Below are 109,854 nucleotides of genomic sequence, written 5' to 3'. Positions count from 1 at the left end.
CCTTTTTGTGCGCCCTAAATACAAAAACTATTCCCGTCTTGTCATCAACTGCTCAGACGGGAATAGTTTCTTTAGCTGCTTAAATGCTTAACTTAATGACATTGGGCTGTCACTTGGTTACATTCGCTATTGGTATGAGGGAACAGAGTATCGAATTGAAGAGTTCTGCATTTCCCGTGATTACCAAGGGCAAGGACATGGTGCTAGTTTATTAGCTGATATTGAGAAGCAGTTAGCTGATAGAAAGATCGTTCATATTCTCCTGCAAACCGAACGCACTCTTCCAGCCTTTTTCTTTTATAAAAAATGTGGTTTTCATGCTCTAGAAGCAGATGTAACAATGGTCAAGAAAGTAGGACATCATGGAACTTGCTGATATTCGTCAGGCGATTATGGAAGATTTACCCAATCAAGCTTTTACGAAAAATGGGATAAAGCCGCTTTTCCAAGCATCTTCTACCGCAAAAATCCTCATTATTGGACAGGCACCGGGATTAAAAACACAAGAAAAAGGTCGTTTATTTGATGATGCCAGTGGAGAGAATCTTCGCAAATGGTTGGGAGTAGATAGGGAATTCTTCTATGAATCTGGCTATTTTGCTATTCTTCCTATGGATTTCTATTATCCAGGAAAAGGGAAGTCTGGGGATTTGCCGCCTCGTAAGGATTTTGCCCCCAAATGGCACCCACTCATCATGAAGCAACTATCCCAGATTGAGCTGACCTTGTTGATTGGTAAGTATGCCCAGGACTATTATTTAGGAGAATCCCACAGGACTGTAACCGAGAGAGTAGAGAATGCAGATCATTATCTACCCACCTATTTTCCCCTACCTCATCCATCGCCAAGGAACAATATATGGCAAGCTAAACATCCTTGGTTTGTTGAAGAGATTTTGCCACTGCTGAAAAACAACATAAATATATTGATAAAGTAAAACTAACATGATATAATTGTATATATATACCTAATAAATTTTTCTTATCTTTGTTCATCGAAGGAGGTGTTCTGATGAGAAAATGGAAAACACTGATTGTCACTTGTCTAACTATTTTAGTGGTTTGGTTGTTAATTCCACCTGCCTTAGTAAATGCAAATCAGATTCCCGATCGACCGATAGATACAACAGTAGTAGATGATACTCAATTACTTTCAAACGAGACTATTGCTGAAATTGATCAGCTTAATCTCGATTGGTCAACAACGGAACAAGGTTTACAGGTCGGTGTCTATATGACGAATAGTCTTTGGACAGATATCGAAAGTTTGGCCAATGAGACATTTCGTCAGTGGCAAGTCGGATTTTCAGGCACAAATAATGGAATACTTCTGGTTATTGCAATAGAAGATAGGGAATTTCGGATTGAAACGTCAGATAATGCTGCGACAGTTTTGACAGATGTAGAAGCAAAAGAAATTCTCGAAAATGCAAGAGAATTCTTTCGACAGGAAGATTACAATGGCGGTGTGACCTATATTGTTCAATCCATTGGTGATCAGTTTTATGGTACCAGCGTTGGTCAGAGCCAGTTAGCCACCTTAGATGAGAGAACATCGGAAGAAGATCAGGGCTTTTTCGCTTTCTTAACTGTTGTTGTAGTGATTATTATTTTTGTGATCATTGAAAAATCCAGTCGTGGTGGTGGTGGACCAGGCAATTTGCTCTGGATGTTGGTGGATGATCAGCATCACTACCGCAATCATCACTCGTCTAATTCCTCATCGTCCAGCTTCGGTGGCGGTGGTTGGTCCGGTGGTGGCGGAGGAGGTGGAGGTGCCTCTTCCGGTTGGTAAGGAATCTTGTAAAGATTCTGAAAGCTATTCATTTTTTAGAATGTTTAATCATTGTTAGAAAGGAAATCATATGAAAAAGAAATGGTTGGTTCTCCTCATTCCTGTCCTAGCTCTGCTATTTTTAGGAATGGGAGCAGTCGGGCAATACAATGGCTTGGTGGACAGTTATGCTGAAGTTGAAAACGCGCAAGCCAATGTAGACACACAGTTGCAACGACGCTATGACTTGATACCTAATGTAGTCGCAGCTGTCAAAGGAGCCATGGAACACGAGGAAGAAATATTTACTGCTATTGCAGAAGCGCGTGCTAAAATCGGCTCCAGTCAACAGGGAACGAGTGAATATAACCAAGCTCAAAGTCAGTTGGATTCTGCAGTTTCTCGACTATTGGTAGTGGCAGAAAACTATCCACAATTGACAGCTAATCAACAGGTTTCAGACTTGATTACAGAGCTTGAAGGTACCGAGAATCGAATCTTAGTTGCCCGTAAAGATTATAACGCATTGGCAACATCTTACAATAAAAAAATCAAACGCTTCCCAACATCAATCTTTGCAGGTCTATTCGGATATGAAAAAGTTGAACTTTTCCAAGCCACAAATGATGCGGCAACCACTGTGCCAAGTGTTGATTTACAAGATGAAGAATAAATAACTCGGCTCCCAGAGCCGAGTTATTAATTTTATGGATTGATCCAAATTCCAGAAACGTAGTCTTCTGAAAGAGTAGTCTGGCTGATAATGTTTTTAGCCTCCATATCATAGATAAGGAGTTGATTTGCCAAAATAATCATTAAGCGCTTATCATCGATTTGACGGATATGGTCGATGTAGTGAGGACGGGGATTTAAGTCCTTCAAAGTATGGTAAGATTGCTCGCCAGTTTGGGAATTGTAAATAGAAAAGGAAAATGGGCTAAACATGCCATTTTGATGCTCGATGAGAAGAAGGTTTTCGTCTTTGAGAGCATGGAGTGTGCTAGGTGAGGGGTGTTCTAAAGTTACTGACGAAAATGTTTTTGTTTTTGTATCAAAGGCCAAGAGTTCGGATGACAGTTCAATGTCCTCATACTCACTTGTTTTTTTCCCTAAATTTGGGAGATAGATGGTTCCATTGACTAGAAGCCCTTCACCTGTGGTAATGGTATTGTCGTACTTGAATACCTCTTGTTTTGAAAAATCTTTCTTATCAAATACAATCAAGACATTTTCTTCGGGTCCTTCTTGGGTAAAATCTTTCACAAAACCAGTTAAATAGACTGACGTTTGGTCTACCATGACTGGATCATTTGGGATGAAGTCATCGTTTAAAACGTGGGTCTGACGTGTTTCAAATTGCTTATCAAATTGCGCAAGTATGTGATAGGGCCCCGCTGTATAAAAGTCTTGTCCATCTGTACCACTGATATAGCTACTATACTGACTTGGCTTTCGCAAGACAGTCCCAGTATTGAAATCGATGGATATCAGATTGTCGTTAATGAATTTTTGCTGATCGTTGGCAAAGACTAGATACCGATTGTCTATGACATAATTTTCACCAGAACCAAAATACCCCTCTGAATTCATTTTCTGTGTATGAAGGAGTTGAGGGTCTTGACCATTTAGCTGAAAGGCTTCGACCTTACCGGGATAAACCAAGTAAAAATCAGCTTCCGACGTTAATGTGATCGTATTGTGCTGGTAGGCAAATAGTTTCCAGCCGATAAATGGAAAGACAAGACAGGATAGAAGGACAATACAAATAAGAAGTTTTTTCATGGGAATGCCTCCTTTCACTGTTTAGTATATCTAAATTTGTCATCTTAGACAAGAAATTATGTGTTAATATACAAATAAAGTCATGCAAGTTTTCTTACATGACTTTTGTTCTTATTTTCCAAGACAGAATTGGCTAAAGAGTTGGGTGATGAGTTCATCTGGAGCTGCATCGCCTGTGATTTCTCCCAAAATCTGCCAACAGCGTGTCAGGTCAACCTGTAACAAGTCTACTGGCATGCCCATTTCCAGCCCATCGTTAACAGATTGTAGGCTTTGAACCGCCTGTTCAATGAGGGAAATATGACGAGAATTGGAGAGGTAGGTGGCATCTTGCTCTACCAGACCTGCATTTTCAAAGAAGAGTTGATTGATTTTTTCTTCGATTTGGTCGATGTTCTGGTTTTTCAAGACAGAGATGCGGATGACATCCTCAGGTAGTTGATCAGCTTCAATTTTTTCTTCTAGGTCTGTTTTATTGAGCAAGATTATACGATTTGCCATGTCTGAAATGGCTAATAGATTTCGGTCTTGCTCGGTCAGGGGTTCGGATGCGTTGAGGACCAGCAGGATCAGGTCGGCCTCCTCAAGGGCTTTTTTGGACCGTTCGACACCGATTTTTTCAACGATGTCATCTGTTTCACGGATACCAGCGGTATCAATCAGCTTGAGGGGGACGCCTTTGATGTTGACGTATTCTTCGATAACGTCGCGGGTTGTTCCAGCGATGTCTGTAACGATGGCTTTTTCCTCGCGGAGAAGATTATTGAGCAGGCTGGATTTTCCCACATTGGGACGACCAATAATGGCGGTTGCGATGCCTTCACGCAAGATTTTACCACGGCGGGCGGTACGAAGGAGATTTTCCAAAAGAGCTTGAAACTGGAGTGTCTTCTCACGGACTAAGTCTGTGGTTGCCTCTTCGACATCATCATACTCTGGATAATCAATATTCACTTCGACTTGAGCCAAAGTGTTGAGGATTTCCTGACGTGTTTCATTAATCAGTTGGGAGAGAGAGCCATCCAACTGACGGACTGCGTTGTGCATAGCCTTGTCGGTCTTGGCACGGATGACATCCATGACAGCCTCTGCCTGGGTCAAATCCACACGTCCGTTGAGAAAGGCCCGCTTGGTAAATTCACCAGGCTCAGCCATTCGGGCACCTTGTCTAATCAACAATTGAAGAATTTCATTTGTGACGGCGATACCCCCATGTGTATTGATTTCAATAACATCTTCGCGCGTAAAGGTCTTTGGAGAACGCATGGCACCGAGCATTACTTCATCCAGTACCTGTCCAGTCGCGGGATCAATAATATGGCCATAGTTCAGACTATGACTTGGCACAGTCGCTAAGTCCTTTCCTTTAAAAACTTTGCTTGCAATGGAAAATGCATCTGTACCAGACAGACGGACAATCCCAATTGCCCCCTCACCGAGAGGAGTAGAAATAGCAGTTATTGTATCGAATTCTTTGGTAATCATAGAGTTTTGCTTTCTGTAGGATTATAATAAAACTATTATAGCATGTTGTGTAATAATCGATGGTAAAAAGGAGACAAAAAAGGCAGAAAACGCTTTCTAAAGCTATTGAAAAATGGTAGAATATTACTAAAAACAGGAGGTAATAGATGAGGTTAGCGCATGTTGAAAAAAGAGAAAGAGAAAGTCGATTTCAATATCTAGAGGACCACCTGTTCAACGTTGCCAAAGAGGCCAAAGCATCTGCGGAAACGATTGGCCAAGGGGATATTTTGTTCTTACTAGGACTTTATCATGATTTGGGCAAGAGTGATAGGCTTTTTCAGAAAAAAATGAAAGAGGAGCCAAGCCTACACGTAGATCATTCGTATGCGGGAGCTCGTTACCTATTTCAAGAGATTGAGCAAGTCTTTCGGCGTTCAGGAAAAACCTCAAACGATGCCCAGCTTTTTCGTGAAATAATAGCCTACATTATATCTGCCCACCACGGCGTTTATGATGTCCCTCTACCTGAGGATATGGAAGGAGCAGGTAGATATCGGTATAGTAAGTTGTTTTATCGAATCGGTCAGCCACGAGCAGACTATCATTATGAAGAAGATATAAGGGCCTATGCCAAGTTATTGGAAGAACAACTACCTAGCTTTGGTTATCAAAATGTAGATGATTTAGTGACAAAATCATTTGGAAATTTTCAAACCGCTTTGGCGAAATTATATATCAACGATGATAGCGAATCGGCTTTTTATAGTTCTTGTTTTATTCGGCTCTACCTGTCTTATTTGAAGAATGCGGATATTTTGGATACGATTAATGCCTATGACCTTGTTATCGAGCCAAAAACTACTGAGGAAAATAGTGAACTTGTTCAGAAGTATTTTCAATCAGTAGAAGAAGTTTATGCAGGATTTGGAAATCCAACTACAGAGTTAAACCGTATTCGAACGGCCTTGGGAGAGCGGGTTAAACAACGTGGTGCTACGGATTCTGCAGGTATTTATCGCCTTAATCTTCCGACGGGTGCAGGGAAAACCAACCTGTCCCTCCGTTACGCAGTTCATCAACTGACACAGAAAGGTAAAAAAAGTTTCTTTTACATGACGCCATTTTTGTCTGTTTTAGAACAAAATGCAGCAGCGATTCAGGAAATTATTGGCGTGGAGGGTGTCTTAGAGCACCATTCTAATCTAGTTAGAGAACAACAAGATTCCACACCTCAGAATGAAGAGTATGGAGAGGAAACAACCAATGGTCTAATGATAGACTACCTGATTGATACCTGGGATAGCCCAGTTGTTCTTACCACCATGGTTCAGTTCTTTCAAACCCTCTTTAAGACCAAGTCATCTAATATCAGACGCTTCTCCAGCTTAGCAAATAGCATCTTGATTTTAGATGAAGTACAGTCCCTTCCCATTGAGGTCACCACGCTCTTTAATCTGACCATGAATTTTTTGAGTCGTGTCATGGGGGCTACAGTTGTTCTCTGTACTGCGACTCAACCTGCCTATGATTCGGTTTCCATAAGCCACCGACTATTATATGGTGGGGAAATAGCAGAGCAGGCAGACATTGTCACCTTAACCGCTGAAGAACAAGAGGTCTTTAAGAGGACAGAACTCCGCAAGTTCGATGAAAGTAATGCAGTTTCCCGATTGACTGACCTGGCAAGTTTTATCTTGGAAAAAGAAACTTCTACGCTTGTCATTCTCAATACCAAACCAGCAGTAGAAAAACTATATAGTCTATTAGAATTCCAAACAGACAGACCACTTTATCACCTCTCAACCAATATGTGTGCCCAGCACCGTCTCGATGTTATCCAAGAAATCAAAAATCAATTGAAAGACGATGTTCCCCTAATTTGTATCAGTACACAATTGATTGAAGCAGGAGTGGATGTTGATTTTGAACGAGTAGTTCGGTCTTATGCAGGACTAGATTCAATTGTCCAAGCAGCTGGCCGCTGTAACCGTGAAGGAAAACGAGATTTAGGTCGGGTAACATTGATAAATTTATCCAAGGAAGAAGAAAGCCTCACCTATCTGAAGGAAATCAAGCATAAAAAAGAGGCTACTGAAACTATTTTGATAAAAGAAAGTTCACCGATTGATGTCGGGGCCTTGAATCGTTTATTTTTTGAACGTTACTATGCTGACAATAAAACACAATTTGATTACCCACTATCTACCAATGAATCTGTCTATGACAATCTCAGCTTGAGTAGCTTCAAAGGAAGTCCGAACTGCAAAGTCAGACAGTCATTCAAGACGGCAGGGCAGAAAATGGATTTAATCAAAGATGATAGTATTGGTGTCTTGGTTAAATATGGTGACGGAGCGGATATAATCGCTGACTTGGAAGAACGGCTGGTAAGCAATCCTTATCCAAGGGGGCAAGACTTAGTTGAGATCAAACAAATCCTCAAGAGCTTACAGCCCTTTACAGTCAATCTGAGACAGTATGACAGTCGACTACAAGTTGTCCGATATTATTTAGATGGACAGGTCTTAATACTGCAAGAAGAGTATTATGATGACGAAAAGCTTGGATTAAAAAAAGAGGCAAACCTTCCTATCTTGTAAGGTAAGATAGAAAGATCTGCCAGTCTTTATTACATAAAATAAAAACATAATTTCAATCCGCATAGTCTACTATGATGAATTGATTTTATCACAATAAGAACTATAAATCAAAAAGTTCTTCTAAGTAACTAAAATTTTTTATTTTATTACTCATAAAATATATACATAGAATGAGATGTTTGTTATAATGATTACTACTAAGGAGGTGAAGAGGCATAACGGAAAATGTTTTTCAACTAATAGACAAATTGTTGGAGCGATTACCAGCTATTCTAATGGCTGTAGCTTATCTGGTTGTTGCCTTTCAATCAGGAAATAAGAACAAGTAGTTTTTGTCATTAAAAAATTACTTTTTCGAGTTAGTCAGTGGTTACTGTAGTTGAAGGCTATGGTGCCACCGCTAGCTATCCTGTTAGTTAGGTTGTACATTTCTGTTGTAGTCTATCTTTGCTATGATAAATAAGTAAAGGAGGAACTCGATTTTGTATCGTTCAAGGAATTTTTACCTGCGGGTGAAGGGTGATCTGGCTCTTTTTACGAATCCTGCGACCAAGGGTGGTGGAGAGAGGTCAAGCTATGCCGTTCCTACTCGACAGGCTTTAAAAGGTGTGGTGGATGCGGTTTACTATAAACCAACCATCACAAATGTTGTGACAGAAGTGAAGATTGTCAATCAAATTCAAACGGAACTTCATGGGGTCCGAGCCTTGTTGGCTAATTATGGAGCTGACTTAAGTTATGTCTCTTACCTCAGCAATGTGGAATACCTGGTCAAATTTCACTTTATCTGGAATGAAAATCGCCCAGATTTAGTGCATGATCGTTTGCCCAACAAACATGAGGCGATTATGGAAAGGTCTATTAAAAAAGGTGGACGCCGAGATGTCTTTCTTGGAACCAGGGAATGTCTTGGTTTAGTTGAAGCGATTAGCCAGGAAGAATATGAAACGGCTAAATTAGAATATGCAGATAAGACCATTGATTTTGGAATTATGTTTCATTCATTTGCCTATCCAATAGAGTCTAATCAACCGCTTCGTTCCTATTTTACAAAGACCGTCATGGAAAACAGTGTCATACGTTTTAAGGAGCAAGAAGACTGCGAGATTGTGAACACACTTTCGAATTATGTTTTCAAGACTTCGGGAGATATCAAGTCAGTTGAAGAAGAATTTGAGATATACTCACGAGATCAAGAAAATGAGGAAGGAGGTCTCTAATGGATTTCTTTACAGCACTTTTACGAGCTTATGAAGCAGCTGAGGACACAGGCTGGGTAGACAATGCTCAAAGATCAACTAATCCCCTACTACCGATTTACCATACCAGTCGTCGTTCAAATGGAAAGGATACGATAGCCGTCCTACTAGACAATGAAGGAAATTTCATGAAGGCAGATTTTATGGCTGATGGCGAGAGTATTATCTTTCCGGTGACTTCTGACTCGGTGGCTCGTTCGGGGAAAAATCCAGCTCCGCACCCTCTGGTTGATAAATTGACTTATTATCTCTCAGAGATCAATCAAGAACAGTATGACACCTATCATCGTCAGTTAGATGAATGGATTTCTCAGTGTCAGGAACCAGAAGTCAAAAAATTTTTGAGTCATATCCAGCATTTTCTGTTACAGGATGACTTTATAGAGAAGATTGTCCAGTCCCTCTATGGTAGAGTAACCAGTAGAGAGGGATTAAAAGTAACTTTTCTGAACAGTGATGATAGTAAAAAGACTGTTGACCTATCAACTGCTTTTCTGGAATTTAAACTTGATCAATTTATTGGCTATCAAACCGTTTCTGTTACCAACTATTTGGACTTACATAAGGCTTACATTTCTTATGTGGAATCAAATCAGCAGGCAGATATCATCTGTAATATTAGTGGGAAGCAAGAAGTGCTGGCTGCCAAACACCGCGGCTTGATTGGCAATGCCAAACTAATTTCTGTCAGCAATAACATTGAAACCTATAAAGGACGTTTCAAGGAGCGAGAGGATGTCTTTACAGTTGGGAATCAGACTTCGGAAAAGATTCATTTGATGGCAAAGTTTTTGTTGGAGAATGAACATACACACGCATGGTTAGGGTCAGGACAGCATTTGATCAACTGGTTTAGTGATGATTTAACTAATGAGACTCAATTAGATATCACCACTCCGAAAGTGGAAGAGATTGAAGATGATGGAATCTTTGATTTTGGAGAAACATCTTCAGATGATACTCCTAAATTTCAAATAACTGAAAAGAACAAGAAAATCCGCCTATCTTTTATCCATGGTAAAAAAGAATTTGGTGACGGAGCGACTTACTATGTCGCTATCGTTAACAAGACCAATGATGGTCGTGTTGCCCTTAAATACTTTAGACAGCTAGCTGCCTCTCAACTACTAGATAATCTCAATAAATGGCAGGACAAGTATTCTTGGCAATTTAAGAAGAAAAATGGAGAGTATGCGGAGTGTCCACCGAGTTACCAGGATATTGTTTTAGCGGCCTATGGTGTAGATAGAGGTCGATTCTTGGAGCTAGACAATGACAAGTTCAAGAGTGATCAGTTCCAAAAGTTAGCTACTAGCATGATTGACGGGAAAAGTGTTCCGGATACGATTCTTGGTAAATTAAAAGACAATATCAAGCAACGTCAGAGATATGGGAACACATGGAACAAGGTATTATTTGTTTCCTTGGCCCTTTTACATAAAAATAATAAGGAGGAATTTACACCAATGTTAGACCACGAGAATAAGAATCGTTCTTATTTGTTTGGACGATTGTTGGCGATTTTTGAATTGTTAGAACTTCAACGGTATCAGTTAGATGGTTCAAAAAATGATCGAATCACCAATGCAGAACGCTACTGGACTGCTTATACCAGCCAGCCAGCTAAGTTGATGATGAATTTGACCAAAAAAACCAAACCTTATGAAGAGGCAGTCAAGTTAAACAGTCCTGACATCTTTAAGAAATTGGACAAAGAGAGGGAAGAAATCATGGATTTACTGAGTCCCTTGATGCAAGACCGTGGTATCAATGATCCATTAGACTATCGCTTTATATTTGGTTATTATGCTGAGAAGCAATACTTCTACACAAAACAAGAAAAAATTGAAAGTGAGGAATAGAGAATGTTGGAACAGAAAATAGATTTTATGGTGACCATTGAGGTGCGTGAGGCCAATGCTAATGGTGATCCTTTATCAGGAAATATGCCACGTACGAATGCAAACAACCAAGGGATTATCAGTGATGTTGCGATTAAGCGGAAAATTCGCAATCGTATGCAGGATATGGGGTATAAGATTTTTGTCCAGGCAAACGATCGGATTGAAGATGGCTTAAATTCTTTAGAAAAACGCTTCAAAGCTCAATTTTCTGGAAAAGAATCAGATGAGGAAATCAATGAAAAGGCCAATCAAATCTGGCTAGATGTTCGCTCATTTGGACAGGTCTTCACGTATTTGAAGGACCGCTCTTTTGCTATCCGTGGTCCAGTTTCTGTTAGCATGGCTCATTCGTTAGAACCAATTATCATTTCTAGTTTGCAGATTACTAGAAGTACAAATGGTGTGGAACCTAAGAAAGTAGGAGGTCGTTCTTCTGACACCATGGGAACCAAGCATTTTGTAGACTACGGTGTGTATGTTATCAAGGGGTCTATCAATACTTATTTTGCAGAGAAGACAGGCTTTACGGCAGAAGATGCGGAGGTCTTGAAAGAAACTCTCATTACCCTATTTGAAAATGATGCATCATCAGCTCGCCCAGAAGGTTCAATGCGTGTTCGTGAAGTTTTCTGGTTCACTCATTCCAATAAACTGGGCAATGTTTCTAGTGCACGCATCTTCGACTTGTTAGAATTTGATAAGGAAAAGCAAGACAAGTCAAGCTATGAAGAGTATGCGATTGGACTTAAGCAGAAAGAGCTGGCTGAGTTTCAGGCTAAGGGATTGAAAGTTGAGATTTTAGAAGGATTGTAAGATGGTCTATGCAGAAGATGATTATTTGATGTTGTCTGGTATTCAACATTTTCAGTTCTGCAAACGTCAATGGGCTTTGATTCATATTTATCAAGAATGGGCTGAAAATGAGGCAACCACTCACGGTCAGTTTCTTCATCAAAAAGCTGACAATCCCTATATCAAAGAAAAACGCAAGGATTTCTTGGTTTCTCGAGCGATGCAGGTGTCGTCTAAAGAACTTGGTCTTTACGGGATACTAGATGTTGTGGAATTTCATAAAGATGAGGCAGGCATTTCACTGAGTGGAAAACGCGGTAAGTGGATTCCAACTATCGTTGAATACAAGCGTGGTAAGCCGAAGAAAGATGAACGGGATATTGTTCAATTGGTGGCACAGACCATGTGTTTGGAGGAAACACTGGCTTGCAAAATTGATAAGGGCTATCTGTACTATCATAGTGTCAATAAAAAAGTAGAAATTAGCATTAGTGCTGAATTGAGGCAATTAGTCATTGAACTAGCTAGACAAATGCATGAACTTTATCAGAAAAGAGATTTGCCAAAGGCTGAGTATTTTAAAAATTGCCAACTTTGCTCACTGGTAGATATTTGTATGCCTAGATTGAGTAAAAAATCGCGTAGTGTTGCTAATTATATCCAACAATCAATGACAAGTGAGGAGGGGTTATGAAGAAACTGCTGAATACACTCTATCTGACTCAGGAAGATTTTTATTTGACTAGAGAGCGGGATAACATTGTCATTAAGCAAAATGGCGTTGCTGTTCACCGCTTTCCCTATCGCATTATAGACGGTATTGTGTGTTTTTCTTATCTAGGAGCTTCTCCGTCCTTGATTGAACTGTGTGCGGAACATCAGATTAACCTTTCCTTCCATACACCTCAAGGCCGATTTTGTGGACGGTTTGTCGGTCCGACGAATGGAAATGTTCTGTTAAGACGGCAACAGTATCGCTTAGCTGATGATGCTTTATCTCTGGAATTTGCCAAACGTTTTATTCTGTCTAAAATCTCTAATTCCAGAAAATACCTATTGCGATTTCGTAGAGATCATAAAGATAGGGTGGATGGGAATCTATTTGAAGAGGTCAATACAGAGCTGACTTGGGCAGTGGAAATGGTTCAAACAGCTTTAGATAAGGAGACACTACTTGGAATTGAGGGCCAGGCAGCAAATCACTATTTCCGCCTATTCAACGAAATGGTTTTGGCTGATAAGGAGACGTTTCAATTCAATGGTCGCAGTAGAAGGCCTCCATTAGACTGTGTGAATGCCTTGCTATCCTTCGGTTACAGTCTGTTGACCCATGAATGCCAATCAGCACTTGAAGCAGTTGGTCTGGATAGTTATGTTGGATTTTTCCATACAGACCGTCCTGGTCGAGCGAGTCTGGCTTTGGATTTGGTAGAGGAATTTCGTTCCTTCATTGTTGATCGTTTTGTATTTTCCTTAATCAATAGAGGCCAGTTAACGAAAAAGCATTTTGATATCAAAGAAAATGGAAGTGTTTTGTTGACTGAAAAAGGCAGAGCAGTTTTCATTGAAGCCTGGCAAAAGCGAAAACACACAGAAGTCGAGCATCCATTTACGCAGGAAAAAGTCAAATTGATGTTACTGCCCTTCGTTCAGGCACAATTGCTTGCAAAGGCTATTCGAGGCGAGTTGGACAGTTATCCTCCCTTTATGATATAGGAGCCATATTATGATGGTATTAGTGACCTATGATGTCAATACAGAAACAGTAGCTGGACGAAAGCGATTGAGACAAGTAGCCAAGCTGTGCGTTGACTTTGGTCAACGTGTGCAACATTCTGTCTTCGAATGTTCAGTCACTCCAGCAGAATTTGTTGAGGTAAAGAATAAGTTGCTGGAAATCATTGATAAGGAACAGGATAGCATCCGCTTTTATATGCTAGGAAAAAACTGGCAAAATCGTGTGGAAACGATTGGACGAGATACTAGTTATGATCCTGATCAAGGAGTCCTTCTGTTATAGATTATCTTTGCGAATCGGGCTTACTCATTAAATGTGAGGAGATTCGCGTGAAAAGCATATGAAAAAAAGTGAAAATAGGGTGAATTTATGGTATATTCTATATCTGTAGAAACTTTATTTTTACAAAACAGTGTCAAAAGGCACTGTCGCACCCTACACGGGTGCGTGGATTGAAATTAATGCGTCAGCCATATCATCAGCTTCATGAATCGTCGCACCCTACACGGGTGCGTGGATTGAAATAGATTATCCTTAGAATACATTACACCGAAGATTAGTCGCACCCTACACGGGTGCGTGGATTGAAATTTTTATTATTATAGATACAAATGTAAAAGCCGAGTCGCACCCTACACGGGTGCGTGGATTGAAATTGCGTCGAATGCTTTGGTAAAAGTCCAACGACCTGGTCGCACCCTACACGGGTGCGTGGATTGAAATAAAATCTCGTTTCCGAGCTTGAACACTAGTAGCTTGTCGCACCCTACACGGGTGCGTGGATTGAAATTGCTGTGATAGAATTATCCGGATTTAGCGTTTCTGTCGCACCCTACACGGGTGCGTGGATTGAAATATCATTACCAACACGCCCCACGATACTTTCAAGAAGTCGCACCCTACACGGGTGCGTGGATTGAAATAAAGTGATAGTGCATGAGTCCCCTTCTGTCACGTGTCGCACCCTACACGGGTGAGTGGATTATAAAGTGATACTCTAATAATCATTTCCTCAATAAAATCTTTTATCAGAGAATTCAGAGAAAAAATTTGATGATTCTTCTAATATTTTTGGTAATATTTTCTAATTTTTCTTCTCCTCTTTTTTAAATTTTCTTATAATAACTTACCCACTTCATGCTATAATAGTTATATGAGTTTTTAAAAGGAGCATGAAATGTCAAACTTAAAAGAGCAGGTTGGTATTAAGGCGGCGGAATTTGTAACGGATGGTATGGTTGTTGGTCTAGGGACTGGTTCTACAGCCTACTATTTCGTTAAAGAAATTGGCCGTCGGGTTGCGGAGGAGGGGTTACAAATTATTGGTGTAACGACCTCGCATGCTACGGCAGAGCATGCTGCGTCCCTTGGGATTCCACTAAAAAATATTGATGAAGTTGAGTATGTAGACTTAACGGTAGATGGGGCTGATGAAGTAGATGGAGCCTTTAATGGAATCAAAGGTGGTGGTGCAGCCTTATTAATGGAGAAAATTGTTGCGGTTAATAGTAAAGATTGCATCTGGATTGTTGATGAATCCAAAGTAGTTGAAACGCTAGGAGCATTTAAATTGCCAGTAGAAGTGGTTCAATATGGTTCTGAAAATCTATTTCGCTTGTTCGAATCAAAAGGATATCGCCCCAGTTTCCGAATGAGTGATGGTGAAAAACTTGTGACGGATATGAAAAATTATATTATTGACCTCGATTTACATCGGATTGAAGATCCAGTTGCTTTGGCGGAAGAATTGGATCGGACAGTCGGAGTTGTTGAACATGGACTCTTTATTGGTTTGATTTCCAAGGTAATCGTTGGTACACCTGACGGTCCTCAAATAGTCGAAAAATAAATAAAGTGAAAACGCTTCTCAATTACTATCAATGAGAGGCGTTTTTATGGTATAATGAAAACACGAACGTTTGAAGTTAAAGAGAATTCGTTTCCAATTTTATAGATGTCTTTTGTTATCCATTGCTTGCAAACCCTATGAATGAGTATAGATTTTCTAGAATGGGATCTATGCTCTAGGTGTTCGGGAATGAACCGAGCACGAAGAATGCAGCAGATAATGCATTTATTAAAAGATGATATTCCAGATATTTTACTGGTATTATGGTTGGAAATTGATTTTCTGTAACTCATGATTCAAAGAAGGAGACAATTATGCCTAAATTTAAACGTGTTCACTTGGTTGTTATGGATTCTGTCGGAATCGGTGCAGCGCCAGACTCAGATAAATTTTTCAATGCAGGTGTAGCAGATACAGAGTCTGATACACTCGGTCACATTTCTGAAAAAGCTGGGCTTGATGTGCCAAACATGGCAAAAATCGGTCTTGGCAATATTCATCGTGATACAGCGCTTGCGACAGTTCCTGCTGAAAGCCATCCAACTGGTTATGTAACCAAATTGGAAGAAGTATCGCTTGGTAAGGATACTATGACAGGACACTGGGAAATTATGGGTCTCAATATTACTGAGCCATTTGATACATTCTGGGATGGTTTCCCTGAAGAGATTTTGACAAAAATCGAAGAATTCTCAGGTCGTAAAATCATTCGCGAAGCAAACAAGCCGTATTCAGGTACAGCTGTCATTGATGACTTTGGCCCTCGCCAAATGGAAACAGGGGAGTTAATCGTATATACCTCCGCAGATCCTGTGCTTCAGATTGCAGCCCATGAAGACATTATTCCACTTGATGAGTTGTATCGTATCTGTGAATATGCTCGCTCGATTACCCTTGAACGCCCTGCTCTTCTTGGTCGTATTATCGCACGTCCATATGTTGGTGAGCCAGGGAATTTCTCACGGACTGCAAACCGTCATGACTATGCAGTGTCACCGTTTGAAGCAACAGTCCTCAACAAACTAGCAGATGCAGGTGTACCAACTTACTCAATTGGTAAAATCAGTGATATTTTCAATGGCTCAGGTATTACCAACGATATGGGTCATACTAAGTCCAACATGCACGGTGTCGATGTCTTGCTTGAAACTTTGCAATTACCTGAATTCGAGGAAGGATTTACTTTTACAAACCTAGTTGACTTTGATGCTGTCTATGGTCACCGTCGCAACATCGAAGGCTACCGCGATTGTTTGCAAGAGTTTGATGCACGTATTCCAGAGCTTATTGATGCGATGCGTGAAGATGACCTGCTCTTGATTACTGCAGACCACGGAAATGATCCATCTTATGCTGGAACAGACCATACACGTGAATATGTGCCACTCTTGGCTTACAGCAAGGCTTTCAAAGGAAATGGAGTCTTGCCAGTCGGTCACTTTGCGGATATTTCAGCCACAGTTGCTGAAAACTTTGGTGTGGAAACAGCTATGATAGGTGAAAGTTTCTTAGGAGCTTTAGTTTAATGGAAAAAGTTGTGATTTATCATAATCCTGCATGTGGAACATCGCGCAACGTCCTTGCTATTATCCGACATATTGGAATTGAACCTGAAATTGTTCATTATTTGGATACCCCACCGAGTGAGGAAGAATTGCATGATTTATTGTCCAAAATGGGAATAACAGCTAAAGATTTGTTACGAACCAATGTACCACCATATCATGAAATGGGGATTGATTGGGAAAGTGCATCTGAGGATACTATCATTTCGGCAATGGTTGTTGAACCAATTCTTATCAATCGACCAATTGTTGTGAGCTCAAAGGGTGTTAAATTATGTCGTCCTTCAGAGACAGTTTTGGAATTATTGCCACCAATGAAAACACCCTATGTTAAAGAAGATGGTGAAGTAGTTTTGCCTTTATAAATAGTTAGATTCTTAGGGTTTATCAAAGATTATAGAAAGGAAGTTTAATTAGCTAAGCTAATTGAATTTGGACGACAGTCCAGTATCATTGAACTTATGACATTAGTAGAAAAAATTTATGAAACAAAAGCGTTCTTGGAAGAAAAAGGTCTAGTGAAACCTGAATTCGGTTTGATCTTGGGGTCTGGCTTGGGTGAATTAGCTCAAGAAGTTGAAAATGCCATTGTTATTGATTATGCAGAAATTCCGAACTGGGGCAAATCAACGGTTGTTGGTCATGCTGGTAAGTTGGTTTACGGTGATTTGGCAGGACGTAAAGTCTTAGCTCTTCAAGGTCGTTTCCATTTTTATGAAGGAAATCCTATGGAGGTCGTGACCTTCCCTGTTCGTGTCATGAAAGCACTCGGTTGTGAAGGTGTGATTGTGACAAATGCCGCAGGTGGTATCGGCTATGGTCCAGGTACCTTGATGGTCATTACCGATCACATCAACATGACAGGTCAAAACCCATTGATTGGTGCAAACTTGGATGAATTTGGTCCACGTTTCCCCGATATGTCCAATGCCTACACTAAAGAATACCGTGAAAAAGCCCATGCCATTGCGGAAAAATTGGGTATCAAGTTGGACGATGGTGTCTATTTAGGTGTGACAGGTCCTACCTATGAAACACCTGCAGAAATCTTGGCCTTCAAGACTATGGGTGCTCATGCTGTTGGTATGTCGACAGTACCAGAAGTTATCGTGGCAGCTCACTCAGGTATGAAAGTCTTGGGAATTTCAGCTATTACAAACTTTGCGGCCGGTTTCCAATCGGAACTCAATCACGAAGAAGTTGTAGAAGTAACCGAGCAAATCAAGGACAACTTCAAGGGCTTGGTGAAATCTATCTTGGCTGAGTTGTAAATTTGTGAAAGTGAGAGTACAATGATCACTTTTCACACTCTTACTTCAGTACTTTTATCGTTTTCCAATCTAATAAGAAGAATAATTATCAAGAAAGGTAAGGATCTACATGTCTATCCATATCTCCGCAAAACCAGGTGAAATCGCTGATAAGATTTTACTGCCTGGTGATCCACTTCGTGCTAAATTTATCGCTGAAAACTTCCTTGAAGATGCTGTTTGTTTCAATGAAGTCCGCAATATGTTTGGCTATACAGGTACGTACAAAGGTCATCGTGTTTCTGTGATGGGAACAGGAATGGGTATGCCATCTATTTCCATTTATGCACATGAACTGATTAACGAATATGGCGTAAAAAAATTGATTCGTGTGGGAACAGCCGGTTCTTTAAATAAGGATGTTCATGTCCGTGAATTGGTACTTGCTCAAGGGGCAGCCACTAATTCAAAAATGATGAATATTGACTGGCCAGAATATGATTTGCCCCAAATTGCCGATTTTGAATTGTTGGATAAGGCTTATCATATTGCTAAGGAACTTAACTTGACAACCCATGTCGGCAATGTCTTGTCATCAGATAGTTTCTATTCTCCAAAACTATTCAGTCGGAACTTAGAATTAGGGAAATTGGGTGTGAAAGCTGTAGAAATGGAAGCAGCCGCACTTTACTATTTGGGTGCTAAGTTTGGCGTTCAAACCCTTGCCATTATGACAATTTCTGATAGTTTGGTGAATCCAGAAGAAGACACTACAGCTGAAGAGCGTCAAAACACATTCACTGATATGATGAAGGTTGGTTTGGAAACTCTGATTGCAGATGAATGATAAAAAAACTTGATTGCTATAAAACGCAATCGTTTGAAAGACGAACCAATTTCTATTTGTACGGAACTTGGCTTGTCTTTTTTTGTTGAATAAGGTATAATATAGAAAACGGTTACATTTTTTAACAGAAACATTCGTGAATACTTACATAAATAAGTTTCCAAAAGGAGGAAAAGAATGATCAACTTACAAAACTTTGTCCAGTCTATGTATGCCAAACGTATCGAAGATTGCACAGACCAAGAACTCTATTATGCTTTATTAGCCTTTACTAAACAACAAAGTGAAGCCAAGTATACCAACGATCAGAAGAAAAAAGTTTACTACATTTCAGCTGAATTCTTGATTGGGAAATTATTATCGAACAACCTAATCAATCTTGGACTTTATGATGAAGTGAAAAGTCAGTTGGTTGCAGCTGGCAAAGATTTGATTACCATTGAAGATATGGAATTAGAACCGTCACTTGGCAATGGTGGTTTAGGTCGTTTAGCTGCCTGTTTCTTGGACTCGATTGCAAGTCTTGGTTTAAATGGTGATGGTGTTGGCCTCAACTATCATTTTGGTCTCTTTCGTCAATTATTTGCCTACCATCAACAGACTGCCGTTCCAAATGAGTGGATAACTCCGCATTCCTGGTTAACAGAATCACCGATATCTTATCAGGTGCCATTTGCTCACTTCACACTGACTTCAAAGCTCTATGATATTGATGTACCAGGTTATAAAATGGAACGGAAAAACCGTCTGCGCTTGTTTGATCTAGGCTCGGTAGATGATAATATCATTTATGATGGTATAGAATTTGATAAAGAAGACATTTTCCGCAATTTGACTCTCTTCCTATACCCAGATGATTCGACAGATGAAGGAAAAGTCCTTCGGATTTTTCAACAATATTTCATGGTGTCCAATGCTGTGCAACTATTGATTGATGAAGCGATTGCCAAAGGCTCTAATCTGCATGATTTGCCTGATTACGCTGTCGTTCAAATCAATGATACCCATCCTTCATTGGTCATCCCTGAATTGATTCGTTTGTTAGAACTTCGTGGTATTTCATTTGATGAAGCGGTTGAGATCGTGAAAAAGATGACGGCCTATACCAACCATACCATTTTGTCAGAGGCTTTGGAAAAATGGCCACTTGATTTCTTAAACCGTGTTGTGCCACATCTGGTACCATTTATTGAAGAATTGGACCGTCGTGCGAAAGCTGTCAAGAACGATCCAACGGTGAACATTATTGATGAACAAGGCCGTGTTCATATGGCTCACATGGATATTCATTATGGCTATTCCATCAATGGAGTGGCGGCTCTTCACACAGAAATCCTGAAAACTTCAGAATTGAAGGCTTTTTACGAGCTTTATCCTGAGAAATTCAACAACAAAACAAACGGGATTACCTTCCGACGTTGGCTGATGCATGCGAATCCAAGTCTGGCAAGCTACTTTGATGGCTTAATCGGACATGGCTATCACCATGATGCGAGTGAATTGGAAAAACTTTTGGATTTCAAGGGAAACAAGGAACTTAAAGACTGGTTAGAAGAAACCAAACAACATAATAAGCGTAAATTGCAACGTCATATTGCGAAAACTCAAGGAGTACAGGTTAACCCTGAATCCATTTTTGATGTGCAAATCAAGCGCATGCATGAGTACAAGCGGCAACAAATGAACGTATTATATGTCATTTACAAATATCTGGATATCAAAGCTGGGAATATCCCAACCCGGCCATTAACCGTATTCTTCGGTGGAAAAGCGGCACCAGCCTATACAACTGCCCAAGATATTATTCACTTAATCTTAGTATTGTCACAAGTTATTCAAAATGACCCTGATGTTGCCCCACATTTGCAAGTGGTGATGATTGAAAACTACAATGTAACCGAGGCGAGTTATATTATCCCAGCAGCAGATATTTCCGAACAGATTTCTCTTGCATCTAAGGAAGCATCTGGTACTGGCAATATGAAATTCATGTTGAATGGTGCGTTGACAATTGGTACGGATGATGGTGCCAATGTAGAAATCCATGAATTGGTTGGTGATGAAAACATCTACATTTTTGGTCAAGATAGTCAAACTGTTATTGATCATTATGCAAATGGAACCTACCACCCATCCACTTACTACGAACGCGATACAATCCGTCCATTGATTGATTTTATTACTAGTGATGTCGTACGTCATGCGGGTGGTATCGATGAACGTCTATGGCGCTTACAAGATAATTTGAAACATAATGACTACTTTATGACCCTCTTAGACTTGGAAGATTACATTTTAACCAAGGAACGCATGTTGACAGATTATGAAGACCGTAATAGCTGGCTTGAAAAAGTGATTGTCAACATTGCCAAATCTGGATTCTTCTCATCAGACCGTACGATTCAACAGTACAATGATGATATCTGGCATTTGGAAGCTAAATAGCATAAGAGTGGACAGATAATCTAAAAAAATCTCACTCTGAACAACATTAGAATAAAAAAATAGCTTAGAATCAACGTTGCTGATGACGTCATTTTAAGCTATTTTTTTATTTTAAAAACTAGTTATCCAGATTTATTTTTTTTGAATTTTATTTTTGAAGAATTGACCAATTACTGATCGTCCAAGGAAATTTCCAAGAACAAAACCGATTGTATTGAGCAAGATGTCACCAAGATCAAAGAAACCTAATGAGAAAGTGTACTGGCAGACTTCAATTATCAGAATTACACCAATAAAAAGAGTTAATTTTTTCCAAGAAAAGGGAACGAGCAATCCTAGGGGTAAAAATAATAAGAGGTTAAAGACTAAGACAGCTGGGTTGAGAAAGAGGTCTTGTGTGAAGGTGGAAAAGAGATTCCAGTTGAAACCCTTAACGCCAATACTTTTGAAAAATAGGAGATACATGAGGAGAAGTATATAGCTACAATAGAAAAAGTAGAGAGTTGGTCTAGAAATTTTTGGTCTATAAATTAATCGAAATATGTTAAAGCAAAATGCAGTCATTAACAGGATTGCCGCAAGTGTCGGAATGACATCATAGGTCATAAATATAGTCGAAAACTGGAAAAAAAGAAAAGTCATAAAAATCCAGCGGCAGACTAAAAATGACAGGATGAGATTGATGCTATCGTATATTCTTTCTTTGTTCATTAAAAGTCTCCTTTCATCTTTATTATACGAATATTTTAGAGTGAAGTAAAGTGTGGCTCCAAAAAAAGTTTTCATTGACAATGTGCTATAATAGATTTTATGAATAAACGACCGACATCAGCCTACATTCACATTCCATTTTGCACTCAAATTTGTTACTATTGTGACTTTTCCAAGGTATTTATCAAAAACCAACCTGTCGATGAGTATTTGTACGCTCTCATGGAAGAGGTCAAGTTTTACGACCTCCCAGCCCTTCGGACCCTATATATTGGTGGCGGAACACCATCGGCTTTATCAGCAGATCAATTAGACTATCTCTTGACCAATCTTGAGAATTTGTTGGATTTATCTCAACTGGAGGAATTTACTATTGAGGCTAACCCTGGTGACCTGACAGCAGACAAAATTGAAGTTCTAAAAAAATCTAAATGTAACCGCGTATCATTGGGGGTTCAAACCTTTGATGACCGTATGTTAAAAAAAATTGGTCGTAGTCATAACCAAGCCCAAATTTATGAAACCATTGCTTCACTAAAAGCAGCTGGTTTTCATAATATTTCCATAGATCTTATCTATGCGTTACCTGGTCAGACAATGGAGCAAGTCAAAGACAATGTTGCAAAGGCCTTAGAATTGGATATTCCCCATATGAGTCTCTATAGCTTGATTTTGGAAAATCATACGGTCTTTATGAATCGCCAACGCCGTGGAAATCTTCATCTGCCCAATGAGGACGTAGAATCTGATATGTTTGATTACATCCTTCAGGAGTTAGAAAAAAATGGTTTTGAGCACTATGAGATTTCTAATTTTACCAAACCAGGATTTGAAAGTCGTCATAATCTCATGTACTGGGATAATGCGGAGTATTATGGATTAGGGGCAGGGGCTTCAGGCTATTTGGATGGCATGCGTTATCGTAACCGAGGCCCGATTCAACACTATCTCAAATCAATTCGTGAGAAAGGCCATTCACGTTTACATGAGGAATTTCTCAGTAAAACGGAGCAGATGGAAGAAGAGATGTTTTTAGGCTTGAGAAAGAAAACGGGTGTCTCGATTGAACGATTTGAAGAAAAATTTGGTATCTCATTTGAAGAACGATATGGTCAGGTTGTTAGAGACTTAATCAATGAAGGTCTCTTACAGGAGGAGAACCATTGGCTTAGAATGACGAAAAAAGGATTATTTCTTGGCGATACAGTAGCTGAACGGTTTATTATTGAAGAGTTGTAGAGGGGTGAGCTAAATGGGATTAAAATATCAAGAAAATCTAACTATTCCATTTGATATGAGTGATGTGCAACATGAAATTAAATTACCAGCTTGTATTTCATATTGTCTGGGAGTGTCAGGACGCCAATCAGAGTCAGTTGGACGAAGTGATGTATTCATTTTTGAAGAATTTGGATTAATCTGGGTAGTGACTGATTATGAGCTGAACATTCATCGCTTACCAACTTATAATGAAACCATCACCATTGTGACAGAAGCGATTGCCTATAATAAATTTTTCTGCCATCGGATGTTCTATATTTATGATGAAAACGGCAATCTTTTACTCGATATTCTCTGCTATTTTGTGTTGATTGATTTTGAAACTCGAAAGGTAGCTCCAGTTCCAGAAGTATTGATTGAGCCATTTCAATCTGAACAGGTTAAAAAATTACCACGGGCACCCAAATACCATGAGCTGGACGCACCAATTGTTCAGGAGTTTTCGGTTCGCTATTTTGATTTGGATATGAATGGTCATGTCAACAATAGTAAGTACTTAGAATGGATGTGTGAATCGCTAGGATACGATTTTCTGCTCTGCCATGTTCCTAAAAAAATTCAATTAAAATACATCAAGGAAGTAGCTCCTACAAGTCAAGTGAGTTCTCGATTGGTTACAACAGCATTACATAGCCAACATGAAATCGTTGTAGAGGGGCATATTCATGCACAAGCTACAATTGAATGGAGGAAAAGAGATGACGCAAGATAAGTGGTTGGACTGGGCTGTGCGTCTACAAGCCATCGCTCAAACAGGTTTAGCCTATGGGAAAGATGTTTATGATATTGAACGTTTTGAAGAAGTGCGGCAAATTGCGGCAGAAATGTTAGTGGAGCCTTCAGGGCAACCTTTGGAAGTAGTGAAAGAGCTATTTTGTAATGAATCTGGCTATCAGACACCGAAACTTGATACTCGCGCAGCCATTTTTCAGGATAACAAAATCTTGTTGGTTCAGGAAAATGATGGACTTTGGTCTTTGCCTGGCGGTTGGTGTGACGTAGATCAATCGGTTAAGGATAATGTGATTAAAGAAGTAAAAGAAGAAGCGGGACTCGAGGTTGAAGCAGAACGGGTTGTGGCGATTTTGGACAAACATAAGAATAATCCAGCCAAGTCTGCACACCGTGTAACAAAGGTATTTATTCTTTGCAAGGTTATTGGTGGGGAATTTCAACCAAATTTGGAAACAATCGGCTCAGCTTATTTTGAACTTAACGACTTGCCACAGCTATCTTTAGGGAAAAATACACCAGAACAAATAGCCCTTTGTTTTGAAGCTTGTCATGCCAAACATTGGGAAACACGATTTGATTAAGGAGGAAAAATGACGTACCAAGGATACTTGATTGATTTAGATGGGACAATTTATGAAGGGAAAAAGCGCATACCAGCTGGGGAACGATTTGTACATCGATTGCAGGAACGACAAATTCCTTATTTATTTGTGACCAATAATACCACCCGCAGACCTGAAACGGTGCAGGCCATGCTGACTGAGCAATTCAATATTGTGACGCCACTCGAAACCATCTACACTGCAAGTCTTGCTACCATCGACTATATGAATGATTTGGGTAAAGACAAGACCGTTTATGTAATCGGTGAAGATGGGCTAAAATCAGCTATTTATGAAGCCGGCTACGTTGAGGATACAAATAATCCTGCCTATGTCGTTGTTGGGCTAGACACTGATTTGACTTATGAAAAACTCACGATTGCTACATTAGCGATCCAAAAAGGAGCAACCTTTATCGGCACCAATCCAGATTTGAATATTCCAACTGAGCGTGGTCACTTACCAGGAGCAGGTTCATTATTGGCGCTATTAGAAGCTGCAACTCGGGTTAAACCAGCCATCATTGGAAAACCAAAATCCATTATTATGGATAAGGCCTTGGAGATACTGGGAACTGAAAAGAGTCAGACAATCATGGTTGGTGATAATTACTTGACAGATATTCGGGCAGGTATTGATAATGGTTTTTCAACTCTTTTGGTACTTACTGGTTTTACGAAGCCAGAAGAAGTAGCTCATTTACCAATTGCGCCAACCCATGTGTTGAATAGTTTAGATGAATGGAGCTTTGATGAAAACTAAACTACAAGTATTCGGAACGGTTTTATTTGTGCTGTCGGGTGCAATCCTTGCTACCATTTATTTGGCATGGCTAGTGTTTCCTGTTGAAATTTCTTATCTAGGGCTGGAAAAAATCGTCTATATGAAATCGGCAGACATCTCATATAATTTCAATATTTTGATGAACTATTTAACCAATCCATTTCAGACAGTTTTAGACATGCCTAACTTTTCTTCCTCAGTTGATGGTCTCAAACATTTCGCTGATGTGAAAAAACTATTTCATTTAGCGCAGGGTGTGTTTGTTATAAGTTTTCCCGCTTTTTTCTTGTTCATCAAACAGATTCTTTTAAAAGGCCATGGCTGGTTGGTTCAAAAAAACTTCTTGTGGATGATGCTTGCACCGGTTGTCATCGGCTTAATGGGGCTTCTTATGGGATTTGACCAATTTTTTGTTCTGTTTCATACGGTCCTTTTTCCTGGTGATTCTACTTGGTTATTTGACCCGGCCAAGGATCCTGTCATTTATATTTTACCTGAGGAATTTTTCTTGCATTGCTTTATATTATTTTTTGTTCTTTACGAAGTGTTCTTTGGGGCCATGCTTGCGTGGTCTCGAAAAAGCAATCGATTGGCAAGTTGACCTAGGACAGATTTTTATGATTTAAAATCAAAAAAGATTGACAAACGGATGCATTCATAGTACAATGATAAAGACTTTGAAATTGAGGGGAGTGAAAAAAATGTCAAAAACAGTAGTACGCAAGAACGAATCACTTGATGATGCTCTTCGTCGTTTCAAACGTGCGGTTACTAAAGCTGGTACTCTTCAAGAAACACGTAAACGTGAATTCTACGAAAAACCATCTGTAAAACGTAAACGTAAATCAGAAGCAGCTCGCAAGCGTAAAAAATTCTAATTGAATTTAAAACAGCTTTAGGGCTGTTTTTTATTTACATTTTACCTTACCTAACTTATAATAGATATGTAGAAATGAATAATATCATTTTGTTCATATAAAAAGGAGTTTTTCATGAGTATTTTAGTAACAGGTGGGGCTGGGTATATTGGTAGCCATACAGTTGTTGAATTGTTAAAATTGGGTAAAGAAGTTGTCATTGTCGACAATCTTTCTAATTCAAGTATTTTGGTTTTGGATCGTATCGAGGAGATTACAGGAAAGAGACCGGCTTTTTATGAATTGGATGTAGCTGATAAGGAGGCTCTCCGTTCGGTTTTTGAAAAAGAATCGATTGAAGCAGCCATCCATTTTGCAGGATACAAGGCAGTTGGTGAGTCTGTAGAAAAACCAGTAATGTATTATGAAAATAATATCATGTCAACGCTTGCTCTGGTAGAAGTGATGGCTGAATTTGGAGTTAAGAAAATTGTCTTTTCTTCCAGTGCTACTGTATATGGTTTGAACAACCCATCCCCATTGGTGGAAAATATGCCAACAAGTGCGACTAACCCATATGGCTATACAAAGGTGATGTTGGAACAGATTTTGCGCGATCTTGAAGTTTCTGATAAAGAATGGAGCGTTGCTCTTCTTCGTTATTTCAACCCAATTGGTGCTCATGAATCAGGTTTGATTGGTGAAGATCCTGCTGGTATTCCAAACAACCTTATGCCATTTATTGCACAAGTAGCTGTTGGTAAACGGGCAGAGTTGAGTGTATTTGGGAATGACTATGATACTGTAGATGGTACAGGTGTTCGTGACTACATTCACGTAGTTGATTTAGCACTTGGGCACATTAAAGCACTTGAAAAGATTTCGGATACGACAGGTGTATATACTTATAATTTAGGTTCAGGACAGGGAACAAGTGTATTAGAACTCGTACAAGCTTTTGAAAAGGTAAATGGAGTTCCAGTACCTTACAAAATTGTTGATCGTCGTCCTGGGGATGTGGCAACTTGCTATGCAAATGCTGACAAGGCTCTGGCTGAACTCAATTGGAAAACCGAAAAAACGATTGAAGATATGTGTCGTGACACATGGAATTGGCAATCTAAAAATCCAAATGGTTACAAGGGTTAATGGTGATTTTAAAAATACATAAAGGTGTGGGTGTCATGCTCACATCTTCTTTTTTGGACAATAAAAAGACAGGCGATTCGCCTGTCCCATCGATCAAGAATTATTTTTTCAATAAATCACGGATTTCTGCAAGTAATTCTTCTTGAGTAGGACCCGCAGGAGCTTCCTCAGCTTTTTTAGGCATTGCTTTTTCTGCCGCTTTTACGATGAAGAAAAGAACAGTACCGATAATCAAGAAATTAATTACAGCGCTCAAGAAGTTACCATAAGTAACACCATTCCAGCTCAATTCTGAAATTTTATCTGCACCTGCAGCTTTTAAAGCTGGAGTTAACAACAATGGTGTGATTAAATCTGCAACAAATGAATCAATAATAGATTTGAAGGCTGCACCAAAAATTACTGCGACTGCAAGGTCAATAACATTGCCTTGGAACAAAAACGCTTTTAAATCTTTCAACATATCCTAAATATGTCCTTTCATAAATATTTTCCTTATCTATTATAAACGCTTTTCTTGATTTTACAAGTAGAACGACTTGAAAGTTTTACTTTTTTTAAAATTTGTTATACAATATAAAATGTTAAATTGTGCAGATTCTCTGAATTTATATGGAGGTAACCGGTGTTAGCAAAAGAAAAAATAAATGAGCTTAAGCAATCGGTTAACATTGTAGATATTATCGGTGAATCGGTTGCGCTTACCAAAGCGGGGCGTAATTATTTAGGTTTGTGTCCTTTCCATGGGGAAAAAACACCATCTTTCAACGTAGTTGAAGACAAGCAGTTTTATCATTGTTTTGGTTGTGGAAAATCTGGAGATGTTTTCAAATTTATTGAAGATTTTCGAGGCGTTTCATTTGCTGATGCCGTGGCAATTATTGCTGAGAAAGCTGGTTTTCAAACTGAATACATTCCTACTAAACTGCAATCGGAATCGAGACAACATCCCCATCAAGTTCTCTTTGACATCCATAAGGATGCGGCGAAATTTTATCATGCACTATTAATGACTACAAAAATGGGAGAAGAGGCAAGGGAGTACTTATACCAACGTGGTTTGAATGATGAAGTGATTCAAACTTTTCAGATTGGTCTCTCACCCCCTGAGCAAAATATCCTTTACCAAAAATTATCAGCAGAGTACAATGAGGAAAACTTACTAAAGTCGGGCTTATTTAACCCGAGTGAAGGCGAAATGATCTATGATGCGTTTCAAGGGCGTATAATTTTTCCTTTGAGTGATGAATATGGTAGAATTATTGCATTTTCGGGTCGAATTTGGACGAAAAAAGACCAAGAAAATAAGCAACTAGCTAAATATAAAAACTCTCGCAGCACGCCGATTTTTAATAAGAGCTATGAGCTGTATCATTTGGATCAGGCTAAGGCTACTATCAAAAAGCAACGGGAAGTGTATCTGATGGAAGGCTTCTTGGATGTCATAGCGGCGCATCGGGCTGGTATCGAAAATGCCGTTGCCTCCATGGGAACAGCATTGACACAAGAACATGTTGGTCACCTTTCTAAATTTTGTAAAAAAGTTGTTCTTACATACGATGGCGATAAAGCTGGCCAATCTGCAACTATGAAAGCACTGGATGAGTTGCAAAATTTTCAGATAGATATAGTCAAGCTTCCTGATAATATGGACCCGGATGAATTTTTACAGAAGAATTCTCCAGAGGCACTGCAACAGATATTGGAAAAATCAAGGATGAGTGATGTTGAGTTTTTAATTCAGTACCTCAAACCTGAAAATCCTGATAACTTGCAAATGCAAATTGAATTTGTTGATAAGATTGCACCAATCATTGCAAAAACTCCATCCATTACTGCTCAAAATTCTTATATATACAAAGTGGCAGATTTATTGTCTGATTTTGACTACACACAAGTTGAGTTAGCGGTCAACAATGCACGTCTGCAACAACGACAAGATCGGTCAGTGGAAAACAATAGCCAAACTGCTCGATCAAGGCTGTTGCCAGTCCAACCGCTTGTACGTGTAACGAGCTTGGTACGAGCTGAAAATCATTTGCTGTCTCGGATGGTGGAACATTCTTACATTTTAAATGAGTTTCGTTTGCGAGATGATTTTTATTTTGCGACCCCGGAACTTCAAATCTTATACGAAGTTTTAAGGGAACAGGGAGAAATCACGAGTTTTGAATTGTCTCAAATGGAAGCTTCAGTTCAGCAGGCATGGTATCGAATGTTGGAAGAGCGTTTGCCAGATGAAGTGGCCCAAGGTGAAATTGAAGAACTTGAGCATAGACGAAATAAAGAATTATTGAAAAAGGAGAATCAATTAATTTCACGAAATATTCGTGAACACTCCCATATGGGAAATAGTGACATTGCACTCGATGAGTTGCAACAATTGCTCGAAAGAAGAAAACAAATGGAGTAAATATGACAAATAAAAAAGATAAAAAAACAGAAGTAACAACCTTTGATGTTCAAGTTGCAGAATTTATTCGTAACCATAAAAAGCAAGGGTCTGCTACCGACGATGAAATCAATGACCAATTAGTCATTCCCTTTACATTGGATGCGGATGGTATTGATGATTTGCTTCAGCGTATTCAAGATGCCGGAATTTCAATTGTTGATAAAGAAGGAAATCCATCGGCACGGGCATTACAAGTTGAAGAAGAACCAGAATTATCTGACGAAGAATTGCTAGGAAGTAATTCGGCAAAAGTAAATGATCCTGTTCGGATGTATTTGAAAGAGATTGGTGTTGTTCCACTTTTGACCAACGAAGAGGAACAGGAATTAGCCTTGGCAGTAGAAGCTGGTGATCCTGAAGCAAAACAACGGCTGGCGGAAGCTAACTTACGTTTAGTTGTTTCTATTGCGAAGCGATATGTTGGTCGTGGTATGCAATTTCTTGATTTGATCCAAGAAGGAAATATGGGCTTGATGAAAGCCGTTGACAAATTTGATTACTCAAAAGGATTCAAATTTTCAACATATGCGACATGGTGGATCCGTCAGGCCATTACTCGTGCTATCGCAGATCAGGCTCGTACCATTCGTATTCCAGTACATATGGTGGAAACAATCAACAAATTGGTCCGTGAACAACGTAATCTTCTCCAAGAATTAGGTCAAGATCCGACACCGGAACAAATTGCAGAACGTATGGACATGACACCTGAAAAAGTTCGTGAAATTCTCAAGATTGCACAAGAACCAGTTTCCCTTGAAACACCTATTGGTGAAGAGGATGATAGCCATTTAGGAGATTTCATTGAAGATGAAGTGATTGAAAATCCTGTTGACTACACCACACGTGTCGTTCTTCGTGAACAGTTAGATGAGGTATTGGATACTCTTACTGATCGTGAAGAAAACGTATTGCGTCTTCGTTTTGGTTTAGATGATGGTAAAATGCGTACGCTAGAAGATGTTGGTAAGGTCTTTAACGTAACTCGTGAACGCATCCGCCAAATTGAAGCCAAAGCCCTCCGCAAACTCCGCCACCCATCCCGCAGCAAACCACTCAGAGACTTTATTGAGGATTGATTTTGTCTGGGAGACAAAATCAACCGCTCGCTGAAAATTAGAAACGAGCGAAGGTACTGCGTACCTTTCTAATGCCTGCCCAGAAATATGAAAGCAGGCTAATTTCCGGGATAGGCTTTCTCAACGTCCGCCTAGAAACACGAAAGCGGACAAGGTTCGGGGAACCTTTTTAACCGCTCCCCTTGAATTGAGAAAGGGAGCGCCACCGGGGGACGTTTTGACACAAACTTCGTTTGTTTCATCTCCAACCTTCAACAGTTCTCCGAACTGTTGAAGCCTGCTTGGGAGACAAAATCAACCGCTCGCTGAAAATTAGAAACGAGCGTAACGTCCAGTGGACTAATTTGATACAAACTTCGTTTGTTTCATCTCCAACCTTCAACAGTCTCCCAGACTGTTGAAGCCTGCCCAGAAATATGAAAGCAGGCTAACCTTTGGTGTTTTAACCCGAGCCTAGAAATAGGAAAGCGTGGAATAAGCCTACGGATAGGCTTTCTCAACGTCCGCCTAGAAACACGAAAGCGGACAAGGTTCGGGGAACCTTTTTAACCGCTCCCCTTGAAATTAGAAAGGGAGCGTAACCTCCAGTGGACTAATTTGACACAAACTTCGTTTGTTTCATCTCAAACTTCAGTCTTATTCCCAGCTAACTATTTGATATAAAGAATGAATAACTTATTTTCCTATTATAGCCAAGTTTTGGGAAGATAATGAACAAGTAAAATTTCATTGCATTTTTAACATTAGAAAGAGAGTGCTTGAAAAATGGCGTATACAGAAGATCAAATTAAAGATATCCAGGAGCGTATTTTTCAAGCTCTTGAAGATGTGATTGACCCTGAACTAGGGATAGATATTATCAATCTAGGGTTAATTTATGAAATTCGTTTTATTGATGGCAAAGCTGAAATTGATATGACTTTGACCACAATGGGCTGTCCCTTAGCTGATTTGATCACAGATCAAATACATGATGTTTTAAAAGATGTCCCAGAAGTGACTGAAGTGGATGTGAGACTGGTCTGGTCACCGGCTTGGACTGTTCAAAAAATGAGTCGTTATGCTCGTATTGCATTAGGAATTAAGTAATACAGATAGGTGATGGTTTCGAACGTTCGAAACCATTTTTTTAAAAATGTTTGTTATTTTTGCATAAAATATTACAAATTCTACTTGTCAAAGGGCAATTTCCGTGTTACAATAAACAGGCCTAGGAAAAGTAGCGATACCTATTCTAGCAAATATCAGACCTATATGGGACAGAAAATTGTCATAACCAAAGCCTACGGACAGGCGGGTCGAATGCCGAAGCGTGGCGAAAGCCACATTATTGATTGAGTTAAAAGCTCAAATTTTATAAGTTGATTTTAGGGTTTACCCTAATTCTTACATCAAATTTTAGTGTGGTGAAAGCACACGTCATCTTGTGAAACGGTCAATAAAGTACGTATATATTTGCACTGGAGAGTAGGAAACGGTAGGCACATAAACTCAAGAGAAGAATAAAAAACGTCAATAACGATTGTAGAGCAGGAGATACCCTGCTCTTTTTACTTGTTTAAAAAGGGCAAAGATAAGATGTTGTACTATAAGTAAAAGCAAAGGAGTTTTTCTACATGAAAAATCAACACCAGGCCCCTATTTATGAGGGATTGGTCAAATTAAGACGCAAACGGATAGTTCCTTTTGATGTTCCGGGTCATAAACGGGGACGCGGTAATCCAGAGCTTGTTGAGCTTCTAGGTGAGAAGTGTGTTGGCATTGATGTCAATTCCATGAAACCCTTAGATAATTTAGGCCATCCTGTTTCGATCATTCGTGAAGCAGAAGAATTGGCAGCAGAAGCTTTTGGGGCCAGTCATGCTTTTCTTATGGTTGGAGGAACTACATCTTCTGTTCAGACCATGATTTTAGCAACATGTAAGGCAGGGGATAAAATTATCCTTCCTCGAAATGTTCATAAATCTGCCTTGAATGCCTTGGTTTTATGTGGGGCTATTCCTGTTTATGTTGATATGACCGTTCAGCCAAGGATTGGAATCGCTCTTGGACTGGAGAACGACGCTTTTGCAAGGGCGATTGATGAGCATCCAGATGCAGTTGCAGTTTTGATAAATAATCCAACTTATTATGGTATTTGTTCGGATGTTAAAACTCTCACTAAGATGGCCCATAACGCTGGTATGAAAGTTCTAGTAGATGAGGCTCATGGGGCTCACTTGCATTTTTCTGATCAACTTCCTTTATCCGCAATGGATGCTGGTGCCGATATGGCTGCGGTTTCCATGCATAAATCAGGTGGTAGTTTGACACAGAGTTCCCTGTTGTTGGTAGGACCTGAAATGAATGTTGAATATGTTCGTCAAATTATCAACTTAACTCAGTCTACCTCAGCATCTTACTTACTCTTGTCTAGCTTAGATATTTCAAGGAGAAATCTAGCACTCCGTGGGAAAGAGTCTTTTGAAAAAGTCATTGAAATGGCTGAATATGCCCGTAGAGAAATCAATGCAATTGGTGGTTATTATGCCTATTCGAAAGAATTGATTGATGGACAGTCTGTGTATGATTTTGATGTGACGAAACTTTCTATTTACACACAAGGCATTGGCTTAACTGGTATCGAAGTCTACGATCTTCTGCGAGATGAATATGATATTCAGATTGAATTTGGTGATATTGGAAATATCTTGGCCTATATTTCAATTGGTGACCGTTTGCAAGATATTGAGCGATTGGTGGGTGCTTTAGCGGATATTAAGCGCCTGTATTCACGTGATGGTTCTGATTTAATTTCAGGGGAATACATCCAGCCTCAATTGGTCTTATCCCCTCAGCAAGCATTTTACGCAGAACGTGAGAGTCTCTCGCTACAAGAAGCTGTTGGACAGGTTTGTGGGGAATTTGTTATGTGCTACCCGCCTGGCATTCCGCTTTTGGCACCAGGTGAACGAGTGACCCAAGAAATTGTCGATTATATTATTTTTGCCAAGGAACGTGGCTGTTCTGTTCAAGGAACAGAAGATCCGGATGTTAATTTTATCAATGTTATTAAGGAGAAATAGGCATGGAAATGTGGTTTTCAGAAGTTCAAACACCTGATGTAAAATTGTCCATTCGCACCAGTCAACAACTTTATGCTGGAAAAAGCGAATACCAAGATATAGCTGTGTTGGACTCGCCAGCCTTTGGAAAAATATTAACCCTTAATGGTCGTGTTTTATTCTCGGATGCTGATGACTTTGTCTACAATGAGATGGCAGTACATGTACCAATGGCAGTTCATCCAAATCCTAAGAAAATTTTGATTTTAGGTGGTGGAGACGGTGGAGTTGCTCAAGTTCTCAGTATGTATCCTGAAATCGAACGTATTGACGTTGTAGAGCCAGATGAACTACTTGTTGAAGTGTGTCGTCAGTATTTCCCTGACTATGCATCAGGACTTGAAGATGAGCGTGTAGAGGTCTATTTGCAGGACGGTTTGCGGTTCTTGCGCAATTGTGAAAATGAATATGACATTATCATCAATGATGCGACAGATCCATTTGGACACACGGAAGGGTTGTTTACCAAGGAATTTTATGGTAATGCATATAGGGCTTTGAAGGAAGATGGCATTATGGTCTACCAACATGGTTCCCCATTCTATGATGAAGATGAGTCGGCTTTTCGTTCCATGCATCGCAAGGCTAGTCAATCATTTCCCATTAGTCGTGTCTATCAAGCCCATATCCCAACTTCAGCAGCAGGTTATTGGTTATTTGGATTTGCTTCTAAAAAATACCATCCAATTGAAGATTATGATAAGGAAAAATGGAAAGCGCGCGAGCTTTTTACAGAATATTATACAGCTAACCTTCATGTGGGAGCATTTCTCTTGCCCCGCTATGTAGAAGACATTTTAGAAGAAGAGGAGAAAAGAAAATGAGTCGTTTATTAGTCATTGGTTGCGGAGGTGTAGCCCAAGTTGCCATCAGCAAGGTGTGTCAGGCAGAAGATACTTTCAAAGAGGTCATGATTGCCAGCCGTACCAAGTCAAAGTGTGATGATTTGAAGGCTGCCTTAGAAGGAAAAACTTCCGTAAAAATTGAAACTGCCCAAGTGGATGCGGACAAAGTAGAAGAAGTGATTGCCTTGATTGAAAGCTACCAACCAAAAGCTGTTTTGAACGTTGCCCTCCCATATCAAGATTTGACCATCATGGACGCTTGCTTGGCGACTGGTGTGGACTACATTGATACAGCCAATTATGAAAGTGAAGATACTGAAAATCCTGAATGGCGTGCTATTTACGAAAAACGTTGTGAAGAAGAAGGATTTACAGCCTACTTTGATTACTCATGGCAGTGGGCTTATAAGGAGCGTTTTGAACAAGCAGGGCTGACAGCACTTTTGGGCTCCGGATTTGATCCAGGTGTGACCAGTGTATTTTCTGCTTACGCATTGAAACACTATTTCGATGAAATCCACTATATCGATATCTTAGATTGTAATGGGGGAGACCATGGTTATCCATTTGCGACCAACTTTAACCCTGAAATCAACTTGCGTGAGGTTTCAGCACCAGGTTCCTACTGGGAAAATGGAAAATGGGTGGAAGTCGAAGCCATGTCCATCAAGCGAGAATATGATTTCCCAGAAGTGGGTCAGAAAGACATGTATCTTCTCCACCATGAAGAAATTGAATCCCTAGCTAAAAATATTCCAGGGGTGAAGCGGATTCGCTTCTTTATGACCTTCGGTCAATCCTACTTGACTCACATGAAATGCTTGGAAAATGTTGGTCTCTTGCGGACTGACCCAATCAACTTTAATGGACAAGAAGTAGTGCCTATTCAATTCCTCAAAGCCCTCTTGCCTGATCCTGCCAGCCTTGGCCCACGTACTGTTGGGAAAACCAATATTGGTTGTATTTTCACAGGGGTCAAGGACGGCGTGGAGAAGACTATCTACATCTACAATGTTTGTGACCACCAAGAGTGCTACAAAGAGGTCGGTTCCCAGGCTATTTCCTACACAACTGGTGTTCCTGCTATGATTGGAACCAAGCTAGTCATGGACGGAACTTGGAAAAAACCAGGTGTATATAACTTGGAAGAATTGGATCCAGATCCATTCATGGACTTGCTCAATCAATACGGATTGCCTTGGCAAGTAATAGAAAATCCAGTTTTGGTGGACTAGATGAGAATCGATCAAGTCCCAACACCAGCCTATGTCATTGACGAAGCCAAGCTGGTCAACAATTTAGAAATTCTTAAGTCGGTCCAAGATCGCACAGGCTGTAAGGTCCTCTTGGCTCAAAAAGCCTTTTCTATGTACGCCACCTATCCCCTTATCAGCCAATACCTAGCTGGTACAACTGCATCAGGACTCTATGAAGCCAAATTAGGTCGTGAAGAGTTTGGGGGCGAAGTCCATGTCTTTGCTCCAGCCTTCAAGGATGCGGATTTGGAGGAGATTTTGGAAATTGCGGACCACATCGTCTTTAACTCCGAACGCCAACTCCGCAAGCACGTGGACAAATGCCGAGCAGCAGGAGTCAGTGTTGGCCTGCGGATTAATCCAGAGTGCTCGACCCAAGGTGACCATGCCCTCTATGATCCCTGCGCAGCAGGTTCTCGCTTCGGTGTTCGTATTGACCAGTTTTCAGCAGACCTGCTGGACTTGGTGGATGGTCTGCATTTCCATACCCTCTGTGAGCAAAATTCGGATGATTTGAAAACAACCTTGGATGCTGTTGAGGCCAAATTCAGTCCCTATCTACACCGTATTAAATGGCTCAATATGGGCGGAGGCCATCATGTGACCAGAGAGGATTATGATCTGGACTTGCTGATTTCCTCTATCCAGCACATGCAGGAAACCTATGGATTAGAAGTCTACATTGAGCCTGGTGAAGCCATTGCCCTCAATGCGGGCTATTTGGTGACAGAAGTTTTAGACATTGTCGAAAATGGCATTGAGACGCTTGTGTTAGATGCATCGGCTACTTGCCATATGCCAGATGTCTTGGAAATGCCCTATCGCCCACCACTACGAAACGGCTTTGAAGCTGGGGAGAAGGACTATACTTACAGACTGTCTTCCAATACTTGTCTGACGGGCGACATCATCGGCGATTATTCCTTTGAAAAGCCTGTGGAGATTGGTGACAAACTCTATTTTGAAGATATGGCTATCTATTCCTTTGTAAAAAACAATACCTTCAACGGCATCGGTCTGCCAAGTTTGGTTTTGATGGATCAGACAGGCGACTGTCGGATTATCAAAAGCTTTGGCTATGAAGATTTCAAGGGGAGGTTGTCATGATAGAAAGTCCAAAAGCAGCGGGTTACCGTATGCCTGCTGAGTATGAGCCCCATCACGGTACCCTAATGGTGTGGCCGACTCGGCCAGGATCCTGGCCCTTTGATGGTCAGGGGGCAAAAAAAGCCTTCAGCCAGGTCATTAAAACCATTGCTGAAAGCGAGCAGGTCTATCTCTTGGTCGATGAGGTACACCGTGAGGAGGCCCAATCCATGCTGGGGGCTGGCATTGCCTACCTGGACATCCCTACCAACGACGCTTGGGCGCGTGACACAGGTCCGACGGTTTTGGTCCATGAAAATGGCAGAGCTTTGTCTGTCGATTGGGCCTTTAACGCTTGGGGCGGAAGCTATGATGGTCTTTATCAGGACTATGAGGCAGATGATCAGGTGGCTAGTCGCTTTAGTCAGGCCATCGGTCTGCCAGTCCACGATGCCCATCCCTTTGTCCTAGAAGGAGGAGCCATCCATAGCGACGGTGAGGGAACCATCTTGGTGACAGAATCCTGTTTACTGAGCCCAGGCCGCAATCCTCATCTGACCAAGGACCAGATTGAGCAAGTGCTTCTAGATAGTCTTGGTGCTGAAAAGGTTATCTGGCTTCCATACGGAATTTTCAATGATGAAACCAATGAACATGTGGACAATGTTGCGGCCTTTGTTGGTCCAGCCGAGATCGTTTTAGCCTGGACTGATGATGAGGCAGACCCCCAATATGCTATGTCCAAAGCTGATTTGGACTACTTGGATGAGCAAGTAGATGCTAAGGGCAGAAAGTTGACTGTCCATAAACTGCCAATTCCAAAACATCCTATTCTAGTAATAGAAGAGGATTTGCCAGGCTATATCTATGAAGAAGGGGAAGAAGAACGGACTGCTGGCGAACGCTTGGCAGCTTCCTATGTGAATTTTTACGTCAGCAACGGTGCGGTTTTAGTGCCCCAGTTTGATGATGAGCATGATGCGCAGGCACTGCATCTCCTAGCGCAGCTTTTTCCAACCAGAAAAGTCGTCGGCATACCAGCCCGCGACATCCTGCTAGGAGGTGGGAATATTCACTGTATCACCCAGCAAATTCCATTATATGGGGCTAAATGTCCCTGATACGACGTCGTTGAATTGCCCATCATGAATTTATGAAAAGGATCAAAAAAATGAGAAATGTTACTGTTGCTGCTGTTCAAATGCAATGCAGTCATGTTTTAGCTGAAAATCTGGCGACTGCAGAGCGTTTGGTCAGACAGGCTGCTGGTCAGGGAGCGCAGATTATTCTCCTGCCTGAACTCTTTGAGCGTCCTTATTTTTGTCAAGAACGCCAGTATGATTATTATAACTATGCCAAGTCTGTAGAGGAGAATGATGCTGTTCAGCACTTTATTCCTATTGCCAAGGAATTACAGGTTGTCTTACCTATTTCCTTCTATGAAAAAGATGGAAATAGCCTCTATAATTCCATTGCAGTTATTGATGCGGATGGAAGTGTTTTGGGAGTTTATCGTAAGACTCATATTCCTGATGACCATTATTATCAGGAGAAGTTTTACTTCACACCGGGAAATACTGGATTCAAGGTCTGGGAAACACGTTACGCTAAGATTGGTATTGGCATTTGTTGGGACCAATGGTTTCCAGAAACAGCTCGCTGTTTGGCACTGAATGGAGCAGAATTGCTCTTTTATCCAACAGCTATTGGTTCGGAGCCGATTTTGGATACAGATAGCCAAGGACATTGGCAACGGACCATGCAAGGGCACTCTGCGGCCAATATCATGCCAGTTATTGCAGCTAACCGAATTGGCTTGGAAGAGGTGCAGCCATCTGACGAAAATGGAAGCCAGTCTTCTAGCTTGCGTTTCTATGGCTCCTCTTTCTTGACAGATGAAACAGGAGACATTTTGACCAAGGCTGGACGTGATGAAGAAGTTGTCTTGCTTGCAACGTATGATTTGGATAAGGGAGCGCGAGAACGTTTGGATTGGGGACTCTTTAGAGACCGCAGACCGCATATGTATCGACGTATTTCGGAATAATACTCTTCGAAAATCAAAATTATCCGTTGTCAACTTGCCTTGATGAACTCCAGTTCTATCATCGGCTTCGTTTCCTAGGCTATTTTTGATTTTCATTGAGTATAAGAAGGAGAAAGAATTCTTTATAATACTAAAAAAACTTGGTTGATTGAACCAAGTTTTTTATTTCAAAAAATGTTGCAACCAGTAGCTGCCGTAAATCCAAAAATAGCTGTATGCAATGATGGAAAATGGTCGACAGATTAGGATAATCGAAATGAACTTCCGATAGCTCATGCTTGTCAGTCCAGAAATCATCACAACAATATCGGCTGGAGTGAAAGGTAATAACATACAGAAAACGAAGAATATTTCATAACCTCGCTTGTTCTCAACTTTCTTTTCATGTTTATCGAACGTTTCCTCGTTCATAAATAAGAGACAGAATTTTTTACCATATCTCCGAGCGAGCCAGAATAAAATAATACTTCCAATATTTATACCAATGTAATTTAGGATGAAACCCCACCAAAATTTAAAGACAAGGAAACCAACGACAGTTGTTACCCCACCAGGAATGATAGGGAAAACAACTTGAATAATTTGTAATCCTATGAAAGTTAAGCTGCCATAGACACCTTGATTTTGTAATAAATTGGATAATGCATTCTGATCATTTAAAATTCCGATTTTGTAAAGCCAAAAAAGGAATATAGCTGTTCCAATCAGGGTCAAGACACTGAGGACTTGGATTGTTTTTTGAAAAAATTTATACATAATTTCATTCTACCATATTTCTTTTGTAATTAAAATTTAGGAACATAAATAAATTTTTTTTGCAATTCGTTCAAGAATCTGATATAATAACTCTCGTATCTAACCCACGGGGTTGTTACGGATTCGACAGGCATTATGAGGCTTGTTCTGCAACTCATCGGCAGATGTAAAAATGCCAGTTAAATATAACTGCAAAAAATACAAATTCTTACGCATTAGCAGCTTAATAACCTGCCTGCGTGACCATTCGCAAATTGCTTGTGTTTGTTGATTGGTCTTAATTTTACAAGCTACGTTGGAATTGAGTTAGGCTGTTCCAAAAGAGATTTACTGACTCGCTTGTACTCGGTTTGAGTTATGTATCAAGTCCAAGTTAAAGTAAGACATAACCTATGGTTGTAGACGAATAAGTTAGCAGGTGTTTGGACGTGGGTTCGACTCCCACCAGCTCCATATATGGAAGATTACTCAAGAGGCTCAAGAGGCCGTGTTGGAAACGCGGTAGGCGTGTAACAGCGTGCGTGGGTTCGAATCCCATGTCTTCCGTATTGCAAGAACGATTTTAAATCGTTCTTTTTTTATTTTTCAAACGAGTCTTTCCAACGCAACGTTCATTTTTCGATACATACAACTTGATTTTTAAGTAAAATGTGGTATGATAAGTGACAATATACTCATGAAAGAGATGGAAATACTATTGAATGTTCAGAAATTAGCCAAAGCCGAGTTGCATTGTCATCTAGATGGTTCTTTGTCGCTTTCACTTATTCGAAAACTTGCTCAATTAGCTGGTATCTCTCTCCCAGAAAAAGATAATGAATTACGTCAGCTAGTTAGTGTTGATGGTAAGGTGGATAGTTTGATGACCTATTTGAAAAAGTTTGATTTTATTCGTCCACTGTTACAAACTTCTGAGGCTCTCGAATTAGCTGCGTACGATGTTGTGCAACAAGCTGCAATGGATAACATTTTGTATATTGAAATTCGTTTTGCACCAGAGTTATCAGCGGATGGAGGTCTCACTGTCCTAGAGGCCGTAGAATCAGTTTTGGCAGGATTAGAGCGCGCTCAGAAAGATTTTCATATAATGGCTAAATTATTGGTCTGTGGATTAAAACAAACCAATCCAAGTCAGACTAAAGAAATCTTTTCAGCTATTGCAGATTTGGCCCCTAAAGGCTTAGTTGGTTTTGATTTTGCAGGAAATGAGGCAGAATATCCAACGGAGGATTTAGAAGAGCTTATCCAATTTACACAATCCTTGGCCTACCCTATTACATTTCATGCTGGTGAATGTGGCTGTGTGACCAATGTTGCTCATGCTCTGGCACTCGGTATTAAGAGGATTGGACACGGAACCGCCCTCTATAAGAACCCGGAGGTTATTCAGGAACTTATTCATAGTGGAGCAACGGTCGAAATGTGTCTAACCTCAAACCTCCAAACTGGAGCTGCCTCATCACTAGCAAGCTTTCCTTATTTTCAACTGATAGAGGCGGGAGCAAAAATCACAATCAATACCGATAATCGAACCGTTTCAAATACAAACTTAAATAAAGAGTACCAGCTGTTTGTCGAACATTTCGGTACAACTAAAGAAGATTTTTATCAATTTAATCGTCACGCCATTCATGCAAGTTTTGCTAGCGAGAAAGAAAAGGAAAAATTGTTACGCTTTCTTTCGCTAGCCTACCAACAATAACCTGTAAAAAGAAAGCTCTAGACCACGTCCGAGTGACATGGGAAGAGCTTTTTATTATTGTAAGTTCAACTTCTTGGTCATGATATAATGGGTACCAAAGTAATAACCAAAGGCCAAGACAATATTTAATAATACAAAGAACGGATTTGGATATAAAGAGCTAATAGTCTCTGCATATACATCTCCTTGGTTGATATAATAGAACATACTGATTGAGCCTGACAAAATACTGATACCGATGTAAGTTAAAATGGCAAATAGTAATCGATGATCTCGAAATAGTTGACCAACTGAAATAGAGAAGTAGATAAGTAGGATTCCCCTTATACTCTCAATCAATGTACTAAGAGCATATGCGATGAATACACCGATATCAACTTGCTGAAACACGTATTGCAGTTCAGGAATTAATAATTCATTCGTTGACATAAGCACGAAACTGATTACTATTCCAATAGCTAGGAGAGCAGTTATTCCTGCCAAGAAGTACCATACTAAAGAGGCAACTAGTTTACTAAGGATCAGTTGGTGACTATTGACAGGAAGAGTCATGGTTAAGTATCCTTGTCTTCCGTAAATATTGCTTCTAAAACGGTTGATGACCAGAACGAAAGTTGATAGAAAGAGCGCTGCAATTAGAATACCGAATACCATTGATGAAGTACCGAAAAGGAACATTTCTGCATTTGCAGTATTCACAGCAGATGTAGTTGATTTTAATACCAAAGCCTGTATCCAAAAACCTAATACGACTGAAAGAATAATGACTCCCAAGTAGATTCCTAAATACCATTTTCCAACGGATTTGAATTCATATTTTAATAGTTTTTTAAACATTACAATCCCCTTACATGTTCTGCTTTAAAATCTTGACGGAAGAGTGAATCAATAGATTCTCCTGTTTCAATTCTCAAATCATCTACGTTCCCTTGTCGGATAACACTACCGTACTGTAGGAAAATGACTTCATCTAATATTTGTTCAACATCAGCAATTAAATGAGTAGAGATGATAACGGAAGCCGTCGGAGAATAATTATTGACAATCGTACGTAAAATATAATCACGTGCTGCAGGATCAACTCCGCCAATTGGTTCATCTAATACATACAATTGCGCTTGTCGACTCATAACTAATATCAATTGAACTTTTTCTTTGTTCCCTTTTGAGAGATGTTTCATTCGACTATTCAAATCAATTTGCAACTCCGCTAAGAGGGTGCAGGCACGTTCCATATCAAAATCTTTGTAAAAATCTGCAAAAAAATGTACAGCTTCAATTACTTTCATTTGTTCGTCCAAATAGGTAGTATCTGGAAGATAGGAAACGATAGCTTTTGTTTCTGGTGAGGGGGTACGACCATTAATGAGAACTTGACCATACTCAGGTTGAAGTAAGCCGTTGATAATCTTAATCATGGTTGTTTTTCCTGAACCATTTGGACCTAACAAGCCAATTATTTTTCCAGCTGGTAATTTCAAGTTAACATTGTTCAGTGCGACAGCACCTCCATATGACTTGGAAACTTGTTGTAACTCGACCAGTGTAAACGCATTATTCATAAGAAACTCCCTTCAAGAAATCATCTAGTTGTTTAACTAATTCGTCTTGCTTGAAACCTAAATCAAGCATATTTGTAACAAAATTATCTAATTCATTCTGTGCTAATCGGAGACGAGTTCGCCGGATTAGTTCGTCGTTATCTGTCACATATCTGCCAGTGGTTCTAACGGAGTAAACGAATCCTTCTGTTTCTAAGTCAGACAAGGCCCGTTGGACTGTGTTGGGGTTTACACCAGCAGTCTCAGCTAAATCTCGGACAGTAGGAAGTTTGTCTCCTGATTTTAATTGGTTTGTTACTATTTGTAATTTTATGGTATTACTTATCTGGATGTATATTGGGATGTTATTATCAAATTTCCAAGCCATGATTAGTGCCTCTCTATAGGTTAGGTTATGTTTGTATTTTTGTTCTATATACATAATACAACAAAAATTCTTGGACTGCAAGAGAAAAGTTTTATCAAGATGTATTTTTGACAAGAAATATGAGGTTAGAATGATTTTTGAATTGAAAATAAGGTGAAGATAGGTTGTAAAACTTGAACTTTGAATTTTGGAATTACCGAACCACGAAATGCGTGGTATCGATATTTTTGGTATAATGTATATAATAATAAAAGGAGAACACCATGCTAGCGCAATTAGATACAAAAACCGTCTATACCTTTATGGATAGCATGGTTACAATTGAAGAATACGTTAAACGTGCAAAAAATCTTGGCTATCAGACTATAGGAATCATGGATATTCATTCTTTGTACGCTGCATATGGATTTTTGGAAACCTGTCAAAAAGAAGGGCTCAGACCCATCATTGGTTGTGAATTGGACTGGAAATATAATAACGGCCAATCAGAAATTTTAACGAAACTGATCGCATTATCGACAAAGGGTTACCAAAACCTGATGAAAATCTCTACCGCAAAAATGACAGGTCAAGATGATTTTGATTCGATTCGTCAATACCTTCAAGATATTGCAGTTATTGTCCCTTTTAAAGATGGTGTCGATAAACTTGATTTGGGGGTAGACTATTATATAGGTATTTATTCAGATACACCAGTTCAGTCTTTTGACCATCCTGTCCTTCCGTTACATACAGTGCGTTATTTTCAAGAAAATCAACTAGAGAGTCTTCAAGTTTTACGTGCTATCAGAGACAACATTCCTCTTAATCAAGTAAACGAAATTGAACACCAGCAAGTTTTACTATCTGCTGAAAGATTAACGATGAGCTTCATGGACCGATATCCTCAGGCAATCTCCAATCTTGCACAATTAGTGGAGAATGTTTCTTATCATCTTGATAAAACGGTTAAACTTCCTCGATTTAATCGTCAGCGACCTGCAGTTGAGGAATTGAGAGAAAAAGCACAGGCAGGCTTAGTGGAAAAACAATTGGATTTCCCCCTTTATCAAGAACGTTTGGATAAGGAATTGGCCATCATTCATCAGATGGGATTTGATGATTATTTCCTGATTGTATGGGATTTACTTCGATTTGGTCGTAGCCAGGGTTACTATATGGGAATGGGACGCGGATCAGCTGTAGGAAGTTTGGTTGCTTATGCATTAAATATTACAGGTATTGATCCTGTCAAACACAACTTGCTATTTGAACGGTTTCTAAATAGTGAACGCTATTCTATGCCCGATATAGATATTGATATACCGGATGTCCATCGCTCGGATTTTATCCGTTATGTTCGTGATCGCTATGGTACGACGCATGCAGCTCAAATTGTGACCTATTCTACTTTTGGAGCCAAGCAAGCTATCCGCGATGTCTTTAAGCGTTTTGGAACACCGGAATATGAACTGACCAATATTACTAAAAAAATATCTTTTCGTGATAGTCTGGAGTCCGCTTATCAGAGAAACGCCGCATTTCGCCAAATCATCAATAGTAAAATAGAGTATCAAAAAGCCTTTGCTATTGCTAGACAAATTGAAGGCCAGCCAAGGCAAACATCAATTCATGCTGCTGGTGTTGTGGTTAGTGACGAGGACTTGACGGATACTATTCCATTAAAAATCGGCGACGATATGCTGATAACACAGTATGATGCTCACGCGGTTGAAGCTAATGGACTTCTAAAGATGGATTTTCTGGGGTTAAGAAACCTGACATTTGTTCAGAAAATGGCGGAATTGGTCAAGAAGAAATATAATAAAACGATTGATATTGCTGCAATTGATTTGGAGGATTCGGCAACTTTAGAATTATTTGCCAAAGGGCTGACCAAAGGTATTTTTCAATTTGAACAGCCAGGTGCCATTAGCTTATTAAAACGTGTAAAACCTACTCGTTTTGAGGATATCGTAGCTACTACAAGTTTGAACCGTCCTGGTGCGAGTGATTATTCAGAGAATTTTGTTCAACGAAAACAGGGCAAAGAAGCAGTCGTCTTGTTAGATCCATCAATTGCTTCTATACTTGAACCGACCTACGGGATTATGCTTTATCAAGAACAGGTCATGCAGATTGCTCAAGTGTATGCTGGATTTACGCTTGGGAAAGCCGACTTGCTCCGTCGAGCCATGTCTAAGAAAAATGCTCAGGAAATGCAAGCGATGGAGGCTGATTTTTTAATAGGGGCTGAAAAGAATGGCCATGAGAAGTCAAAAGCCAAAGATATTTTTGCGATGATGGCCAAGTTTGCTGGCTACGGTTTTAATAGAAGTCATGCTTATGCTTATTCAGCCCTTGCCTTTCAGATGGCTTATTTTAAAACTCATTATCCAGATGTATTTTTTGAAGTGATGTTGAATTATTCGAATGTAGCTTATATTCATGATGCCTTGCAATTCGAATTTCAGATTGCCCCATTGTACATCAATACCATTCCTTACCATGATAAATTTGAGCAAGATAAAATCTACATGGGTTTAAAAACTGTAAAAGGTTTATCCAAAGATTTCGCAATATGGATACTGGAAAATCGGCCCTTTAAAACCGTTGAAGATTTTATATTGCGTTTGCCAACTCAGTTTAGAAAAAAAGAACAGTTGTTACCGCTGATTCAACTTGGATTATTTGATGAATTTGAAACGAATAGAAAAAAAATCATTGAGAATTTAGAGAATTTATTTGTATTTGCTGAAGCATTCGGAACATTTTTTGCTGAAGAGGCATATAGTTGGAAAGACGTAGATGATTATAGTGATATTGAAAAGTATACGATGGAGCAAGAAATTGTTGGGGTTGGAATTAGTCCGCACCCACTGATAGCTCTAAGGAAGCATTCTACCCATCAACTGACAGAGATTGCAGATTTAGTAGTTGGAAATAAAGAAACTGTATTAGTGCAAATTCAATCTGTAAGAATTATTCGTACGAAAAAAACTGGGGAGCAAATGGCTTTTCTACAAGTAACCGATACAAAACAGAAATTGGATGTTACTCTATTTCCTGAAACTTATAGAAAATATCAATCGTTATTAAAAGAGAATGTCATTTGTTATTTGACAGGAAGGGTTCAGGAACGGGATAATCAACACCAACTCGTGCTGGATTATTTAGAATTGGTCGCACAAGAAAAACTTTGGATATTGTTAGAAAACAAAGAAAATGATTTTGCAATTGCTCGCATTTTAGAAAAACATAGGGGAACGATTCCCGTTGTTCTACACTATCAAGATAGTAATCAGACAATTCAAGCTGAGACATATTTGGTAATGAAAACGCCTCAATTAGAAGAAGAATTGGCAGAATTTGTTATGAAAGCGATTTTTCGATAAAAAATTAGCAAAAAGTCAAGCAAGTTTATCTTAAGTATGTTATAATAGGGCAGTTAAAATGAAAAGTTAAAGGAGCATAAACGAATGAAACGTATTGCTGTTTTGACCAGTGGTGGTGATGCCCCTGGTATGAACGCTGCTATTCGTGCAGTTGTTCGCCAAGCAATTTCAGAAGGAATGGAAGTTTATGGAATCAATGAAGGTTACGCAGGTATGGTTGCGGGTGATATCCATGAATTGTCTGCGCGTTCTGTTGGTGATGTAATTTCACGTGGAGGAACATTCCTTGGTTCTGCTCGCTATCCAGAATTTGCCAAATTAGAAGGGCAACTTAAAGGGATTGAGCAATTGAAAAAACATGGTATTGAAGGTGTAGTGGTCATTGGTGGTGACGGTTCTTACCATGGTGCAATGCGCTTAACAGAACATGGTTTCCCAGCTATTGGTCTTCCGGGAACAATTGATAATGATATCGTCGGTACAGATTTTACAATCGGTTTTGATACAGCTGTAACTACAGCTATGGAAGCAATTGATAAGATCCGTGACACTTCTTCAAGTCACCGACGCACCTTTGTTGTCGAAGTAATGGGTCGACATGCAGGTGATATCGCTCTTTGGGCTGGTATTGCATCTGGTGCTGATGTCATCGTGGTTCCAGAAGAAGAGTATAATATCAGTGAAATTGTAGAGCGTATTAAAGCTGGCTACGAAAATGGTAAGAAGCATAGCATTATTGTCTTGGCTGAAGGAGTTATGCCTGCTGCGAAATTTGCTGAAGAGTTGAAGGCAGCTGGTGATACTAGCGATCTTCGTGTGACTGAACTCGGTCATATTCAGCGTGGTGGTTCACCAACAGCACGCGATCGTGTACTTGCATCTCGTATGGGAGCTCATGCGGTTAAACTATTGAAAGAAGGTCGTGGTGGCCTTGCAGTAGGTATCCGCAATGAACAAATGGTAGAAAACCCAATTCTAGGAACTGCAGAAGAAGGTGCCCTGTTCAGCTTGACTGCTGACGGTAAGATTGTTGTAAATAATCCGCACAAAGCAGATTTGGAAATGGCTGATTTAAACCGTAACTTGTCTATTTAAAGTAGCGTTGTTTTATAGTGTTAATTTAGGGTCATAAGACCATAAAAATAAAAGGAGTTTTGTTAAGATGAACAAACGTGTGAAAATTGTTGCAACCCTTGGTCCTGCGGTAGAAATCCGCGGTGGAAAAAAATTTGGTGACGATGGTTACTGGGGCGAAAAATTAGATGTTGAAGCATCTGCTCAAAAAATTGCTCAATTGATTACTGAAGGTGCTAACGTATTCCGTTTCAACTTCTCACATGGTGACCACCAAGAGCAAGGTGAACGTATGGCAACTGTACGTCGCGCCGAAGAAATTGCTGGTAAAAAAGTAGCTTTCTTGTTGGATACAAAAGGTCCTGAAATTCGTACAGAGCTTTTTGAAGGTGAGGCAAAAGAGTATTCTTATACAACTGGTGACCAATTGCGTGTAGCAACAAAACAAGGCATCAAATCAACTAAAGAAGTGATTGCTTTGAACGTCGCTGGTGGTCTTGATGTATTCGACGACGTTGAAGTTGGTAAACAAATTCTTGTCGACGATGGTAAACTTGGATTGACTGTTATTGCTAAAGATGAAGAAACACGTGAGTTCATCGTTGGTGTTGAAAATGATGGTGTTATCGCAAAACAAAAAGGTGTAAACATTCCTTATACTAAAATTCCTTTCCCAGCGCTTGCTGAACGTGACAATGCGGACATCCGTTTCGGTTTGGAACAAGGTTTGAACTTCATCGCAATTTCATTTGTACGTACTGCGAAAGACGTTGAAGAAGTTCGTAACATCTGTAAAGAAACTGGTAACGATCATGTTCAATTGTTTGCGAAAATCGAAAACCAACAAGGTATCGACAACATCGACGAAATCATCGAAGCAGCAGATGGTATCATGATTGCTCGTGGTGATATGGGTATCGAAGTACCATTCGAAATGGTTCCAGTGTACCAAAAAATGATTATTACTAAAGTGAATGCGGCTGGTAAAGCAGTCATTACTGCAACAAACATGTTGGAAACAATGACTGAAAAACCACGTGCTACTCGTTCAGAAGTTTCAGACGTGTTCAACGCAGTTATTGATGGTACAGATGCTACAATGCTTTCTGGTGAGTCAGCAAATGGTAAATACCCAGTTGAATCAGTACGCACAATGGCAACTATTGCCAAGAATGCTCAAACATTGTTGAATGAATACGGTCGTTTGAATTCAGATCACTTTAACCGTGCTTCTAAAACTGAAGTTATCGCATCTGCAGTTAAAGATGCTTGTCATTCAATGAACATCAAATTGGTGGTAACTGTGACGGAAACTGGTTTCTCAGCTCGTCAAATTTCTAAATACCGCCCAGATGCAGATATTCTTGCAATTACTTTCACAGAAAAAGTTCAAAAATCATTGATGGTAACTTGGGGTGTTATCCCAGTTGTAACTGAAAAACCAGACTCAACTGATGATATGTTTGAATTGGCTGAAAAAGTTGCATTAGAGCAAGGTCTTGTTGAATCAGGTGATAATATTGTGATTGTTGCTGGTGTACCAGTAGGTGTATCAGGTTCAACAAACACTATGCGTGTTCGCACTGTAAAATAATCTATAAAGAAAAAGCCTATTGTATCAACGATTATTCGTTGTACAGTAGGTTTTTATTTTTTAAAATATGTTTGTGTAATTTGCTAATTTTTCATTTCTCTTGAAGAATATTTTCCAGAATACTGATAATATTGGTAATATCCACTGATTTGATGTTGCTATAATTGACAATGAAACAATTTGACCAGAGGGTATTTTCCTCATGATAGAAGAAAGAAACAGGTATTAGTGAGAGGTCATGCTCAAGTGCTCTATGGCAAATAGTGTGTTCGGGTATTGTCGTTTTCATTTTTATGATAAAGTGAAGTCCAGATGAGCTATTTATGATTGAAATGTGCTCTGACAAGGAACTTTCTTTGAAGTTTTTGATGACATCATCTCGTTTCCTTTGGTAATATAGTCGCATTCGATTGAGGTGTTTTTCGAAGTAACCGTCTTTAATAAATTTTGCCAGAGTATATTGCTCCAGATTAGACACGGTATTAGAATACAAGTCAAGTCTTTCTTGGAAAAGAGGTAAGAGTTGGGGAGGTAAAATCATGTAACTAATCCGAAGTGTCGAAACTAGGCTTTTACTGAATGTGTTGATATAGATGACCCTATCAGAATGATCAATTTCTTGAAGGCTAGGTAGCGGCTTGCCGCCAAAACGAAATTCACTATCAAAATCATCTTCAATAATGAAACGATCTTTCTTTTGGCTTGCCCAAGCAAGGAGTTCATAGCGTTTGCTGATTGGTAAAATTGCTCCAGTTGGAAATTGATGTGATGGAGAGATGTGAACAATGTCTGCTGTGCTTTTATTTAGACTAGCTAAATCGATCCCATCTTTCTGGACAGGCAGAAACTGATAGCTAACTTAAAATTGTTCATAGATTTTCTTAATTTTGGGATAGCCAGGATTTTCAATAGCTACAGTCTTTTCTGGCCCCAAAAGCTGGATAAGAAGAAGGTAGAGATAGTCTGTTCCAGCACCTATGACAATTTGCTGCGGATCGACAGCCATACCTCTGTAAGCATTGAGGTGTGTGGCGATGGCTTGTCGAAGTTCCAGAACTCCCTGACTAGGAGAAGGTTCTACAAGTTGTTCTTGATTGTCATTAAGTACTGAACGTAGTAATTTTGACCATGTCGCAAATGGAAAGGTTTCTGGATTAATTTGGTTAGATCCCAGATTGAATTTTGTTTTGGGATATTCTGACCTTAGATTTAAATCTGAAACTAATCTTATCCTTTTTTCAGACTTAACCCTTTGTACTTGAATTTGTGCTACAAAAAAGCCTTTTTTGGGGAGACTGTAAATCAATCCTTCGGCTTGAAGTTGTTGGTAGCTCGTCTCAATAGTGACCACTGAAATTCCGAGATGTTTTGAAAAATTGCGCTTTGAAGGAAGTTTTTCATTGGCTTTGAGTTTTCCTTCTAAAATATCAGTTTTTATAGCTTGATAGAGTTGCTCATATAAAGGAATTTTGGAGGAGGTGTGTAGTGAATAAGTAAGCATAGTTAACAATCTGACCTTACAAAAAAGTTTTAAAATGATTATTTAAATCAAGTCAGTTTTAATTATAATAAATCTTAAATAAAAAGTAAATATTAGGTAGATAATTCACAGAGGTAAAACTATAAAAAGTATGTTTTACTGAGAGGGATGATATCTGCTGATTTTTAGGAGGATTTTATGGTAAACCAACGTTTTGATTTGAACAAGCAACTAGCGCAGATGCTTAAAGGTGGGGTCATTATGGATGTTACAACGCCAGAACAGGCTCGTATTGCTGAAGAAGCGGGAGCATGTGCTGTCATGGCATTGGAGCGCATTCCAGCAGATATTCGGGCAGCTGGTGGAGTGTCACGAATGAGCGACCCAGCGATGATTAAGGGAATCCAAGATGCTGTTTCAATACCAGTTATGGCAAAGGTACGAATAGGACACTTTGTTGAAGCACAAATTTTACAGGCCATTGACATTGATTATATTGACGAAAGTGAAGTATTGTCTCCTGCTGATGATGTTTTTCATATTGATAAAAATCAGTTTGATGTTCCTTTTGTTTGTGGTGCGAAAGATTTAGGGGAAGCTCTTCGTCGCATTCAAGAGGGAGCTAGCATGATAAGGACTAAAGGGGAGCCAGGAACAGGTGACATTGTGCAAGCAGTTCGTCATATGCGAAAGCTAAACCAAGAAATCAATCGTTTATCATCGTTATCAGAAGATGAATTGTATCAAGCGGCAAAAGATTTGCAGGTATCATACGATTTGGTGAAATATGTCCATGACAACCATAAATTGCCTGTTGTTAATTTCGCGGCTGGAGGTGTTGCCACACCCGCTGATGCAGCCTTGATGATGCAACTAGGCGCAGAAGGCGTATTTGTTGGTTCAGGAATTTTCAAGTCTGGGAATCCAGCTAAACGAGCGGCAGCTATTGTTCAAGCTGTAACAAATTTCAGAGATGCAAAATTAATTGCAAGCTTGTCAGAAAACTTAGGTGAAGCAATGGTTGGTATAAACGAAGGTGAAATTGAACTTTTAATGGCTGAAAGAGGTATTTAAACGGGGGTAAGGATGAAAATTGGAGTTTTAGCACTGCAAGGTGCTTTTATTGAACATGAGAAGTGCTTAGCTCGCTTAGGTATCCCTTCTTTTGAAATTAGGCAGCTTTCAGATTTGGAAAATGAACTGGACGGGCTTATTATCCCAGGCGGAGAATCAACAGTCCAAGGGAAGTTGTTGAGAGAATTAGGTTTATTAGAAATTTTGAGAGAAAAAATAGCGTCTGGTTTACCAGTAATGGGAATATGTGCTGGTTTAATATTATTGGCTGAGCATTTATCTAACGATGACCAACAACATCTGGCGACCTTACCCGTTATAGTCAAACGCAATGCCTATGGACGTCAACTAGGATCATTTGCCGTGCAAGGTGAATTCAAAGGAATCGGTACTATTCCTCTCACCTTTATTCGAGCTCCATACATCGAGAAAATTGCTGAACAGGTAGAAGTATTAGCTAAGGTTGAAGGGAAAATTGTCGGGGTTCGTTACGGTAATCAAATTGGATTAGCTTTTCATCCTGAAGTAACTGATTCTTTGGATGTTCATCGCTATTTTGTTGAGATTTGTCAGAAAAAAATAGACCACTTTCCATTTGCTAGAAAAATATAGTTTCAAAAATGGAGTTTTCAAGGATATCTTGGCTTGCATCTTACTGAGACTCCTGTAGTAATTAGAGCAATTATTATTGGCATTTTAAAAGTCATAAAACTTATTCAAAGAGGTAGAAAAGTACTTTTTTGTAAGTGTTTGACCGAGTCATATCCCGGATTTATTAAATAAATTGAAAATAAAAGAGTCAAAGGCTAGTTCTTGACTCTTTTTATATAATTATTAGGTGAGTATGGTGTACGGTCAAAGTTTGTGTCGTATCCAAGAATTTCATTTGCGATTTGCCAACCGATAATTGGCCCATTTGTTAAACCAGTAGAGCCTAGACCACTAGCTACCCAGACATTGGGCATATCCTCAATATTTCCGTAGAATGGAGAATAAGTTGAAGTATAGGCGCGCGTTCCAATGCGAGTTCTGGCTACAGGATAGTTTGCCAAATCAGGCATGAATTCAGCTATTTTATCATGCATGGCTTGGATTTTTTCAGGGTCTAGTTCTAAATCGTACCCCATATCATCTTCATGAGTTGCACCAATAATGATTTTTCCATTTTCAAATGGTAGAATGTCAATCTCTCCGTAAGGCATACAAACTGGCCAATTATCTGTATCGAATTCTGTATCTAATTCAAACAATTGTCCTTTTTGTGGTCGAACATCCACTTGATAACCAAGAGGTTCAAGAATATGTGGCAACCATGCCCCTGTGGCTAAGATAATATGGTCAGCAGGAATCACTTGATTATCTACTTCGACAGTATTGGCATCTAACAGTTTTGCCTGTCCTTGTAGAAGTGCTCCGCCATTTTTTAACACTTGCTCTTGAAGAATATCAATTAAACGCCCACCATCTATACGACCGCCACCTTCTAAATGAATACCAAAATAGTCTGGTTTAAGTTGTGGCAGGTATTGGTTAATTTCCGAGCCTATAAGCGGAGTAATTTCGCCAATAGTCGGAGTATCTATGCGACGTTCCTCGGCAATTTTTTGGATTTTATCAAGTAGTTCAGGCTTACTTTTTAGGCCGATGGTTCCAGTCTGTTTGAATGGAATTTCAGTAGCACCCGATTTTTCCAAATCGGCTACCAATTGACGGTAGAAAACAGCACCATCGGAAGTCAGCTTGTACCAGTCTTTATTTTTTTTCTGAGCCATCCATGGGCAGATGATACCTGCGGCAGCTCGTGTGGCTGTTCCAATACCTGAATCAATGAGAGTAAGATTAACTTGTTCGTCTTGGGAGAGATAGAATGCAGCTGTTGAACCGACTATTCCTCCGCCTATAATAATAACTTGTTTTTTCATAAGTTAATTATATCACAAATTCATAAGTTTATTTATTTTTTTCAACATGATACAATAGAAAATAAGAAAATTTGAGGAGTTTGTGTGTCAGAAATTATGTATCCTGAGGTCCTGACAGTTGGGAGTGGGGCCGTAAAAGTTGCAACAGTCGGAGATAGTTTGACCTATGGATATGGCTTGGAGAATCGTGAAAAAGATGCCTATCCTTGTATTCTAGCTGAGAAACTTGGGCATCACTATCAAGTTTCAAATTACGGATTGAGTGGGCGTTCACTTCAGTCAACTGCAGATTTTCCTTACTTTAAAGAGAAGAATGCCCAACTTTCACTTGAGAGCGAAGCGGACATAGTGATCATCATGATAGGCAGTAATGACAGCCGAGCGCCTTATTGGAATAGAGAACGGTTTATCCGGGAGTATAAAGAAATGGCAGAGCGTTATGCTAATCTTTCAAGTCAGCCAGATGTATATCTTGTTATTCCACCTTTCGTCCCAACCAGTCGCTTTGGGTTGAACAATCAAATTATTGAAGATGAGTTACAAAAAATAATCCAACAAATTGGAAATGAGCTAACATTACCTGTGATAAATCTTTATCCTTTAACGAAGGGACATTTAGAATATTATAGTGATGGCCTTCATTTAACGCCATTAGGCAATCAAGTCATAGCTGAGGAGATTTACCATTATCTTGTAAACGAAATAGTTTGAAGTATGGTATAATTAGAGGGAATGGAGAGATTATGGTAAAAAGAGATTTTGTAAAGCATATTCTACTATTGCTATTACTCGTTTTGGGTATATTGGGTTTACGTGTTTGGTTTTTTGAACCAGTAACGATTACCAAAGAGGATTCAAATCATTATTTGCATGAAAATGATTCAATCATTGCCTTTAAGAATGCAACGATTGAGCATGGTGATTTTATTTTGTACAATCATGATGGACAGCAGTATGTTAGTCGTGTCATTGCAATGTCGGGTGAAACTGTTACCTATATGGATGATGTGTTGTATCGAAACGAGGTTGTTGTGGATGAGACCTATTTAAAAACTCCTCAATTTCAAGAGTATTATACAGAGGATTTAACAATTGCAACGATAACAAATGGGGAATATCAAGTGATACCAAAAGATTATTTCTTGGTTTTAAATGATAATCGGACAAATAAAGAGGATAGCAGATCCTTCGGACTAATTTCAAGAAAAGAGATAGTTGGACGTCTTACATTTAGAATCAGTCCGTTGTCGAATTTTGGATTTATTGAAACTGGATTAGTTAGTGATAACTAGTCTTTTTCTTTCATTTCAATTTCCAAAATAGGACTATACCAATTATTTTTGTTGACAAACAGAAATGCGTATTGTATACTGTTTTTACTGGTTTGTTGGATAAAAATTTGACTATACCAATTTTGAAAATATAATGAAAGAAAATGTTAATTAACATCTTAGGTTACTAGTATGTGTGGAATCGTTGGCGTTGTAGGAAATACAAATGCAACTGATATTTTGATTCAAGGACTTGAAAAATTAGAATACCGTGGTTATGATTCAGCTGGTATTTTTATCACGGGTGGAGAGCAAGCTCACCTAGTGAAAGCAGTTGGTCGCATTGCTGAACTATCAGCAAAAATTGGCGATAAGACCGAAGGTACAACAGGGATTGGTCATACTCGTTGGGCAACACACGGAAAACCAACTGAGAACAACGCTCACCCTCACACTTCTCAAACTGCTGGACATATCCTTGTTCACAACGGTGTGATTGAAAACTATGCAGAAATCAAGGAAGAGTATCTTGCAGGTCATGACTTGAAAGGTCAGACAGATACTGAGATTGCTGTGCATTTGATTGGTCAATTTGTTGAGGAAGGTTTGTCAACTCTAGAAGCCTTCAAAAAAGCATTGAAGATTATTCAAGGTTCATACGCCTTTGCCTTGATTGATGCTACGGATGCAGATACTATCTATGTTGCCAAAAATAAATCTCCACTTTTGATTGGTCTTGGTGATGGGTACAACATGGTTTGCTCAGATGCCATGGCTATGATTCGTGAGACAAGTGAATATATGGAAATTCACGATAAGGAATTGGTTATCGTGAAAAAAGATAGTGTTGAAGTCATGGACTATGATGGCAATGCGATTGAACGTGGTAGTTATACAGCTGAGCTTGATTTGTCAGATATTGGTAAGGGAACTTATCCATACTACATGCTAAAGGAAATCGACGAGCAACCAACTGTTATGCGTAAATTGATTAGCGCATATACTAATGAAGCTGGTCAGGTAACAGTTGATGCGGATATTATTAAGGCAGTACAAGAAGCTGACCGTATCTATATCTTGGCTGCTGGAACTTCCTATCACGCAGGATTTGCCTCAAAAGACTTCTTGGAAAAATTGACAGATACACCAGTAGAATTGGGAATTTCATCTGAGTGGGGCTACAATATGCCGCTTTTGAGCAAAAAGCCACTCTTTGTCATGATTAGCCAGTCAGGTGAAACTGCTGATAGCCGTCAGGTATTGGTTAAAGCTAATGAAATGGGCATTCCAAGCTTGACAGTGACCAATGTACCAGGCTCTACATTGTCACGCGAAGCAACTTACACCATGTTGCTCCATGCAGGACCAGAAATTGCTGTAGCTTCTACAAAAGCCTATACTGCCCAAATTGCTACCTTGGCTGTTTTGGCTAAGGCTGTCGGTGATGCAAATGGAAATGCCTTCGCAAAAGATTTTGATTTGGTGCATGAATTGTCCATCGTAGCTCAATCCATCGAGGCTAGCTTGTCAGAAAAAGACCTAATTGCGGAAAAAGTGGAAAAATTATTAGCTACAACTCGTAATGCATTTTACATCGGCCGTGGAAGTGACTACTATGTATCTATGGAAGCCAGCTTGAAATTGAAAGAAATTTCATACATCCAATGTGAAGGCTTTGCGGCTGGTGAATTGAAACACGGTACCATTTCCTTGATTGAAGACGGTGTTCCAGTCTTGGCCTTGATTTCAAATCATCCACATCTAGCAAGTCATACACGTGGTAATATTCAAGAAGTAGTAGCGCGTGGTGCCAATGTCTTGACAATTGTAGACGAAGCAGTAGCTAAGGAAGAAGATGACATCACTGTTACGACCGTTCATCCATTCTTATCAGCGATTGCTATGGTTGTACCAACACAGTTGATTGCTTACTATGCGACATTGCAACGCGGTTTGGATGTTGATAAACCACGTAATTTGGCGAAATCAGTAACAGTTGAATAATTTGAAGAGAAGATTTGGGAAAACCAGGTCTTCTTTTGCAATATTATACAAAACGGTGGAGAATTTATTAAAAATTCTGAAAAATTCTTTGAAATAAAAGACATTTTTTGATATACTAGAACCTACTAATTCTTTTAGGAGAACTCTATGGATTATGTTTTGGAAGTCCTACCCAGCCTATTGAGTGGGGCGGTTGTCTCCTTGCAGGTATTTTTTTTCGTATTAATTTTATCCCTGCCTTTAGGAGCAGTTTTTGCGTTTTTGATGCAGATTCGATTTAAACCTTTGCAGTGGTTGTTGCATATCTATGTACTAATTATGCGTGGAACACCATTGCTGTTACAATTAATTTTTGTTTACTACGTTTTACCAAGTGTGGGTATTACTTTTGATCGAATGCCAGCGGTTGTTCTTGCTTTCACCCTAAACTATGCGGCTTATTTCTCAGAAATTTTCCGAGGGGGGATTGAAGCCATCCCTGCCGGCCAATACGAAGCCGCTAAAGTATTAAAATTTACACCCGTTCAGACGATTCGATATATCGTTTTACCACAGGTAGTAAAAATAGTACTACCTAGTGTTTTCAATGAAGTAATGACATTGGTGAAGGACACTTCATTGGTTTATGCTCTTGGGGTGAGCGATCTCTTGCTAGCCAGTCGAACGGCTGCCAACCGAGATGCAAGCCTAGCACCAATGTTTATTGCAGGTGCCATCTACCTATTGATGATTGGAGTTGTGACACTCGTTTCTAAACAGGTAGAAAAGAAATTTGACTACTATAGATAGGAGGAAGCCATGTTAGAATTACGTAATCTTACAAAACGTTTTGGTAACAAACAGATTTTCTCCAACTATGATTTAGTAATTCCTGAGGGGAAAATTGTAGCTATTGTTGGTCAATCAGGTGGTGGTAAAACGACCTTATTGAGGATGTTGGCAGGATTGGAAACAATTGACTCAGGAACATTGATTTACAATGGACAAACTTTACCGCTTGAAGAATTAGAGAAACGACATTTGCTGGGATTTGTCTTTCAAGATTTCCAGCTTTTTCCACACTTATCCGTTTTGGAAAATTTGATTCTTTCACCAATAAAGACACAGAACATGTCTCGTTCAGATGCGGAAGACAAGGCCCGTAAACTATTGGGTACTCTTGGGTTAGCCAACCATGCGACTGCTTATCCATTTTCCTTATCGGGTGGGCAAAAGCAACGAGTGGCCCTAGCCCGTGCTATGATGATTGATCCTGAGATTATTGGTTATGATGAACCAACTTCAGCCTTGGACCCCGAATTGAGAAAGGAAGTTGAAAAATTGATTCTTGAAAATCGGGCGACAGGTATAACGCAAATCGTAGTGACTCACGATTTGCAGTTTGCTGAAAATATCGCAGATGAAATCATCAAAATTGAACCAAAACATTGAGGTAATTAAAATGATGAATATGAAGAAGATTGTTTTAGGAGTAGTTGCTCTCGTATCGAGTCTTGCTTTAGTAGCATGTGGGTCTAGCGACTCAGCAACCAAGTCAGATAACTGGTCTACCTATGAATCTGAAAGATCTATTACGATTGGGTTTGATAAAACCTTCGTTCCTATGGGATTTGAACAAACAGATGGTTCTTACACAGGTTTTGATATTGATTTAGCTAATGCTGTTTTTGAAAAATATGGAATAACTGTTGAATGGCAACCAATTGACTGGGACTTGAAAGAAACGGAATTAACGAATGGCAATATCGATTTAATTTGGAATGGGTATTCTATTACGGACGAACGGAAAGAGAAAGTTCTATTTACTAATCCTTACATGGACAATCAACAAGTTCTTGTCACCAAAAAATCTTCCAACATCAGTCAGGTATCTGATATGAAAGACAAGGTGTTGGGCGCGCAAGCTGGTTCCTCAGGATATTCAGTATTTGAAGGCCAGCCTGCAATCCTAAAAGATATTGTGCAAAATAATGATGCAAGCCAATATGCAACATTCAATGAAGCCTTGATTGACTTGAAAAATGATCGTATTGATGGTCTCTTGATTGACCGAGTATATGCTAATTACTACTTGCAACAAGAGGGAATCATTGATGACTATAATATTATTGATGCTGGTTTTGAAAATGAAGCATTCGCTGTCGGAGCTCGTCAGTCAGATACGACACTTGTAGAAAATATCAATAAAGCATTTACTGAATTGTACAAAGAAGGTAAGTTCCAAGAAATCTCTCAAAAATGGTTTGGAGATGATGTGGCAACTGATGCAGTAAAAAAATAAAAATATAAGAAAAAGAGCCATGTGCTCTTTTTTGGTGCAAAAGAAAAGCCAGTCGTTCGACTAGGCTTGTTTCTTTGATATTTGGTGGAAAATGACAGTCCAATTTTCATGACGACGCCAGAGGGATGTATGAACAAATTCGCCAATTTCAAATGTAACTAGTTTAGACTTTTGACTAATAGAAATCATCTGATAGTTGGAAAGATAGCTTGTTTGAACAGGGTGACTTTCAAGCATTTGAGTTTTATCTTGATACCGACCTTTGGCATCGATGAGAAGGTAGTTCTCATCAATTAAAGTCTCATATCCAGTAGCATGTGCTTGTATCTCTGTTTCAAATCGGAAGAGTTTATCATAAACGTGTTCATACATCTCATCGTGAGGAATTTCAGATGGTTCTACATGAATATCTACATCAAAAACACCATGTTTGAGTGTTAGGAGTTGCTCAACCTGTTCGGTTATTTCATGACTTTCATAAACGGACAGATCCGGATTCATTTCGAGCACAATATCCAGATAGATATTGGCACCATAGGTGCGACCACGTTGTGACTTGACAGACACAATTTTAGGAAGTTTGAGAATATCTTCCTCATACTTTTTCAACAAGTTTTCATCAAAACCATCTGAAAGTGTGAAAAAGCTCTCCATAAAAATATCATATGCAGTTTTTAGAATGAAAAAGGTGATGATGATAGCAGCAATTTTATCAACAATTGGGAAGTTAAAGGCAGCAGCAAAGATTGCGATAGAAGTTCCAATGGAGGTAACAGCGTCAGATAGATTGTCCTTGGCAGCAGCTTCAAGTGCTTTAGAATGAACTCTTTTCGCTAGGCGATTATTATAAAAATATACGGCCAACATAATGAGTGCGGAGAAAATACCTACAATTGCCCCCATGATGTCTACCTCGACTGGAGAATTACTAATTATTTTTTGTAAGGTATCATAGAGGACTTGAAAACCAACGACGAACATGATGAAAGATGTCATCAAACTAGCGAGGTCTTCCATTTTCCAATGTCCGAATTTATGGTCAGTGTCAGCAGGTTTTTGGGCCATTTTCAATCCAACCAGTACGGCGACATTTCCAATAATATCGGAAATATTATTGAAGGCATCTGCTCGCAAGGCATCTGAATGAAAGAGTTGACCTGCAGTCAGTTTGATAATTGACAAGACTATGTAGGTACCTATTGATAGTAAGGCACCACGTTCAGCAAGTTTTAGATTGGAAACAGTTTGGTTCATGGCATCTCCTTTAATAAGTTTTCATTGTAACAAAAAGCCCCCCTGTTTTCAAGGGGTTAGACTGAATTTTTATGAGCATTCATGACCTTATAAAGGCGTAATAAGATAGTGCCACTTGCCATACCAATTGGGATAACCAAAGCTAGTGTTAATACGGTTGTAATATTGGTGAGGGCTTGAGCATATTCGCCTGAAACAAAATAGGTAGTAGACATGTATGCACGGTAGCCCGGAACAAGTGGTGCAAGTATGGCCAATGAAAAGATGACGGAGGGTGTTTTTAACCAAATACTCATGATTTGACTGACACAGGATCCGATAATTGCCGCGAAAAAGGTAGCAATCAAGACATTTGTTGGTTCCAATAGAAAAAGATAAATAAGCCAAACAAGCATTCCTAGGAGACCACCCGGAATTAACATTTTCTTTTGTACATTGAGAACAACTAAAAAAGCAGCAATAGCGATGTAAGATGCAATCGCCTGAAATAAAAAATTAATGGAAGTCATACCTTACCTCACAAGCATCAGGGCGACTGTAGTTCCAGCACCAAGTGATAAAATAATCAGCGCAGTTTGAAAGAACTTGGTCATTCCAGTATTAATATGGTTGGTCATCAGGTCCCTCACAGCATTTGTGAATGCAATGCCAGGAACAAATGGCATGACCGCACCAGCGTTAATCAGGTTTGGATTGATGGCAAGGTTCGTATGGGTACTTAGTATGTAGGATGTGAGTGAGAACACAAAAGCGCCGACAAAAGTTGTGACAAAGTCAATTCCAATATAGCGATCTACAATGAGGGAGAGAGGAAAAGCTAGGGCGGTGGCAAGGACAGCGCCTGCAGCATCTAAAAGCGATCCACCAAACATAATGGTAAAAAAAGGAGCAGCGACCACTGCGGCCAAGGTTACTTGGATATTATTATATGGTGGTTTTTGCTGTTTAATTCTATTTAACTGTTGCCAAGCATCTTCCAAACTAATTTCTTCATTGGCAAGAGAGCGAGAGACTTGATTGACATCACAAACTTTTTGCATGTCGTAATTTGAGCTCACAATACGTTTCATACGAGAAATGTTTGTATGATCAATGGAGAAAAAGATTGCAGCAGGAATGGCCAGAACATTAGCTTGTTCGATTCCTTGTGAATGTGCAATCCGAATCATTGTATCCTCTACTCGATGAATTTCAGCTCCGCTTTGCGCTAAAATAGCACCAGCCAGCATGAGTACATCTATGACTAAGTTTAGTCTAGGAGTATTTTCCATCAATGTGTCCTTCCGCTTGTTTTCCTTCATTATAACAAAATATAGGTATTGGAAACACATTTTTTTGATAGATAAGCAAATAAATTGCAAATTGTTCGGATTGTAGTATAATTGACTTATCAACGATTGATGAATCAATCAAAAGAGGTAAATCTATGCAAGAAATGGAAGATTTGTTATACAGATTGAAAGTGGCTGATGAATCGATTTCTAATCTATTTGAAAAGCAATTGGGAATCAGCTTGACACGCTACACCATATTACGGATATTGTTGGAGGATGCCCCGATGCATCAATTAGCATTACAGGAGCGACTTCAGATTGATCGGGCAGCTATTACAAGGCATCTGAAATTGTTAGAGGAACAAGGCTATATTAGTCGTGAACGCAATCCTAAGAATCAGAGAGAAGTACTTGTATGGCCGACTGAGCAGGCTCGAGAAGCACTGATTTCTGCACCTCCAACCCATCATCTTGTGATCAAGGAAGCAATGAACCAGGTTCTGACTCTTGAAGAGAGGAATCAATTTCTTGCCATGCTTGACAAACTGCTAATTGGCTTGCAAGAGTTACCTATTTAATTTTTAGAGAGGAGACATTATGTCTATTTTTACCACTATTCTAGCTAGTATCGTAGCTATTGAACATTTATATATCATGTATTTGGAAACCTTTGCGACCCATTCAAATTCTACAAGTCGTGTCTTCAATATGGCCAAGGATGAATTGCAACGTAAATCTGTGACCACTCTATTTAAGAATCAGGGGATCTATAATGGTTTATTAGCTATCTTTCTCTTGTATGGAATTTTCACAGCCAATCTTGAAGTGACAACTATTTTTGTCTTGTTTGTTATTGGAGCAGCAGGCTACGGAGCAGCGACTTCTAGTCCTAAAATCCTTTTGACCCAAGGAGGACCAGCAATCCTAACCCTCATTTCAATCTTATTATTCAACTAAGCTAAAAAGCCTTCCGTGAGGAGGGCTTTTTGCAATTATCGAATAGTCAGTTTTCCATCTAGGGTAGAGATAGAGAGGTAATTTGTGGCTTTTGGATTAGAATAGTTTGGAAGGTCAATTCCTTTATTATTTTGACTGGCTTCAATATAGATGTCAGATTTTGTTTGTGAATGAAGAGAAATGTCAATTGAACCATTGTAATTGCTGATGACATGCCTTCCTTCTAGTTTTAGATTTTCAGCATTAAAGTTCCCATCCTCAACAGTAAGGATACTCCCGACAGTATCAGTGATGTCTGCTGGACTTGTTAATGTGGAATGATTGATTTCTACATCTCCATTGAAATGCGATAAATGCTTGATGCTAATCTGACTGTTTTCAATTAACATGTCCCCATCTTCTACAGTGAGATCAAGACCATGAATAGTCACTTTATCCAGATAAAGATCTCCTTGAATGTTACCTGATAATGATTCGATTGTGCTGTTTTTAGGAACCTCTAAGACAGGTTGGTAGTTGGCAATATTCTGGTTATTGACAAGATTTAAGATAGGTTCGAGTAAACCATCATATGTAACGATGCCTTGATAGGTACTAGAGATGGTTAATTTTCCGTCTTGGAAATTGTGGCTGAGTTGGTCAATATCCTTATGCTGATTTCGGTAGTAGTGGAGGTGAAATTGGTTATCAGGCGATGGCATGATAGACAGTCGTTCATTAACTTCGATATCTCTAATGTTGCTAAAGCTTACAGTTTGAGACTGGTAGTAGTTTTCTGAAACAGTTTTCATATTTTTCCATCCCCCACTTAGGAAGCCGATGAGGCTGATGATTGTTCCAAGAGTGAGCAGGACCAGACTAATTCTCGTAAATGGTTTAAGCTTTCTCATGATAATCTCCTTTGCGAATTGCTCTTTGTATCCAGTGTAAAATAAGCAAGAAGGATTTGCTACTCCAATCAAGCGTGAGCTTGCTGCCGAGAAGTGAGAGCGCAAAACAGATGAGGGCTAGTCCTGTGAAGAGAAGCGAGGAAGACCAGGAGAGTGAGAAAAGGTCGAATGCGAGGAATAGCTGGGCGATACCTAGGCTTAGGAGTACTATCCAAAGTGAGATGAGGATTAGAATAGCACTGAGTATGAGCAGGAGTAGGGTAATGAAGAGGGCGACTAAGGTAATTGCTAGGGGAATGCCGATAGGAGCTGCGAGGATGGATAAGATTATGAGCCAAACCATGTTACGTGTGTTTGGTTTTTTCTCGGATTTTTCCTTGTTATATAAGTGTGCAAGAATATCCCGTGCAGCCTCTTTGGGAGTACCCAGTTCTTGGATAATGGCCTGTTCATTTTCAGGTCCTGCTTCATCAAAATGTTCATTAAAATAGTCAAGCGTATCTTGAAAGTCTTCTTTAGGTAGATGTTTCAGCTGCTTTTCAAGTTTCTGCAAATATTCCTTCCGATTCATAGTCATCTCCTTTATCCAATGCTAACTTGACAGTCTTCACATTGGATGACCAACTGTGCGGTACTGTTAGCTTGTTTGTAGCTAAGATGAGTGGTATCATCATCTTTTATCATTGTAAATGTCATATCCTTTGGTAGTTTTAGGCTGGAATCTTCTTCTGTGATGTCTAAGTTAATATCCTCAATTGGTCCAAATGATAAGACAGAATCTTGAGCCTGACAACTAAAGGTGTTATTTAAGATAAATTCTTTATGATTCCAGACACAATCTTCTAATTCTGCGCGTGCTGTAGACAGGTTGACACTTGTTAGATGGACAACCGAATCATTCGCTCTACATGTAAACTCATCGAATTGACAATCCGTGAGAGTGAGACTGGTGTCTTCTAGTTGAACTGATGTAGCAGGACTTTGAACCTTGGTCAATGTTAGATGGCTGTCTTCCGAATTTATTTCTAGCAGTTTTTCCACTTGCATATCTACAATTGTTAAACTACTGTCGATTACTTTCAGATGAACAGTGCTCAGAGGGAATAGGCTTTTTGGGATTTTGAGAATAGCAGAGCTAATTTGATTATTAGAAAAGTTTAGATTATCTGGTATTGGCTTGCTGCTAATATATAAATGATCATCGACCAGTTGGTATTCAAATGATTGGTAGTTGTCAACTAAGGAAGTTGGATATGAGAATAAGACAATCTCATCATCCCAAGCCTGTACAGTCAAGCTATTGTCCTCTAAGTAAATATGAATCTCTTTACAATTTGGAAGTTCCTCAACCTTAGTCTTCAAGCTGTTCTGTTTACTAGTTTGATTGGATGAAAATCTGAAATTTTTGAAGAATTCATCCCAGTCAAACTGAAAATCAAAATCAAAATCAAAATCGAAACCAAAATTGAACGGGTTGGTGCTGTCTGAAGAAGAGTGGTCATGCGGATCTTGTAGGGCATCCTCTGGTAAATTGGCAATGATTTCTTTGGCAACTTCCTCAGGTGAACCTAATTCTTGAATGGCAACTTGGTCATCAGCTTTTTCATCAAAAAACTCACTAAAATAGTCTAATGCTTCTTGCTTTGCAGTTGGGTGAAGTTGTGAAAGTGCTTGTTCCAATTGTTCAAAATATTCGTTGCGTATCATTTTCGTAGACTCCCTTCTATAATTTCATCTATATTTGTTTTGTAGGCATCCCATTCTGCCTGGAGGAATGGGATATGATCTCGACCATTCGGGGTAATGGTGTAATATTTTCGTTTTCTCCCCTGAAATTCTTGAGTATAGGTTGTTACAAACCCTGCTTTTTCCAGTTTTTTCAGAATGGGGTAGAGTGTCGACTCTTTAATATCAGCGACTATCTTGATGGTCTGACTGATTTCATATCCATAAGAATCTTGTTTTTCAACTATAGATAGAATCAGAAATTCAATCAAGATAGAGGATACGGGGTAATACATGAAATCACCTCTTTATCTTTATGTAATTATTTTATATATAAATTATATACCTATCATTTCCTAAAATCAAGTATTTATATAAAATTTTTATATATAATCAGAATGAACTTCTCTATGCTATACTATATCCATGAAAGAACTTGAATTATTAACTCGTGCCTTTAGTTTTATTTGCGTAATAGGTCTCGGTTACATTTTAAAAATCCAGGGAATAGTCCGAAGAGAAGATGCCACTATTTTTTCGACTCTAGTCATGAATGTAACTTTGCCTGCTTCCTTATTCATCGCCTCCTCGACAGCACAAGTATCGCTCAGTCTCTATCTCCCCTTCCTTTTAGGAATTTTGTGTAATCTTCTTTTGAATCTAGTGGGATACTGGGAGGCAAAACGCTCTGGACATCAAGCATCAGTCGGGCTCATGCAATTATCTGGATACAATATAGGTACTTTCACACTACCTTTTGTTCAAGCCTTCTTTCCAGCGAGCAGTTTGCTAAGTGTTATCGTCTTTGATGCAGGAAATGCAATTATGGTTTTGGGAGGAAATTACAGTATTGCAGCTGGAATTGATGTAGAAAAAGAAGGGATGTCTATTACATCATTTTTAAAAAACATTTCGCGCTCAATTCCGCTAATGGTATACTTAGTCAGTCTTTTACTAGCTAGTTTATCCATATAACTTCCACAAGAAATCCTCTCTCTTTTTACGATTGCTAGCAATGCCAATCCATTTTTAGCGATGCTGATGTTGGGAATCCTCCTTGATTTAAAACTGAATTGGAAGGAAATTGGTCGATTGTCCTACCTCTTGTTTCTGAGAGTAGGGGCCAATATCTTGATGGGGGCCCTCATCTATTTTCTACTCCCAATTGAGCAGTCTATGAAAATGATGCTTCTGGTGTGCTTAGCATCTCCAATTTCGGTCATGTCACCAATTTATGCATTAAAACTAGGAAGTCGTTCTGCAGAACCTGCGAATGTCAATTCCTTATCGATACTTGTTAGCCTTGCTGTGATGGTACTTCTGATTTTTCTATTCGTATAAAAAAGCCTTCGCTTGTGCGAGGGCTTAAAATCTATCTTGTACTCAATGAAAATCAAAAGTAGCCTAGGTTCAGCTATCTGGGAGATTTTGAAAGCTGGAAAAAGACAGAACTGTGTTTGCGTCATTAAGCTAAAGATATAGCTTTGTTACTTTCTCATTTCAAGGTTCAGTCATTTGAATTGGCTTTGATACGTAGTCACTTTCGGTTTGTCGTACTCTACGATAGTGACTTGTTTCGCAAGTCCTATTTCCAATATGTTAATCAAGAAAGAATTCCTGCGGGCCTTGGTAACGACTTCCATCATTGAAGGCTAGGTAGAGGTTGAAGATTGGTGTAAAGAAAACATACAAGACAGCTTGTAGGGCTGATAGTCCAAAACTGCGGCCAAAAGAGTAAACCAGATAGATGCCGTATAGAGGTCCGACTAGTGGAATCAGTAAAAGGAGGATGAACCATCTTTTTTCATAGCCAAATGTGATAGATTGTTGGATATAGAGATTGTAAAATGGAATCAATGATTTCCAACCTGCATAGTCTGCTTTTTTAAAAAGAAGGTAGTTTGAAATAGCAACTAGGATATACCAAATAAGTGAGAAAAGAAGTGCTGTTCCCCAAATACCGATAAGGATACCTTGTAGCAATGTTTCGTCTGTCATAATAATTCTCCATTTCTTTTTGATAATTCTATTATACTAGTATTAGTTCAATAATACAACATATTTTTGCATTTTTTATATATTTTTTATCATTTTAAAAAATCGGCTATCATTTGATAACCGATTTGAATCTTATTTAGAAGTAACGATTCCAAGGATGACGTCAACAGCTTGTTCCATGGTTTGCAGGCTGACAAACTCAAATCGGCCATGCATGTTTTCGCCACCTGCGAAGATGTTTGGCGTTGGAATGCCCATGAAAGAAATCTTAGAGCCGTCTGTTCCCCCGCGAACAGGTTCAATGAGAGGTTTGATACCAAGATTTTCCATGACCTCTTTAGCAATGTTGATTGGAGTCATGTCTTTTTCGATGATTTTCTTCATATTGTAGTACTGATCATGCAAGTGGACAATGACGCGTGGAGTGTCAAAGTTGGCATTCATTTTCTCAGCAATGTCCAGCATGAGTTGTTTACGTGCCTGAAAATCTTTTTCCTCAAAGTCACGGATGATGTAGCTTGTTGAAGCGGTATCAACACTACCTTCCATGTTCATCAAGTGGAAGAAGCCTTGATAGCCTTCTGTTTTTTCAGGGCGGTCTGCTTCAGGAAGAGAATTGTGGAAGTCGATTGCTAGTTGGAAAGCGTTGATCATTTGATCCTTGGCTGAACCTGGGTGCACATTGCGTCCTAGAAAATCAACTTTAGCAGCCGCAGCTGAGAAGGTTTCGTACTGGAGTTCGCCTAGCGGTCCACCGTCCATAGTGTAGGCAAAGTCAACATCAAAATCTTCCACATCAAACTTGTCTGCACCGACACCGATTTCTTCGTCAGGACCAAAGCCAACACGAATTTCACAGTGCTTGATGTCAGGGTTCTGCACCAAGTACTCAATTGCCGTCATGATTTCTGCAATACCTGACTTGTCATCAGATCCTAGCAAGGTAGTACCGTCTGTGGTAATCAGGGTTTGACCGTGATAGTTGGCAAGTTGTGGGAAGTCTTTTGGATGCAATTCATAGCCAGAAGTGCCCAAGGCAATTGGATTGCCGTCGTAGTTTTCGATGATTTGTGGGTTGACACCTTCTGCGTTGAAATCCGCCGTATCCATGTGGGCAATGAAACCAATCTTGCGTGTCAAATTTGGATCATTGGCAGGTAGTGTTCCTACCGCAAAACCATTTGGTAGATAGTGGACATTCTGTAAACCAATGCGTTCCATTTCAGGCAAGAGAATGTTTTGTGCAAACTCAACTTGATTATAGGTAGAAGGTATGGTTGTTGAGCTTTCATCAGAGCGTGTGTTTTCTTTGACATAAACTAAAAAACGGTCTAAAAGTGTAGGGTATTTCATGTTGTCTCCTTATTTGTTCAAAATATGTTTTTCAATGGCTTTTGCAACACCATTGTTTTCATTGGTATCTGTAATGTCTTGGGCAATAGCCTTGACTTGTTCATTGGCGTTGCCCATGGCGATTCCCAGACCTGCAAATGCTATCATTTCAAGGTCGTTGTTGGCATCGCCTATGGCCATAATTTCCTCTGGAAGAATACCGAGGCGGTCCGCTAGCTTTTTCAAACCAGAAGCTTTGCTTGCTCCATCTGGTAGAATTTCCAAGAGATAGTCCTGTGAACGAACGGTGGAATAGCGTTGGCTGAGCACAGTGTTATGTTGTTCTTCAAATGCATCGATGGCATCTTTTTCACCGACGAACATGGCTTCGAAGAAACGATGTTTACCTGATGTAGCCTCTGTAAGATCAATTGGTAAAGGTGTCATACCTACTAATCCAGCATCTAAGGACACTGTCGCATTTGCTTGTTCTGCTAATACAAAGTACTCCTCTTCATCAAAAAGGGAGATTTGGACAGCATCACTAGTTGTGAAGGTACTGAGGTATTCAACGTCTGAAATAGCTAGTTCCTCCCAGTCAACAAGAGCCCAATTTTTTGTAGAATGTGTCGAACAACCGTTATTGACAATGATATATTCTTCTTCCGTATCAAACCCTAGTTGTTTGACAAAGGGTTTGACGCCAACTAAAGGACGTCCTGTGCATAAAACCACTGTGACACCAGCTTTAACAGCTTTATGAATAGCATCAATCTCTGCTTGTTTCAACTCTTTTTTCTCATTTAAAAGCGTTCCGTCCATATCGAGGGCGATGAGTTTTATCATAATATCCTCCTTGTTTTCAATAAGACTAGTATAGCACAAATTAATAATAGAAAGTAATGTAGAGGGATACGTGTTTGGGGGAAATTGCTTCAAAAGTTTTGATTTGATTAACTTAGTCTTTTTTTGAAAAAAATATCTGTATGATATTTGATAATATTTTTATCATTAACTAGTGACTTATGGTATAATTATATTATCGAAAGTTATTAATTGTTTTGGAGGTAAGTAAATGTCGAAAAGCATAAAAGATAAGCTGATTTTTGCAGGTTTAATGTCCTTAATGATGCCATCAGTGATGACCGCCTGGAATTTGTGGTGGGCAGACCGGTTAAGCTTTCAAATGTTTATGCTAGCCTATTTGGCCGCGGTTCTTGTTTCATTTATTGTTGTACAATTTGTTAATCCACTGGTGTCTATCTGGACAATTTATTTACAAACCAAAATCTCAAATGTGAAACAAATGAACATACTAATTAGCGTTTTTCGTTCAATCTTAATGGGACTTGCAATGGGCCTATTTGGTCTTTATATGAGTCAACTACCATTTCAGATACCATTGTATCTTGTTCGTTTTTCTAGAAATATTATTATTTCATTTCCAGTAAGTTATTTTCTGGTACGTCCATTAGCAGGAAAAATTGTCGAAAGATTTCATCATAACATTAATAATTAGTTTAAATTTTCAAAATGTTAATATTTTAAAGAAGATGACTTTTGAAAATTGAAATTGTTACATACGTTTGGATAATTAATTGGAATAGTTAATGCGATAATATATGGGTGTCTAGGTGTTTTAATGACATTACCATATTACATAAAAATTTATGTTCAATAAAAAACAAAATGGATGATAATTTAATGAAGAAATTGTTGTTTTCGATTTATTATAGAATCCATGTTTTGTCAGGATTAAAAAATATAGATAATGGAAACATCGGTTATTAGCCGGTGTTTTTTGGTATAATAAGAAAATAGAAGAGGAGTCACGTATGAAGATTAATGTCCAGAAAGAATTAGATACCTATTTACTCACTATCTCATATATTGTTCCAGCTGGTTTGGCTGAAACGTGGAATCTGCTAGCGACCGATTCTGGTTTTGCACGCTGGTTTCCACAGTTGAGAGTTGAAGGCGACAAGCTGGTTTTTGAAATGGAAGGATTTCGTGAAGTGATGGATTTACTGGAATACCGAAAAAATGAGAAAATTGCCTACACGTGGGATTCAGCAATAGTTTCATTTACACTGTCTCAGCTAGAAAATCAGACCTTGATTACTTTTGAAGAACGAATTCCAGAAGATTTTGGTAATGAATTTGCGAATGCTCAAAAAGACATGACTGGTTGGTTGGTTCAGAACGAATGCATACATGCGCTCTTACATCTAGAGGACTTACCTGAGCGCAAAAACTTACAGGAGAAGTGGAGGACTTTTCTGGAGCTTGAATTAGAAGGTCTGTGATCTGAAAGGAGGCTGTTATGAAAAAGTGGTGGGAACAACTGAAAGAAGAATATTATGAAACACGATTTGATTCTAATGAAGATTGGATGGAATGGTTTATCAAACGGAAGATGACCTGGGGATGGAGATGGCCGACTGCCATAACGATTTTTGTCCTTTGGGCTCTATCACTTCCAGATGCTAGAAATGCAGTTCGTTTCTTTTATTTTTTATTGGCGCTGGGAGTGGCTACGGTTTTACATAAATTAATATCTTATTTGAAAAGAAGAAAGTGAGAGAGTATGCATCAAATTACCTGCCCTCATTGTGGGACGGCCTTTCAGGTCAATGAAACAGAATACAGTCAACTCTTAGCTCAGGTGCGTGGTGCGGAGTTCGATAAAGAAATTCATGAACGATTGGCGCGTGAGACAGAACTATTGGCTCAGCGGGCTGAAAATGATTTGCAGGCTAGATTGAGTGATAAGGATAAGGAGATTCTGGAACTGACCGCAAAACTTGAAACATTTGCTAGTCAGACGGAACTCGAACTCAGCTCTGCCATTTCTAAAAAAGACCAAGAAATCCAAGAACTTAAGGCTCAGTTGGGGCAAATTGGTCTTGCCAAGGACTTGGAGTTGCAGCAGGCGGTAGCTCAGGTAGAAAAAGAGAGGGATGCGGCACAAAACGCTTTGGTTTTGCAAGAACAAAAGCAAGAGTTAGCCCTGGCGACCACTCGTCAGGAGTACGAGGTGCGACTCAAGGCGGCGGATGAGCAGGTGGAATTTTACAAAAATTTCAAGGCTCAGCAGTCTACTAAGGCAATTGGTGAGAGCTTGGAGCAATTTGCTGAGGCGGAGTTTAACAAGGTTCGTTCCTATGCTTTTCCTCGTGCCAAATTTGCGAAGGACAACGAAGTATCTGCGTCCGGTTCAAAAGGAGATTTCATTTTCCGTGATTTTGACGAGTCGGGCTTGGAATTTATCTCCATCATGTTCGAAATGAAAAACGAGGCAGATACGACCAAGACCAAGCATAAAAACGCTGATTTCTTTAAGGAGTTGGATAAGGACCGTCGGGAGAAAAAATGCGAATATGCTGTATTAGTTAGCATGCTAGAGGCGGACAATGACTATTACAACACAGGGATTGTGGATGTTAGTCATGAATATGAGAAGATGTATGTTATTCGACCACAGTTCTTTATCCAATTAATCGGAATTTTACGAAATGCTGCGCTTAATAGTCTGCAATACCAGCAGGAGTTAGCCTTGGTTAAGGAGCAAAATATCGATATTACTCATTTTGAAGAAGATTTGGAAATTTTCAAGAATGCTTTTGCAAAAAACTATCAATCGGCCAGCAACAATTTCCAAAAGGCTATTGATGAAATCGACAAGGCAATCAAGCGAATGGAAGCAGTCAAAGCAGCCCTGACCACCAGCGAAAACCAGCTTCGCCTAGCCAATAATAAACTAGACGATGTCTCCGTCAAAAAACTAACCCGCAATAACCCAACCATGAAAGCTAAGTTTGAGGCGTTGGAGGGGGAATGAGATGAAACTCATTATTTTACATGGTCTAGGTCAGACTGTGGCCAGTTACGATGACTTGAAAAACTATTTGACCGATTTTGAGGTTGATGTGTTGGAATTGCCCAAGGCAAAGAATTTTGAACACCTTTGCGGTCAATTACGGAACAGATTTCAGCAGGAAAGCGAATCTTTTGTACTCTTTGGATTGTCGCTAGGCGGTGTTCTAGCTTTGGCTTTAGCCAATCATTTGCCCCAGTGCCGAGGGTTGATTGTTTCTGGTGCCCAGTATCGCTTAGAGGGGAATTGGTTGTTTGGTCTTCAAATCGCGATTATGTCTTTGCTTCCCAAGCCCTTTTATCGTAAGCAGGGGCTAGATAAGGCACAGTTATTAGCGTTGCAGAAAAGTATGCGTCAGCTTGATTTAAGGAAAGAAATTAGTCAACTCAGTCGGCCCACCTTGCTAATCTGTGGCTCAACGGACAAACCCAATCTGAAATCTGCACATGAACTGAACAAATTAATACCACAGGCTGAGCTGGTTATCATAGAGGGCGGGGGACATGAATTAAATGTTCATAAACCAGCGGAATTGGCTCAAGCCATCAAGCAATTTCTAAAGAGGTACTTTTCATGAACACCATCGACCTAAATCTGCCTGTGGCAGAGATTATCAACCAGCACCCAGAAGTCAAGGAGATTCTGGTGGAGCTTGGTTTCAAGCCCTTGGCTAATCCAGCCATGTTGAACACGGTTGGCAAAGTGACCAGCCTTAAGACTGGATCCAAGATGACCAAGATTCCGTTAGACCGTATTCAGCAAGTCTTGGAATGCAACGGCTATGAGGTAATAGGAGGAGAAGCATGACAGATCAACGGATTGACATTTTGAAGAACATTCTACTCGATTTGCACAATGGTGCCAGCCCAGAGTCTGTTCAGGACCAGTTTAATCAGCATTTTACGGGTGTTTCTGCCCTTGAAATCTCCTTAATGGAGCATGAGCTCATGTCCAGCGACACGGGCATCACTTTTGAAGACGTCATGAGCCTCTGCAATATCCATGCCAACCTTTTCAAAGGAGCGATTACAGATGTGGAAGTGGCGGATATTGACCAGGAGGGTCATCCTGTCTATGTCTTTAAGCAGGAAAACCTTGCACTGCGGGCGGCTCTCTTACGCATCCGCCGGATCCTAGACCAATACGAGCAGACAGAAGATGCGGAACTGCAAGACCAGCTCCAGCAAGGCTTGACACGCCAGTTTGGCCTTCTTGGTCAGTTTGAAAACCACTATACCCGCAAGGAAAAGGTCTTCTTTCCCATTATGGAACGCTACGGTCACGATGCACCACCTAAGGTCATGTGGGGAGTGGACGACGAGATTCGCGACCTCTTTAAGGTGGCTCGCAAAATACTTGAAGGAGGCGACATAGCTGCGACACGGGCTCACTTTGAAACCTTCGCCAAGGAGTTCGAGGAGATGATTTTCAAGGAAGAAGCCATACTTCTCATGATTCTATTGGAGACATTCACTCAGGATGATTGGCTTCAAGTGGCAGCGGATAGCGACGCCTACGGTTACGCCATTGTCAAGCCGACAGCCAAGTGGGTGCCTCATCGGGAGGCTTTTGGGGAAATAGCAGAGCAGACAGCCAGCAGTCTTGCCCCGCAGCCAGCTGAATCAAACCAGCAGATTATCGATACGCCAGAAGGTCAGTTTACCATTACCTTCACACCGAAGAAGAAATCAGAATCTGTTCAAGACAGGACCAGTCCGCAGACCTTTGGCAATGGGTATTTGTCTGTTGAACAGGCCAATCTTATTCTCAACCATTTACCGTTGGAACTCACCTTTGTCAACAAGGACGATATTTTCCAATACTATAATGACAGCCACCCTGTAGAAGACATGATTTTCAAACGTACTCCGAGTCAGATTGGACGTCATGTGGAGCTCTGCCATCCACCCAAAATCTTAGATAAGGTCAAAAAGATTTTTGAATTGCTCCGCACAGGACAAAAAGACCAGGTGACCATGTGGTTCAAGTCCGAAAGTATGGGCAAGTTTGTCTATGTGGTCTATAAGGCCGTGCGTGATGACCAGGGAGAGTTTCAAGGCGTCTTGGAATACGTCCAAGATATCCAACCATTTTTTGAAATTGACAGCGATTTTCATCGGGAAATTTAGAAAATCTTGTTTATAATTGTGAAAGGGAATTTTATGAAACAATTTGAACGTATTTATGAGAATTTGGACTTAATCATTTTCAGAGCTGACTATATTGAGGGAAGAAGCGTAGAAGTGGCAGTTAGCTTGAACGATTACTATTATTTGATACAGCATGTTGATAAAGAAGGAAAAGTTGAAAATGAACTGGAATATATCCCTATTCGTATCAGCAAGGCAAAAAAATTTAGAGAATTTTTGAAAGAAATGAAACTGTTGGAGTGGCCTACACTAAAATTAGGTGATAAAGGGTATCATGATGCCCCATTGGTATTTTCGTATGGCTATGATGAAGAGGCTGAGGAAGGGATTGATGAAGCAGTTCCGCGTGATGCAGTACCTTCTGAAACCATGAGACGTGTTCATAAGGAGATTGAACAACTGATTGGAACAACTTTTGGTAGCTATCGTTTTTACGATGAGTGATTGATACCGGACCGCCCAAAAGAGCGGTCCTTTGTGTTATAATGAAAACATGATTTCAGGAATTATTAATTTAAAAAAAGAGGCGGGGATGACCTCGCATGATGCAGTTTTTAAACTCCGGAAGATTCTGAAAGAGAAGAAGATTGGTCATGGTGGTACGCTAGATCCAGATGTGACTGGCGTTCTGCCGATTGCCGTTGGTAAGGCTACTCGTATGATTGAATTCATGCAGGAAGAGGGGAAAATCTACGAGGGGGAGATTACCATTGGCTACTCTACCACGACAGAAGATGCATCTGGCGACCTTGTTGAGCGGACACCGGTCTTTAGTATAGCAGAGCAGGCAGTTGATGAGGCCATGGCTAGTTTTGTCGGTACAATTACCCAGATTCCGCCTATGTATTCCGCCGTTAAAGTAAATGGTCGCAAGCTATACGAATACGCACGGGCGGGTGAAGAAGTCGAACGTCCCCAACGCCAAATTGACATTTATAGTTTTGAACGTACCAGTCCTATTGAATTGGCTGATGATTGTGCACGTTTTACCTTCCGAGTTCGTTGCGGAAAGGGCACCTACGTCCGTACTCTTTCCGTTGACTTAGGGGCTAAGTTAGGCTACGCCAGTCACATGTCCAAGTTGGAACGAACTGGATCAGCAGGAATGGACCTAGCGGACGCCTTGACTTTGGAAGAAATTTCTTTACTGGTAGCTGAAAATGATTTTTCATTTCTTCAACCTATTGAACGTGGTATCGGGGATTTACCTGTTGTAGAATTGAAAGAAGAGCAGGTGCAAGATGCTACATTTGGTCGATTTGTAGAATTGAATGCAGAAGCAGAGCGCTTAGCAGGCTTTCATGATGGTCAGTTGATTGCTATTTTTGAAAAACGTGATCAGCTGTATAAACCAAGCAAGGTTTTAGTCTAAGAAATTTCTCAATAACTGTGATAAAATAGAAAACATGAACATTAGAATAATTAAAGATTATAGTGAATTGAATCAAGAGGAGCCGACGGTTTTAGTACTAGGCTACTTTGATGGGATTCATCTTGGGCACAAGGCTTTACTTGATCGAGCAAGAAAAGTAGCAGATGAGCAAGGTTTGACAGTAACTGTTTTGACCTTTCCAGAGTCACCTCGGTTGGCTTTTTCTCGCTTTAGCCCAGAACTTTTACTGCATTTGACTAGTCAAGAGCAACGCTACCTCTTATTGAAAAAATATGGTGTTGATAATCTTATTTTGACTGATTTTACTAGTGAATTTGCTAACAATACTCCTCAGCAGTTTTTGGAGCGCTACATCAAAGGTCTCAATGCCCAGATTTTGGTCGCAGGTTTCGACTATCATTTTGGAAATTGCAGAGCAGATGTCAAAGATTTGACAGAGCTATTTGATGGTCGGGTAGAAATTGTAAGTGAAGTGAGCCTGGGCGGAGAGAAAGTTTCTTCAACTCGCATTCGTCAGGCTATTCAGTCAGGGGATGTCTCTCTAGCTAATCAACTTTTAGGTTATCCATTTATGACGGAGGGAATTGTTGTTCATGGAGATGCCAGAGGGCGCACTATTGGATATCCGACTGCAAATCTGGCTCCTTTTGACCGAGTCCATTTACCATCTGAGGGAGTCTACGTCGCTGATGTCGAAGTAGATGGAAAACGCTATCGAGCCATGACAAGCGTTGGGAAAAATGTGACCTTTGATGGAACTGAGATGCGGATAGAAGCCCATATTTTTGGGTTTGACCGCTTTATCTACGGAGAAAAAATAACTATTTTTTGGCTTGAAAAAATTCGAGATATGGTCAAATTTGATGGGATTGAAGGTTTGATGGAGCAGATGAAGTCCGATGAAAGCTACGCCTTGCATTGGACAAGTAAGTAAACCTATAGATTTCAAAGAACCTGCTAATACATTTGTGTTAACAGTCATTAAATTTGGTCATTAAATTTTATGAAAAATTAATATAATCCCTTTGGTTCCCTATTGAAAATAACAACAAAATAAGATATAATATATTAGAAAAGCTTGTGTAGAAGGGAATGAACTGGCATGATAACGTTATTTTTGTCACCGAGTTGTACGAGTTGTCGTAAAGCTAGAGCATGGTTGACTAAACACGAGGTGCCCTTTAATGAGCATAATATTATGACTAGTCCGTTAACCGCTGACGAGTTACAACAGATTTTGTCCTTAACTGAAAATGGGACGGACGATTTGATTTCTACACGATCAAAAGTGTTTCAAAAGTTAGATATTGATGTGGATGAACTGTCCGTGAGACAGCTTATTGAGTTAATCGAGCTATATCCGAGTTTACTTCGGCGTCCGATTATCCTTGATGAAAAACGGATGCAGATAGGGTTTAATGAGGATGAAATTCGGGCATTTCTACCGCGAAACTATCGCAAGCAAGAATTAAAAAATGCAACATTACGAGCAGAAATAGGATAGAGACATGGATAAACAATACTCATATCCGCTTGATTTTTCGTGGAGCACAGAGGAAATTTCCTCAGTGCTTTCTTTTTTGAATCGAGTGGAAGAAGCATATGAAAAGGGTGTAGAAGCAAGACTCGTTCTTGAACAGTATAAAAAGTTTAAAGAAGTTGTAAGAAGCAAAGGGCAAGAAAGACAAATTGATCGAGATTTCGAAGAAGCGTCAGGTTACTCGAGCTATCGAGTTGTAAAGGCTGCCCAAGAAAAACAGAAAGGAATGATCCGATTTGGAAACTAAATATCATTTTGCCAAGCAGATTGTTCTTGAAGCGGGTGAGTTCTTACGGAATCATTTAAATGACCCTCTTGTTATAGATGAAAAAACCAATCCTCAAGATTTAGTCACACACTTAGATCAACAGGTACAAGACCAATTGAGCCAAAAGATTCTTTCGGATTTTCCTATGGATAGAGTATTTGGTGAAGAAGGTGGTCAAACTGGTTCCATAAAAGAGGGAAAGGTATGGGTGCTGGATCCGATTGATGGGACAACGAATTTTATCGCTCAAAAGAATGACTTTTCCATTCTTTTGGCATATTTTGAAGAAGGTGTAGGTCAATTCGCAATCATTTATGATGTGATGCATGATAAATTATTTCATGGCGGAGGGCAGTTTCCAGTTTATCTCAATCATCAACTACTTGAGATTCCCAAAGCTACATCTTTGGTAAGAAGCTTGATTGGATTAAATGCAACCTTATATGCTACGAATCAGTATGGCTTAGGTGACTTAGCTGATCATTCATTAGGGACTCGTTCTGTTGGCAGTGCTGGAATTGGTTTCTCTCACGTCTTAGAAGGACGTTTATTAGCTTATGCTTCCAATCTTTATCCATGGGATTATGCGGCGGCGAGTATTTTAGGGGAAGGTTTAGATTGTCAGTTATTGAGCTTAGAAGGTGATGCGCCCCAGTTTTCTGGTCGTGAACATGTGATGTTGGTCCCAAAAGCTAGTTTGAGTGAGATTAAGAGGTTTATCCATTGATACAATTACCACAGGAATTTATTGAAAAATATACGTACTTGCTTGGCCAGGATGCCCAAGCATTTTTTGAGAGTTTTGAATCTTCTGCAGTTTCTGGCTTTCGTACGAATCCTTTAAAAGAACAACAGAAGGAATTCCCAGATGCAATACCGAATATGACTTGGTCTTACTACGGTAAGGTTTCTGGAAAGTCCATCGAACATGTGACAGGTTTGGTTTATTCTCAAGAACCTGCTGCACAGATTGTTGGGCAAGTTGCTGCTCCTGAAAAAGGGATGAAAGTACTGGATTTAGCAGCAGCTCCTGGAGGAAAGACCACCCATTTACTTTCATATTTAGAGAATACAGGGATTTTAGTTAGTAATGAGATTTCAGCCAAAAGATCCAAAATTCTTGCCGAAAATATCGAGAGATTCGGAGCAAGGAATGTGGTTGTCACAAATGAGTCAGCTCAGCGATTAGCAAGCGTTTTTTCAGATTATTTTGATATGATAGTCTTGGATGCTCCTTGTTCTGGCGAAGGAATGTTTAGAAAAGACCCGGACGCTATTCAGTATTGGTCTAAAAACTATCCTGCTCAGTGCGCGCAGTTGCAAAAGGAAATCTTGGAATCAGCTCTTGAAATGCTTGCACCTAATGGACAACTCATTTACTCTACCTGTACGTGGTCGCCTGAAGAAAATGAAGATATTGTTCGATGGTTACTGGAGCATTATGCTTTAGAATTAATTGATATTCCGAAAATTAATGGTATGGTTGAAGGGATAGGCTATCCTGAGACGGCTCGGATGTATCCTCATCGTTTTAAAGGAGAAGGACAGTTTGTAGCGAAATTTCGCTATAAAGGGGAAAGTTCCACGAAAAAAAGGAAATTTGGGAAATCAAATTTAAATCGTGAACAGCAACAATTATGGCAGTCTTTCAAACAAGAACACCTGACAATACAATTTGACGGTGTTTTACAAGCGTTTGGAGATAATCTCTATTTATTACCCAAAGAGCTTCCTGATTTATCTAAAATTAAAATTGCACGAAACGGCTTACATCTAGGTGTATTTAAGAAAAAGCGCTTTGAACCTAGTTTTGCTCTCGGACTTGCATTACAGAGTGATGAAGTGATGAAGCGAGTTGAAATTTCAGCGGAAGATTTTCAAAAATATACTGCAGGTCAGACGATTGAGGTGCCTAAAGAATTACCAAATGGTTGGTATCAAGTTGCCGTTGCAGGAAATGGGCTAGGCTTTTCAAAAATCGTTTCGGGAGTATTGAAAAATAGCTTCCCCAAAGGACTAAGATTTTAAGTCATATGAAGCAAATTATTTTTGCAACTTGTCTTGTTATATGTTATAGTGGATAAGTGGAAATTTCTTGTAAATACTATGTAAAAACCAGGTAAAAAAACTAGGAATTCCACTGAAAAACGTAAAGGAATATTTGATATGAAAACAAAGCATAAGCTAGGAATTGCAGCTTTATTTCTCATCTCTAGCATGGCCTTATCTGCCTGCTCTGCTTGGATTGATCGTGGAGAATCCATTACCGCAGTTGGATCAACAGCACTGCAACCCTTGGTTGAAGCAGCAGCCGATGAGTTCGGTTCGACAAACCTAGGAAAAACGATTAACGTCCAAGGCGGGGGATCTGGTACAGGTCTTTCGCAAGTTCAATCTGGTGCGGTTCAAATTGGGAACTCTGATGTCTTCGCAGAGGAAAAAGAGGGGATTGATGCTAGTCGGCTCGTAGATCACCAAGTTGCTGTTGCAGGTCTAGCAGTTATTGTTAATGAGCAAGTAACAGTGGATGACATTTCAACGGAGAACCTTCGGAAGATTTTCACTGGTGAGATTACGAACTGGAAAGAGTTGGGTGGTAGTGATCTGCCAATTTCAATCATTAACCGTGCAGCTAGTTCAGGTTCACGTGCGACCTTTGATAGTGTTATCATGGATGGACAAACCGCAGCTCAGAGTCAAGAACAAGATTCTAACGGTATGGTAAAATCTATTGTTGCTCAGACACCAGGTGCAATTTCCTACCTTTCATTTGCTTATCTAGATGATTCCGTTAAAACAATTAAGTTAAACGGTTTTGAACCAACTACTGAAAATGTATCAACAAATGATTGGCCGATTTGGTCCTACGAACACATGTATACGAAGGGTGAAGCTGATGGTTTAACCAAGGAATTTCTTGATTACATGTACTCGGATGAGGTGCAAGAAGGTATTGTTGTGAGCATGGGCTATATTTCAATCAACCATATGAAAGTAGAGAAATCTGCTGATGGTGTGGTAACTGTGAAGGAGTAGAGATGAAAAACGAACAACTCGAAAAAGAATTATCGACACCTTCCAAAAACTCTCGTTTGGAAAAGTTTGGACAGGTATTAACGTTTCTTTGCCTTAGTTTGATTGTATTTATTGTGGCTATGATTTTAATTTTCGTAGCACAACGGGGGCTGTCAACATTCTTTGTAGACGGTGTGAGTATCACTGATTTTCTTTTTGGTGATAAATGGGAGCCAAGTTCAAAAACATTTGGTGCGCTGCCAATGATTTCAGGTTCTTTCATTGTTACGATTCTGTCAGCTGTTGTTGCGACCCCTATCGCAATCGGTGCAGCAGTCTTCATGACAGAAATATCACCAAAACGTGGTGCTAGAATTCTACAACCAGTTATTGAGCTTTTGGTAGGTATTCCATCAGTCGTTTATGGTTTTATCGGACTCCAAGTTGTTGTACCGTTTGTACGTTCAATTTTTGGTGGTACTGGTTTTGGTATCTTATCAGGGGTGTGTGTCCTCTTTGTTATGATTTTACCGACAGTAACATTTATGACCGTTGATAGTTTGCGAGCTGTACCTCGTCATTATCGTGAAGCTAGTCTTGCGATGGGGGCGACTCGTTGGCAAACAATTTGGCGTGTTATCTTGAATGCAGCTAAGCCAGGGATTTTTACCGCTGTCATTTTTGGTATGGCGCGTGCATTCGGTGAGGCTCTTGCAATACAAATGGTAGTTGGTAACTCAGCAGTTATTCCTACGTCATTGACTACACCAGCAGCGACATTGACCTCCATCTTAACGATGGGTATCGGTAACACTGTTATGGGTACCGTCCAAAATAATGTGCTCTGGTCATTGGCTCTTGTCTTGCTCTTGATGAGCCTTGTCTTTAACATGATTATGAAATTTATTACAAGAGAGGGTAAGAAAAACTATGCACGCTAAGAAAATGGATAAACTTGCGACAGGAGTTCTATACTCAATCGCAACAGTGATAGTTATTATCTTAACAGCGCTTATCCTCTTTATCCTTGTGAGAGGGTTACCGCATGTCAACTGGCATTTTTTGACAAGCAAGTCATCTTCCTATAAAGCTGGAGGAGGAGTTGGCATCCAGTTATACAACTCATTTTTCCTCTTGGTCATTACGCTGTTGATTTCTGTTCCCCTATCAACTGGAGCAGGTATCTATTTAGCTGAATATGCAAAAAAAGGACCTTTGACTAACTTTATTCGTACCTGTATTGAGATTTTGTCTTCTCTGCCATCTGTAGTAGTTGGTTTGTTTGGTTACTTAATCTTTGTTGTACAATTTGAATATGGTTTCTCTATTTTATCAGGCGCCTTGGCATTAACAGTCTTTAATTTACCACAGATGACACGTAACGTTGAGGATAGCCTTCGCCATGTGCATCATACACAACGTGAAGCAGGATTAGCACTTGGCTTATCTCGTTGGGAAACTGTACTTCACGTTGTTATCCCAGAAGCCCTTCCAGGTATCGTTACAGGTATCGTATTGGCATCTGGTCGTATCTTTGGTGAAGCTGCTGCTCTAATTTACACAGCTGGTCAGTCTGCACCAGCTCTTGACTGGTCTAACTGGAATCCATTAAGTGTTACAAGTCCGATTTCAATCTTCCGTCAATCAGAAACCCTAGCGGTACATATTTGGAAGGTAAACAGTGAAGGGACAATCCCTGATGCGACTCAAGTTTCTGCTGGATCTGCAGCAATTCTCTTGATTTTCATCTTGCTCTTTAACCTCTCTGCACGCTACATCGGTAAAAAACTTCATGCGAAAATGACTTCTGCAGCGTAGAAGTTGGCATAATAAGGAGAAAAAATGGCAGAATACAACTGGAATGAGCGCCATATCATTACATTTCCAGAGGAAAAAATAGCCCTTTCGACGAAAGATGTTCATGTTTACTATGGTAAAAATGAAGCAATTAAGGGCATTGATATGCAGTTCGAGAAAAATAAAATCACAGCTTTGATTGGACCATCAGGGTGTGGGAAATCAACTTATCTTCGTAGTTTGAATCGAATGAATGATACGATTGATATTGCAAAGGTAACTGGTCAAATCCTCTATGAGGGAATCGATATCAATAAGCCAAATATGAATGTCTACGAGATTCGAAAGCATATTGGAATGGTTTTCCAACGTCCGAATCCTTTCGCAAAATCCATTTATCGTAATATCACTTTTGCACATGAGCGTGCAGGTGTAAAAGATAAGAAGGTTTTGGATGAGATTGTTGAGACATCTCTGAAACAAGCAGCGCTTTGGGATCAGGTAAAAGATGATTTGCACAAGTCAGCCTTCACCTTATCAGGTGGTCAACAGCAACGCTTGTGTATTGCCCGAGCTATCTCAGTAAAACCTCAAATTTTGCTCATGGATGAACCGGCGTCAGCACTTGATCCGATTGCGACAATGCAATTGGAAGAAACCATGTTTGAGCTTAAGAAGGATTATACCATTATCATCGTGACGCATAACATGCAACAAGCAGCACGTGCAAGTGATTATACGGCATTCTTCTATTTAGGAGATTTAATTGAGTATGATAAGACAGCCAATGTCTTCCAAAATGCGAAACTTAAATCTACCAGCGACTACGTTTCTGGACACTTCGGATAGAAAGGAAAACTATGACATCACCTATTTTACAAGTAAAAGATTTGTCTGTTTACTACAATAAGAAAAAGGCCTTAAATAGTGTTTCAATTGACTTCTATCCAAATGAAATTACAGCCTTGATTGGTCCTTCTGGTTCTGGCAAGTCTACTCTCTTACGCTCTATTAACCGTATGGGTGACTTAAATCCTGAAGTGACACTGACGGGTGCGATTGATTACAATGGAAAAAACATTTATAGTCCTCGTACAGATACTGTAGACTTGCGTAAGGAAATTGGGATGGTTTTCCAACAGCCAAATCCATTTCCAATGTCTATTTATGAGAACGTTGTCTATGGTCTTCGAATCAATGGTATTAAAGATAAACAAGTTTTAGATGAAGCTGTTGAAAAATCCTTGATTGGTGCATCCATTTGGGATGAGGTAAAGGATCGTCTCCATGATTCAGCTTTAGGTCTTTCAGGTGGTCAGCAGCAGCGTGTGTGTGTTGCTCGTGTATTGGCAACTAGTCCCAAAATCATTTTGTTAGATGAACCTACTTCAGCCTTAGACCCTATCTCAGCAGGTAAGATTGAAGATACACTTTACGGATTGAAAGAACGGTATACAATGATTTTGGTAACGCGTTCTATGCAACAGGCTTCACGTATTTCCAATCGTACAGGTTTCTTCCTTGATGGAGATTTAATTGAGTACAATGATACCAAGGAAATGTTCTTAAATCCTGCACATAAGGAAACTGAAGATTATATCACGGGTAAATTTGGATAAAACCATCTAACCAAAGCGATTAAAAAGATATAGAAAAGAGATTCATATGCTAAGAGCACAATTTGAAGACGAATTAGGAAAGCTTCATAATCAATTTTATGCTATGGGTAATGAGGTATTAGGACAGATTAATAATACTGTTCGTGCATTCACAACTCATGATCGTGAAATGGCAAAAGAAGTTATTGAAGCAGATAAAAAAATTAATGAATTTGAAGTAAAACTTGAGAAAAAATCTCTTGAAATTATTGCGCTTCAACAACCGGTTTCGACAGATTTACGTCGGGTAATTACTGTTTTAAAAGCAACTAGCGACTTAGAACGGATGGGGGACCATGCTGTATCTATTGCTAAAGCTGCCATTCGTGTTAAAGGCGAAGTACGTATTCCAGTCGTTGAAGAAGAAATTAAAAACATGGGTAAGGAAGTTCGTCGTTTAGTTGAATCCTCACTTGATTTATATTTAAATTCTGGCGATATTGAAACTGCTTATGAGATTGCAGCAAGTGATGAAATTATTAATGAATATTATTCTAAAATTCAAGAACTAACAACGGCTGAGATTAAAAAGAACCCAGATTCCCTTATTGCAGGGCGCGATTATTTCCAAGTGTTAACTTACTTGGAACGTATTGGTGACTATGCGAAAAACATTTGTGAATGGGTTGTTTATCTCCGTACTGGTGATATAACAGAGTTGTAAGAATCATTTGTATCACTATTTAGTTTGATCGATTATTACTATTTGTTTACGTGTATCTAATTTGTGTAATGTAAATGTAATAAAACTTTCCAAAAAAAAGAGATTTTCATAGGAAAATCTCTTTTTTTATGCTAGAATAATATGTGGAGGATAGCAATGATAAAAATTTTTGGAAAAATACGCTATCACTGGCAGCCAGAGTTTTCTTGGGGAATCATTTATTGGTCAATGACCTTAACTCCCCTATTTATTGCCTTATCTCTACTGCTTGAAAAGCTAAGAATGTCCATCTTATTTTTTATTTTGGTTAGTCTTTTTTTTCTGATGTGCCTCCTCGGCACTCGTCGGTACTTTGAATTAAAAGAAGATCATCTGAGAATATCCACTGCAAATCCCCTGAATACAAAAAAAATACCAATGAAAGATATCAGTAGGATAGAAGTATCTTATCTAGCCATTCGTATTATAGTGAATCAAAATACACACAGTGCTATTTACCATATGCGAAAATGGCCAAAAAAATATTTTGTGAATCACATTGCCTTGCATCCTGAATTTTCAGGTGAAGTTGTGTTAACCGATCACTTGATTAAACAGGATTACTTCGAAGAATATTATAGTGAAAAAGCTATCTCAATCAGATAAGATAGCTTTTGTCGGACAAGACTTGATTGCATTCATTATTTCTGGTGTGGGTTGACAGTTTTTTTCATTCCCACCATTTTCAGAAAAAATCACAATACCATCATCATTATAATCAAATAGATCGGAAAATGTTTGGCATAAACCGCATGCGATGCACCGTTCAGGAATTAATTTTATATTCATATTGATATTCTAATAGTTATTAAGAAAAAATACAAGGAGAAACCACGCTCATGTCACAAGAACCATGGAATGAAGAAGTATACTCATCTAGATCAGCAAGTAGAAAAGACCGAATAAAAAATGGTGTAGCAAGCACTAGGGTCTTCACGGTGTTAGCCATTATTTTCTTTCTCATTATGCTGGTGGTTTTAATATTAGCAATCTACCTTTCAACTGGTGGTAGCACAACCAATTCAAATCAGGAGTTCTATAATGCTAGTAATGCCAGTGGTGTAGTTGCCACTTCCTCTAGTGCTACTGAAGAGAGTACGACGGTAGCAGAAAGCACGGATGATTCTGTAGCATCAACAACAGAAGAAGTAACAACAACTACTACTGATACTGGAGATGGTTCAACCCTTACTGTTGAAACAGGGGAAGGGGTTGCTAGTATTGCGGCCCGTGCTGGTATTTCAATTTCAGAGCTAGAACGCTTAAATCCAGATAAAATGGTCGGACCGGGGGGAACTTGGTGGGCCAATCCTGGAGATATAGTTCGTATTAGATAAGAGGAGTTATGAAATCAATTCAAATCGCCATTGATGGTCCTGCATCGAGCGGAAAATCAACTGTAGCTAAAATTATTGCAAAACAATTAGGATATACCTATTTAGACACTGGGGCCATGTATCGTTCAGCTACATTTCTAGCGTTGAAGAATGGTATAGAGGTGACAAATCAAGAGAAAATCGTTCAGTTGCTTGCATCTAATCCCATTCGATTTGGCAGGGATGAGAATGGAGAGCAACTTGTATTTGTTGGTGATTATGACGTCACATTACCCATACGCGATAACCAAGTGACTAATAATGTTTCGGCAGTAGCGGCACTTCCTCTAGTACGGGAAGAATTGGTACGCCTGCAACAGGAAATTGCACAAGCTGGTGGTATCGTCATGGATGGTCGTGATATTGGTACTGTGGTACTTCCTCAAGCGGAGTTAAAAATCTTTCTCATTGCATCGGTTGAAGAGCGTGCCCTCCGTCGTTTTAAGGAAAATACGGAACGTGGCATCGAAACTGATTTGGAAACCTTAAAAGAGGAGATTGCAGCTCGTGATTTTAAAGATTCAAACCGAGCAGTTTCCCCGTTAAAAGCAGCAGATGATGCTATCACTTTTGACACGACCGGTGTGTCCATTGAAGGTGTTGTGAAATTTATTTCAGAAAAAGCGAAAGAAATTCTTGACAAGTAGTTGGAGAGATGATAAAATAGTCTTATTGAGAAAAGCAGAAGTGAGAGCTTCTCGCCTTGCGACTAACGTTGTCTGGCCCTACGATTTAAGATTTCTTCGGAAAGAATAATGGTGTAGTGCGGACTTGTTTAGCAGGTCCGTTTTGTTTTTCTCGAAAAAAATAAAATGAGGTGAAAAGCCATAGCAAAGCAAGATTTGTTCATCAATGATGAAATTCGAGTGCGTGAAGTTCGTCTTATCGGTCTTGAGGGTGAACAGTTGGGAATCAAACCGCTCAATGAGGCTCAGGCCATTGCTGATAATTCAAATGTGGATTTAGTATTGATTCAACCACAAGCTAAACCGCCAGTAGCTAAAATCATGGACTACGGTAAGTTTAAGTTTGAATATCAGAAAAAACAGAAAGAACAACGCAAGAAACAAAGTGTTGTTACTGTAAAAGAAGTACGTCTTAGTCCAGTAATTGATAAAGGGGATTTTGAGACAAAACTTCGTAATGCCCGTAAATTCCTTGAAAAAGGAAATAAAGTCAAGGTTTCGATCCGTTTTAAGGGTCGTATGATTACCCACAAAGAAGTTGGAGCGAAAGTATTAGCTGAGTTCGCCGAAGCAACCCAAGATATTGCGATTATTGAACAACGTGCTAAGATGGACGGTCGTCAAATGTTTATGCAATTGGCCCCAGCTTCAGAAAAAAAATAAGCTTTTTACGCTAAAAGGAGAATTAAAATGCCAAAACAAAAAACTCACCGCGCATCAGCTAAACGTTTTAAACGTACAGGTTCTGGTGGATTGAAACGCTTCCGCGCTTATACTTCACACCGTTTCCACGGTAAAACTAAAAAACAACGTCGTCACCTTCGTAAAGCAGGTTTGGTGCATGCTGGTGACTTTAAGCGTATCAAATCAATGCTTACTGGTTTGAAATAAGCCGACTACTAGAATTTAGATTATTTGGAGGAAAATTAAATGGCACGTGTTAAAGGTGGCGTTGTTTCTCGTAAACGCCGTAAACGTATTTTAAAATTAGCTAAAGGTTACTATGGAGCTAAACATCTCTTGTTCCGCACTGCGAAAGAACAAGTTATGAACTCTTACTACTATGCATACCGTGACCGCCGTCAGAAAAAACGTGATTTCCGTAAATTGTGGATCACTCGTATCAATGCGGCTGCTCGTATGAATGGTTTGTCTTACTCACAATTGATGCACGGTTTGAAATTGGCTGAAATTGAAGTAAACCGTAAAATGCTTGCTGATTTAGCAGTAAACGATGCAGCAGCTTTCACAGCTCTTGCAGATGCTGCTAAAGCAAAACTTGCTAAATAAGCATATAGGATTTGAAAAAAGCTTGGATTATTTCCGAGTTTTTTCAATTCTCTCTAGGAATGAAAATAGGCATTGGAACCAACCTTCGTAATGAAGAATGTGATCCAATGCCTATTTCTATTCTGATGAAGTACTTGTGGTCGTTGAACTACTGCTAGATGTTTCGCTACCACTTGTAACTGATGTTTCTTGACTTGTCGAAGAGCTGCCATGAAGTTCTAGGTAACTAGGTGCCTTAAATAAATCTACAGTTGATTGATTACTATTTTTGCTAAAGATGCTGGTTGATTGAGTACCAAGATCGTTTTCTATTGCGAGTTCGCTAGCTAACGAATCAATATAGTTAAATTGACTTGCATCTAAAGCAGGTAAACCATTGTCGAAGAATCGAATAAGATCACCAGTTTGGATGGCATCACTGGCTGCTAATTGTGCTGCAGCAGAATCTTTTAATGCATCAATTTCTTTTTGAGTTGTCTCGTCTGGATTGGTTATTTCCAAACCTGTTTCAGTATAATAAATTTTTCCTTCGTAGCTCGTATATTTTGGAGTAATAAAACTTCCAGCAGTGCGAAGAGCGACAATTTGATTGTGTTCGCTAGAGAGCATATCTTGGCCAACTTGAAGATAGTTGTTTGCTTCAATTCCTAAGAGGTGTTCAAGAGTCGGTAAGGCATCTATTTCACCACCATAAGTATCAATAATTCCGCCATTTGTCATTCCAGGTACTACAATCATATATGGAACTCGTTGCATCATTGCATTGTCAAAGTCTGACCAAGTTTGAGAATCTTTTCCGATTAATGGAGCTAAGTCAGGGTTGCGAGAATTTGAAATCCCATAGTGGTCGCCATATAGGACAATGATTGAATTTTCATACAAACCAGTAGCTTTCAAATAGTCAAAGAATGCTTTGATTGAGGCATCTAAATAGTTGGCTGTAGCAAAGTATCCGTTGATAGTTTCATCAGGTGTATCTGCCAAAGGGAAACCAATTTCATCGCCTATTAGACTGGAAGTGTAGGGATAGTGGTTTGACACCGTGATGAATTTTGCGTAGAAAGGTTGTTGTAAATGTTCGAGATACTGAATCGAGTCTGCAAACATGATTTTATCATTCAAACCATACTGGAATGAGTTTTCAGAAGTCGGCTCAGAAAAATAAGATTGGTCAAAGAAGTAATTGTAGCCCCATTGTTTATAGGTATTATTTCGGTTCCAGAAGCTGGCTGAGTTACCGTGGAATACAGCGGAAGTATAGCCTCCATTCTGAGAAAGGATATAAGGCGCAGCTTGCTGTGTATTGCTTCCTCCATATTGAACCATGAATGAGCCTTGATTGAGACCAAAAAGAGATGTCTCAATCATAGTTTCAGCATCAGAAGTCTTTCCTGCCTTAACCTGATTAAAGAAATTTGAAAAGGCAAAAGTAGATTCTGAGTGATAGAGAGAATTGAGAAATGGTGTTACTTCGTATTCAACACCATCAACATTTAGTTTATAATCAATGACAAATTGTTGTAAACTTTCTAAATGGAGGTAGATGACATTTCGACCTTTGGCGATACCAAAGTATTGATCGTTTGGCTTGGCATAATGCTCCTGCACATATTTTTCAACTGGGACGAGGTCTTCAGCAGTCGCATATGAACGATCTCGCTCGGTTGTATATGTTTGTTGAGCATTATATGTAAAGAATGCAGGTAGACCAAGTGCTCGAACGATATAGTTATTTGAAAATCCTCTCGTTAGCAATTCAGGTCGGTCAATTTCAGCTAAGAATAAATTGATTGAAAAACTTAGGACTGCCAAACATGATAAAGCGAAACTGGCTTTGGTTGAAAGTGCTTTTGCGTGAAATGAAAATTTCTGTTTTTTGACTAATGCAGCAAATAAAATGAAATCAAGAAAGTAGACCAGATCCCAGATTCTAAATAGTTTAACAGCTGTTTCGCCTAGTCCAGTTGATACACTGGATGTTGCCATCATTGTAGAAACAGAAATATAATCTGCAAATTCACGGTAATAAACAGCGTTTGAAAACAGCCAAGCAAACAGTATCAGATAAATTGTTATTGCAACACCATAAAATAGTTTGTTATTTTTTATATAGAGTGCAAGTCCTAGCAGTAGGAGTGCTAAAGGAAGTGGGTTAATAATAGCTATAATATACTGCAATAAACTGGATAAATCTAAATTAAAATCAATAAAATAGGCCCAAAGAGACTTCAGCCAGTAACTGAGTAAAAGTAAAACAATAAATCCGAGGCGAGTCTGATAGTTCTTTTTTATGATATCTATTAGTTTTTTCACAAGTATGATTCTCCACAGCCCTTTCTAAAATCTTTGTTCATTATATCATATTTTATAAAAAATCCTGCAATAATAAGAGTTTTTTTGGCATATAGAATGAATCATGATATAATAGAAAATGTATGAAAATAATAGTTAGTACCATTGCAGAAAAAAAGATTGATAAAGGAATCTGCCTTCTAGATAGTTCAGATTTCAATAAAAACCATGACTTTCCTGAAGGACAAGTGTCATTGTTTTCTAAGAGTAGAAGATATTTAGGCGAGGCTTACTTGTCTCCACAAAATAAGGGAATTGGTTGGCTTTTTAGTCGAAATAAAATAGCTTTGTCTGTAGATTTTTTTACTAATCTTTTTAAAAAGGCAAAAACAGTACGCCAGACCTTCTACCATTCAAATTTGACAACAGCTTTTCGCTTATTTAATCAAGATGGTGATGGTTTTGGTGGATTGACAATTGATTTATATGGAGATTACGCTGTTTTTTCTTGGTATAATACTTTTGTCTATTCCATTAGGCAGTTAGTAATTGAGGCCTTTCAAATTATATTTCCTGAGGTAGTTGGAGCTTACGAGAAAATTCGTTTTCAGTCAGAATTAAGTAATTCCAATTTCCTGTATGGAGTTCAGGCCCCGGATACATTTACTGTTATTGAAAATGGTGTTGCTTATCAGGTTTTTTTAAATGATGGATTGATGACTGGAATTTTCTTGGATCAACACGATGTTAGAGCTTCACTGGTTGATGGACTTGCTAGCGGTAAAAAAGTTCTAAATATGTTTTCATATACAGCTGCTTTTTCGGTTGCAGCAGCTATGGGTGGGGCGAGTGAGACTGTTTCTGTTGATTTGGCGAAACGATCACGCGATCTATCTAAAGCACATTTTATGGCAAATGGTTTACCGCTTGATCACCATCAATTCGTTGTAATGGATGTTTTTGAATATTTTAATTATGCAAAGAGAAAGGGATTGAAGTTTGATATGATCATTTTGGATCCACCTAGCTTTGCTCGAAATAAAAAGCATACATTCACAGTGGCGAAAGATTATTACAAACTGATTGAACAATCACTTGAAATTTTACATTCAGATGGCATGATTATTGCCTCAACCAATGCTGCAAACATTTCGATAGACAAGTTTAAACAGCAAGTTCAGAAGGGCCTTGGAAAAGTGAAGTATCGCTTTTTACAAACTTACCGCTTACCAATCGATTTTAAAGTTAATAAAAATGATGAAAGTAGTAATTACCTTAAGGTATTTACAATACAGGTGCAAAAATGAAAATTGTTGTTCCAATTATGCCGAGAAATATAGAGGAAATAGAAGCAATTGATAGAGAACGATTATCTGATGCAGATATAATTGAGTGGAGAGCTGATTACCTTCCTAAAGACGAAATCCTAAAAGTTGCGCCAGCTATTTTTGAAGTATGCAATGGTAAAGAGGTATTGTTTACCCTTCGGACCACACGTGAGGGTGGACATCTTGAATTGGAAGATCAGGAATATGTCAATCTGATTAAGGAAGTTGCAGCAATCTATCAACCAGACTATATTGATTTTGAGTACTATTCTTATCAGACTGTATTTGATCAAATGTTGGATTTCCCTAACTTAGTGTTAAGTTACCACAATTTCACGGAAACACCTTCCAATTATTTGGAAATCATTTCTGAGCTTACACGTTTATCTCCTGCGGTTGTGAAAATTGCTGTTATGGCAAACTCCGAGCAGGATGTACTTGATGTGATGAATTATACTCGTGGGTTTAAAGCATTGAATTCTGAGCAAGAGTTTGCTACAATTTCAATGGGGCCATTAGGAAAATTATCTCGGATATCAGGGTTTGTAACGGGTTCAAATTGGACTTTTGCAAGTTTAGATGAAGCTTCTGCCCCTGGCCAGATCTCATTGGCAAATACACGAAAATTTTTAGATATATTGGAGAACTAGTATGAGGTATTTAACAGCAGGCGAGTCGCATGGCCCACGTTTAACAGCCATTATTGAGGGAGTTCCAGCAGGTCTTCCTTTAACAGCTGAAGATATTAATAAAGACTTGAAACGCCGTCAAGGTGGTTATGGTCGAGGAAGTCGTATGCAAATTGAAACGGACCGTGTGGAAATTACTGCTGGAGTTCGTCATGGTAAAACAACAGGTGCACCAATCACTCTGAATGTAACAAACAAGGATCATCAGAAGTGGTTGGATATTATGGCTGTTGAGGATATTGAAGAGAAACTTAAAAGCAAGCGTCGTATTAAACACCCACGTCCAGGACATGCTGATTTGGTCGGCGGGATGAAATACCGTTTTAGTGATTTACGAAACTCTTTGGAGCGTTCAAGTGCCCGTGAAACCACAATGAGAGTGGCAGTTGGGGCTGTTGCAAAACGGATTTTGGAAGAACTTGATATTGAGATTGCAAATCATGTTGTTGTGTTTGGTGGGAAAGAAATTGATGTACCAGATGGATTAACTGTTGCTCAGATTCGTGAACGAGCGGCCGCATCAGAAGTATCCATTGTCAATCAAGAGCGTGAAGAGGAAATCAAGGCTTACATTGACCAAGTGAAACGTGATGGCGATACGATTGGTGGAGTCGTTGAAACAATCGTTGGCGGTGTTCCAGCTGGTTTGGGTTCCTATGTACAATGGGACCGGAAACTAGATGCGAAACTAGCACAGGCTGTTGTGTCGATTAATGCCTTTAAAGGTGCCGAATTTGGTCTTGGTTTTAAAACTGGCTATCTCCAAGGTAGTCAAGTAATGGACGAAATACTTTGGACAGAAGAGGATGGCTATACTCGACGGACAAACCATTTGGGTGGTTTTGAAGGTGGTATGACAAACGGTCAACCATTAATTATCAGAGGGGTGATGAAACCAATTCCAACCCTTTACAAACCGCTTATGTCAGTCGATATTGATACTCACGAGCCTTATAAAGCAACTGTAGAGCGCTCTGATCCAACGGCTCTACCTGCTGCAGGTGTTGTGATGGAATCAGTTGTTGCAACAGTTATCGCAACTGAAATATTAGATAAATTCTCTTCTGATAATATAGAAGAACTAAAAGCTGCTGTTACAAGCCACCGTGACTATGTTAAGAATTTCTAGGTGATAAGATGACTAAGACAGTATATATTGCCGGTCTCGGTCTAATCGGTGGCTCTCTAGCACTCGGTATACGGAAACACCATCCAGATTACACCATACTTGGTTATAATCGAGGAGAAAAATCTCGTCATATAGCTTTACAAAGAAATATGGTAGATGAGGTGACTGATGATTTCTCACTATTTGCGGGTCGTGCAGATGTTATCATTTTATGCGTGCCAATTCAGCAAACCATTGAGTTTATCAAACAGTTAGGACAAATCGATTTAAAACCAAACGTATTGGTGACAGATGCTGGTTCCACAAAAACAGAGATTATTCAGGCTGCGGAGGCTTATCTCTCAGAAAAAAGAATTAACTTTATCGGAAGTCATCCAATGGCTGGTAGTCATAAATCTGGTGCGGAAGCTGGAGATATTTTATTATTTGAAAATGCATATTACATTATGACACCTTGTTCATTGACCCAGGCAGACGCAGTTCCTAGACTAACTGATCTTCTTTCGGGAACCGGTGCGCGATTCGTACAGATTGACGCCCGAGAACATGATTTAGTAACGAGTCAAATATCGCATTTTCCCCATGTGCTAGCTTCAAGTCTGATGAATCAGGCGGGTGATTATGCCTTAGAACACCCTTTTACAAATAACTTTGCAGCAGGTGGATTTCGAGATATGACTCGAATTGCAGAGAGTGAACCAGGTATGTGGACGAGCATCTTGATGACAAATGCAGAGCCAATTATTGAACGAATAGAAGATTTTAAAGATCGCCTAACTTATATTCGTCAACTTTTAATAGAAAAAAGACAGGACGATATTTGGGACTTTTTTGCAAGAGGTAGTCAAACACGTAAAGTGATGGAAATCCATAAGCGTGGTGGTGTTGATTCATTTTTCGATCTATTTATCAATGTGCCTGACGAAGAGGACTCTGTTCTAAAAGTTTTAGAGGTCCTGAGAGGAATCTCTATCGTAAATATTCGTATTAACGAAGAAAACCGTGAAGACACATATGGTATCTTACAGATCACATTTAAAAACAAGGAACATTTAGAAGAAGCTGCAAAGCGTTTAACTGAGCAGACTTCTTATCAAATATACTTAAATTAGGAGGTTGGTTATGACCACAAATATCTATGATATTGCGAATCAATTGGAGCGCGCTATTCGCAATCTACCAGAATATAAGGCAGTAGAAGCAGTGAAAGTATCTGTTGAAGCGGATGCGGAAGCTAAAAATACCCTTGATGCCTATATTTCTTTCCAAAAAGGTATTCAGGAAAAATTACAAGCAGGTGAAATTCCAACTGAAGCTGACCAAAAGAAAATGGTTGATTTCAATAAAAAGGTTCAAGCCAATCCACTGTTGACAGAGTATTTTACGAAGCAACAACAATTAGGAACCTATGTGGCAGATTTGGAACGGATTATCTTTAAACCATTAAATGAATTGCTTCAATAAACGGCTCAAGTAGTCGTTTATTTTTTTAGAATTTCATCAATTGTATGAATTTTATTAAAAAATCTGAAAATTTACGCAATTATCTATTGACAAATGATTTTAAAACAGTTATCATAGTTACAAATCAAAAAATGAAAGGAAAACAGATATGTCACGTATGTGTCGAAAACAAACAGTTACTCGTACATATTTCTACAGCTATTTTAGATAGTGTTTGTAGACATGGAGAACATGGATGCAAACACGGGAACGTAAAGTTTGTATCTATGTGGCTGTAGTCATTTTGACATGTGCCTCATAGATGAATACATCTAAATGGCGCGAGTTGTTCAGTCTGTTTTTACTATACAGTTGAAGCATTGGGGCCGTTTAGAATGTCATCTTCTAGACGGTCCCTTTCTTTTTGGATTAACTACTTATACATTTAAAGGAGATTGAAATGGTTAGATTTAAAAAAATTATTCTTAGCTCGGTTGTAGCATTATCAGCGCTAACATTGGCAGCATGTAGTTCTAATAGTGAAGATTCTGGATCAGTTCGGGTTGGAATTATCCAATATGCAGAACATGAGGCCTTATCGTCAGCTCGTGAAGGATTTATTGAAGCATTGGAAGATGCGGGATACAAGGAAGGTGAGAATCTGACAATTGATTTACAAAATTCCCAAGGAGATCAAGCCAATTTACAAACAATGGTAGGACAGCTTGCAGGGAAAAATGATTTGAACTTTGCAATTGCAACACCTGCTGCCCAAGCATTGTTAAATGCGGATGGTGAGACACCAAGTGTGTTTACAGCTGTAACTGATCCAGTTGAAGCAGGACTGGTTGAAAGTTTGGATGCACCCGGCGGTTCTATGACAGGATCTACTGATGCAACAGATGTAGAAGGGCAGATTGACATGTTACTCAAAGTGGTTCCTTCAGCTAAAACGATTGGTATCTTCTACAATTCAAGTGAAGTTAATTCTGAGGTGCAAGCTGACCAAGCTAAACAAGCCCTTGAAGCAAAAGGAGTCAAAGTAGAGGTGGCAACTGTTACTTCAACAAATGACGTTCAACAAGCAATGACCTCTCTGGCTGCTAAGGTCGATGCTATCTATCTCCCGACAGATAATACAGTTGCTTCAACTGCTTCAACGATTGGTGAAATTTTACAAGAAGCGAAGGTTCCAGCAATGGGAAGTGATGCCGCAGTTATTGATGCTACTCTGTTTACTTATGGAGTTGACTATCATGCAATTGGTGTACAGGCTGGCGAACTAGCTGTGAAAATCTTGAAAGGTGATAAGCCAGCTGATTTGCCAGTTGAAAAACCAAATACAGCTGCTGTTACTGTGAATGAAGAAATGGCGACAGTTCTCGGTTTTGATGCTGAAACTATTAAAGCATTGGAAAAATAAAAGTTGGAAAGATAGGAGTATCATATGATGAAAACTAAATTCATGAAAAAAATAGCAGCGATTTCCCTGGTTAGTGTAGGAATTTTGACGCTGGCAGCTTGCTCTTCCGCAAGTTCAGACAAATCTTCTTCTGAAACAGTTAAAGTTGGGATTCTACAATATATGGAACATGAATCCTTGACTGCAGCGCGTGAAGGGTTTGTAGCAGAGTTAGAGGCGAACGGCTACAAAGAAGGAGAAAAATTAGTCTTAGATTATCAGAATGCACAAGGTGATCAAGCAAACCTACAAACTATATCAGAACAATTAATCGATGGAAATGATATTGTGTTAGCTATTGCAACACCTGCTGCACAAAGTTTGGCAACCGTATCAACTGAAACTCCCATCCTATTCACTGCCGTTACGGATCCATTATCAGCGGATTTGGTAGAGTCTATTGAAAAACCAGGGGGACTCTTGACAGGAACTTCCGACCAAGCTCCAATTGATAAACAAGTTGAATTGCTAGGACAAGCAGTTCCAGATGCGAAAACAGTTGGTATCCTATATACCACTAGCGAGCGGAACTCTGAGGTTCAAGTAGAACAAGCTAAACAATTATTTGAAAAAGCGGGCTATAAGGTGGTTGTAAAGGGAATCACTTCAACAAATGAAGTGCAAGATGCCACTACAAGCTTGATGAAGGATGTAGATGCTATTTTTGTTCCAACTGATAACACTATTGCCTCAACAATGACCATGATTGGTGAATTGTCTGTTGAGCATCAAATACCAGTTATCGGTGGTTCAACAGATATGGTGGATGAAGGTGGTTTACTAACTTATGGTACTAATTATGAGGCTCTAGGACGTCAAACCGCAAAAATGGCAATCAAAATTATTGAGGGTGCGGATGTTTCTGAAACCGCAGTGGAATACCCTGAAACAGTTAGTCTTCATGTAAATGAGGACATTGCCAAACAACTCGGAATTGATACTAGCAAACTTTCTGTATCTGAGTAAACGGTGCAAGAAGAGAGATTCTTCAATAACCTACAAAGGAGAAAATCGTGGATATTATTTTATCGAGTATTTCGCAAGGCTTGCTTTGGTCAGTCATGGCGATTGGTGTTTACTTGACTTTTCGTATTTTGGATATCGCAGATATGACAGCAGAGGGATCTTATCCCCTTGGAGCCGCTGTTTGTGCAACAGGAATTGTAAATGGTCTAAACCCTCTACTTGCAACTTTTCTTGCAATGATAGCTGGTATGGGAGCTGGATTAATTTCTGGTTTACTCCACACAAAGTTAAAAATTCCTGCTCTCTTGACAGGTATTGTCACCTTGACAGGTCTTTATTCGATTAACTTGAAAATATTAGGTAAGGCCAATGTGGCTTTGCTTAAGCAGGAGACCTTGGTCACTCAATTGCAGGATTTTGGTTTGACTAAAACGAATGCTGTACTGGTGATTGGTATCATCTTTGTTTTAGCAGTTGTCGGAGTGTTAACGCTTTTACTCAATACACAAATTGGTTTGGCTATTCGTTCAACAGGGGATAATATTCCAATGAGTGAAGCAAATGGCATTAACGTCGACAGAATGAAAATCTATGGCTATATGATGTCAAATGGGTTAATTGCTCTTTGTGGTGCCTTGTTGACCCAAAATAATGGTTATGCAGATCTTAACTCTGGTACGGGTACTATCGTTATCGGTTTGGCATCTGTCATTATTGCTGAAGTCATATTACGGAATCTCCGTTTGGGTTGGAGATTGCTGTCAGTTGTACTGGGTGCAGTCGTATACCGCTTGATTATTCTTGCGATTTTGGAAATACCTGGGATGGATGCGGACCTTGTCAAACTCTTCTCTGCAATCCTATTGGCAACTGTACTTTATGTTCCTGAATTACAGAAGAAACTCAATATTCGTCGCCCCAAATTAAATGGACATGCTTAGGAGGAAATAATGACAACAATTTTATCAATAGAAAATATTCATAAAACCTTCGAAGCAGGGACTGTCAATGAAAATCATGTTCTTCGTGGGTTAAGCTTAGATGTGAAAGAAGGAGACTTTATCTCTATTATCGGTGGTAATGGTGCTGGTAAGTCAACATTTATGAACTCACTTGCTGGAGCCCTAACAGTTGATTCGGGTGATATTTTACTTGAAGGGAAATCCATCAAGCATGTCTCAGCAGCAAAACGTTCTAAGGATATTAGCCGTGTTTTCCAAGATCCGAAGATGGGAACTGCTTCTCGCCTAACTATTGAAGAAAACATGGCCATTGCTTATCGTCGTGGATTATCACGTGGTCTCGGTTGGGGTGTAAAAGATAGTGAACGTGCTATTTTTAAGGAAGCATTGAAAGAGCTTGGTCTGGGATTGGAAAACCGTATGAAAGTTGATACTCAATTTCTTTCAGGTGGCCAACGTCAAGCTTTGACCTTGATGATGGCTTCTCTGGTTAAGCCCAAGGTACTCTTGCTAGATGAACATACGGCTGCCCTTGATCCAAAAACCAGTGATATGGTAATGGAATTGACGAAGAAAATCGTTGAAGGACACCAATTAACGGCGTTGATGATTACGCACAATATGGAAAACGCTATTGCATATGGCAATCGATTGGTGATGTTACATCGTGGTCAAATCGTTGTTGATGTTGAGGGTGAAGCGAAGAAGAACTTAACTGTTCAAGACTTGATGGATCTTTTCTACCAGAATAGTGGCGAAAAATTGACTGATGATGATATGATATTGTAAAAAAAGGCTACTGAGTTTATTGCTTCAACTCAGTAGCCTTTTGTCATATAATCTATTGCAAGAATTCTCTCATTTCTTCTAATGGAATTTGATGGATTGCAGCCTGTCCAAGCTGTGGCACGATAACAAGCTTAATAGTTTTTCCTCTTGCTTTCTTATCGTGAGTTAAGGCTGTATATAATTCCTCGCTATTCCAAGGTTGATGTGCAGTTGGCAAACCAAATTTCTCACACATAGCGATAATTTTTTCAGTTATACCTGCTGGCATTAAACCTTTTTTCTCAGAAGCACGTGAGATTTGAACCATTCCGATAGCGACAGCTTCACCGTGCATGACTTGACCATAGCCAGCGGTAGCTTCAATCGCATGACCGATTGTGTGACCAAAGTTTAGATATAAGCGGACTCCATTGTCCAACTCATCTTCGACTACAACCTTGCGTTTAACTTCGCAGGAGTGGTAGATGATATAGTCGGCATTCTCCAAAATACTTTCTACAGAGCCATCTAATCGGTCAAGTGTATCCCAGAGTTCCACATCATCGATCAAGCCATATTTAACGACTTCGCCCATTCCTTCAATCAATTCACGTTTGCCAAGTGTTTTTAGGGTATTAGGATCAATGAGGACACCATCAGGTTGGCAGAAGCTACCGACCATATTCTTAGCGAATGGTGTGTTAACGCCAGTTTTCCCACCAATTGAAGAATCAACTTGGGCAGTTAGACTCGTTGGAACCTGGAGAAAATGGATACCACGCATATAAGTCGAGGCAACGTAACCAGCTAAATCTCCAACCACACCACCCCCAAGAGCTAAAATTCCATCACTCCGTGTCATCCCATTTTTTACGAGAAATTCGTAGGCTTGATAAACAGTTTCAAGATTTTTTGATGCTTCACCTTCTGGAAATTCAAATACAATCGTGTCAAAACCAGCTTGTTCTAAACTAGCTTGGACCGTTTGACCATACAGTTTACCAACCAGGTCATCTGTAATGATGGCAATTTTTTGAGGGTTCCAGAGTTCTTTGACCCAGGAACCAACCTGTGACAAGCTACCTCTTTCAATGAGGATGTCATATGGATTGTGGGGAAGGTTAACAGTTAGTTTCATACCCGTTCCTCTCTATTTGATATCGTATTTCTGTACTAATTGTTGCCAAATCAAATCTGTCGGCATTTCTTTTCCCGTCCAGAGTTCAAAGGCTTCCGCTGCTTGAAAGAGTAGCATACCCAGACCGTTGATGGTTGGATTTCCTTGTGAATTTGCCATTTTCAATAAAGGTGTTTCAAATGGTTGATATATCACATCTGCAACCAATAGTTCCTCTGGAAAACGAATGGTAGCTGGGAGTGGTAGGGAAGTGCCATCCATTCCCACACTGGTGCCATTGATGAGTAAGTCTGAATTGTTTATGTGCTCTGCGAGTAACTGGCTATCATTGTTGGGGAGTACTTGTAGGGAAACTCCAGTAGATTGTGCAATAGTTTGGACTGTTACAACTGTTCTTTCCACACTTTGTGGGCGACAAAAAATAGTGATTTCCTTTGCGCCATCTATTGCAGCTTGGGCGATAATGGCAGTTGAAGCACCACCTCCACCTAAGATTGTCAGCCGTTTGTTTCTTACATGGAATGCTCTAAGAGTTTCCAAACTTTTAAAAAATCCGCTGCCGTCTGTATTGTGACCAATAAGCAGGCCGTCTTGATGAAGAACAGTATTAACGGCACCTATTAAGCGAGCAGACTCTGTTAAATCATCTAGGTAGGGTATTACAGCCTGTTTATAAGGCATGGACAGATTAATTCCAAACATGTTATATCGTTTGATATTTTCAAGTGTGACTGCTAGATCATCCTCTGGAATTTCCCATGCTAGGTAGACTCCATTTACACCCGTTTCTTCAAAAGCAAGGTTGTGGATGAAGGGTGAAATAGAATGTTTTATTGGCTTTGCAACTACAGCTGCTAGGCGAGTATATCCATCAATATTCACAAGATGCCTCCAATTCTAATCATTCTTGCTTTGCAATAATAAAATAATTATAGTGTCTGATGAATTTCACGGATGAGTGCTTCGGTTTTTTCCCATCCCAAGCAAGGATCAGTGATGGACTTGCCATAGACTTCAGGGCTATCTTGACGGCCGTCTTCTAAGTAGGATTCAATCATGAAACCACGGACGTATTTACGAATGGATTCATTCCAATCTCGATTAATAAGCGTTTGGCGAACGATGCGAATTTGCTCCAAGTAATTTTTACCAGAATTATCATGGTTTGTATCGATGACAATGAATGGATTTTCAAGACCAAATTGCTCATATTGCTTGATGGTTTTCAAAAGAATGTCATAGTAGTAGTTCGGTTCATAACCACCTTTTTCAGTATTGGCACCGCGAAGAATAGCGTGGGCAAGTGGGTTGCCGTCCGTATCGACTTCTGCATCTCGGTAGATAAAATTTTGCTTATTTTGTGCAGCGTAGATGCCATTGAACATGACAGTCAAATTGCCTGAAGTCGGGTTTTTCATGCCTGTCGGCATATCGATTCCAGAAGCAACGAAACGGTGCTCTTGGTCTTCGACGGAGCGAGCACCGATGGCATGATAAGATACCAAATCTTCCACAAGAGGATAATTTGCGGAATAGAGCATTTCGTCTGCTGTTGTTAAGCCAGTCTCAGTAATAACACGGTAATGCAGATGACGTACAGCAGCAATACCATTGATTAAATCAGGTAGTTTAGACGTATCTGGTTGATGCATCAAACCCTTGTATCCTTCACCATTTGTACGCGGTTTTGCAGTATAGACACGCATAACGATAAAGATTTTATCTTTAACCTCTTCCTGGAGTTTTGACAAACGGTGTGCATAATCTAAAACAGCATCTTCATTATCAGAAGAGCAAGGTCCGATGACGAGGAGCAGACGTTGATCTTCACCCCTAATCACTCGTTTTAGTTCTTCATCACGCTGGTTTTTTGCTACTAAAAATTCGCCTTCAAGTTTTGAAAGTTCCTTAATTTGTTCTACATCAATACTGGTACTTTTTCTATGTATTCCCATCATTATTTCCTATCTATTATATATTTCTCGGATTAATTCTTGTGTTTTTTCCCAACCTAAACATGGATCAGTGATTGATTTTCCATAAATGTCTGGATTGTCCTGACGACCGTCCTCAATATAGGATTCAATCATAAATCCACGGACATAGTTGCGGATGGACTCGTTCCAGTCTCGGTTGATCAAGGTTTGGCGTACGATTCGTATTTGTTCTAAATAGTTTTTACCAGAGTTATCATGGTTTGTGTCAATCAAAATGAATGGATTTTTTAATCCGAATTGTTGATAAATCTCAATCGTTTCCAAAAGATTATCATAGTAGTAGTTCGGCAGGTATTTTCCATTTTCGTTCACTGCTCCTCGGAGAATGACATGGGCAAGTGGGTTACCAGAAGTTTCAACTTCCGTATTATTGAAAAGGAAGGACTGTTTTTTCTGAGCCGCAAAGATTCCATTAAACATGACTTTTAGGTTTCCAGACGTTGGATTTTTCAAGCCTGTTGGAACATCAATACCAGAAGCAACAAAGCGGTGTTGCTGGTTTTCAACAGAGCGAGCACCAATCGCAATATAGGAAACTAGATCATCTACAAGCGGGAGATTTTCAGGATACAGCATTTCGTCAGCAGTCGTTAAACCAGTTTCTGTAATCACACGATAGTGCAGGTTACGAACGGCTTTAATTCCATTAATAAGACTAGGGGCGGCATCTGTATCAGGCTGATGCATGAGTCCCTTGTAGCCATCCCCATTCGTACGTGGCTTGGCAGTATATACACGCATAACCATAAAGATTTTATCCTTGACTTCCTCTTGGAGTTTAGCCAAGCGATGCGCATAATCAAGAACAGCTTCCTCATTATCAGATGAACATGGACCGATGACCAATAATAGACGATCGTCTTCACCTTTGAGAATTGCTTCGAGCTCACGGTCTCGCGCTTGTTTTTTTGCAAGTGTTTCAGGTGCTAATTTAGAATGTTCTCGAACCTGGTCGATATTAATTTTTTCGCTGATTGGTGTAAACAATAGATCTTCCTCTTTCATTAGTAGATTTCCTAATTATATCATTATTCTGACGATTTTTAAATATAGATTAGTGAATTTACGTTAAATTTACAGCAAATTCAGAATATTTCTTTTCTAGATTATGAAAATCTGAGATACTGACCGATTTTGAATTGATTTCGAAATGAAGGTTTAAAACATGTAGTTTGGTAAACGATGTCTAAAACCGATAAAAATGGACTTGATCAGCTTCAATAAATACATTTTATATTTGTTTTAAATCACGAATAATCGTATTTTTCCTACGAATTGTCAAAAAAATCAGAAAATATTCTGTAAATATGGTAAAATGGGAATGAAACTATTTTGAGGTAAGGATATGAGATTAAGAAGCAATGTAGAGCAATTAAAGGGGACCATTCGTGTTCCAGGTGATAAATCAATTAGTCACCGTTCGATTATTTTTGGAAGCTTGGCTAAGGGTGTCACAACAGTTCACGATATTCTTCGAGGAGAAGATGTCCTATCGACTATGCAAGTTTTCCGTGATCTTGGAGTTGAAATTGAAGATAAAGGGGACACTGTGGAGATTCATGGTGTTGGTTTTGATGGCTTTCAGGCTCCCAAAAATGATTTGGACATGGGAAATTCGGGAACATCGATTCGCTTGATATCAGGTGTTTTAGCCGGTCAGGACTTCGAGGCAACCATGTTTGGTGATGATTCTCTGTCCAAACGTCCAATGGATCGTGTGACTGTTCCCCTTAGTCAAATGGGTGTTGAGATTTCAGGACAAACTGACCGTGATTTGCCACCTTTAACAATAAAAGGTAGTAAGCATTTAAAACCGATTCATTACAAACTTCCTGTAGCCTCAGCTCAAGTTAAGTCAGCTCTGCTATTTGCTGCCTTACAGGCAGAAGGAGAATCCATCATCGTTGAGAAGGAACTGACTCGAAATCATACGGAAGATATGATTGTTCAATTTGGTGGGCAATTGGATGTTCATGGAAAAGAAATTCGTATTCAAGGTGGTCAAGAGTTTATAGCGCAAGAAATCACAGTTCCAGGTGACATTTCAAGTGCAGCATTCTGGTTGGTTGCTGGGTTGGTTGTTCCAGGATCAAAGATTACACTAGAAAATGTTGGTATTAACGAGACGCGTACAGGAATTTTAGATGTCATTAAGGCCATGGGTGGGAAAATGACCTTGTCGAATGTTGATGAGCTTGCTAAATCTGCCACCATTACAGTTGAATATTCAGACCTACATGCTACAGAAATTGGTGGTGAATTAATTCCACGTTTAATAGATGAACTGCCTATCATTGCCTTATTAGCAACTCAAGCAAATGGTACAAGTGTGATTCGGGATGCTGAAGAACTCAAGGTTAAAGAAACAGATCGAATTCAAGTTGTTGCGGATGCTTTGAATAGCATGGGTGCGAATATTGAGCCGACTGAGGATGGTATGATTATTCATGGACCAACATCTTTACATGGTGCTACAGTCAATACCTTTGGTGATCATCGTATTGGTATGATGACAGCTATCGCTGCATTGTTGTCTAAACATGGAGAAGTTGAGTTAGAGAGAGCGGAAGCAATCAATACAAGCTACCCTGCTTTCTTTGAACACTTAAATAGTTTGATTGATTAGGAGTAAATATGCCAATCGTATTGCTAGGATTTATGGGAGTTGGGAAAACTACAACTGCCAGTTTGTTAGAACTCCCAGTCTATGATATGGACCAGATCATAGAGGAACGGATTGGTATGTCAATCGCTGATTATTTTAGTCTGAAGGGAGAAACGGCCTTTCGCCAGATTGAGACTGAGGTGTTAAAAGAATTATTAACATTACCAGCAGATTGCATCGTTTCAACGGGTGGTGGTGTTGTAAAATCTGAAGTAAACAGGAAGTTATTGCTGGAAAATAAGGATAATAATGTACTTCTTACGGCCTCCTTTGAGGTTGCTTATCAGAGAATTAGCATGGATGATCAATCTCTAAGGCCACTCTTTTTGCAACATAGCAAAGATGAATTTAAAGCCATTTATCAAGAACGGATGTCACTTTATCAAGGATTGGCAACAACAGTTATTGATACAGATCATGTACGTCCAGAACAAGTAGCAAGGAAAATTCTATGCAAGTAGCCTATTTGGGACCTCGTGGTTCCTTCACCCATCAAGTTGCCCAGGAGGCATTTCCAACTGCTGATTTGAAGGCCTTCGGAACGATTACAGAAGTGATTAAAGCTTATGAAAATGGACAAGTTACCTATTCCGTCATTCCAGTAGAAAACTCGATAGAAGGAAGTGTTCATGAGACTATAGACTATCTTTTTCATCAGGCAGAAATACATGCAGTTGCAGAAATCGTTCAGCCAATTGCTCAGCAGTTATTGGCAACCGATGCACATAAATCAATCGAAGTGATTTATTCCCATCCACAAGCAATTGCTCAGGGGAAAAAATACATTCAGGAGCATTTTCCTCAGGCTCGGATTGAAGTTACTGCAAGTACTGCTTACGCAGCTCGATTTGTCGCTGAACATGCGGACCAACCCTTCGCTGCCATTGCTCCTCATGCTGCTGCAGATGAGTATGGTTTGGTGGTGATTGGACAAGATATCCAGGAAATTAGTGAAAACTTTACCCGCTTTTGGATCTTGGGAACAGTAGCTCCAGATGTACAGTTGAGAAAGGTGGCACAAAAAGTTAGCTTAGCACTGACCTTGCCAGATAATTTACCGGGTGCCCTCTATAAAGCAATGTCTGTTTTTTCATGGCGCGGGATTAACCTGACAAAAATAGAAAGTCGTCCTTTAAAAACAGCACTGGGAGAGTATTTTTTCATATTAGATATTGACAATGAGTCGGCTGAACTCATTCAATTTTCAATGGAAGAACTGAAGAGTTTAGGTATATTTTATAAAATTTTAGGAACTTACACTGTTTTTAAAATAGTGTAAGATGAAAGTATTTGTATGAGAAAAAATAATAGCGTCCTTACGCATCATGAAGAACTGCGTTTGGATTATTTACAAAAAAATATTCATTATTTAAATGAAAAGGAAAAACGTGAGTTAGAGTATTTACAGTACAAAAAGGAATTACGCGAGCGTCATGCCGTTCCTCAACAAGCGAAGTCGCGTCAAAAAGCACCATCATACGAGAATGACTTTGAAAGTGAATATTTTGATGAAGATATTGAACAGGAGGCTATCCTACCTCAGTATCCTGAGCGTAAATCAAGAAGCAGAAAGCAGCCCCAAAAGCAGATACAACCAGAAAAAACAGTACCTAAAATCAAGTTAAAAAAACAGAAAAAACCTAGAAAACGCGGTCGGTTGAAACGATTTTTCTTTTATTTGATTCTTGCTTTGTTGTTTGTGATTGGGGCAATGGGCTTTAATTTTTTCAAAGGTATGAACAGTGTTAGCGAGAAACCAGTTCCGGAGGTATTTAATGGTGTAGAAACAACTGATGGAACAAATATACTCATTTTGGGGACAGATGGTCGTATTGGAGAGAGTTCGGAAGAAACACGGACAGATACCATAATGGTCTTAAATGTTAATAATAAGGAAAATAAGGTGAAACTTGTCAGTTTTATGCGCGATACCTTAGTGGATATAGGCGGTTACGAATATAAGTTAAACAATGCCTATACACTTGGAGAGCAAGATAATCTCCATGGTGCTGAACAAGTTCGACTTACCTTGAAAGAGAATTTTGATATTGATATTCAATACTATGCAATGGTTGACTTTTCTATTTTTGCTACTACCATAGATACTCTTTTCCCAGATGGTGTAACTATTGATGCACAATTTTCAACTATTGATGGGGAAGAGGTAAGTTCAATCGAAGCACCCAATGATTTAGGACTTGAGGAAAATGCTCCACCCTATCAGACAATTTACGTTGGTGAACAAAAGATGGACGGTAAGACACTTCTGAATTACGCTCGGTATCGTTCTGATGATGAGGGGGATTATGGTCGGACTAGACGTCAGCAACAAGTTCTGTCAGCTATCATGTCACAGGCAAAAAATCCAATGAAACTTTTTTCTGGTTCTGAGGCAATCGGGAAAGTAGTCGCAATGACGCCTACAACAGTTCCACAAAGTTTTATGTGGTTTCAGGGTCCAGGTATTGTTTTGGATGCAGCAAATGGGATAGAACGAATGACTATTCCAGAAAATGGTGATTGGATTGATGATTATGATATGTATGGCGGTATGGCTTTGCGGATAGATTTTGAAAAATATCAAGAACGCCTAGCTGAAATGGGTTTGCGTTAGGAAATATGGTATACTAGAAAGTGACTTCGGTCACTTTTTTATAGTGTCCTAAATAGAAAGTAAAATTTATGTTAAAGAAAAATGATATTGTTGAAGTAGAAATTATTGATCTGACCCATGAGGGACAAGGTGTCGCAAAATTAGACGGCTTCGTCTTTTTTGTAGACAATGCTCTACCGGGTGAAAATATTCGGATGAAAATTTTAAAACTGAAGAAAAATATTGGGTTTGGTAAGGTGGAAGAATGGCTGAGCTTTGCACCAAATCGTAATCAGAGCCTTGATTTGACCTATTTAAGAACAGGTATTGCTGATTTGGGTCATTTGAATTATACTGCTCAACTTGAATTTAAGAGAAAGCAAGTTGAAACGAGTTTGAGAAAGATTGCAGGAATTACTGATATTGAGGTGAACGATACAATCGGGATGGATCATCCTGTGGCTTACCGTAACAAGGCAGCTGTTCCTGTTCGTCGTGTCAATGGCCAGTTAGAAACAGGTTTTTTCCGAAAAAATTCTCACGATTTAGTGCCAATTGAAGATTTTTATATTCAACACAAGGACATTGATGCCTTGATTTTGGCTACTCGTGATCTCATGCGTCAATTGGATTTAAAACCTTACGATGAAATAGAACAAACTGGTCTGGTCAGAAACATTGTCGTTCGTCGTGGCCATTATTCAGGGCAACTCATGTTGATCATCGTGACAACCAGGCCAAAGATTTTTCGTATTGAAACCTTAATCGAACGCTTGACCAGACAGTTCCCAAATCTTGTCTCGGTTATTCAGAATATCAATGATCTGAACACCAATGCGATATTCGGTCAAGAGTTCCGCCTCTTGTACGGTAGTGAAACAATAGTTGATACGATGTTAGGCAATGAATTTGAAATTTCAGCTCCTTCTTTCTATCAAGTCAATACTGAAATGGCTGAAAAACTGTATCAAACGGCTATTGACTTTGCTGAACTATCGGCAGATGATGTTATAATTGATGCCTATTCCGGAATCGGGACGATCGGTCTATCTTTTGCAAGACAAGTTCAGCATGTCTATGGAGTGGAAGTGGTTGAAAAGGCTGTCCTTGATAGCCAGAAAAATGCTGCTAGAAATGGTATTGACAATGTTACCTATGTCTGTGATAGTGCAGAATCCGCTATGCAAAAATGGGTTACGGCTGGCATTAAACCGACTGTTATCTTTGTTGATCCGCCAAGAAAAGGTTTGACGGATAGTTTTATTCGTGCCAGTGCCTCTGTTGAGCCGGAAAAAATTGTCTACATTTCCTGCAATGTAGCCACGATGGCGCGTGATATTAAACTTTATGAGGAATTGGGGTACAAATTGACGAAGGTCCAGCCGACTGATTTATTTCCGAATACGCATCACGTCGAGTGTGTCGCACTGCTCGTAAAAGCCTAGAAACCTTGGAACGAAAGGGATAATGAAAAGCCTTTGTTGCAAGGCTTTTTGCTTTATGGTGGGTAAGTATC

114 protein-coding genes, 1 tRNA gene, 1 other RNA gene, 1 pseudogene, 1 CRISPR repeat array and 1 other annotated feature are annotated in these 109,854 nt (G+C 39.4%); of the genes and pseudogenes, 91 read left to right on the top strand and 26 right to left on the bottom strand.

Going from position 1 to position 109,854, the window contains the following annotated elements; translation table 11 throughout:
* Positions 1-100: 100 nt before the first annotated feature.
* The 4 genes from K6V43_RS01390 to K6V43_RS01375 all read left to right on the top strand — a co-directional run bounded on the left by K6V43_RS01390 (position 101) and on the right by K6V43_RS01375 (position 2,447).
* Positions 101-376, top strand: a complete 276-nt coding sequence (locus K6V43_RS01390; RefSeq protein ID WP_337250524.1) for a GNAT family N-acetyltransferase — start codon at positions 101-103, stop codon at positions 374-376.
* On the top strand, positions 363-938 hold the full coding sequence (locus K6V43_RS01385) for a uracil-DNA glycosylase family protein (RefSeq protein WP_172103616.1): 576 nt from the start codon (positions 363-365) through the stop codon (positions 936-938). The genes K6V43_RS01390 and K6V43_RS01385 overlap by 14 nt, the downstream gene beginning before the upstream one ends.
* A gap of 74 nt (positions 939-1,012) precedes the next feature.
* A complete protein-coding gene (locus tag K6V43_RS01380) occupies positions 1,013-1,795 on the top strand; it encodes a TPM domain-containing protein (RefSeq protein WP_172085322.1) in 783 nt (260 codons plus the stop codon).
* 70 nt (positions 1,796-1,865) lie between these two features.
* Positions 1,866-2,447, top strand: coding sequence for a LemA family protein (locus tag K6V43_RS01375; RefSeq protein WP_222381205.1), 582 nt, complete (start codon positions 1,866-1,868; stop codon positions 2,445-2,447).
* 32 nt (positions 2,448-2,479) lie between these two features.
* On the opposite strand, the gene K6V43_RS01370 is transcribed toward K6V43_RS01375, so the two are convergent.
* Positions 2,480-3,556, bottom strand: coding sequence for a hypothetical protein (locus tag K6V43_RS01370; RefSeq protein ID WP_222381204.1), 1,077 nt, complete (start codon positions 3,554-3,556; stop codon positions 2,480-2,482).
* A gap of 111 nt (positions 3,557-3,667) precedes the next feature.
* The gene (mnmE, locus tag K6V43_RS01365) at positions 3,668-5,041 is read right to left on the bottom strand and encodes a tRNA uridine-5-carboxymethylaminomethyl(34) synthesis GTPase MnmE (protein ID WP_222381203.1); all 1,374 of its coding nucleotides are present in this window, start codon (positions 5,039-5,041) and stop codon (positions 3,668-3,670) included.
* Between the two features lie 146 nt (positions 5,042-5,187).
* Here mnmE and cas3 point away from each other — a divergent pair, with 146 nt between their 5' ends.
* The 13 genes from cas3 to glgP all read left to right on the top strand — a co-directional run bounded on the left by cas3 (position 5,188) and on the right by glgP (position 21,272).
* Positions 5,188-7,623, top strand: coding sequence for a CRISPR-associated helicase Cas3' (gene cas3 / locus K6V43_RS01360; RefSeq protein WP_222381202.1), 2,436 nt, complete (start codon positions 5,188-5,190; stop codon positions 7,621-7,623).
* Positions 7,624-8,105: 482 nt separating this feature from the next.
* Positions 8,106-8,843: a type I-C CRISPR-associated protein Cas5c gene (gene cas5c / locus K6V43_RS01355; RefSeq protein ID WP_024392421.1), complete on the top strand. Its 738-nt coding sequence runs from the start codon at positions 8,106-8,108 to the stop codon at positions 8,841-8,843.
* On the top strand, positions 8,843-10,744 hold the full coding sequence (gene cas8c, locus K6V43_RS01350) for a type I-C CRISPR-associated protein Cas8c/Csd1 (RefSeq protein ID WP_222381201.1): 1,902 nt from the start codon (positions 8,843-8,845) through the stop codon (positions 10,742-10,744). The genes cas5c and cas8c overlap by 1 nt, the downstream gene beginning before the upstream one ends.
* Before the next feature lie 3 nt (positions 10,745-10,747).
* The gene (gene cas7c / locus K6V43_RS01345; RefSeq protein WP_024392423.1) at positions 10,748-11,599 is read left to right on the top strand and encodes a type I-C CRISPR-associated protein Cas7/Csd2; all 852 of its coding nucleotides are present in this window, start codon (positions 10,748-10,750) and stop codon (positions 11,597-11,599) included.
* A 1-nt stretch (position 11,600) separates the two neighbouring features.
* Positions 11,601-12,272 carry a CRISPR-associated protein Cas4 gene (gene cas4, locus K6V43_RS01340; RefSeq protein WP_172055663.1) on the top strand — a complete coding sequence of 224 codons (672 nt, stop codon included), beginning with the start codon at positions 11,601-11,603 and terminating at the stop codon, positions 12,270-12,272.
* Positions 12,269-13,294, top strand: a complete 1,026-nt coding sequence (gene cas1c / locus K6V43_RS01335) for a type I-C CRISPR-associated endonuclease Cas1c (RefSeq protein WP_172007019.1) — start codon at positions 12,269-12,271, stop codon at positions 13,292-13,294. Before cas4 ends, cas1c begins: the two co-directional genes overlap by 4 nt.
* A gap of 10 nt (positions 13,295-13,304) precedes the next feature.
* On the top strand, positions 13,305-13,598 hold the full coding sequence (gene cas2 / locus K6V43_RS01330; protein ID WP_172007018.1) for a CRISPR-associated endonuclease Cas2: 294 nt from the start codon (positions 13,305-13,307) through the stop codon (positions 13,596-13,598).
* 145 nt (positions 13,599-13,743) lie between these two features.
* Positions 13,744-14,305: direct repeats of the CRISPR family, unit length 32 nt; unit sequence GTCGCACCCTACACGGGTGCGTGGATTGAAAT.
* A 188-nt stretch (positions 14,306-14,493) separates the two neighbouring features.
* Complete coding sequence (rpiA, locus tag K6V43_RS01325; RefSeq protein WP_222381199.1) at positions 14,494-15,165, top strand: ribose-5-phosphate isomerase RpiA; 672 nt, start codon at positions 14,494-14,496, stop codon at positions 15,163-15,165.
* Positions 15,166-15,479: 314 nt separating this feature from the next.
* On the top strand, positions 15,480-16,691 hold the full coding sequence (locus tag K6V43_RS01320; protein WP_222381197.1) for a phosphopentomutase: 1,212 nt from the start codon (positions 15,480-15,482) through the stop codon (positions 16,689-16,691).
* Positions 16,691-17,095 carry an arsenate reductase (glutaredoxin) gene (gene arsC, locus K6V43_RS01315; protein ID WP_222381195.1) on the top strand — a complete coding sequence of 135 codons (405 nt, stop codon included), beginning with the start codon at positions 16,691-16,693 and terminating at the stop codon, positions 17,093-17,095. The genes K6V43_RS01320 and arsC overlap by 1 nt, the downstream gene beginning before the upstream one ends.
* Positions 17,096-17,191: 96 nt before the next feature.
* Positions 17,192-18,001: a purine-nucleoside phosphorylase gene (locus K6V43_RS01310; protein WP_222381193.1), complete on the top strand. Its 810-nt coding sequence runs from the start codon at positions 17,192-17,194 to the stop codon at positions 17,999-18,001.
* 109 nt (positions 18,002-18,110) lie between these two features.
* A complete protein-coding gene (deoD, locus tag K6V43_RS01305) occupies positions 18,111-18,827 on the top strand; it encodes a purine-nucleoside phosphorylase (protein ID WP_024392431.1) in 717 nt (238 codons plus the stop codon).
* A 177-nt stretch (positions 18,828-19,004) separates the two neighbouring features.
* Positions 19,005-21,272 (top strand): glycogen/starch/alpha-glucan family phosphorylase, encoded by a 2,268-nt coding sequence (glgP, locus tag K6V43_RS01300; RefSeq protein WP_222381191.1) that lies wholly within the window; start codon positions 19,005-19,007, stop codon positions 21,270-21,272.
* A gap of 132 nt (positions 21,273-21,404) precedes the next feature.
* On the opposite strand, the gene K6V43_RS01295 is transcribed toward glgP, so the two are convergent.
* Positions 21,405-21,836 (bottom strand): VanZ family protein, encoded by a 432-nt coding sequence (locus K6V43_RS01295; protein WP_261311747.1) that lies wholly within the window; start codon positions 21,834-21,836, stop codon positions 21,405-21,407.
* Between the two features lie 246 nt (positions 21,837-22,082).
* Between K6V43_RS01295 and hemW the strand changes: the two genes are divergently transcribed.
* The 7 genes from hemW (at position 22,083) to galE (ending at position 27,390) form a co-directional block, all read left to right on the top strand.
* Positions 22,083-23,222, top strand: coding sequence for a radical SAM family heme chaperone HemW (hemW, locus tag K6V43_RS01290; RefSeq protein WP_222381187.1), 1,140 nt, complete (start codon positions 22,083-22,085; stop codon positions 23,220-23,222).
* Positions 23,223-23,235: 13 nt separating this feature from the next.
* Positions 23,236-23,976 carry an acyl-ACP thioesterase domain-containing protein gene (locus K6V43_RS01285; RefSeq protein ID WP_172103624.1) on the top strand — a complete coding sequence of 247 codons (741 nt, stop codon included), beginning with the start codon at positions 23,236-23,238 and terminating at the stop codon, positions 23,974-23,976.
* A complete protein-coding gene (locus K6V43_RS01280; protein ID WP_171988606.1) occupies positions 23,963-24,580 on the top strand; it encodes an NUDIX hydrolase N-terminal domain-containing protein in 618 nt (205 codons plus the stop codon). Before K6V43_RS01285 ends, K6V43_RS01280 begins: the two co-directional genes overlap by 14 nt.
* A gap of 9 nt (positions 24,581-24,589) precedes the next feature.
* Complete coding sequence (locus K6V43_RS01275; RefSeq protein ID WP_222381185.1) at positions 24,590-25,363, top strand: TIGR01457 family HAD-type hydrolase; 774 nt, start codon at positions 24,590-24,592, stop codon at positions 25,361-25,363.
* A complete protein-coding gene (locus tag K6V43_RS01270; protein WP_222381210.1) occupies positions 25,353-25,985 on the top strand; it encodes a TIGR01906 family membrane protein in 633 nt (210 codons plus the stop codon). Before K6V43_RS01275 ends, K6V43_RS01270 begins: the two co-directional genes overlap by 11 nt.
* Before the next feature lie 100 nt (positions 25,986-26,085).
* The gene (gene rpsU, locus K6V43_RS01265) at positions 26,086-26,262 is read left to right on the top strand and encodes a 30S ribosomal protein S21 (protein WP_000048054.1); all 177 of its coding nucleotides are present in this window, start codon (positions 26,086-26,088) and stop codon (positions 26,260-26,262) included.
* A 114-nt stretch (positions 26,263-26,376) separates the two neighbouring features.
* Positions 26,377-27,390 carry a UDP-glucose 4-epimerase GalE gene (galE, locus tag K6V43_RS01260; RefSeq protein WP_222381184.1) on the top strand — a complete coding sequence of 338 codons (1,014 nt, stop codon included), beginning with the start codon at positions 26,377-26,379 and terminating at the stop codon, positions 27,388-27,390.
* A gap of 100 nt (positions 27,391-27,490) precedes the next feature.
* Here galE and mscL read toward each other — a convergent pair whose 3' ends face one another.
* Complete coding sequence (mscL, locus tag K6V43_RS01255; protein ID WP_222381182.1) at positions 27,491-27,853, bottom strand: large conductance mechanosensitive channel protein MscL; 363 nt, start codon at positions 27,851-27,853, stop codon at positions 27,491-27,493.
* 162 nt (positions 27,854-28,015) lie between these two features.
* Between mscL and dnaG the strand changes: the two genes are divergently transcribed.
* The 9 genes from dnaG (at position 28,016) to aguB (ending at position 39,262) form a co-directional block, all read left to right on the top strand.
* A complete protein-coding gene (gene dnaG / locus K6V43_RS01250) occupies positions 28,016-29,803 on the top strand; it encodes a DNA primase (RefSeq protein ID WP_222381180.1) in 1,788 nt (595 codons plus the stop codon).
* 2 nt (positions 29,804-29,805) lie between these two features.
* Complete coding sequence (rpoD, locus tag K6V43_RS01245; RefSeq protein WP_024404349.1) at positions 29,806-30,924, top strand: RNA polymerase sigma factor RpoD; 1,119 nt, start codon at positions 29,806-29,808, stop codon at positions 30,922-30,924.
* 765 nt (positions 30,925-31,689) lie between these two features.
* Entirely contained in the window at positions 31,690-32,013 is a 324-nt protein-coding gene (locus tag K6V43_RS01240; RefSeq protein ID WP_024392443.1) for a metal-sulfur cluster assembly factor, read from the top strand.
* 527 nt (positions 32,014-32,540) lie between these two features.
* A complete protein-coding gene (locus tag K6V43_RS01235) occupies positions 32,541-33,989 on the top strand; it encodes an aminotransferase class I/II-fold pyridoxal phosphate-dependent enzyme (protein ID WP_222381179.1) in 1,449 nt (482 codons plus the stop codon).
* 2 nt (positions 33,990-33,991) lie between these two features.
* On the top strand, positions 33,992-34,852 hold the full coding sequence (speE, locus tag K6V43_RS01230; protein WP_024392685.1) for a polyamine aminopropyltransferase: 861 nt from the start codon (positions 33,992-33,994) through the stop codon (positions 34,850-34,852).
* Positions 34,849-36,108, top strand: coding sequence for a saccharopine dehydrogenase family protein (locus K6V43_RS01225; protein ID WP_222381178.1), 1,260 nt, complete (start codon positions 34,849-34,851; stop codon positions 36,106-36,108). The genes speE and K6V43_RS01225 overlap by 4 nt, the downstream gene beginning before the upstream one ends.
* The gene (nspC, locus tag K6V43_RS01220) at positions 36,109-37,236 is read left to right on the top strand and encodes a carboxynorspermidine decarboxylase (protein ID WP_222381177.1); all 1,128 of its coding nucleotides are present in this window, start codon (positions 36,109-36,111) and stop codon (positions 37,234-37,236) included.
* A complete protein-coding gene (gene aguA / locus K6V43_RS01215; RefSeq protein ID WP_222381172.1) occupies positions 37,233-38,336 on the top strand; it encodes an agmatine deiminase in 1,104 nt (367 codons plus the stop codon). The genes nspC and aguA overlap by 4 nt, the downstream gene beginning before the upstream one ends.
* A 50-nt stretch (positions 38,337-38,386) precedes the next feature.
* Entirely contained in the window at positions 38,387-39,262 is an 876-nt protein-coding gene (aguB, locus tag K6V43_RS01210) for an N-carbamoylputrescine amidase (protein WP_222381209.1), read from the top strand.
* A gap of 162 nt (positions 39,263-39,424) precedes the next feature.
* Here the strand turns inward: aguB and K6V43_RS01205 are convergent, their stop codons facing one another.
* A complete protein-coding gene (locus K6V43_RS01205; RefSeq protein WP_172007173.1) occupies positions 39,425-40,018 on the bottom strand; it encodes a TVP38/TMEM64 family protein in 594 nt (197 codons plus the stop codon).
* A 108-nt stretch (positions 40,019-40,126) separates the two neighbouring features.
* On the opposite strand from K6V43_RS01205, the gene ssrA reads away from it, so the two are divergent.
* The 3 genes from ssrA (at position 40,127) to add (ending at position 41,720) form a co-directional block, all read left to right on the top strand.
* Positions 40,127-40,474, top strand: a transfer-messenger RNA (tmRNA) gene (ssrA, locus tag K6V43_RS01200).
* A 2-nt stretch (positions 40,475-40,476) separates the two neighbouring features.
* A tRNA-Ser gene (locus K6V43_RS01195) sits at positions 40,477-40,564 on the top strand.
* A gap of 139 nt (positions 40,565-40,703) precedes the next feature.
* Positions 40,704-41,720 (top strand): adenosine deaminase, encoded by a 1,017-nt coding sequence (add, locus tag K6V43_RS01190; RefSeq protein WP_222381208.1) that lies wholly within the window; start codon positions 40,704-40,706, stop codon positions 41,718-41,720.
* A 54-nt stretch (positions 41,721-41,774) separates the two neighbouring features.
* Here the strand turns inward: add and K6V43_RS01185 are convergent, their stop codons facing one another.
* Genes K6V43_RS01185 through K6V43_RS01175 form a run of 3 tightly spaced genes read right to left on the bottom strand, consistent with a single transcriptional unit; the run spans position 41,775 to position 43,649 of the window.
* Complete coding sequence (locus K6V43_RS01185; RefSeq protein WP_024396258.1) at positions 41,775-42,557, bottom strand: hypothetical protein; 783 nt, start codon at positions 42,555-42,557, stop codon at positions 41,775-41,777.
* On the bottom strand, positions 42,557-43,282 hold the full coding sequence (locus tag K6V43_RS01180; protein WP_024396257.1) for an ABC transporter ATP-binding protein: 726 nt from the start codon (positions 43,280-43,282) through the stop codon (positions 42,557-42,559). Before K6V43_RS01180 ends, K6V43_RS01185 begins: the two co-directional genes overlap by 1 nt.
* Entirely contained in the window at positions 43,275-43,649 is a 375-nt protein-coding gene (locus K6V43_RS01175) for a GntR family transcriptional regulator (protein WP_024396256.1), read from the bottom strand. Before K6V43_RS01175 ends, K6V43_RS01180 begins: the two co-directional genes overlap by 8 nt.
* A 263-nt stretch (positions 43,650-43,912) precedes the next feature.
* On the opposite strand from K6V43_RS01175, the gene K6V43_RS01170 reads away from it, so the two are divergent.
* From K6V43_RS01170 to pyk, 3 genes are all read left to right on the top strand, one after another.
* Positions 43,913-47,023 (top strand): DNA polymerase III subunit alpha, encoded by a 3,111-nt coding sequence (locus K6V43_RS01170; RefSeq protein WP_222381170.1) that lies wholly within the window; start codon positions 43,913-43,915, stop codon positions 47,021-47,023.
* Positions 47,024-47,107: 84 nt separating this feature from the next.
* The gene (gene pfkA, locus K6V43_RS01165; RefSeq protein ID WP_024405068.1) at positions 47,108-48,118 is read left to right on the top strand and encodes a 6-phosphofructokinase; all 1,011 of its coding nucleotides are present in this window, start codon (positions 47,108-47,110) and stop codon (positions 48,116-48,118) included.
* Positions 48,119-48,185: 67 nt separating this feature from the next.
* Positions 48,186-49,691: a pyruvate kinase gene (gene pyk / locus K6V43_RS01160; protein WP_222381168.1), complete on the top strand. Its 1,506-nt coding sequence runs from the start codon at positions 48,186-48,188 to the stop codon at positions 49,689-49,691.
* 91 nt (positions 49,692-49,782) lie between these two features.
* Here pyk and pdxR read toward each other — a convergent pair.
* Positions 49,783-51,192 (bottom strand): annotated as a pseudogene (gene pdxR / locus K6V43_RS01155) (MocR-like pyridoxine biosynthesis transcription factor PdxR).
* Between the two features lie 177 nt (positions 51,193-51,369).
* Between pdxR and pdxS the strand changes: the two are divergent.
* Positions 51,370-52,245, top strand: coding sequence for a pyridoxal 5'-phosphate synthase lyase subunit PdxS (gene pdxS / locus K6V43_RS01150; RefSeq protein WP_222381167.1), 876 nt, complete (start codon positions 51,370-51,372; stop codon positions 52,243-52,245).
* Between the two features lie 12 nt (positions 52,246-52,257).
* Positions 52,258-52,857: a pyridoxal 5'-phosphate synthase glutaminase subunit PdxT gene (gene pdxT, locus K6V43_RS01145; RefSeq protein ID WP_222381165.1), complete on the top strand. Its 600-nt coding sequence runs from the start codon at positions 52,258-52,260 to the stop codon at positions 52,855-52,857.
* Between the two features lie 194 nt (positions 52,858-53,051).
* Here the strand turns inward: pdxT and K6V43_RS01140 are convergent, their stop codons facing one another.
* Entirely contained in the window at positions 53,052-54,167 is a 1,116-nt protein-coding gene (locus tag K6V43_RS01140) for an NAD(P)/FAD-dependent oxidoreductase (RefSeq protein WP_222381164.1), read from the bottom strand.
* 84 nt (positions 54,168-54,251) lie between these two features.
* Here K6V43_RS01140 and K6V43_RS01135 point away from each other — a divergent pair, with 84 nt between their 5' ends.
* From K6V43_RS01135 to K6V43_RS01110, 6 genes are all read left to right on the top strand, one after another.
* Positions 54,252-54,878, top strand: coding sequence for a GDSL-type esterase/lipase family protein (locus tag K6V43_RS01135; protein ID WP_222381162.1), 627 nt, complete (start codon positions 54,252-54,254; stop codon positions 54,876-54,878).
* Positions 54,879-54,910: 32 nt separating this feature from the next.
* Complete coding sequence (gene lepB / locus K6V43_RS01130; RefSeq protein ID WP_222381160.1) at positions 54,911-55,459, top strand: signal peptidase I; 549 nt, start codon at positions 54,911-54,913, stop codon at positions 55,457-55,459.
* Between the two features lie 171 nt (positions 55,460-55,630).
* Positions 55,631-57,442, top strand: coding sequence for a glutamine--fructose-6-phosphate transaminase (isomerizing) (gene glmS, locus K6V43_RS01125; RefSeq protein ID WP_222381159.1), 1,812 nt, complete (start codon positions 55,631-55,633; stop codon positions 57,440-57,442).
* A 147-nt stretch (positions 57,443-57,589) separates the two neighbouring features.
* Positions 57,590-58,231 (top strand): amino acid ABC transporter permease, encoded by a 642-nt coding sequence (locus K6V43_RS01120; RefSeq protein ID WP_172018914.1) that lies wholly within the window; start codon positions 57,590-57,592, stop codon positions 58,229-58,231.
* 9 nt (positions 58,232-58,240) lie between these two features.
* A complete protein-coding gene (locus K6V43_RS01115; protein ID WP_222381158.1) occupies positions 58,241-58,873 on the top strand; it encodes an amino acid ABC transporter ATP-binding protein in 633 nt (210 codons plus the stop codon).
* A gap of 19 nt (positions 58,874-58,892) precedes the next feature.
* The gene (locus tag K6V43_RS01110; protein WP_222381157.1) at positions 58,893-59,723 is read left to right on the top strand and encodes an amino acid ABC transporter substrate-binding protein; all 831 of its coding nucleotides are present in this window, start codon (positions 58,893-58,895) and stop codon (positions 59,721-59,723) included.
* Positions 59,724-59,783: 60 nt separating this feature from the next.
* On the opposite strand, the gene K6V43_RS01105 is transcribed toward K6V43_RS01110, so the two are convergent.
* Genes K6V43_RS01105 through K6V43_RS01095 form a run of 3 tightly spaced genes read right to left on the bottom strand, consistent with a single transcriptional unit; the run spans position 59,784 to position 62,248 of the window.
* Positions 59,784-60,977 (bottom strand): cation diffusion facilitator family transporter, encoded by a 1,194-nt coding sequence (locus tag K6V43_RS01105; protein WP_222381155.1) that lies wholly within the window; start codon positions 60,975-60,977, stop codon positions 59,784-59,786.
* Between the two features lie 56 nt (positions 60,978-61,033).
* Positions 61,034-61,486, bottom strand: coding sequence for a threonine/serine exporter family protein (locus tag K6V43_RS01100; protein ID WP_160864219.1), 453 nt, complete (start codon positions 61,484-61,486; stop codon positions 61,034-61,036).
* Positions 61,487-61,489: 3 nt separating this feature from the next.
* Positions 61,490-62,248, bottom strand: a complete 759-nt coding sequence (locus K6V43_RS01095) for a threonine/serine exporter family protein (RefSeq protein ID WP_172066221.1) — start codon at positions 62,246-62,248, stop codon at positions 61,490-61,492.
* 155 nt (positions 62,249-62,403) lie between these two features.
* On the opposite strand from K6V43_RS01095, the gene K6V43_RS01090 reads away from it, so the two are divergent.
* On the top strand, positions 62,404-62,829 hold the full coding sequence (locus tag K6V43_RS01090; RefSeq protein ID WP_222381153.1) for a MarR family transcriptional regulator: 426 nt from the start codon (positions 62,404-62,406) through the stop codon (positions 62,827-62,829).
* A 19-nt stretch (positions 62,830-62,848) separates the two neighbouring features.
* On the top strand, positions 62,849-63,208 hold the full coding sequence (locus K6V43_RS01085) for a DUF1304 domain-containing protein (RefSeq protein ID WP_160864221.1): 360 nt from the start codon (positions 62,849-62,851) through the stop codon (positions 63,206-63,208).
* 35 nt (positions 63,209-63,243) lie between these two features.
* Here K6V43_RS01085 and K6V43_RS01080 read toward each other — a convergent pair whose 3' ends face one another.
* From K6V43_RS01080 to K6V43_RS01065, 4 genes are read right to left on the bottom strand one after another with little or no spacing between them, the layout of a single operon-like run.
* The gene (locus K6V43_RS01080) at positions 63,244-64,098 is read right to left on the bottom strand and encodes a DUF4097 family beta strand repeat-containing protein (RefSeq protein ID WP_222381150.1); all 855 of its coding nucleotides are present in this window, start codon (positions 64,096-64,098) and stop codon (positions 63,244-63,246) included.
* Positions 64,085-64,669: an HAAS signaling domain-containing protein gene (locus tag K6V43_RS01075; protein WP_222381148.1), complete on the bottom strand. Its 585-nt coding sequence runs from the start codon at positions 64,667-64,669 to the stop codon at positions 64,085-64,087. Before K6V43_RS01075 ends, K6V43_RS01080 begins: the two co-directional genes overlap by 14 nt.
* Positions 64,670-64,680: 11 nt before the next feature.
* The gene (locus tag K6V43_RS01070; protein ID WP_222381146.1) at positions 64,681-65,805 is read right to left on the bottom strand and encodes a DUF4097 family beta strand repeat-containing protein; all 1,125 of its coding nucleotides are present in this window, start codon (positions 65,803-65,805) and stop codon (positions 64,681-64,683) included.
* Positions 65,802-66,119: a PadR family transcriptional regulator gene (locus tag K6V43_RS01065; RefSeq protein ID WP_222381144.1), complete on the bottom strand. Its 318-nt coding sequence runs from the start codon at positions 66,117-66,119 to the stop codon at positions 65,802-65,804. The genes K6V43_RS01070 and K6V43_RS01065 overlap by 4 nt, the downstream gene beginning before the upstream one ends.
* A gap of 130 nt (positions 66,120-66,249) precedes the next feature.
* On the opposite strand from K6V43_RS01065, the gene K6V43_RS11445 reads away from it, so the two are divergent.
* Both K6V43_RS11445 and K6V43_RS11440 read left to right on the top strand, forming a co-directional pair.
* Complete coding sequence (locus K6V43_RS11445; protein ID WP_261311744.1) at positions 66,250-66,798, top strand: AEC family transporter; 549 nt, start codon at positions 66,250-66,252, stop codon at positions 66,796-66,798.
* A gap of 60 nt (positions 66,799-66,858) precedes the next feature.
* On the top strand, positions 66,859-67,164 hold the full coding sequence (locus tag K6V43_RS11440) for a hypothetical protein (protein ID WP_261311743.1): 306 nt from the start codon (positions 66,859-66,861) through the stop codon (positions 67,162-67,164).
* A gap of 258 nt (positions 67,165-67,422) precedes the next feature.
* On the opposite strand, the gene K6V43_RS01055 is transcribed toward K6V43_RS11440, so the two are convergent.
* The 3 genes from K6V43_RS01055 to K6V43_RS01045 form a co-directional block, all read right to left on the bottom strand.
* Positions 67,423-67,821: a DUF5684 domain-containing protein gene (locus tag K6V43_RS01055; protein ID WP_222381143.1), complete on the bottom strand. Its 399-nt coding sequence runs from the start codon at positions 67,819-67,821 to the stop codon at positions 67,423-67,425.
* Positions 67,822-67,953: 132 nt separating this feature from the next.
* Positions 67,954-69,174 carry a peptidase T gene (pepT, locus tag K6V43_RS01050; RefSeq protein WP_222381142.1) on the bottom strand — a complete coding sequence of 407 codons (1,221 nt, stop codon included), beginning with the start codon at positions 69,172-69,174 and terminating at the stop codon, positions 67,954-67,956.
* A gap of 9 nt (positions 69,175-69,183) precedes the next feature.
* Positions 69,184-69,999, bottom strand: a complete 816-nt coding sequence (locus tag K6V43_RS01045) for a Cof-type HAD-IIB family hydrolase (protein WP_222381140.1) — start codon at positions 69,997-69,999, stop codon at positions 69,184-69,186.
* Between the two features lie 229 nt (positions 70,000-70,228).
* Here K6V43_RS01045 and K6V43_RS01040 point away from each other — a divergent pair, with 229 nt between their 5' ends.
* The 21 genes from K6V43_RS01040 to K6V43_RS00935 all read left to right on the top strand — a co-directional run bounded on the left by K6V43_RS01040 (position 70,229) and on the right by K6V43_RS00935 (position 86,160).
* Positions 70,229-70,672: a DUF2798 domain-containing protein gene (locus tag K6V43_RS01040; RefSeq protein ID WP_222381138.1), complete on the top strand. Its 444-nt coding sequence runs from the start codon at positions 70,229-70,231 to the stop codon at positions 70,670-70,672.
* 316 nt (positions 70,673-70,988) lie between these two features.
* A complete protein-coding gene (locus K6V43_RS01035; RefSeq protein ID WP_222381136.1) occupies positions 70,989-71,459 on the top strand; it encodes an ATPase in 471 nt (156 codons plus the stop codon).
* 17 nt (positions 71,460-71,476) lie between these two features.
* A complete protein-coding gene (locus K6V43_RS01030) occupies positions 71,477-71,734 on the top strand; it encodes a hypothetical protein (RefSeq protein ID WP_002940881.1) in 258 nt (85 codons plus the stop codon).
* Between the two features lie 6 nt (positions 71,735-71,740).
* Positions 71,741-72,994: a DUF2130 domain-containing protein gene (locus K6V43_RS01025; RefSeq protein WP_024405045.1), complete on the top strand. Its 1,254-nt coding sequence runs from the start codon at positions 71,741-71,743 to the stop codon at positions 72,992-72,994.
* A 1-nt stretch (position 72,995) separates the two neighbouring features.
* The gene (locus K6V43_RS01020) at positions 72,996-73,607 is read left to right on the top strand and encodes an alpha/beta fold hydrolase (protein WP_222381135.1); all 612 of its coding nucleotides are present in this window, start codon (positions 72,996-72,998) and stop codon (positions 73,605-73,607) included.
* Positions 73,604-73,837, top strand: coding sequence for a DUF1858 domain-containing protein (locus tag K6V43_RS01015; protein ID WP_029172144.1), 234 nt, complete (start codon positions 73,604-73,606; stop codon positions 73,835-73,837). The genes K6V43_RS01020 and K6V43_RS01015 overlap by 4 nt, the downstream gene beginning before the upstream one ends.
* Positions 73,834-75,159 (top strand): DUF438 domain-containing protein, encoded by a 1,326-nt coding sequence (locus K6V43_RS01010; protein ID WP_222381134.1) that lies wholly within the window; start codon positions 73,834-73,836, stop codon positions 75,157-75,159. The genes K6V43_RS01015 and K6V43_RS01010 overlap by 4 nt, the downstream gene beginning before the upstream one ends.
* Positions 75,160-75,192: 33 nt before the next feature.
* Positions 75,193-75,624: a hypothetical protein gene (locus K6V43_RS11435; RefSeq protein WP_261311742.1), complete on the top strand. Its 432-nt coding sequence runs from the start codon at positions 75,193-75,195 to the stop codon at positions 75,622-75,624.
* Between the two features lie 49 nt (positions 75,625-75,673).
* On the top strand, positions 75,674-76,552 hold the full coding sequence (gene truB, locus K6V43_RS00995; RefSeq protein WP_261311741.1) for a tRNA pseudouridine(55) synthase TruB: 879 nt from the start codon (positions 75,674-75,676) through the stop codon (positions 76,550-76,552).
* Positions 76,553-76,586: 34 nt separating this feature from the next.
* Entirely contained in the window at positions 76,587-77,507 is a 921-nt protein-coding gene (locus K6V43_RS00990) for a bifunctional riboflavin kinase/FAD synthetase (RefSeq protein WP_222381133.1), read from the top strand.
* 168 nt (positions 77,508-77,675) lie between these two features.
* The gene (locus tag K6V43_RS00985; protein ID WP_024403562.1) at positions 77,676-78,077 is read left to right on the top strand and encodes a Spx/MgsR family RNA polymerase-binding regulatory protein; all 402 of its coding nucleotides are present in this window, start codon (positions 77,676-77,678) and stop codon (positions 78,075-78,077) included.
* A 4-nt stretch (positions 78,078-78,081) separates the two neighbouring features.
* Positions 78,082-78,360 (top strand): UPF0223 family protein, encoded by a 279-nt coding sequence (locus tag K6V43_RS00980; RefSeq protein ID WP_029749539.1) that lies wholly within the window; start codon positions 78,082-78,084, stop codon positions 78,358-78,360.
* The gene (locus tag K6V43_RS00975; RefSeq protein WP_024403561.1) at positions 78,350-79,108 is read left to right on the top strand and encodes an inositol monophosphatase family protein; all 759 of its coding nucleotides are present in this window, start codon (positions 78,350-78,352) and stop codon (positions 79,106-79,108) included. Before K6V43_RS00980 ends, K6V43_RS00975 begins: the two co-directional genes overlap by 11 nt.
* Positions 79,108-80,409 (top strand): RsmB/NOP family class I SAM-dependent RNA methyltransferase, encoded by a 1,302-nt coding sequence (locus tag K6V43_RS00970; protein WP_222381207.1) that lies wholly within the window; start codon positions 79,108-79,110, stop codon positions 80,407-80,409. Before K6V43_RS00975 ends, K6V43_RS00970 begins: the two co-directional genes overlap by 1 nt.
* A gap of 138 nt (positions 80,410-80,547) precedes the next feature.
* Complete coding sequence (locus K6V43_RS00965) at positions 80,548-81,417, top strand: phosphate ABC transporter substrate-binding protein PstS family protein (RefSeq protein ID WP_222381132.1); 870 nt, start codon at positions 80,548-80,550, stop codon at positions 81,415-81,417.
* A 2-nt stretch (positions 81,418-81,419) separates the two neighbouring features.
* A complete protein-coding gene (pstC, locus tag K6V43_RS00960) occupies positions 81,420-82,337 on the top strand; it encodes a phosphate ABC transporter permease subunit PstC (protein WP_172016372.1) in 918 nt (305 codons plus the stop codon).
* Positions 82,327-83,214: a phosphate ABC transporter permease PstA gene (gene pstA / locus K6V43_RS00955; RefSeq protein WP_105127565.1), complete on the top strand. Its 888-nt coding sequence runs from the start codon at positions 82,327-82,329 to the stop codon at positions 83,212-83,214. The genes pstC and pstA overlap by 11 nt, the downstream gene beginning before the upstream one ends.
* 24 nt (positions 83,215-83,238) lie before the next feature.
* A complete protein-coding gene (gene pstB / locus K6V43_RS00950) occupies positions 83,239-84,042 on the top strand; it encodes a phosphate ABC transporter ATP-binding protein PstB (protein ID WP_024403556.1) in 804 nt (267 codons plus the stop codon).
* Positions 84,043-84,053: 11 nt separating this feature from the next.
* Positions 84,054-84,812, top strand: a complete 759-nt coding sequence (pstB, locus tag K6V43_RS00945; RefSeq protein WP_024403555.1) for a phosphate ABC transporter ATP-binding protein PstB — start codon at positions 84,054-84,056, stop codon at positions 84,810-84,812.
* A 46-nt stretch (positions 84,813-84,858) separates the two neighbouring features.
* Positions 84,859-85,515, top strand: a complete 657-nt coding sequence (phoU, locus tag K6V43_RS00940) for a phosphate signaling complex protein PhoU (protein WP_105127566.1) — start codon at positions 84,859-84,861, stop codon at positions 85,513-85,515.
* Between the two features lie 156 nt (positions 85,516-85,671).
* Positions 85,672-86,160, top strand: coding sequence for an EbsA family protein (locus tag K6V43_RS00935; RefSeq protein ID WP_172016371.1), 489 nt, complete (start codon positions 85,672-85,674; stop codon positions 86,158-86,160).
* Here the strand turns inward: K6V43_RS00935 and K6V43_RS00930 are convergent.
* Positions 86,149-86,343: a ferredoxin gene (locus tag K6V43_RS00930; protein WP_024403552.1), complete on the bottom strand. Its 195-nt coding sequence runs from the start codon at positions 86,341-86,343 to the stop codon at positions 86,149-86,151. The two genes, K6V43_RS00935 and K6V43_RS00930, sit on opposite strands and share 12 nt — an antisense overlap.
* 50 nt (positions 86,344-86,393) lie before the next feature.
* Here K6V43_RS00930 and K6V43_RS00925 point away from each other — a divergent pair, with 50 nt between their 5' ends.
* The 5 genes from K6V43_RS00925 to rplT all read left to right on the top strand — a co-directional run bounded on the left by K6V43_RS00925 (position 86,394) and on the right by rplT (position 88,906).
* Complete coding sequence (locus tag K6V43_RS00925; RefSeq protein ID WP_222381131.1) at positions 86,394-86,891, top strand: SAG1386/EF1546 family surface-associated protein; 498 nt, start codon at positions 86,394-86,396, stop codon at positions 86,889-86,891.
* A gap of 8 nt (positions 86,892-86,899) precedes the next feature.
* Positions 86,900-87,577, top strand: coding sequence for a (d)CMP kinase (gene cmk, locus K6V43_RS00920; protein WP_222381130.1), 678 nt, complete (start codon positions 86,900-86,902; stop codon positions 87,575-87,577).
* Between the two features lie 26 nt (positions 87,578-87,603).
* Positions 87,604-87,732: a sequence feature (ribosomal protein L20 leader region), on the top strand.
* A gap of 40 nt (positions 87,733-87,772) precedes the next feature.
* Positions 87,773-88,279: a translation initiation factor IF-3 gene (gene infC, locus K6V43_RS00915; protein WP_024392739.1), complete on the top strand. Its 507-nt coding sequence runs from the start codon at positions 87,773-87,775 to the stop codon at positions 88,277-88,279.
* A 27-nt stretch (positions 88,280-88,306) separates the two neighbouring features.
* On the top strand, positions 88,307-88,507 hold the full coding sequence (gene rpmI / locus K6V43_RS00910; protein WP_024392740.1) for a 50S ribosomal protein L35: 201 nt from the start codon (positions 88,307-88,309) through the stop codon (positions 88,505-88,507).
* 39 nt (positions 88,508-88,546) lie between these two features.
* On the top strand, positions 88,547-88,906 hold the full coding sequence (gene rplT / locus K6V43_RS00905; RefSeq protein WP_012028296.1) for a 50S ribosomal protein L20: 360 nt from the start codon (positions 88,547-88,549) through the stop codon (positions 88,904-88,906).
* Positions 88,907-89,023: 117 nt separating this feature from the next.
* Here rplT and K6V43_RS00900 read toward each other — a convergent pair whose 3' ends face one another.
* Positions 89,024-91,219, bottom strand: coding sequence for an LTA synthase family protein (locus tag K6V43_RS00900; RefSeq protein ID WP_222381129.1), 2,196 nt, complete (start codon positions 91,217-91,219; stop codon positions 89,024-89,026).
* Positions 91,220-91,341: 122 nt separating this feature from the next.
* On the opposite strand from K6V43_RS00900, the gene K6V43_RS00895 reads away from it, so the two are divergent.
* The 9 genes from K6V43_RS00895 (at position 91,342) to K6V43_RS00855 (ending at position 99,966) form a co-directional block, all read left to right on the top strand.
* Entirely contained in the window at positions 91,342-92,505 is a 1,164-nt protein-coding gene (locus K6V43_RS00895) for a class I SAM-dependent rRNA methyltransferase (protein WP_222381128.1), read from the top strand.
* Positions 92,502-93,176, top strand: coding sequence for a type I 3-dehydroquinate dehydratase (aroD, locus tag K6V43_RS00890; RefSeq protein WP_172019317.1), 675 nt, complete (start codon positions 92,502-92,504; stop codon positions 93,174-93,176). The genes K6V43_RS00895 and aroD overlap by 4 nt, the downstream gene beginning before the upstream one ends.
* A gap of 1 nt (position 93,177) precedes the next feature.
* Entirely contained in the window at positions 93,178-94,344 is a 1,167-nt protein-coding gene (gene aroC / locus K6V43_RS00885) for a chorismate synthase (RefSeq protein WP_222381127.1), read from the top strand.
* A gap of 8 nt (positions 94,345-94,352) precedes the next feature.
* Positions 94,353-95,456, top strand: coding sequence for a prephenate dehydrogenase (locus K6V43_RS00880; protein WP_222381126.1), 1,104 nt, complete (start codon positions 94,353-94,355; stop codon positions 95,454-95,456).
* A 10-nt stretch (positions 95,457-95,466) separates the two neighbouring features.
* On the top strand, positions 95,467-95,808 hold the full coding sequence (locus tag K6V43_RS00875) for a YlbF/YmcA family competence regulator (protein WP_172016363.1): 342 nt from the start codon (positions 95,467-95,469) through the stop codon (positions 95,806-95,808).
* 439 nt (positions 95,809-96,247) lie between these two features.
* Complete coding sequence (locus K6V43_RS00870) at positions 96,248-97,210, top strand: ABC transporter substrate-binding protein (RefSeq protein ID WP_222381125.1); 963 nt, start codon at positions 96,248-96,250, stop codon at positions 97,208-97,210.
* A 27-nt stretch (positions 97,211-97,237) separates the two neighbouring features.
* Positions 97,238-98,215, top strand: coding sequence for an ABC transporter substrate-binding protein (locus K6V43_RS00865; protein WP_222381206.1), 978 nt, complete (start codon positions 97,238-97,240; stop codon positions 98,213-98,215).
* Between the two features lie 47 nt (positions 98,216-98,262).
* A complete protein-coding gene (locus tag K6V43_RS00860) occupies positions 98,263-99,156 on the top strand; it encodes an ABC transporter permease (RefSeq protein ID WP_024392749.1) in 894 nt (297 codons plus the stop codon).
* Between the two features lie 9 nt (positions 99,157-99,165).
* Positions 99,166-99,966 carry an ATP-binding cassette domain-containing protein gene (locus K6V43_RS00855; protein ID WP_105126768.1) on the top strand — a complete coding sequence of 267 codons (801 nt, stop codon included), beginning with the start codon at positions 99,166-99,168 and terminating at the stop codon, positions 99,964-99,966.
* Positions 99,967-100,018: 52 nt separating this feature from the next.
* On the opposite strand, the gene aroB is transcribed toward K6V43_RS00855, so the two are convergent.
* From aroB to K6V43_RS00835, 4 genes are read right to left on the bottom strand one after another with little or no spacing between them, the layout of a single operon-like run.
* Complete coding sequence (aroB, locus tag K6V43_RS00850) at positions 100,019-101,083, bottom strand: 3-dehydroquinate synthase (protein WP_222381123.1); 1,065 nt, start codon at positions 101,081-101,083, stop codon at positions 100,019-100,021.
* A gap of 12 nt (positions 101,084-101,095) precedes the next feature.
* A complete protein-coding gene (locus K6V43_RS00845; protein WP_222381121.1) occupies positions 101,096-101,965 on the bottom strand; it encodes a shikimate dehydrogenase in 870 nt (289 codons plus the stop codon).
* A 47-nt stretch (positions 101,966-102,012) separates the two neighbouring features.
* Positions 102,013-103,038 carry a 3-deoxy-7-phosphoheptulonate synthase gene (locus tag K6V43_RS00840; protein WP_024392753.1) on the bottom strand — a complete coding sequence of 342 codons (1,026 nt, stop codon included), beginning with the start codon at positions 103,036-103,038 and terminating at the stop codon, positions 102,013-102,015.
* Between the two features lie 9 nt (positions 103,039-103,047).
* Positions 103,048-104,085, bottom strand: coding sequence for a 3-deoxy-7-phosphoheptulonate synthase (locus K6V43_RS00835; RefSeq protein WP_024396217.1), 1,038 nt, complete (start codon positions 104,083-104,085; stop codon positions 103,048-103,050).
* Positions 104,086-104,425: 340 nt separating this feature from the next.
* Between K6V43_RS00835 and aroA the strand changes: the two genes are divergently transcribed.
* The 5 genes from aroA to rlmD all read left to right on the top strand — a co-directional run bounded on the left by aroA (position 104,426) and on the right by rlmD (position 109,783).
* Positions 104,426-105,706: a 3-phosphoshikimate 1-carboxyvinyltransferase gene (aroA, locus tag K6V43_RS00830; protein ID WP_222381119.1), complete on the top strand. Its 1,281-nt coding sequence runs from the start codon at positions 104,426-104,428 to the stop codon at positions 105,704-105,706.
* Between the two features lie 8 nt (positions 105,707-105,714).
* Positions 105,715-106,206, top strand: a complete 492-nt coding sequence (locus K6V43_RS00825; protein ID WP_024396215.1) for a shikimate kinase — start codon at positions 105,715-105,717, stop codon at positions 106,204-106,206.
* Complete coding sequence (gene pheA, locus K6V43_RS00820) at positions 106,197-107,024, top strand: prephenate dehydratase (RefSeq protein WP_222381117.1); 828 nt, start codon at positions 106,197-106,199, stop codon at positions 107,022-107,024. The genes K6V43_RS00825 and pheA overlap by 10 nt, the downstream gene beginning before the upstream one ends.
* Positions 107,025-107,039: 15 nt before the next feature.
* On the top strand, positions 107,040-108,359 hold the full coding sequence (locus tag K6V43_RS00815; protein WP_222381116.1) for an LCP family protein: 1,320 nt from the start codon (positions 107,040-107,042) through the stop codon (positions 108,357-108,359).
* 68 nt (positions 108,360-108,427) lie between these two features.
* Positions 108,428-109,783: a 23S rRNA (uracil(1939)-C(5))-methyltransferase RlmD gene (gene rlmD / locus K6V43_RS00810; RefSeq protein WP_222381115.1), complete on the top strand. Its 1,356-nt coding sequence runs from the start codon at positions 108,428-108,430 to the stop codon at positions 109,781-109,783.
* Positions 109,784-109,854: the final 71 nt, after the last annotated feature.

This window comes from Streptococcus suis (genome assembly GCF_019794615.1).
Lineage (GTDB): Bacteria > Bacillota > Bacilli > Lactobacillales > Streptococcaceae > Streptococcus > Streptococcus suis_AI.
Note: the sequence above shows the minus strand (reverse complement) of the source record. Positions and strands in the feature narration are given on the sequence as shown.

Bases quoted from the DNA above. Each gene is read 5' to 3' on its own strand.
- K6V43_RS00895 (WP_222381128.1), top strand. From the start codon at position 91,342: ATGAAAATAATAGTTAGTACCATTGCAGAAAAAAAGATTGATAAAGGA.
- K6V43_RS01140 (WP_222381164.1), bottom strand. From the start codon at position 54,167: ATGAAAAAACAAGTTATTATTATAGGCGGAGGAATAGTCGGTTCAACA.
- K6V43_RS01055 (WP_222381143.1), bottom strand. From the start codon at position 67,821: ATGACAGACGAAACATTGCTACAAGGTATCCTTATCGGTATTTGGGGA.
- add (WP_222381208.1), top strand. From the start codon at position 40,704: ATGGAAATACTATTGAATGTTCAGAAATTAGCCAAAGCCGAGTTGCAT.
- cmk (WP_222381130.1), top strand. From the start codon at position 86,900: ATGAAATCAATTCAAATCGCCATTGATGGTCCTGCATCGAGCGGAAAA.
- K6V43_RS01090 (WP_222381153.1), top strand. From the start codon at position 62,404: ATGCAAGAAATGGAAGATTTGTTATACAGATTGAAAGTGGCTGATGAA.
- K6V43_RS00835 (WP_024396217.1), bottom strand. From the start codon at position 104,085: ATGAAAGAGGAAGATCTATTGTTTACACCAATCAGCGAAAAAATTAAT.
- cas4 (WP_172055663.1), top strand. From the start codon at position 11,601: ATGGTCTATGCAGAAGATGATTATTTGATGTTGTCTGGTATTCAACAT.
- K6V43_RS01320 (WP_222381197.1), top strand. From the start codon at position 15,480: ATGCCTAAATTTAAACGTGTTCACTTGGTTGTTATGGATTCTGTCGGA.
- K6V43_RS01045 (WP_222381140.1), bottom strand. From the start codon at position 69,999: ATGATAAAACTCATCGCCCTCGATATGGACGGAACGCTTTTAAATGAG.
- pstC (WP_172016372.1), top strand. From the start codon at position 81,420: ATGAAAAACGAACAACTCGAAAAAGAATTATCGACACCTTCCAAAAAC.
- K6V43_RS00990 (WP_222381133.1), top strand. From the start codon at position 76,587: ATGAACATTAGAATAATTAAAGATTATAGTGAATTGAATCAAGAGGAG.
- K6V43_RS00815 (WP_222381116.1), top strand. From the start codon at position 107,040: ATGAGAAAAAATAATAGCGTCCTTACGCATCATGAAGAACTGCGTTTG.
- rpsU (WP_000048054.1), top strand. From the start codon at position 26,086: ATGTCAAAAACAGTAGTACGCAAGAACGAATCACTTGATGATGCTCTT.
- phoU (WP_105127566.1), top strand. From the start codon at position 84,859: ATGCTAAGAGCACAATTTGAAGACGAATTAGGAAAGCTTCATAATCAA.
- pfkA (WP_024405068.1), top strand. From the start codon at position 47,108: ATGAAACGTATTGCTGTTTTGACCAGTGGTGGTGATGCCCCTGGTATG.
- arsC (WP_222381195.1), top strand. From the start codon at position 16,691: ATGGAAAAAGTTGTGATTTATCATAATCCTGCATGTGGAACATCGCGC.
- K6V43_RS01065 (WP_222381144.1), bottom strand. From the start codon at position 66,119: ATGTATTACCCCGTATCCTCTATCTTGATTGAATTTCTGATTCTATCT.
- K6V43_RS01205 (WP_172007173.1), bottom strand. From the start codon at position 40,018: ATGTATAAATTTTTTCAAAAAACAATCCAAGTCCTCAGTGTCTTGACC.
- cas8c (WP_222381201.1), top strand. From the start codon at position 8,843: ATGGATTTCTTTACAGCACTTTTACGAGCTTATGAAGCAGCTGAGGAC.
- K6V43_RS01280 (WP_171988606.1), top strand. From the start codon at position 23,963: ATGACGCAAGATAAGTGGTTGGACTGGGCTGTGCGTCTACAAGCCATC.
- K6V43_RS00965 (WP_222381132.1), top strand. From the start codon at position 80,548: ATGAAAACAAAGCATAAGCTAGGAATTGCAGCTTTATTTCTCATCTCT.
- rpoD (WP_024404349.1), top strand. From the start codon at position 29,806: ATGACAAATAAAAAAGATAAAAAAACAGAAGTAACAACCTTTGATGTT.
- K6V43_RS00840 (WP_024392753.1), bottom strand. From the start codon at position 103,038: ATGGGAATACATAGAAAAAGTACCAGTATTGATGTAGAACAAATTAAG.
- K6V43_RS01040 (WP_222381138.1), top strand. From the start codon at position 70,229: ATGTCGAAAAGCATAAAAGATAAGCTGATTTTTGCAGGTTTAATGTCC.
- K6V43_RS01030 (WP_002940881.1), top strand. From the start codon at position 71,477: ATGAAAAAGTGGTGGGAACAACTGAAAGAAGAATATTATGAAACACGA.
- K6V43_RS00825 (WP_024396215.1), top strand. From the start codon at position 105,715: ATGCCAATCGTATTGCTAGGATTTATGGGAGTTGGGAAAACTACAACT.
- pdxT (WP_222381165.1), top strand. From the start codon at position 52,258: ATGAAAATTGGAGTTTTAGCACTGCAAGGTGCTTTTATTGAACATGAG.
- K6V43_RS01285 (WP_172103624.1), top strand. From the start codon at position 23,236: ATGGGATTAAAATATCAAGAAAATCTAACTATTCCATTTGATATGAGT.
- K6V43_RS01275 (WP_222381185.1), top strand. From the start codon at position 24,590: ATGACGTACCAAGGATACTTGATTGATTTAGATGGGACAATTTATGAA.
- pepT (WP_222381142.1), bottom strand. From the start codon at position 69,174: ATGAAATACCCTACACTTTTAGACCGTTTTTTAGTTTATGTCAAAGAA.
- K6V43_RS01010 (WP_222381134.1), top strand. From the start codon at position 73,834: ATGACAGATCAACGGATTGACATTTTGAAGAACATTCTACTCGATTTG.
- speE (WP_024392685.1), top strand. From the start codon at position 33,992: ATGGAAATGTGGTTTTCAGAAGTTCAAACACCTGATGTAAAATTGTCC.
- rpiA (WP_222381199.1), top strand. From the start codon at position 14,494: ATGTCAAACTTAAAAGAGCAGGTTGGTATTAAGGCGGCGGAATTTGTA.
- galE (WP_222381184.1), top strand. From the start codon at position 26,377: ATGAGTATTTTAGTAACAGGTGGGGCTGGGTATATTGGTAGCCATACA.
- pstB (WP_024403556.1), top strand. From the start codon at position 83,239: ATGGCAGAATACAACTGGAATGAGCGCCATATCATTACATTTCCAGAG.
- pyk (WP_222381168.1), top strand. From the start codon at position 48,186: ATGAACAAACGTGTGAAAATTGTTGCAACCCTTGGTCCTGCGGTAGAA.
- K6V43_RS01380 (WP_172085322.1), top strand. From the start codon at position 1,013: ATGAGAAAATGGAAAACACTGATTGTCACTTGTCTAACTATTTTAGTG.
- K6V43_RS01375 (WP_222381205.1), top strand. From the start codon at position 1,866: ATGAAAAAGAAATGGTTGGTTCTCCTCATTCCTGTCCTAGCTCTGCTA.
- K6V43_RS01020 (WP_222381135.1), top strand. From the start codon at position 72,996: ATGAAACTCATTATTTTACATGGTCTAGGTCAGACTGTGGCCAGTTAC.
- mscL (WP_222381182.1), bottom strand. From the start codon at position 27,853: ATGTTGAAAGATTTAAAAGCGTTTTTGTTCCAAGGCAATGTTATTGAC.
- K6V43_RS01015 (WP_029172144.1), top strand. From the start codon at position 73,604: ATGAACACCATCGACCTAAATCTGCCTGTGGCAGAGATTATCAACCAG.
- K6V43_RS01235 (WP_222381179.1), top strand. From the start codon at position 32,541: ATGAAAAATCAACACCAGGCCCCTATTTATGAGGGATTGGTCAAATTA.
- K6V43_RS01120 (WP_172018914.1), top strand. From the start codon at position 57,590: ATGGATTATGTTTTGGAAGTCCTACCCAGCCTATTGAGTGGGGCGGTT.
- K6V43_RS00935 (WP_172016371.1), top strand. From the start codon at position 85,672: ATGATAAAAATTTTTGGAAAAATACGCTATCACTGGCAGCCAGAGTTT.
- pdxS (WP_222381167.1), top strand. From the start codon at position 51,370: ATGGTAAACCAACGTTTTGATTTGAACAAGCAACTAGCGCAGATGCTT.
- nspC (WP_222381177.1), top strand. From the start codon at position 36,109: ATGAGAATCGATCAAGTCCCAACACCAGCCTATGTCATTGACGAAGCC.
- pstA (WP_105127565.1), top strand. From the start codon at position 82,327: ATGCACGCTAAGAAAATGGATAAACTTGCGACAGGAGTTCTATACTCA.
- K6V43_RS00930 (WP_024403552.1), bottom strand. From the start codon at position 86,343: ATGAATATAAAATTAATTCCTGAACGGTGCATCGCATGCGGTTTATGC.
- K6V43_RS01100 (WP_160864219.1), bottom strand. From the start codon at position 61,486: ATGACTTCCATTAATTTTTTATTTCAGGCGATTGCATCTTACATCGCT.
- K6V43_RS11440 (WP_261311743.1), top strand. From the start codon at position 66,859: ATGCTGATGTTGGGAATCCTCCTTGATTTAAAACTGAATTGGAAGGAA.
- K6V43_RS01035 (WP_222381136.1), top strand. From the start codon at position 70,989: ATGAAGATTAATGTCCAGAAAGAATTAGATACCTATTTACTCACTATC.
- pheA (WP_222381117.1), top strand. From the start codon at position 106,197: ATGCAAGTAGCCTATTTGGGACCTCGTGGTTCCTTCACCCATCAAGTT.
- K6V43_RS01240 (WP_024392443.1), top strand. From the start codon at position 31,690: ATGGCGTATACAGAAGATCAAATTAAAGATATCCAGGAGCGTATTTTT.
- K6V43_RS01115 (WP_222381158.1), top strand. From the start codon at position 58,241: ATGTTAGAATTACGTAATCTTACAAAACGTTTTGGTAACAAACAGATT.
- K6V43_RS01385 (WP_172103616.1), top strand. From the start codon at position 363: ATGGAACTTGCTGATATTCGTCAGGCGATTATGGAAGATTTACCCAAT.
- cas1c (WP_172007019.1), top strand. From the start codon at position 12,269: ATGAAGAAACTGCTGAATACACTCTATCTGACTCAGGAAGATTTTTAT.
- K6V43_RS00875 (WP_172016363.1), top strand. From the start codon at position 95,467: ATGACCACAAATATCTATGATATTGCGAATCAATTGGAGCGCGCTATT.
- glgP (WP_222381191.1), top strand. From the start codon at position 19,005: ATGATCAACTTACAAAACTTTGTCCAGTCTATGTATGCCAAACGTATC.
- glmS (WP_222381159.1), top strand. From the start codon at position 55,631: ATGTGTGGAATCGTTGGCGTTGTAGGAAATACAAATGCAACTGATATT.
- mnmE (WP_222381203.1), bottom strand. From the start codon at position 5,041: ATGATTACCAAAGAATTCGATACAATAACTGCTATTTCTACTCCTCTC.
- cas2 (WP_172007018.1), top strand. From the start codon at position 13,305: ATGATGGTATTAGTGACCTATGATGTCAATACAGAAACAGTAGCTGGA.
- aroA (WP_222381119.1), top strand. From the start codon at position 104,426: ATGAGATTAAGAAGCAATGTAGAGCAATTAAAGGGGACCATTCGTGTT.
- K6V43_RS00985 (WP_024403562.1), top strand. From the start codon at position 77,676: ATGATAACGTTATTTTTGTCACCGAGTTGTACGAGTTGTCGTAAAGCT.
- cas3 (WP_222381202.1), top strand. From the start codon at position 5,188: ATGAGGTTAGCGCATGTTGAAAAAAGAGAAAGAGAAAGTCGATTTCAA.
- K6V43_RS01185 (WP_024396258.1), bottom strand. From the start codon at position 42,557: ATGTTTAAAAAACTATTAAAATATGAATTCAAATCCGTTGGAAAATGG.
- aguA (WP_222381172.1), top strand. From the start codon at position 37,233: ATGATAGAAAGTCCAAAAGCAGCGGGTTACCGTATGCCTGCTGAGTAT.
- deoD (WP_024392431.1), top strand. From the start codon at position 18,111: ATGTCTATCCATATCTCCGCAAAACCAGGTGAAATCGCTGATAAGATT.
- K6V43_RS00870 (WP_222381125.1), top strand. From the start codon at position 96,248: ATGGTTAGATTTAAAAAAATTATTCTTAGCTCGGTTGTAGCATTATCA.
- cas7c (WP_024392423.1), top strand. From the start codon at position 10,748: ATGTTGGAACAGAAAATAGATTTTATGGTGACCATTGAGGTGCGTGAG.
- aroC (WP_222381127.1), top strand. From the start codon at position 93,178: ATGAGGTATTTAACAGCAGGCGAGTCGCATGGCCCACGTTTAACAGCC.
- K6V43_RS01110 (WP_222381157.1), top strand. From the start codon at position 58,893: ATGAAGAAGATTGTTTTAGGAGTAGTTGCTCTCGTATCGAGTCTTGCT.
- K6V43_RS01170 (WP_222381170.1), top strand. From the start codon at position 43,913: ATGCTAGCGCAATTAGATACAAAAACCGTCTATACCTTTATGGATAGC.
- rplT (WP_012028296.1), top strand. From the start codon at position 88,547: ATGGCACGTGTTAAAGGTGGCGTTGTTTCTCGTAAACGCCGTAAACGT.
- aguB (WP_222381209.1), top strand. From the start codon at position 38,387: ATGAGAAATGTTACTGTTGCTGCTGTTCAAATGCAATGCAGTCATGTT.
- K6V43_RS01175 (WP_024396256.1), bottom strand. From the start codon at position 43,649: ATGGCTTGGAAATTTGATAATAACATCCCAATATACATCCAGATAAGT.
- K6V43_RS11445 (WP_261311744.1), top strand. From the start codon at position 66,250: ATGAAAGAACTTGAATTATTAACTCGTGCCTTTAGTTTTATTTGCGTA.
- pstB (WP_024403555.1), top strand. From the start codon at position 84,054: ATGACATCACCTATTTTACAAGTAAAAGATTTGTCTGTTTACTACAAT.
- K6V43_RS01080 (WP_222381150.1), bottom strand. From the start codon at position 64,098: ATGAGAAAGCTTAAACCATTTACGAGAATTAGTCTGGTCCTGCTCACT.
- rlmD (WP_222381115.1), top strand. From the start codon at position 108,428: ATGTTAAAGAAAAATGATATTGTTGAAGTAGAAATTATTGATCTGACC.
- K6V43_RS01075 (WP_222381148.1), bottom strand. From the start codon at position 64,669: ATGAATCGGAAGGAATATTTGCAGAAACTTGAAAAGCAGCTGAAACAT.
- K6V43_RS01270 (WP_222381210.1), top strand. From the start codon at position 25,353: ATGAAAACTAAACTACAAGTATTCGGAACGGTTTTATTTGTGCTGTCG.
- K6V43_RS01105 (WP_222381155.1), bottom strand. From the start codon at position 60,977: ATGAACCAAACTGTTTCCAATCTAAAACTTGCTGAACGTGGTGCCTTA.
- K6V43_RS01310 (WP_222381193.1), top strand. From the start codon at position 17,192: ATGACATTAGTAGAAAAAATTTATGAAACAAAAGCGTTCTTGGAAGAA.
- K6V43_RS01295 (WP_261311747.1), bottom strand. From the start codon at position 21,836: ATGACTGCATTTTGCTTTAACATATTTCGATTAATTTATAGACCAAAA.
- K6V43_RS11435 (WP_261311742.1), top strand. From the start codon at position 75,193: ATGAAACAATTTGAACGTATTTATGAGAATTTGGACTTAATCATTTTC.
- aroB (WP_222381123.1), bottom strand. From the start codon at position 101,083: ATGAAACTAACTGTTAACCTTCCCCACAATCCATATGACATCCTCATT.
- hemW (WP_222381187.1), top strand. From the start codon at position 22,083: ATGAATAAACGACCGACATCAGCCTACATTCACATTCCATTTTGCACT.
- K6V43_RS01085 (WP_160864221.1), top strand. From the start codon at position 62,849: ATGTCTATTTTTACCACTATTCTAGCTAGTATCGTAGCTATTGAACAT.
- K6V43_RS00880 (WP_222381126.1), top strand. From the start codon at position 94,353: ATGACTAAGACAGTATATATTGCCGGTCTCGGTCTAATCGGTGGCTCT.
- K6V43_RS01025 (WP_024405045.1), top strand. From the start codon at position 71,741: ATGCATCAAATTACCTGCCCTCATTGTGGGACGGCCTTTCAGGTCAAT.
- truB (WP_261311741.1), top strand. From the start codon at position 75,674: ATGATTTCAGGAATTATTAATTTAAAAAAAGAGGCGGGGATGACCTCG.
- K6V43_RS01370 (WP_222381204.1), bottom strand. From the start codon at position 3,556: ATGAAAAAACTTCTTATTTGTATTGTCCTTCTATCCTGTCTTGTCTTT.
- K6V43_RS00855 (WP_105126768.1), top strand. From the start codon at position 99,166: ATGACAACAATTTTATCAATAGAAAATATTCATAAAACCTTCGAAGCA.
- lepB (WP_222381160.1), top strand. From the start codon at position 54,911: ATGGTAAAAAGAGATTTTGTAAAGCATATTCTACTATTGCTATTACTC.
- K6V43_RS01095 (WP_172066221.1), bottom strand. From the start codon at position 62,248: ATGGAAAATACTCCTAGACTAAACTTAGTCATAGATGTACTCATGCTG.
- K6V43_RS00925 (WP_222381131.1), top strand. From the start codon at position 86,394: ATGTCACAAGAACCATGGAATGAAGAAGTATACTCATCTAGATCAGCA.
- K6V43_RS00865 (WP_222381206.1), top strand. From the start codon at position 97,238: ATGAAAACTAAATTCATGAAAAAAATAGCAGCGATTTCCCTGGTTAGT.
- K6V43_RS01225 (WP_222381178.1), top strand. From the start codon at position 34,849: ATGAGTCGTTTATTAGTCATTGGTTGCGGAGGTGTAGCCCAAGTTGCC.
- K6V43_RS01180 (WP_024396257.1), bottom strand. From the start codon at position 43,282: ATGAATAATGCGTTTACACTGGTCGAGTTACAACAAGTTTCCAAGTCA.
- K6V43_RS01070 (WP_222381146.1), bottom strand. From the start codon at position 65,805: ATGATACGCAACGAATATTTTGAACAATTGGAACAAGCACTTTCACAA.
- aroD (WP_172019317.1), top strand. From the start codon at position 92,502: ATGAAAATTGTTGTTCCAATTATGCCGAGAAATATAGAGGAAATAGAA.
- rpmI (WP_024392740.1), top strand. From the start codon at position 88,307: ATGCCAAAACAAAAAACTCACCGCGCATCAGCTAAACGTTTTAAACGT.
- K6V43_RS00980 (WP_029749539.1), top strand. From the start codon at position 78,082: ATGGATAAACAATACTCATATCCGCTTGATTTTTCGTGGAGCACAGAG.